Source organism: Brevibacterium sediminis (assembly GCF_024895295.1).
GTDB lineage: Bacteria > Actinomycetota > Actinomycetes > Actinomycetales > Brevibacteriaceae > Brevibacterium > Brevibacterium sediminis.
On record NZ_JAHQRN010000008.1, the window covers coordinates 1 to 115,343 of the forward strand.

The following is a 115,343-nucleotide window of genomic DNA, read 5'->3' on the forward strand; positions in this document are numbered from 1 at the left end:
GAAGGACTGACATCCCATACTCCTCGCAGTACCGGCCAGGGATCGATCCTTCATATCGCAATCGGCCCCTGGCCACCCCTCCTTCCTCTCCTCACCACCGGAGAACGTGCCAGGCACTGTTCGGGGGATGAGAAGATTGGTGCATGAGTTCAGACGATCCGACGACGTTTCGACACAGTCCCCCGGGGTCTGCGCCACAACCTCGGCAACCGGCCCCCACCTCGACGGACACCACGTCTGGAGACTACGGTTCGGCCGATCCCAGCGGTCAGCTGCTGCTGAGGATCAGCGAGGGTGACGCGGCGGCGTTCGAGGAACTCTTCACGAACCAGTCCAGGATCCTCATGGCCGTGATCGTCCGGATCGTCAAGAGCCAGTCACTGGCCGAGGAGGTCCTGCAGGAATGCTTCACCGAGGTGTGGACGCGGTGCTCGGGCTTCAATCCCGCGAAGGGAACGGGCCGGGCATGGTTGATCACCCTGTGTCGCAGACGGGCCATCGACTGCGTGCGCAGCGTCCAGTCCCAGCAGGACCGGGACCTCGCCGATGGGCTGCGGTCCACTGCCGAGGCGGGTGATGAGGTGGCGCAGACCGTGATCGACCGGGCGGAATCGGACCGGACAGTCTCGGCGCTGAGGGGACTGCCGGAGGATCAGAGCAGACCGATCGTCATGGCGTTCTATCAGGGTCTGACCCACGCTCAGATCTCGGAGAGCCTCAAGGTGCCGCTGGGCACCATCAAGTCACGGATCAGAGACGGAATGAAGAAGCTGCGAAAGGAATTGGAGGCGAGTCGATGAGCACCGATCGTGACTATCTGGCCGCCGGCCTGGCGCTCGGCGGACTCAGCGACTCCGAGTTCGCCGAGGCTCAGACGCTGGCCGACTCCGATGCCGACTTCCGTTCCGAGGTCGCCGCTTATGCCGACATCATGGCCGAAGCAGCCGAGTCCGACGAGCCGGTCGAGGTCAGCTCGGCGACTCGAGAGGCGATTCTCGCCATCCCCCAAACGCATGCGCAGCAGAGGTCGACGAACGAGCCGCTGAGCCCGGCGACTCAAACGCAGGCGAACTCGACCGCAGCGCACCCGGTCTCCCTCGCGTCTCCGACTTCGCTGGCCGACCACCGCGAGTCACGTCGTCGCTCATGGCTGCCTTATGCGGCCGCCGCGGCCGCGCTCATCGTCGCGGCTGGATCCGGGGTGACCGTCTGGCAGCAGACGCAGCGTCAGAACCAGCTCGAGGACGATCTCACCGCCGCACAGCAGCAGCTCGACGATTCCACACGGCTGATGCAAGCCGACGATCTGCGCACGAGCACGGACGAGCTTCCCGAGGGAGGAACGGTCACCGTGTCATCCTCGGAGTCAGAACAGCTCATCCGGATCAGCCCCGACGGTGTCGGCCGGGTTCCAGAGGGGAAAGCACTGCAGATGTGGGTGATCGGCGACGAGGGGCCCGAGAGCGCCGGACTGATGACCGGAGAATCGACGACGATCGCCGGCCACGCTTTCACCGACGCCAGCGTCTTCGGCATCACCATCGAGCCGGAGGGCGGATCCGATCAACCCACTACGGACCCGGTCGTGGCGATCGACCTGTAAGACCCGGCTCAGGGACGGCGCGTTGCAGACGGGTCGCCACCAGTCTTGTCGCGCTGCTTCCCGAGCACATCAGCCTCTTGAAGTGGATGAGGCCACCGAAGCTGCGATATGCGCCGTCGGGTGGATAGTTAGCTGGACTGTTCGCTTGACGCGTACTGGCACTTTACTTCACTAGGTGAAATACTATCCGAGTGAATGAAAACAACGCCTGTCCACGCGCCAGTCGCCGCGTCATCCGCACCCTCGTTCCCGCCCTCCTCATCCTCGGCTGGTTCGCGGTGTTCGGCTTCGGGGGAATGAGTTTCGGATCGATCGACGACGTCGCCACGGATGAACGATCCTCGTTTTTGCCTGCGAGCGCCGAGTCCACGCAGGTCCAGAACGAGATCGCGAAGTTCACCGGCTCGGATGCGATCCCCGCGATCGTGGTCGCCGAACGCAGCGAGGGGCTCAGCGATGCAGATCAGCAGGATCTCGAAACCTTCGCCGAGGCGGCCGCCGAAGTCACCCCCGGCGCAGAGACCTCCCCTGTCATCCCGTCCGAGGACGGCAAGGCTGCCGAACTCATCGTGTCGATCCCCTCCGACGTTGAGATCGCAGACGTGGTCGAAAAGCTCCAGAGGAACGCCGATCGCACACTTCCGGGAATGGAGGTGTGGGTGAGCGGCCCTGCCGGCTTCACGGCTGACCTGCAGGCGGCCTTCGGCGGCATCGACGGCATCCTTCTCGTCGTGGCGCTGGCAGTCGTCTTCGTCATTCTCGTCGTCGTCTACCGATCCCTTCTGCTGCCCATCCTCGTCCTCCTCAGCTCCATGACGGCTCTGTGCGCAGCCGTGCTCATCAACGTCGCCCTCGCTCGCGAAGGCATCGTGACGCTCAACGGCCAGGTGCAGGGAATCCTCTTCATCCTCGTCATCGGCGCTGCCACGGACTACTCGCTGCTCTTCATCGCTCGCTGCCGGGAGTCGCTGCGAGACAGCACCTCCGCCTCGACTGCGGCGTGGACGGCGGTACGCGGAGTCTTCGAACCGATCCTCGCTTCGGGCGGGACCGTCATCGCCGGGCTTCTGTGCCTGCTCCTGTCCGACCTCGGCTCGAACTCCGCGCTCGGTCCCGTCGCCGCCGTCGGCATCGCATGCGCGATGCTCACCACGCTCACCTTCCTGCCGGCCATGCTCGCCGTCGTCGGCCGCGCCGCATTCTGGCCGCGGAGTCCGAAGTTCGCCAGCTCTCACCCCGACCTGACCGGGCCGAACGCCAGGGGGCTGTGGCCGCAGGTGGGGCGGTTCGTCTCCGCGGCCCCACGCCGGGTCGTCACCGGGGTCGCCGTCGTCCTCCTCGCCGGCTGTGCGGGGTTGGCGTTCCTCGACGCCGACGGTGTGCCGCAGAGCGAATTCGTCCTCGGAGACAGTCAGGCTCGAGACGGGCAGCAGGTCATCGACAGGCATTTCACCGCCGGGTCAGGCAACCCCGCCTACGTGCTCGCACCCAGCGATGAACGGCAGCAGGTCGCCGAGGCGATCGCATCGACACCGGGCGTTGACAGTCTCAGCCTCGTCGCACAGGATGCCCCGTCGGGGTCCACCGCGATTGACGACCAAGGTGCTGTCGTCGCGGACGGGCGCTCTGGTCAACCACCGGCAGAGCCGACGGAGATCGACGGGAAGATCATGTTCTCACTGACCCTCTCCGCACCCGCTGACTCGCTGGAGGCCGAGGGCACCATCGAGGATCTTCGTGGGAATCTCTCATCGACCCAGGCGCTGGTCGGCGGAAGCACGGCTGTCGATCTCGATACGAACAACACCTCGTCGCGGGATCGGGCAGTGATCATTCCCATCGTGCTCGTTGTCATCACCGTCATGCTCGCTCTGCTTTTGAGGTCGCTGCTGGCGCCGCTTCTGCTGCTGGCGACCACCGTGTTGAGCTTCGGCACGGCCCTGGGTGTCGGTGCGCTCATCTTCCGCCTCATCGGCCAACCCAGATCCGACCCGTCGGTGCCGCTGTACGCGTTCGTCTTCCTAGTCGCTCTGGGAATCGACTACAACATCTTCCTGATGACCCGAGTGCGCGAAGAGGCGCTCACCCATGGGACCAGGGAAGGCACGCTGCGGGGACTGTCGGTCACCGGCGGTGTGATCACGAGCGCCGGAATCGTTCTGGCGGCCACGTTCGCCGCTCTCCTCGTCATCCCGATCCAGTTCCTGCTCCAGCTTGCGATCATCGTCGCGCTCGGCGTGCTGCTCGACGCTCTGATCGTGAGGACTCTGCTCGTCCCTGCCCTCAACATCTGGATCGGCGACAGGATCTGGTGGCCGTCACAGCTGGCCGCGCCGGCCAAGCACTGAGGCTTCTGACCGCGGGCTCTGCGGCGTGGGGCCGTCGCGCATGACGGTCACGTTCACGTTGCGGAATCGAGGCTTAGGCGCCGGTGTCCTCCTGCCGGGGAGGGCGGTCCCGTCCAGAATCGGCATCGGGATCCGTGAGGTCGCGTTTCGTGTCTCGGAGGAAGCGGATGACGACCTGCCGTTCGGCCGAGCTGAGCCGGGCCGCAGCGTGGAAGCGCCTGGACTGCGCCCGCCCGACGGTGTCGACTGCCGCCGTGTAGGTGGCCGGAGTGATGCTGATCGCCTGAGCCCGACGATCGCTGGGGTGCGGCTCGCGCACGATATGGTCGCTGCGCTCCAACCGGTCGAGCAGCTTCGTCGTCGCTGAAGCGGAGATATTCAGATGCTCGGCGATGCCTCCGGGAGTGCCCACTCGCTGCTGGTGCTGACAGATGATGAGGTAGTGGAGCGCGCGCATGTCGGTGGCGTTGAGCTTCATATAATCCTGCGACTCTTCTGACATCACTCGCTCGGCTTCACGCAGGTCAGCGAAGGCCGCCATCAGCTCCCCGATCTCAGCGATCTCCGCCGATGAGAAGCCCGATCGGTCAATGAGGGTCTGGTCTGGGTCGCTCGAGACGACGTCGTAGACCGCTGACTTCTCGAAATCTGCCACCCTGCGCTCCCACCTCTGCTGTCGCACTCGGCTCCGCTGCATTCGCTTACGAGGCGGAACAGCTTCCATTCTAGTCCTCGAGCACCGTCCAACAGCCGAGGTCGAATCGGCCTCTCCCTCCCGTCCGGACCATTCGACCCCAGCACTTGAGCCAGGTGGCTGCATCGATCAGCACGACGGCGGACTGAGCGCCTGCTCAGTTGTCGCAGTCGACGATCACGCGGCCCTTGCTGCCCCCGGAGAGCAGCGATGCGAAGGCCCCTGGGATCTGGTCGAATCCGGTGTGGAGTGTGTGCAGGCTCCGGACCTTCCCTGCACGCAGCCACCTGGAGACGGTGGCCTCGAAGTCGGGGCGCAGGTCTTCGTTCGCGGACACGTCGAAGCCGCGCATGGTCAACTGCCCGAAGCTCATGCGCTGGTAATTCGCTGGCCCCTGACGGTCGCTCCCTTTCCCGTACTGCGAAGCGGCCCCGCAGATCACGATGCGCCCGCCGTGGCGCAGAGTCTCCAGTGCGGCTTCCAACTATTGTCCGCCCACATTGTCATAGAACAGGTCGATTCCTTCCGAAGCTGCTTCACGAAGCAGATCCAGTGCCGAGCCGTCACGGTGGTTGAAAACCGCGTCGGCTCCCAACTCGCGCAGAAGTCCGACCTTTTCCCCCGTGCCCGCACTGCCGCACAACAGCCTGTCATGACTGCGTCGTGCTGTCCACACTCTCCATCATCCGGGCGTCTGGACCGATCGGCTCTCTCACACCGCTGTGGTCCCGCCGATGTTCCTTCTGTCAGAAGGGGGAGGTATCGCTCGCGATGTTTACGATGTAATCTTCTCGGCGAGTGTTGTTTATGGTCGGCAGGCTCGGTGGATGGGGCGGCACCTGGAATCGCATCCGCCGGCAGACCAAGAAAAAGACAACTCTCCAACGTCGGCTGAGCTCAGCCTCGGCGTTGATCAGATTCCTCACCGGCTTTCGATCCGATGGTGCCGCACTCACAGTGAAACCGATAAGGAAGATAAATTATGGCTATTGTCCTGTGGATCCTCGCCGCGCTGCTCGTCATCTCAGGCGTTTTCGCAATTCTGCGCAAACAGATTCTTTGGGGCGTCGTCCTCATCGTCGTCGGCTGCCTCGTCGGCCCAGGAGGGGTGAGCATCTTCGCCTGATCCTCTCCCGCCTTCACGTGAGGTGTCATTCCCAGTAGGGAGGCCTCGCGTGAAGCCGGGAACGACGGCGACACCTTTCAGTGCACTGCGGAGGAGGACAGCCTCCGACTCCGCTTCGGCAGGAAAGCACCGTCGCTTCACGTCAGTTGACGCAAGTAGCTGCTGAAGCCGCCGCGTACGCGACCGGACAGACGAGCAGACGTGAGCACTCTGCAGTCATCGGTTCTGCGAATGCGGCCGCCCTCGCGCAGCACCGCATCGACGATTGCTTCGTCCTCACCACATTTCAGCGGAGGCACGCCTCCCATGGCTTCGAGTGCGCTGACGCGCAGACCCATGTTCGCTCCGAATATGTACGGGTGGTTCTCGAGCAGTTCGTGGTTGGCATGCCAAGTTGCGATCAGTTCCGCTGTTGCTGTCTCAGGGCGTGGGGCCACAGTGCCCACCAGGCAGTCGACACCTGTCGCGGCGAGTTCAAGATGCGTGGTGATCCAATGTTCGGGCACTCTGCTGTCGGCGTCTGTGAATGCGATCCACGCCGAGCCGGAGTCTTGTTCTGTTATCAATTTCTCTGTTCGCATGAAGTGCCTCCATCCGAAGTCGCGGGCTCGACCGACGGACTGAAAAGAGGTCGCGAGGACGAAGACATCGAGATGGCGGGCGGCAAAGTCCTCGACGATGCCCTCCGTGGCATCGGTACAGGCATCTGCCACGACAAGAACTCGAAACCGACAGTCGATGCCTCTCTCGACAGCGTATGAGCGTGATCGCTGCACCGACTTGAGGCACCCGAGAATGTCGTCCTCCTCATTATGGGCCGGGATGATCACGCCCAAACGCGCGATCATGCGTGCCCCTCCGATGCGGCTGGGCGGAAGTCCTTGTCGACCGTGATGATGTCAAGACGGTAATCCCCTTCATACCGGTGTTCGACCCGATGATGAGGCCAGGCGCCCAAGCAGATGCGATGGACTTCATAAGCATCCAGCGGCCAATCGTCGATCTCGCCCCTCCAATGGCAGAGCACCAGGACGAAACGAACCGTTGTCGAGCCATCGATCTTCTCCAAGGTGTCGAGAAGCTGAGAACGACTGAGGTAGTAGCCGGTCTCCGACAGCACGACACAGTCGAAAGTGCCCTGAGGCCATTCGAAGGGGATGGTGGCGTGGACGAAGTGGATTTCCGCCAACGGGATCGCCCCTCGCCGTCTGGCGATTCGCAACGCCTCCTCACTGGCATCGACTGCCGTCACCTGTGCACCGATACCGGCGAGATCATGAGTCAAAGCGCCTACCGAGCAGCCGATCTCAAGGATATGAGCGTACGGAACCGCAGGCAGATGGGTGAGGAGATTCCTGCGTTTGGCGATCTCATATTCGGAACTCCACACCTGCCAGGGGTCGCACCGTTGGACGTGGACTTCGTCGAAGACCGCAGAAGCCGCACTGGCGTCGTGGAGCTTCGCTGAGCCGTCGCCACCGGGCACCGGAGCCGCACCGCCGCGGAAGTCCGAAAACGCGAAGGTGTCTCCCCCACGACGGAAGTGTTCGACATGAGCGGGGCTGAGGATTGCTTCGTCTCCGGGCTGATCGGATAGCGCTGACACTTGCGACGGATACCCGTCGAACACTGCCTGTCTGTCGAAGTTCGCTGGATCGGACAGAAACGACCAGCTGCGCCACGCCTCATCGGCAGGGACTGCCCAATGCCAGTACCAGATCGGGTACTCGAGCACCATCGTGCGATGCTCACGCCCCAACTGCAGGGCCGCTGCACCGATCGCCTCATGATCACCATGTCCGTCCCGACTGTAAGGTGAGACGAGCACGACGGGTCCCTGGTGCTGGTCCACTTCGACCGCGATCGCGTCGAGGATCCTCTGGCTGAATGTGCTCAGCTGCCCATCAGGCAACCCCACGAAGCGGCGAGACAGACAACCATGGTCGAACAGATCCATTGCCGCATTGAACTCGCGAAGACGAATCTCTCTGAGGTCCTCAGTCGAGTGGGTGGGAGAATCCGGATGGGATTGTTCCCCTGCGGTGAAGAGCAGAACGACGACTCGATGAGCGGACCGGCGCAGGCGGGCGAGGAGGCCAGCGGCTCCAAGGGCCTCATCGTCCGGATGTGCGGCAAGGATGATGAACGTGGCATCGGCTGGCATGGCCTCGACCAGGAGCGCGGGAAGATCCTGGACGCCGGCTTCCGTCCAGGAGGCTTCGGACGTACCGGGGTCACGATGGTCAAAAGCCATCGCGGTCGACCTTCGAGCGAAGTTCCGCGCCGAGAGCGGCTTCGTCGCGGGGACCGTGGTGCTGACTGATGTAGACGGTGAGGTCAGCGTCGGCTTTGGCGAAGCCGACATCACCTGTCAGCGCCGCCGGTCCCGCGATTTCGCGACTTAGGTGCTGGATCCGGCGGACTCCTGAGTAGACGATATTGCGCACTGTCAGGGCCAATGTCCAGGCACGTGCACGGGAATACTCGTCACTCCCGTCGGCTGCGGCCGTTGCCTGCGCGAGGGCGCTGCGAATCGAGAATATCTCAGCCTCGAGCTGACCGATCAGCATCTCACCGACTGAGGATGGGTTGGAGCGCTTGCCGTGACGTCGCACGGCGTTTCTGGCCAGTCCCACGGCTGCGCCGAACCAACATGCTGCCACTCGGATGCCTCCCCATGCGAACGCAGGTCGCTCCAGGTACCAGTTCGGCGGTCCGAGGACGGTGATGGGCGTTTTCGTGAATGCCACACTGCCGCTTGGGATCTCCTGCAGACCCACGCTCGGCCAGGCAGTCGGCTGGGCCTGCACTCCGGGATCCCTGAGATCAACGGCACAGGCGTGCGATCCCGCGTGGCTGTCGGCGATGACGATCGCGTGCGAGAGCTCGGCTGCCAAGGAACACCAGGCTTTTTCCCCATCGATCACGGGCTGTTCGGCATCTGTAGACACGGTGAGGACGTGGGCTGGAGCTTCGGCGGCGTAGACGCCCCAGGTCGAGCCATCAGGTGCGTCGTGTCCGGCTTCGGCAAGGATTCCCAGTGCATCCACATGGGGTTCGAGCATCCGAGCAACAGCGACGTCGATGGCCGCCACCTCGACCAGCGACTCCCACTGCAGCATGTGAGACGACGTCCCGGTCAGTCCGAGAAATCGACTCAAGGCGCGAACCCTGTCAGCAGTCTGCGCATTGCTAGTGACCAATTTTCTCAGATCATCCTGGCAGGCGGGTTCGTCGCGCCAGGAGCCCAGAGGCGCCGAAATCATCCCTGTGATCGGTATGCGGTGCTGTGTGTTCATGTCGTATCTTTCTGAAATCGCTGGGCAGGTCCTTATCAGCCATCAGGAGTTCTGGCTGACATCATCGGTGTACGGGTGGTTGTCGGTATAGACTCGTTGTCGCATGCGCTGTCCGTGAGTCAGTCGCTTAACATCTAGGTCAGAGTCGAAGCTTGCGCCGATACCGCCGGCGACGACGCCCATCGCTGCGCTGAGCCAGGCGATGTCGAGATAGTTGGCCAGCGTCGCTTTCTGCTGGATCTGGGACGTCATGAATTCGGGGTCGATGACGATGAGACCGCCCAGCAGAATGAGGCCGACCAGTCCCGCGTAGAGCGCGAGCACGGTGATCAGCAGGGTCAGGACGGTCGAGAGGTTGTAGTACATCACCACAGTTGCCAGGCTGTCTTTGCGCGGTTCGTCCCAGAGTTTGTGGTTGATGATCAGCCAGGTGACCATGACCAGGATGGCAGCCGCGCCGATCGAAAGCAGCCGCGCGGTGGACAGGTAGGTCGACATCTGCCAGATGGAACTGTAGAAGATGCCGAAAGCTCCTGTGGCCGATGCCGCGGCGAGGGCTCCAGAGAGCTTCGGGACCGTGCGCCACGGGTCGTTGGCCATCGTCATTCCCATCACCAGCCGTGGGCCTCCGGTGATTGTGTGGGCATGCAGCGACTGGTGCTGTGCGTCTTCGTTGTCTGACCAGTCAGACCAGCGGAGCAGAAACCGACGGGTCGTATCTTCGGGATCCCACGGCACCAGTTTGTTGATCGAGCTCATCAGCGCCTTGATGATGCGTCGTTTGGTTGACCATGCACCCAGAGTGGGACAGGACACGATTGCCAGATTGCTGTCGGAGTGCACCTCGGCGATCAGCGGATCGCCCTGAGTGTGACGCGGGATCTCGGTGAGGATCAGGACGATGTTGACGTCCGGGTAGTCGGCGCGAAGGTCTTCGACAGCGCTGAGGTCGAGTTCGCTTTCCGGTGTCAATCGGATGGTGTCAGTGAGCGTATGCAAGGTCGTCGTGACCCCATACGCGTCTTGCAGAAACGTTTCGAGGCGTTGATGGATCGCGGCCGCTCGGCGGCTGGGCAGGCCCGGGTCGGCCACGAGAAGGACCTGAAGGGCCTCTGAAGAGGTGTCGAGCATATTGATCCTTCTCAGCTCGGTGAGCTGTTCTGGGGTGTGGCTAATTGGTCGGTGAGAGGCGGATGCGTTCGATGAGCTCGTCGAGGGCATCGTCGAACTGGCGTTGGCGATGATCTTCGCTGAGCAGGTCACTCAGCGCGTTCACGGTGGGGTACTCCGTCAAGTCGGAGTCGTCATCGGTCCTCCCGTGCTCGTCTTCGTCGATGATGGCGAAACTCGTGGAATGGACTTGCAGGAGCAGATCCCCGATGAGGAAGCTGGTGAACGATTTGTACGCGCCGACAGCCCCCGCATCGGAGAATCCGAATCGCTGCAGGTTGGAGAGGAACTCCTCGACCCAGCGCAGGCTGCGCAATGGAGGGCGCAGCCACGGGGCTTGGGCTGGTTGAGTGGCGATCAGCGGAAAGATCCCGGGATGATCGTAGGCAAGATCTTTGGTCGTGTTGGCCACCCGTTGGAGATAGTCCTCCCACGACGACGGAGTCTGCTTCATCAGCTCATTTTCGAACAGGCTGTCGATGAGAGCTTCGACCATCGCTTCGAGAAGATCTTCGCGTCCCGAGACATGCCGATACAACGCCATGGCTTCCACCCCGAGGTAGTGCCCGAGGCGTCGCATCGTCAGCGCATCGAGTCCGTGGGCGTCGACGAAGGTGATCGCCGCTCGCACGATGTCGTTTCTGGTCAGGCGGTTCTGGGCCATGGGATCCTCCCTGCCCGGGTTGACGAAGGTTGAACCTGCTCACTCATCTTGCGTGTCACACAGGCGAACACATCCTTTCAATTCCCCGTCGTGATTAGCGTGTAAACACTTTTACGTGGCGCCTTCTAGGCTACATCGACCCCGCGACAACGAGAACCCCCTCGAGAATTCGGTTCCGCCCCCTCGCTCAAGCGCGTGGCATCTGTTAGCGTGATTACGTCGTAAACATGAAAGGAGTCGACATGAAACCCGCAGTCAAAGAATTCCAGGACGATACCGAGCTGATGGATGAAGTGAAACGCCAGGCGGGAGCGGGCATCGCCAAGGATGACCTCTTCGTCATCTCACATGACGATGACCGCACCGACCGCGTCGCAGGCAGTGTCAACGCCAACGAACCCGACGATCTCAGCAATCTCGTAGGCACGCGGTATGACAAGAAGGGCGACGAGCTGCGCGCGATCTTCGAAGATTTCGGCTTCACGTCGGACGAGTCCGACGGACTCGAAGAGAAGCTCGATCACGGCAAGATCCTGCTGCTGATCAACAGCTGACGCACAGGCAGCCGAACACTTCTCACACAGGATCTCTTATCGCACCGGGTCCCGCTGGTCGCGCGAGACCTGTCATGCACATGAAAGGAAGAAACATGAACGACACTTCCCCCGAAACCGACAAGCTCAAGGGCTCCGCGAAATCTGCCGCAGGCAAAGCCAGCGGCGATAAGGGCCTTGAGGCCGAAGGCAAGACCGACAAGATCCAGGCCGAGGGCAGACAAGCTGCAGAAGAGATCAAGGACACGGCTCACGGAGCCGCCGAATCTCTGAGAAACGGCCCGAAGCACTGACGCTGCCCGGCGGAAGGGCAAGGACCAGGTTCTCGCCCTTCCGCTGCCCCGGAAGGAGCAGAACTCACCGAGTCTCAGCGGCAGACGAGTCAGAAGAGCGAGAAGAACATGGCAGAGACCAACCCTGAACATTCGTTCATCGTCGTGGCGAACCGCTTACCCGTCGACCGGTGCGAAGACACCTGGCAGACCGCACCCGGAGGCCTCGTCTCCGCACTGGCACCAATAGTCAAAGCCGAACGCGGGGCCTGGATCGGGTGGGCTGGAGCCTTTGTCGAAGCGGTCGCGCCATTCGAATTCGACCAGATGTCACTCGTTCCTGTCCCTTTGAGTCACGCAGAACACCGGGACTACTACGAGGGGTTCTCCAATGGCGTGCTGTGGCCGCTCTACCACGACCTCATCGTCACTCCTCAGTACCATCGCACTTGGTGGCGCGCATACCGAGCGATCAATTTCCGGTTCGCTCAGGCGGTCGTCCGAACAGCCGCCTTCGGAGCCACCATCTGGGTCCACGACTATCATCTGCAACTGGTTCCGCACATGATCAGGCTGCTCCGCCCCGACGTGCGGATCGGCTTCTTCAACCACATTCCCTTCCCCCCGTCGAGCTGTTCGGACAGCTGCCCTGGCGCAGAGAAGTCGTCGAAGGTCTGCTCGGAGCCGACGTCATCGGCTTCCAGCGCAGCTCGGACGCGGAGAACTTCAGGGCGGCGGTGCGGAAATTTGCCGCTGATTCCGATGCCCCGTCTCCCCTGATCGAGGCTTTTCCCATCTCGGTCGATACCGAGGCGATCCGTCAGGCCGCGAACTCGGAGTCGGTCGCTCGAACGGCGACCCAGATTCGCCGTGATCTCGGCGATCCGGACATCCTGATGCTGGGCATCGATCGTCTCGACTACACCAAAGGCATCCCCCACCGCCTCCGGGCGTTCGATGAACTCCTCGCCGACGACCTGCTCTCACCGAAGACCACGAACTTCCTGCAGGTGGCCGTGCCCTCTCGCGAAGGCATCGCAGCCTATCAGGACCTCCGCGACGAGGTGGAGCGACTGGTGGGACGGATCAACGGTCGTTTCGCGACGCTGGGTCGAGGCATCGTCCAATACTCACACCATTCATATTCGTTCGAGGACACTGTGGCCCTGTACCTCGCCGCCGATGTCCTCGTGGTGTCGTCCCTCCGCGATGGGATGAATCTCGTTGCCAAGGAATTCGTCACCGCCCGCAGAAATAGGGCCGGAGCGCTCGTGCTCTCAGAGTTCGCCGGCGCAGTCGACGAACTCGAGCAAGCCATCGTCGTCAACCCGCACGATATATCAGAGCTGAAGAACGGAATGCACCAGGCTGCGTGCCTCGATGACACCCAGGCGCGGGAGCGAATCGCAGCGATGACGGCAACGGTCGAAGACCACGATGTGCACCGTTGGGCACACAGATTCCTCGCAACTCTGCGAGCAGCTTCGCCGCTTGGTCTCGCGATGGGAAAGACTGCGACTGACCATCACGACCGGACTCCACAGAAAATGACGTCATGTGAGTGACGAATCGGCTCGCCCGTCAGCCTCCTCTAACTGATCACCTCAGACATCACAAAGACCGTCACCGAACTCCCGGCCAGGTCGATCCGCAGCTTCCCGTCGTCGCCCATGCCGCCGGCGTCAGCCGACACCCCGGACCCATCCAGCGAACTCGACGCCGACGCAGACGCACTGGAAGAAGGCCCAGAAGCACTCTCACCACTGAACGGCACATCAGCCGGCAGCGGATTCGCCGGCACAACCTGAGTCGCACTCTTCACACCGTTCGACGCCCCATACACCTGAGAAGCCGACGTCACACTGAACCCCGACGGCATCGCCAGCGTCACCGGATTCCCACCCACCGAAGCCGCGTCGTTCGCGTTGATCACAGTCGTGACCAAGTTGCGCCCGTCGTTCTTCACCACCGTGTAGGCGCTCATATTCCCACCGCCGGAAACTGAAGTCCGCGTGAAATGACCACCAACACTCGGCACCAACAACCGCAGCCCCAACATGTTCGGCCTCGCCTGAAACTCCTTCGACCGGTCCCCGTGATCGGCCGGATCGCAGATGAGCGACATCGGCGCTCCCCCATTGCACGCCCCGAGCATCGAATGCATGGCCATCCGCTCGACACCGAGCGTGGCCGCATACATCGTGTAATCGGCCGCCCACAGCGCCGACGCGTTCGTCAGTGACGTGTCGTTCGTGCCCGGGCAACTCGTTGGCCCCGTCTCTTCGAGCCACAGCGGCAAATCCGCAGCGTCAGCCTTCGATTTCCCGATGCCGAGGTTCTTCTTCGCCGCCTTCTTCGCCAAGGGATCGATAAGGTTCGCCGCCTGCGGCCCCCGCCCTGGAACCTGAGACGAATCGCATTCGTAGAGCTGATACCAGTGCTGCGAAATCGCCTTCTTATGCTTGACCCCGGCGCCGGCGAAAGCGTCCATCCACGCCCCGTCGTAGACATCGGGACCGATGATCGGCGCATCCGGCCGTTTCGCATGGATCGCCTTGGCATACGCCTCAAGCTGCTCCACGTATTTATCCTTGTTCCATCCCTTGCCTCGCACGGCACCGCTGGGCACATCCTTGACGGTGTACCCGTTCGGTTCGTTGCCGATCGCCAGACCGACAAGAGAATCGCCGAGGATGTCGACCGCATGCGCGGCCATGTCCGCTCCGCGTTTCGGATCGTAGGTCCCCAGAGGAATGCCGATGGTGACCGACGAACCGGTGACGTCGACGAGCTTCTTCAGCCGCTTGAGGTCATCAGGGGTGACGGTCACCTTCTCACCATGCTTCGGCTTCTCACCCTGGGACGTCCAGAACGTCCTCCGGTCGAGAGCATTGCCGCCGAACCGCAGCGCCGGCGATCCGAGGGACTTCAGCTGCTCGTCGAGGTTGGACTGCGCCGGATCGAGTCGAGGATCGGCAAGGTCGGTGGCTTCGAACGAGATTCCGACATTGTCTGCTGTGAGGCCCGGACCCGTTTTGTCGGTGGACGCAGTCACCACCGCATCGTCTCCGGAGACCGCGCCGGCAAACGACTGTTCGAATTCGGTCGGAGTAGGACTCGGCTCCGGGGACTGGCTCGAGGACGATGAATCGTCCGAATCGAACCACGAACACCCCGACAGAACGAGGGCGAGCGCCACCACGCCGCCCTGGATACTCCTTCTGAGGTTCACTCCAACAACTCTGCCCTGTCCCCGCGGAATCAACAACTTCCACAGTCATGGCATCGTAGAGGTGGAGACCACGCCACCTGCAGAGAGGAACCACTGTGCCCGCCAACACCGGCAGTTCCTCTCTCACCCCCATCCGCGGAGCCCTCGGTCTCTCGGTGGCGATGGGCATGGGCCGGTTCTTCTACACCCCGGCCCTGCCGCTCATGGTCGCGGCCCTGCATTGGGGTTCCGCTCCCGGCGCGTGGATCGCGACGCTCAACTACGTCGGCTACTTCATCGGCACCCTCGTCATCGCCCAAGGCCGGGTCGAACCCAACCGCTTCGTCTACCGCCTCAGCCTCATCGTCTCCACACTCGGCCTCGCCGCGGTCGCCCTGACCCCGAACCTTTTCTGGCAGGGCGGCATCCGCACGATCGCCGGCATCGCCTCGGGGCTGATCTTCGTGTGCGTGACCCAGCGGATTCCCGCGAACTCCCGCAAACCGCGCGACGGCGGCATCTCCTACGGCGGAGTCGGCTTCGGCATCCTCGTCTCCGGAGCCATCGTGCTCGCCGCCGGTAGCTTAGCCGACTGGCGCCAGCTGTGGCTCATCTGCGCGGCCGTGTCCGCGATCTTCTCCATCATCGCCTGGACCTGGCCGATCCCCGCCCGGATCCCACAGAACACCACCCCCACCGAGGCTGCTGACCCGACCGAATCATCCGATCCGACCGCGACTGACACCGTCCACTCCCCCGCCGACACCAGCCCCGACGCCGTCACCCCTTTCGAGGCCAACCGCCGCCGAGCCATGGCCATCCTCTCCACCGGCTACTTCTTCCAAGGCGGCGGCTACATCATCATCGGCACCTACCTCGTCGTGCTCGCCGGTCCCGTTTTCGGCGCAACCGCTGCCGCCTCGACGTGGCTCATCGCCGGGATCGCGACGGCGGCATCTCCCCTGACGTGGTCAGTTGTCGCGGCCCGCATCGGCACCGTCAAGGCGCTGACGATCTGCTACTGCCTCCAGGTCTTCGGCGCTCTGCTCGCGGTCTTCGGTTCCTCCCCGATCGTTCTGATCATCGCCGCTGCTCTCTTCGGCTTCACGTTCGTCGGAGTGGTCATGATGACGATCGGGATCGGCACACAGATGGGAGTCGCGAACGCCTCGGCGAAGCTGACGTCCTGGTACAGCATCGGTCAGATCGTCGGACCGGCCATCGTCGCAGCAGCCATGAGCGAGCACATCGCCGCAGCGTTCATCGCCTCGGCGATCGCTCTAGCCATCGCCATGGCGCTGACCTTGGTCGGCGTCCTCACCGGCAACGTCGACCGCTGACCGTCTGACTCGCCGCGCCGCCTGCGGCCCGAAGAATCTTTCACGATCGCTCTTGCCAAAACGGTCGCTCAATAATAATATTTCGGTAATATTAATCCTGCTCAATGACGAGGAGTCTGACACGTGTCATCGCTGTTCCCGAAACTCTTCAGCCCCATCGATCTGGGCCCGCTTCGTCTGCGCAATCGGATCGTCTCCTCCGGCCACGACACGATGCTCGCCGACGACGGCACGATCGGCGCCGATCTCATCGCTTACCACGAACGCAGGGCCGCCGGCGGCGCCGGGCTGATCGTCCTGCAGGTCTCGGGAGTCCACCCGACCGCCCGTTACACCAGCCACGTCCTCATGGCGACGGACCCCGATGCCGCCGACGGGTACAGCGCCATTGCCGATGCCGTTCACAAGCACAGCTGCGGAATCGTCGCCCAACTGTTCCACCCCGGCCGCGAAGTCATGGACGGAGAGCAGGGCATGGCGCCGCAAGCGGTCGCACCCAGCGATCGCCCGCAGGAACGCTTCCACGTGGTCCCCCAGGAGTTGTCCACGGACGTCATCGACGAGATCGTCGAAGGCTACGGTCAATCGGCCGAACTCATCTGCCAAGCCGGGGTCGACGGGGTCGAGGTCGTCGCCAGCCACGGCTATCTGCCGATCCAGTTCATCAATCCCGCCGTCAACAGCCGAACCGATAAATACGGCGGATCCCCGGAGAACCGACTGCGATTCCTCCTCGACGCCATCGCCAGCGCACGACGCGGCGCCGGCGAGAACAAGGTGGTCGGCCTCCGCATCTCCGGGGACGAGCTCACCAGCAACGGGCTCGTCGATTCCGAAATTCTCGAAGTCATCAAAGCCACCGAAAACCAGGGCATGGTCGACTACATCTCTGTCACAGGTGGAGATTCCTCCACTCTGCAGGGAGCCCAGCACATCGTTCCGTCCATGCAGTACGAGCCGGCCTACCTCGGCCAATTATCGGAGCAGATCAAGAAGTTCACCGACCGCCCTGTCATGGTGGCCGGTCGAATCAATCAGCCCCACGAAGCCGAGAAGGCCATCGTCGACGGTCAGACGGACCTGTGCATCATGACGCGGGCGATGATCTGTGACCCGGAGATCGCCGGCAAAGCCGAACGGGACGCCGTTGAGGAGATCCGGGCCTGCATCGGCTGCAATCAGGCCTGCATCGGACATTTCCAACAGGGAGTCGGCATCAGCTGCATCCAATACCCCGAATCTGGCAGAGAGCTGACCTTCCTCCCCCGGCCGAAGGTCCGAGAAGCCTCACGACTCCTGGTCGTCGGCGGCGGACCGGCCGGCATGAAAGCCGCGGCAGTCGCTGCCGAGGCCGGTGCGCAGGTCACACTGCTGGAGCGCGAGAAGGCGCTCGGCGGGCAGGTTCTGCTCGCCGAGAAGCTTCCGCACCGGTCCGAATTCGGAGGTGCGGCGACCAACCTGACTGCGGAAGCGCAACGGGCCGGAGTCGACATCCGCACCGGCACGGAATTCTCGGCGAGCCACCTCGGCGAGCTTCGCCCCGATCACGTGATCTTCGCGACCGGATCGACGGACCGTGATCCGGACTTCGAGATCGTCGACTCTCCTCTGGTGCTCACGTCTCGGCAGTTCCTGACCGATGCACCCGAGCTCCCACCGGGAGGCGTCCTCATCGCTGATTGGAAGGGTGACTGGGCGGGGATGGGCCTGGCCATCATGCTGGCGCGCAAGCGGCAGGTCACGCTGGCCACGGCAGCCAACTTCGCCGGTGCCGGGATTCAGCAGTACACCAGGACGGCACTCATGCCCGAGCTCATCCGTGCGAAGGTCGATTTCGTCAACGATGCCCGCTTGGCGGGAGTCGACGAAGACACCGTCTACCTGCAGTCGACCCTGTGCGATGAGGTCATCGAGGTCGAGGGCATTGCCACGACCATCGTCAACCATGCCCCTCATGCGGTGGTGCCCGACATCGATCTGAACGGGATTCCCTCCGTTCGGATCGGCGATTGCAAGGCCCCGCGCACGGTCGAAGAGGCCGTCTACGAGGGGCTCACGGCCGCGAACGAGTTCATCCTCACAACCGGTCACCGAATCCCGGTTGGCGCCTGATGAGCACCAAGCCAGGTCGCCCGTCCCTGTCCCGCGACGAAATCGAGGATCGCAAGGGCGCTGTCATCACCGCCACCCTCAACCTGATCAGCGAACGCGGCACCAGCGGAATCCGCCTCAAAGACGTCGCGCGGGAAGCGGGAATCTCCGTTGGGACGATTCAGCACTATTTCGATTCCCGCGAAGATCTCATCATCAGTGCCTACCAGCAGCATTCGAAGAACGTCATCGCCCTGATCGAAGGGTCATTCAACGACGCAGCGGACCCGTGGACCAGCCTCGCGCAAACGATCCATGACTTCCTTCATCTCGCGGACTTCTCCACGCGAACTCGGCTGTGGATCGAGTTCGTGGCCGCGGCGACGAGAAATGTTGAGCTTCGCTTCCTGCTCGACGAAGTGTTTCTCGCGTGGAAGCAAGTCATTCGGCGCATCGTCGAAGCAGGAACTGCCGACGGAAGCTTCAGCCCACAGGTGGACGCGGAAATCGCAGTCGACGCCCTCCTGGCCCAGCTCGACGGCTTTGAGATCGCGCACGCAACAGGTGCCGCCGGCACAAATGTCGAACGCATCGAAGCAGTGCTCAACCAAACAGCCCAGGTGCTCCTGGGCGCCCCGAGTTCTCCAACGTCGGAAACCGCGGACACCTCGTCCGCATCTGTGGCCCCCGTCGCCTCAACATTCGACTGATTGCTCCAAGAAAGGAACCTCTCATGTGGGGATCTATAGCAGTCTCGATCGTGTACTCCGTCGTACCGATCTGCTGTGTACTCATCGGTTTCGGTCTCATTCGCAGAGACTACGGAACCCCAGAATCCACCGACACGACCAGCCCGCAGTCTCGCTCGAACGAAGAAGGGGGCCTCTGACATGTTCGCTGTCGCCATCTTCGGAAGTTTTCTTCTCTACCTCGTCATCGGCGCGGCCGTCGGCCGCAAAGTGAAAGACAAGTCCGACTATTATGTCGCCGGTCGCGCGGCTCCCACGTTCCTGGTCGCAGGAACTCTGGTCGCGTCGTTCCTGTCCACTGTGTCGTTCATGGGAGAGCTCGGGTTCTCCTACGACGGATATCCCGTCGTCATGCTGCTGCTGACGGCGTTCAATATCTCCGGCTACGTCCTCGGTGTCATGCTCTTCGGCCGGTACCTGCGGCGTTCCTCGGCGCTGACGGTGCCTGAGTACTTCGGTAAGAGATTCAACTCCCCCGGCCTCCAGGCGTTGGCCGGAGTGATGGTCGTCGTCGGCATCGGGCTCTACCTCGTCGCCGTGACTCAGGGTCTGGTTCTGGTAGTCGGCCAGCTGGTCGACCTTCCAAGCTGGGTCATTCTCGTCATCGTGTGGGCCTCGTACACGATCTTCACCTTCCTGTCGGGATCCCAGGGCGTGCTGGTCAACGACACCATCATGTTCGTCGTCTTCACAGTGGCAGCGATTCTGGGCATGGGCTGGATCATCGGCGCCTCCGGAGGCCCCGTCACCGCCATGCAGAAGATGGCCGAGTTGACCAGCAAACCGGACGGCATCGCCTGGCACGGGCTGACGGGACCGGACAACTACATCGGCACCCCGGCACAGGCGGTCATCTACGCGGTGACGTTCGGCATCGTCTGGTGCACCGTCGTCGCGGTGAGCCCGTGGCAGTCGAGCCGTTTCCTCATGGCCAAGAACGAACACGTCGCCATTCGCTCGGCGCTGTTCGCGACCGCGGCACTGGCTGTCACGTATCTCTTCCTGACCTTCGGTGGCTTCTCCATCAATCTGTTCAACGACGGAATCGACCCGAGCGAGATCGCATTCATCTGGGCCGGACAGAATGTCCTGCCGTCCCTGCTGGGTGTCATCGCCGTGACGGGAATTGTGGCCGCCGGGCTCTCGTCCGCGGCGTCGTTCCTGTCACTCATCGGGTTCTCGGCGGCCAACGACGTCATGCCCTACCTCACCGGCCGACGGGTGCGCACACCTGAATTCGCAACAGCGACTGTAAGCTCACGGCCGTCCGCCGGCTCACCGGCTTCATCCGGGACGAACACGGGGGTCGCGACTGCCGCCGGCGGGCCGGCCGATGACACGGGCGATTCGGCAGACGACGACAAACGAGGACTGCAGATTGCCCGCTGGACGATGGTCGTGGCCGGGCTGGTCGTTCTCGCCATCACTTGGGTAGCTCCTCCGGCAGTATTGACGATCGGCTACTTCGCGGCGACTCTGTTCGCTGCGTCGTGGGGACCCATCGCCTTCTGGAGTGTGCGGTCGACGAAGCTGTCTGCTCGCGCAGCTGCCGTGGGTATGATCGCGGGCTTTGTCGTGGTCGCCTTCTTCGAGTCGCTGTCCGAGTTCGCCGGCTTAGAGCTACCCGACCTGCTCAACCCTACAATCCTGGGATTTGTAGCATCGATCGGCGGCACCTTGTTGGGAAACATCGGCACGCAGCCGTCGAAGCTGGGCAATCAGTTCAGAGAGAAACTGATGGAAGTACCGCTCGAGGACCGAGATCCGCAGAAATATCGGCGAACTCGCGTGTGGGTGATCGGAACAGTCGTCGTCCTGTTCTTGTGCGGTGCCGCGATGCTGCTGCTCTACGCGATCCCCTACGCATCCACTCTCAGCTGATCAGAGGGCGAATCCGCTGCTGAGCACGGAGAACTTCGACGCGGCCGCCAGTGCTCAAACCAGCACTGGCGGCCGTACGATCTCCTCAACAGCTCCACTCAGGCCCGCAATCGCCACACCCCCGAGGTGGCATATAAGCAGCCATGCATGTCAGACTACGTAGGCGATTGCCCATTCAATGATCGCTTGATCAGCGAATTGGCACACCGACTACGACAGCCTCCCCAGAGGAGCGCGGAGGAACCGAAGGAGCTATCCCCCATGACAGAGACTCCTGGGATCACAGGTCATTGGGACATCGATCCCTCACATTCTCGACTGGGATTCTCCACACGCCACGCCATGGTGTCGCGTGTGCGCGGAGCGTTCAATGATGTCTCCGGCTTCGCCGACATCGCCGAGGATCTCGCCGACTCGAAGGCCGAGGTCATCATCCAGACCGCGAGCGTCGACACCCGCAGCGAGGGCCGCGATGAGCACCTGCGCTCGGCGGACTTCTTCGACGTGGAGACCTACCCGGAGATCCGCTTCGTCTCCTCCGCTATCGATGAGGTCGACGAAGGCTCCTACATCGTCACCGGTGAGCTGACGATACGTGACATGACGAAGACTGTGTCCGTTCCGCTCGAGCTCATCGGCGTGGACACCGACCCGTTCGGCAACCTGCGCGCAGGCCTCGAGGGCTCGCGTCGCATCGACCGCAGGGACTGGGGCGTGACCTGGAATACGAAGCTCGATTCCGGTGGCGTGCTCGTCAGCGACAAGATCACGCTCGAGTTCGAGCTGTCCCTTATCAAGAACCTCTACGAGGCGGCCCCCGCCGATTCGTCCGAGACCATCGATGCGGACGCGACCCCCACCAAGACACCGGAACCTACCGCCGAGGCGTCCTCCGCCCCCGAGGCTCCTGAATCGGTGACCCCGACCCCGGCAGCCGACGAGACTGCCCCACCCGCGCCGAAGGCCCCGGAGAGCGCAGCATCGGTGGCCCCGAATGCGGAACCGGCCGGTACGGAGTTCCCTCCCCCGCCACCGGTCAAGCCAGCCGAAACTCACGCTGACAAGCCGACAGAAAAGGCACCTGAGACCAAGTAGTCGGGTGATCAGACGTCCGGAAGCACGTTCGGAAAGCTCTTCGGCCTCCGCTGAGAACCAACCGACTGGGATACCGTCAGAACGAAGACCACACCACTCGCTGTAACCGCGTCGGAAGAGGCACTCAACGCGTTGCCGAAGGCCACGATTACCCGAGTGCACAGTCCTGAAGCAGACTCTCTTGGGCTCCCTATGTCGGACTGTGGCCAACCCGGCGAGCGCTTCACTTCGTGGATAGAGTCTCCTCATGACATCCCGCAGAAACCCTTCGGCTATCGATGCCCTCGCCGATGCCTACTTCGAAGAGCTGACCGTCCTCTCCCCGTCGATCTCGCTGTTCCTCGGAACCGAGAACCCTCACGGCTTCGACGACTACTCCCCCGAGGGACTGAAAGCCGCCAACGACTTACGCTCTCGCACCCTGGCCAAGGTCGATGCTGCGGAGGCCGACGGACTTTCGACGAACAGCCTGGATGTCACCGACCTTGTCACCATCGATGCGATGCGCGAACGTCTGGGCACCGCCACGGACCTCTTCGACGCCGGCCTGCAGCACACTGTCCTCAACGTCATCGAATCGCCCGTGCAGCAGATGCGGGACATCTTCGACCTGCTGCCCACCGACTCCGCGGCAGGATGGGAAACGATCTCAAAGACCATGGCCGCGCTGCCGCGCTCGATCGACGGCTACCGGGAATCACTTCGATATGCACGGGACCAGCTCGACCGGGTGCCCGCACGCCTCCAGATTGAGCGAGTTGCCGACCAGGCAGATGCGCTCGGTCAGGCAGACAGCCGCTTCACCACGATTGCCAACGAGGCCAGCAGCTCCACCGGCGAGACCCTCGCCCGCGAACTGACCTCTCACGCCCAATCCGCCAGAGCGGCCTTCAGCAGCCTCGCCCATTTCCTCCGCACCGAACTGGCCGGCTCCGCTCCGGAGAACGAAGCCTGCGGCCGCGACGACTATGCCCTGTTCTCACGTGAGTTCCTCGGCGCCGAGGTCGATCTGGAAGAGACGTACGATTGGGCCCTCGAAGAACTGGCCGCCATCGATGCCGAACAGAAGCAGACCGCGGCCCGCATCGACCCGAACGTCGAACTCTTCGAGCTCATGGCCCGACTCGACAGCGATCCGCAGCGCGCTCTCCACGGCACGCAGGCTCTTCAGGAGTGGATGCAGACGGTCGCCGACGAAGCGATCACAGAACTCGGCAAGACCCACTTCGACATTCCGGAACCGCTGCGGACAATCGAGTGCATGATTGCTCCCTCGGCCACCGGAGCGGTCTACTATTCTCAGCCCAGCGAGGACTTCACCCGTCCGGGCCGGATGTGGTGGTCGGTGCCCGACGGCGTCACCGAATTTGCCACGTGGCAGGAGAAGACCACGGTTTACCACGAAGGCGTTCCGGGCCATCATCTGCAGATGGGGCAGGCGTCCTATCTCGCCGATTCGCTGAACAAGTGGCGGCGGCACGTCTGCTGGGTCTCCGGCCACGGTGAGGGCTGGGCCCTCTACGCCGAACGGCTCATGGCCGAACTCGGATTCCTCGACGAACCCGGCGACTATCTGGGCATGCTCGACTCCCAGCGGCTGCGCACCTCACGGGTGGTCGTCGACATCGGCTTCCACCTCGGCCTCAAAGCCCCGGCCCACCTCGGTGGTGGTGTCTGGGACTGCGCAAAGGCGTGGGAATTCCTCACACAGAACGTTGCCATGGACCGGACCTTCCTTGCCTTCGAGCTCGACCGATACCTCGGTTGGCCCGGGCAGGCTCCGAGTTACAAGATCGGTCAGCGATTGTGGGAGGACATCAGAGACGAATCCCGCGCTGCTGCGGGCACGGGGTTCGACCTCAGAGATTTCCACAGTCGCGCACTGAACCTCGGGTCGATCGGACTCGATCCGCTGCGCAGGGCGCTGCTGCGCTGAGTCCGGTCCACTTCCGGGAGGGGGTGTGTCTCACCAGCGCCCCCTCCCGGCAGGCCTTGCGACCTTATTTGGTCTCCCACTCCCAGAAGTTCCAGAACATCGACGGGTCAAGCGTCGTCGTCGATACATTCGAGACTTTGTCCCCATGGATCGTCAGAGACGGGTGCTGGAAGAGCGGCAGCCCGAAGGCATCATCGACGAGCTGCTGCTCGACGTCCCCGGCCAAAGAAGCCTGCTTATCCGGGTCGATGGTCACCAGCATCTCATCGAGCGTCTTCGTCAGATCCTTGTTGTCGTACCCGCTGTAGTTGTTCAGCGCGCCCTTGCGGTAGTACGAGTCCGACTCCGTCACCGCCGTCGTGGAAAGTGCCCACCCGAACAGCGAGGCATCGTAGGTTCCATCGCCGAGGCGGGTCCCCCAGTTGACGTCACCGGCGTCTTCGACCTTGAAACCGGCCTTCTCTGCTGATTCCTTGATCAGCGCGAACAGTTGGGAACGTCTGGCATTCGTGTTGTCGTAGAGGAAGCGCACGCTCGGCCCCTGGGCACCGGCTTCGTCCAGCAGCTTCTTCGCTCCATCGATGTCGACCTCGTCGTAGTCCGAGATTCCGGACTCGGCGACGATGTCGTCGTACAGCGGCGAGTCAGGAGCCTGGTTGAACGAATCCCGTACCTCGGCCTCTTCGTTGAGAGGCTTGATGAGGCGGTCGATGATCTCCTGGCGTGGAAGTGTTTTGAGGAATGCCTGACGAACCTTGAGCGCAGCGTCTTCGTCCCCACCGTAGCTGGCCGGGTCGAAGGGGCCATTGTTGTCGAATGTGAGGTCGACATGTTCGAATGTGGCGTCCTCGCCGGGCAGGATCGACACCTCGTCGAGCTTCTCTGCAGCTGAGAGGACATCGGCCGTCGACTGCGGCTGGGTCAGGTCGACCTCGCCGTTCTCGATCGCTTGAACCATGGCCATCGGGTCGCCGTTGTAGCGGATTGTCACAGTGTCGATCTTGGGTTCGACCGGTCCGGTGTAGTCCTCGTCGCGAGACAGTGTGAGGTACTGCCCCTCTTCGAAGTCGGTGATCTCATAGGGCCCGTTGTGGACGAGAAGGTCTTTGTTCTCCGGCATCGAGGTGAAATCGAAACCGGTGTTCCAGAAGTTCGAGATCTTCGACAGGGCAGTCTTGTCGCCGGTTTCGATCGCCTCGAGGATCGCGTCCTTGCCCTCCTGCGGGTCTGTGGTGCCCAGAGCATTCTTGGCCACGATGTGTGCAGGCACTCCCGAACCGTAGGCTCCGAGACCGAATTCGGTCTCCCAGTCGGCGAAAGGCTCCGAGTACGTGAACGTCACTGTTTTGCCGTCCTCGCTGATCTCGGGGAAGTCCTCGATCAGTGGAGCGCCCACCGCCGAGGAGTCGAAGAAGACCGTGCCGTCGGGATTGTCCTGCAGGGTGCCGTCATCGTCTCGGTTGTCATCGATGGTGTTGAAGTGCTGTGACCGTGCTGCCCAGGTCAGAGCGAGGTCTGCGGCGTCGACCGGAGTTCCGTCTGACCAGTTCGCCTCCTCGCCGAATGTGTACTTGACCTTCAGCGGATCGTCGGAGACCTTCTCCACTTCGCCGAGCGCACCATCGTGGAGTTCGAGGTCATCGTCGTAGTACTTGAAATTGTCATTGCTCATATAGGCGACGATGGTGTTGGCCACAGCGTTGCCGTCCATCGTCATGTCATTCATCGACCGGAACGCTTCGTTCCATCCGATGTTGAGCACCGACCCCTTGCCGCCAGATGAGTCGCCGCCGCCAGGCGGCGTACATCCGGTCATGACGATCGCCGTAGCAGCGGCGAGACTTCCAGCAATGAAATGCTTCTTCACATTGTCCTCTGTTTCCTAGTGATCTTCTGTGGGTGGAGCAGATCTGCTGTGCCGCAGTCTTCGCGGCTGTCCTCACACGGCGTTCGCGCTCTGGAGCTGTCTCACCCCGGCCGGAGCGCTGACGCGCAGAAGGAGCGCGAATGCCTGGTCGACGAGGATGGCGAGTACTGCGACCCAGATGGCACCGGCGACGACTCCTTCCATCCCGTAGGCGACCTGATTGAGGATGACATCGCCCAGACCACCGCTGCCGGCGATCGTAGCGATGGTCGCCGAGCTCACCGTCAACACTGCGGATGTACGGATGCCCGCGATGATCATCGGCAGCCCCAAGGGTAGTTCGACCTTGAGGAGCACCTGTCCGGGTGACATGCCCATGCCGCGAGCGGCGCGAGTGAGGTCGCGGTCGATCGAGTCGACGGCCTGGAAGGCGTAGCTGAGGATCGGCGGAAAGGCGAGCAAGAATAGAGCGATCATCGCGTTGAGCATGCCGATGCCCACGAACCCGATGAGGATCGCGATGAGCGCGAGGCTGGGCAGCGCACGACCGATGTTTGTCACACTCACAGCGAGGAACTCGCCGCGGTGGGCATGGCCGAGCCAGACGCCGATGGGCACGCCGAGGACGATGGCCGCAAGCAGCGGGATGAGACTGATGACCAGATGATCACCGGTCTTGGCCAGCAGCAACCCTACGTTGTCGATCATGAAGGGGAATGCCCCGAAGACGACGTCCATCAGCTCCTCGCTTTCGTCCATGGGGTGAGCCCTCTGCCCAGCAGCACGAGCAGACCATCGAGCGCGAATGCCAGCAGCACGGCAAGGGCTCCGGCTCCGACGAACTGCGTATTGAATGGTGACGACACTGCTTTGATGATCGGAGATCCCAGACCGTCATCGACGACGAAGGCAGCGATCGTGGCGATGCTCACCGTGAGTACGGTGGCGATGCGCACCCCGGAGATGATCGACGGCAGTGCCAGGGGCAACTCGACCTTGAACAGCACTTGGTTGCGGTTAAGCCCCATGCCGGTCGCGGCCCTGCGCACGTCATCGGGGACTCCGGAGAGTCCGACGAGGACTGCCTGGAAAATGATGACGAGGGTGAAGCACACGAGCGCGATCTCGACTGTCAGCAGGCTCAGCCCCGTGAAGGGCACGAGCAGCTGGAACAGGGCCAGCGGCGGCAGGGTGTAAAGGAAGGTCGCGGCCATGCCGATGGGTCCCGCCAGCCACTTCTTCCGGTAGGCCAACAGCCCGGCGAAGAAGGCGATGACGAATCCGATCAATACGGCGATGGCAACCATGACGATATGGCTGAGCAGCGGGGGCCAGAAGACCGTCGACCATTGGCTGATGAACCAGTCGGTGCAGAATGCTCCGTTGTTGATCACACAATCAGAGGCCTGACCGTAGTCGGGGATGGCGGGATCGCCGGCGGGGGCGAAATCGCTCATGTTCTCACGCCTTTCCGATCCTCTCTGGCAGCGGGCGGTGCAATGAGATCGTGCAGGCTCACCTCGCCGAGGCGGTTGCCGCCTTTGTGGATGATGGCCCCCTCCGCCCGAGCAGCGGAGACTACAGACAGTGCTTCGCGCAGAGTCATTGTGGCCTCAACGTCGGGCCACTGCGCCGTCTCAGCACTCGCTCGGTCGCTGCGGTCGGGAACGATCTCGCCGACCGTCGTCAGCGCCAGACGTTTGAGTCCGCGCTCGGATCCGAGGAACTCGGCGACGAAGTCATCGGCCGGGTTCGACAGCACCTCGGACGGCGTGCCGAACTGAGCGAGTTTGCCGCCGGGCTTGAGGATGGCGATCCGGTCCGCCATCTTGATCGCCTCATCGATGTCATGGGTGACGAACAGCGTCGTCTTGCCCACCGCACGGTGAATAGCGAGGAATTCGTCCTGCACTGCGACCCTCGTGATCGGGTCGAGGGCACCGAAAGGTTCGTCCATGAGCATGACCGGCGGGTCGGCGGCGAGCGCCCGGGCTATGCCCACGCGTTGCTGCTGGCCACCGGAGAGTTGAGCCGGGTAGCGCGACAGCCAGGTCTCGACTGGGCTGAGCCCGACCAGTTCGAGCAGCTCGGCCGTGCGCGTACGGATACGCTCTTTGTCCCAGCCGAGGATGGTAGGGACTGTGGCGATATTGTGGGCAACCGTGTAATGGGGGAAGAGGCCGGACTGTTGGATCGCGTAGCCGATGGTCCGCCGCAGTTCGATGGCTGACTGGTCGCTGATCGAGCGGTCGCCGATGCGGATGTCGCCGCTGGTGAGATCGACGAGTCGGTTGACCAGCTGTAGGGCTGTGGTCTTTCCCCCGCCGGAGGGTCCGACGAGGCAAACGAGTTCTCCAGCCTCGACCTCAAGATCGAGAGCGTCGAGAGCGGGCGCGGGCGCGCCTGGGTAGGTCTTCGTAGCTCGGTCAAAGGTGATCGAGGTTCCTGTGGAGTGCTGGGTCATTTCACATCATTCCGTTCTCGTCGAGGAACTCCTTCGCCACCTGTGCCGGATCGAGCCGGTTGATGGCGGAGGCCTCGTTCATCGCCTGGATCGCTTCCAGGGTGAGCAGTGACTGCAGTTCGTCGAGGAACTCAGAAGCATCGTCATCGAGCTCGGCGAAGGTGTCGTCACGGATGAGGGGGACGACGTTCTGGAATCCGAAGAGCTTCGCGTCATCTTCGAGGACGACCAGATCGCTGCGCAGCAGCTGCGGGTCGGTCGTGAAGACGTCTGCTGCGTCGATCTCTCCTCGCTCGATAGCCTGGTAATTGAGCCCGATGCTCAGCGTTTTGAGTTTCATGTTCTCCAGCCCGTAGGTCTCCACGATGCCTTCGTAGCCCTGGCCTCCAGTGACATTGTCGGGGTAGGTCGAGTAGGTGAAGTCGCCGATCCCTTTGAGGTCGGACACGGTCGTCAGATCGTGCTGATCGGCGAAGTCTCGCCGCACAGCGATCGCGTTCTTATTCTCGAACGGTGTCGCCTCGAGCATCGTCACTTGGTTGTCTTCAGCCCACGTCTGTGCGAGATCGTACGTCTGCTCAGCGGAGTCCATGAGTTTCTCTTCCCCCATGAAGCTGACGACCATGACTCCGGTGTACTCGGGGTAGAGGTCGATCTGCCCCGAGAGCAGAGCCGTGCTGATGATGTCGCTGGAGCCGACGTTCGTCTTGAGATCGACGGTGTAGCCGAGGTTCCTCAACCCCTGAGCGTAGAGCTCGCCCATGATCCAACTCTCAGCGAATCCCTTCGACCCGACGGTGATCGGCCTTGTGCTCTTCTTCGCCCCCGACTGGTCACTGAGCTGACTGCCGGTGCATCCGCTCAGTGACGCGGCGGTCACTCCGAGCGCCCCGAGACCCAGCAGACCTCTGCCGAGCCCGATCAGCGTCTGCCGTCTGTCGACATGTCGAATTTGTTCGAATGCGACCATTCCGCCTCAGTTCAGATGGCGAGGGATGCTCGCCGAGGTGGTTCGAGTGTGGAATGGCTCCCCATCGAGGTAGGCGACGAGTTCGTTGGTGACGACGAAGTTCTTCGCGTCACCGCGCATCGTCGATCGAGTGCGCAGTTCGACGTCCCACCCCGAATCGACTGCTGCGTTGTCTGCAGCCTGCGCGTGGTTCGCCCCGATCTCCAGTGCCGGGCGCCGGTAGATGATCGTTCTTTCACACGTCGCCACAGGAGACTGCGGGTCGTTCTCACTGCGTGAGTAGGAGTCTCGTTCGTTGGTGTAGTAGAAGAGGCCGTCGCTGAGGTCGGTCTGCCAATCCTCGGTCACCGTGGTCACGGTGGCGTTGCGACCGACGAGGTCCCAACTCAGCTCACGGGTCATCGGCGCACCGCCTGCGTCGATGACGGACACCGGTGGGGTCGGCGGGGTGCCCAACTGTGCGGTCACCTCGGCGGTGGTACGGGCGTCGTCGTCGACGTAGGCCACAGTGCGGATGGGCAGTGTCAGCTCGGGAGCTGAGTCGACGGTGATGAGTGTGGTTTCCGGCGAGGGCCAGAGGTTGGGCCAGAAACTCGCGGAGATGCTCAAGCGAAGCCGATGCCCCGGAGCGAACCGGTGCGCTGTGGCCAGCAGCGGGAAATCGACGGTGAGAGGAGTTCCCGGCGTGAGCGGTTCGGGGGTCTCGTGGCTCGAATGATGGGCGAGGTTGAACAGTCCTAGCGTGACCAGGCGTGAGCTGCCGTCGGGAGCGACATCGCACAGACGAGCCGCGATGACTCCTCGATCATGATCGGAGGTGAGCGTCGCTCGCATGGTCGGTGTGCCGACGATCTCCAGACCGTTCTCGACCTCCCAGTCGCAGGTGTAGGACCGAGCATCGTCCGCGGCCTGGTCTCCTGCCATCCCGGCGGGTTCGCCGAACTGCAGCCAGCTTCCTCCCTGGAAGCCCAGCAGCGAGGTGGAATCGAGCGGGGTGTGGTCGGAGATCGTCGCTTCGGAGGCGGGCATCACTGTGTCCGCGATCTGCGGGCTCGGCCAGGTCGCCTCGGCGATCCATCGTCCCGGACGGTGCTCACGGTCGGAGTGGATCGGGGTGCTGTCGGGAACATAGGCGCGCAGCTGCGGTTGTTCGTCAATGCCGTTGTCAATCCCGCTCATCCACTTGTCCCACCACCGGACCGCTTCGGAGATGAAGTCGATGCCGGGGCCAGGAGCGGCCTGGTGGGGATAGTTGTGGGCCCAGGGTCCCAGCAGGGCGTGGACCGGTGGCGCGGCGGAGTCTGCCTCACGCCGACGATTGGCGTTGTCCATGAGGCGGAACAGTGTTGTCCGGTATTCGTCGAGCAGTCCGCCGACGGCCAATATGGGAACCTCGATGGCGTCAGGTGTCTCGCAGACGGATGCGTGCTTCCAGTAGTCGTCACGTCGTTGGTTTCCGAGCCAGTCCTCAATGTTGACGGGAGCTTCGTCAATGCGTCGCTTCCAGTCATCTTTCCAACCGTCGACCATCACCGCGGGGTCTTGGGGGCGGGCGTTGTACGCCCACATCGTCGAGGCCCAGGAGAGCATCTGGTCACCGACGATGGCTCCGCCGTTGTAGTGAACGTCGTCGGCATAACGGTCATCGGTGGAGCAGATGGTGATGACGGCGGCGAGTTCCGGCGGTTGCAGTGCGGCAAGCTGCAGGCCGTTGAATCCGCCCCACGACTTGCCGATGACGCCGACTTTGCCGTTGCACCAGTCCTGTGCGGCGATCCATTTGAGTACTTGCAATCCGTCGTCGAGTTCCGTCGCCGAGTACTCATCGGTCATGACACCGGTCGAGTCGCCGCAGCCGCGAAGATCGACACGGACACTGGCGTAGCCGGCGCGGGCGAACTCAGGATGGATCGTGTCATCGCGACCAGCGGTCATGTCGTTCTTGCGGTAGGGAATGTACTCGAGAACAGCGGGAACAGCATCATCACCGAGATCATCGGGCAACCAGACTCGAGCAGCGAGTTCAACCCCATCACTCAAAGTGATGCGTGTGTGTTTGATGATTCGAACCGGTCGAGGATCGTCGCGGTAACGATCGGCCGGGGCGAGCGATTCGGTGTGGGTGTCGTCGGGGAGTGCAGAGTTCTCAGTATTCGATGACATGGCATGGCAGTCTACGGACACTCCTGCACAGCCGTTCAGTTCGCTCAAAGGCTGAGATATGGCTGACAATATTTTCCCTGGCCAGCACCCTGAGGCGACACCTTCTTCGAACTGGCCCACAGCTCCTGGTGGGCGACGTCATTTTGCCCGCCGTCCGTAAGCACGGCGGCCGAGCGCTGAGCGGGAGTCCCTGCTCAGCGCCCAGCCCCTGTTGTGCCTGGAATCTTGCCGCCGCTGCGACACCCGTCCTCCGTGAACCGAGGGTGCTGCTCTGATCAGATTCGGGCCCGATCGGCGATTGCTCCATCGACGAACGCCGTATATTCCAATGGTTTGTCGATGAGGTGACCGTCGGCGATGCCCTGCTGCCAGCGCGCATAGGATTCGGCGTTGATCCGAGCCGTCTCCCACATCCCCCAGCCGCGCAGCTCATCGACGTGGGCAACAAGATCGGCCGGATTCGCCTTCGGGAACGTTCTTTCGAGGAATCCGGAGAGCTCGGAGGCCTCGTGCGCCTTCAACCATTGGGTGGCCCGGTCGAGTGCACGAACGAAACCCACCTTGGCGTCGGTTGAGGGTCCGTTCGTCGGGTCGCTGTAGTACACGCTCCACGGCACCGGACCACCGGACTCCGCGAGACAGGTGACGATATGGGCGACGCCCTGTCGCTTCAGTCGAGTCGCCGTGACCGGATCAATGAGAAGATAGTCTCCCATTCCTCCGCTGAACAGCTCTGCAAGCATCGCGCCCGAAAGGTCCTGGACGAAATTCACCGCATCGACATCGACGCCGGCCTCAGTCATGACGAATTTGAGGAAGATCCCCGGGCTGGAACCGTTGCTGCCGGGCATGAGGACCGTCGTCCCTTCAGTCTTCATGTAGTCGAATTCTTGGTCTGGCGCATGAGCCATGAGCACGAGCGGGCACCGGGCGGACACCTGTGCGAAGGGTTCGTAGACGTGCCCGCGGTCGCGGTACATCGAGGGCACCCAGATACCGCCTAAAGCCGCCTGCGAATCACCGTTGTTGATCTCATCGAGGACGAGTGTCCAGGGATCAGGGACGATCGCATCGACGCTCAGCCCCTCCTCCTCGAAATATCCGAATTCGACCCCGAGGTACTCGGGCAGGTAGTTGACGCTATGACCGGTGGCTGCGATGCGGAATTTCTCCATGGGTGTTTCTCCTTATCGATCTTCTGTGGTGTGGTTGCTGAGTTTGTCCGCGAGGGACTCGTCAGCGGTATGTTCCCCGACGGTGGGCCCGTCGGGGGCGAGATCACTGTTGGTCTTCGGTACGGGGTTCACCGGCCGGGTTGTCAGCCTCCTCATTGAGTTCTTCGAGACTCAGTCCTGCTGTCTCCGGGCCGAACCGGGAGGCCAGCAGGGCGAGGAGATAGAGCGCGCCGACGGTGGCGAAGATAGCCGAGAGTCCCCAGGCGTCGAAGATGAACCCGGCGACGGGTGTCATGATCACGGCTCCGAGCCCGCCGATGGATTTGACGACACCGGTGCCGAAGCCTCGGATACGGGTGGGGAACAATTCGGGAAGCCACGCCCAGACGGTGGTGTTGAGCATGAGGATGAAGAACTGGAACAGCGCTCCCAGCCCCAGCACCGTAGGGGTCGTCGTCGCAAAGATGCCGAAGGCGATTGCTGAACAGGCGGCACCGATTGTGCTCAACGCGATCACAGACCTGCGTTTGAACCTCGAACCGATGACTGCGGCAGTGAGCGCGCCGAGGAGGCTGCCCGCCTGCATCACCGCCGTGTAACCGACGCCGGCGACGATGCTGAAGCCTTGGGACACGAGGATCGTGGGCATGAGGGTGAGGATCGAGATCTGCCCGGCCGTGAGCATGAAATAGGTGGTGGAAACCGCGATCGAACGACGGCGCAGTCGGGCAGAGAAGATCTCGGAGATACGCACTTTCTCCGGGCTCAGCCCGATGGCCCCAGGCTTCTCGATGAAGCGCGTCACCGGGATTGACCTGCCTCGTGGAACGAGTCGTCCGTTTTTGAGAATGGTCAGGGTCCGGTTGCATTCGTCGATGCGGCCCTTCGCCAGAAGATAGCGCGGGGTTTCGGGCAGGTAGCGCCGGAAGACGACGATGAGCACGACGGGCAGAACGAGGAACCCGAACAGCCATCTCCAGGTGTTCTCCGAGGAACCGAGCAGAGGGGCGAGGCTTCCGAAGATGAGCATCCCGTAGAGCGGGGCGAGGAAGTTGCCGATACCACCTCCAGCCACGTTGAGAGTGGAGACCGCGGCGGCGCGGAAACGAGTCGGACTGAACTCGGCGAGCATCGTGATCGCCGTGGACAGTTCCCCGCCGAGCCCGAGGCCGACGATTGTGCGGAAAACGAGCAGGAGACCGAAATTCGGTGCCAATGCGCAGAGCAGTGCTCCGCAGGCGTAGACGACGAGGTTGACGGCGAGGACGTTTCTGCGCCCGAAGCGGTCGGCCAGCGCCCCTGAGACGATTCCGCCGACTGTCATCGCGAAGAACGTCGCCGAGTTGAGGAGGCCGATCTGTCCGGCTCCGATGCCCCAGCTCTCCTGTAGTGCCGGGCCGACGAGTCCGACCGCGTTCTGTTCGATGACGTCGAAGAAGACGCCGAACACGACGAGGAGGAGGATGAGTTTATGGGAGCGCGTGAATCCCATGGTGTCGATGGTGTCCGCGAGTGTGCGGCTGGCGCGAAGCCCTTCGGCCTCGCTTCGCTCGGGTTGTGAGGAGGTGAACGTCATTGTTGCTCTCCGATCTACAGAGGGTGAAGAAGGCGGCAGTGCCGCACTCGGGAGGGCTGGGGCGCACAACCGCTGGTCGTGCGCCCCAGCCGGCGGGGCTCGGCGGGCGAGCCTCAGCCGGTGATGCGGAAGGTTTCAAGCGGGGTGTGGCAGCTGAGGTTCTCGAATCCGTCCTCGGTGACGAGGTAGCAGTCGCCGATGTTCGCACCCGACTTGAGCGGATCGAGCCATTGGGCGTGGAGGACCATGACCATGCCCGGTTCGAGGACATCGGTGTTGTGTGAGGTGACTTTGAACTTGAAGGCGGCGATTCCGTCTTTCCCGATCGAATGTCCGAGGTTCGGGTTGTGCGGACCTGCGACCGGCGGGTAGACGTGCAGGAGGCGGCGACCCTGCTGCTCGTAGTCGACGTCGGCAACGTATTCGTCAGGGATCCGGCGAGCCGAACCATCGTCCATCGGTGCCCAGTTGTACGGCATCGTCGCCGTTTCGGTGCTCTGCAAGTAACCATGCTCGAGGTAAGTGCCGAAGGCGGCTTCGTGAAGTTCGCTCACCTGTACTCCCGGGGCGATGAGTGCGGACGCACGTTCGACCGCCTCGGTGCACATGGCCAGAGTCTCCTCCTGCACGGAGGTCACCTCCCCCACCGCCATCATGCGCGCCGTCTGTGCGGTATACCCGTGATACGGGATGGCGGAGAAGTAGAAATTCACGAGGTCGCCGTCTCTCAGGTGGTGTCCGTAGGGCTTGCCGCAGTGTGTGCCCCACTGGTTGACCCCGATCTGATACCCGTCGCCGGATTCCCCGCCCCGAGCCAATTGGGCGAAGGTCACGGCGGCGTAGAGCTCGAAGTCGCTGACACCACGCGCGGCGACGTGGCAGGCGGCCTGGTAGCCGATGTCGATTAACTGCGCGGAGGTGCGAATCTGGGCCTGCTCCGCCTCGGTCCTCACCCGCTGCATGCGCAGAATGACATCGGTGCGGTCACGGAAGCCCGCCCCTGGCAGGCCTACACTCAAGCTCGCCCAGAGTCCACCGGAAGAGGCATCGCCGATCGTTCCGCATTGCGCGCGTTCGAAGCCGAGGTCCTTGAGCAGACCGACGGTGTCTGCGACGAGTTGCGCACTCGAACGCCCGGGACGTCCGGCGTATTCGCGGCCGAAGGCGCCGACCTGCCAGATCGCTTCGACACCGATCGGCTCTCCCGGGGGTGGGAGCAGAACGGATTCCGTGAAGAATGAGAGCAGATGGATGCCCTGCGCAGGATCGGTGGGGATGACGAGGACACCCTCACGCGGCCAGTCGCAGGCGTAGCGGAGGAAGCCGTTGGTGGTCGTGTATCGCCCGGCTCCGCCGGCGTGGATGAGCACGAGATCGTCACCGGCGACCATTGCCTCACGACGAATGCGACGCAAACGGTCGGCGAATTCCTCTTCGGCGATCGGTGGAGCCGGTTCGAAGTCGAAGTCGGGTTCGAATCCAGTCAAGAGATTTTCGTAACGTGCTGAGTTCACCAGCGGGTCCTTCCTAGTCGGGGAATGTCATATCGTCAATGTTGTTTGTTGCCACGGTTGTTCGTCGTCACTGTCGCTTTTCTCCCTCGCCTGCCGACGAGGAGCGGAGCGTTGAGAATTGTCAGCTCATGGCTTCTCCTTTCAGTTCGTTGACCTCCTCGAGGGACCGGCCTCGGGTCTCCGGCATCGTGCGGGAAGCGATGAAGGCGATCGCAAGGAATACGGAGATCATCACGAAGATCGGGACGAGTCCTGCCGCGTCGAAGATCGCACCGGCCACGGGCGGCATGATCACTGCCCCGAGCGTGCCCACCGATTTCGCCGCACCGACGCCGAAGGCGCGGATCCGGGTGGGGAACACCTCGGGGTACCAGGCGTAGAGGGTGGTGCTGAGCAGGATCATGAAGAACTGCAGGACACTGCCGAAGATGAGGACCAGGGTGAGCGTTCCGAAGAGTGTGCCGAAGGCGATTGCGGAGAGCGCCGCTCCGAGAAGGGCGATGCCGATGACCGTCCGTCGATTAACATATCGGCCGAGCACGGTCGCGGCCACGGCGCCCAGGACACTGCCGGACTGCATGACCGCCGTGTAGCCGATGCTTCCGATGACGGTGTAGCCCTGGTGGACGAGGATGGTTGGCATGAGGACGAGGATCGAGGTCTGGCCGCCGATCTGCGCGAAGGTCATGATCGTCAGGGCAATTGCACGGGAGCGCCAGGGGCGGGCGAGGAGCTCCGAGAGTCGGATTCGTTCGCGGCGAAGGCTCATGCGCGCATCCGTGTCGAAGAACTGTTCGGACTCGATCACCTTGGTGCGGGGAACGAGCCTGCCTTGCTTGAGCAGGGTGAGCGATCGGTTGCATTCGTCGATGCGCCCTCGAGAGAGGAGGAAGCGCGGCGTTTCGGGCATATAGCGACGGAACACCGCGACGAGGAGGACTGGGAGAACGAGGAAGGCGAACACCCAGCGCCAACTGTCGGTGCCGGCTGCGATGAGCATCGCCCAGGGTCCGAGCACGAGCATCCCGTAGAGCGGGGCGAGGAGATTGCCCAGTCCCCCTCCCGCGATGTTCATCCCAGCGACCGCGCTGCCTCGGTGCTTCGTCGGACTGTATTCCGACATGATCGTGATCGCGGAACTCAGCTCCCCGCCGAGGCCGAATCCGACGAGGGCGCGTGCCGCCAGCAAGAGGCCGTAGTTCGGTGCGAGTGCGCAGAGAAGTGCGCCCGCGCCGTAGATGAAGAAGTTGATCGTCAGCATCGTCTTACGCCCATAGCGGTCAGCAAGAACTCCCGAGAGGAGCCCGCCGATCATCATCGTGAAGAACGTCGTCGAAGTGAGTAGGGCGATCTGGCTGGTACTGATTCCCCAGTCCTCTTGGAGGACCGGGCCGATGATCCCGATCGTGTCCTGTTCGAGGATGTCGAAGAAAACCCCGGAGGTGGTGAGCAGGAAGAGGATCTTGTGGGCCTTGGTGAACTTCATGCTGTCCATCACGGAGGCGAGCTTCGCCTCCATGGCCTTCATGACACCGAAATCTTCCGTGCGTGCGTTGTCTACTGGTGGCATTGTCGAATGAGCTTTCGTGAGGTGGGTGTGCGTTCCTGTGATCGGTCATGCAGAGGCGGTATCGCGCGGGATGCGCAACGGCCAGCTAATCGATCTCTGTGGGCATGCTGTTGCCCGCGGGATCTGGTAATTCGACGCGCGAGAGGGTGTATCTCGTTATCGATATTCGTGCAGTGTCCGAACCGGCTATTGGGGCGCAGGAGCGCGGAGTGCACGTTTACGGCTGTCGAGTAACTTGCCCGCTGCGGCACTGCAGCAGAATCGCAGCCGAGTCGTTTCAATCTCGGACCTTCTGAATGTTTGCGCGACCGTCCTCGGATTCCTCCCCGTGGGGACGGGCAAGGGGCTTCGTGCCGGTGAATCGGGCAGGGCGCTCGGTAGAGCTCCCGTTTTCATCCATCGCAACGGTGCGACGGATCTTCTAAGCGCGATCAGGCTGAAGCAACTCACGGGGAGGGCTCTGTCTACGTGGCCCTGCACGCAAGGCATCTATCTGTTTGTCTCCCGCCACCGGACCGCCCGATGGGCCCGAGCTTTTGGACCGCTAAGAAGTCTGAGGGTCGGACGTGACTTGCGAAAGCTCCGGTTCGAGAGCCGGCATTCGCCGAAGTCCTGGAGTTCCGAGCTAGGGCGACGAAGAATCAATTAGAGTTCGCCCGACCTTTATCAGGCGCCCTAGTCCGGTTTGGGCGAAGCCCTAGAGATGCGCGCCGTCCAGATGCTCGAGGCCGATGGCGCATAAACATACGGCGGGTCTCTACTCTTGCAAATCAGACTACAGACAAGCATCTTCGGTCATCCTCCATTGGTGATCCAGCACTCTCAGATTACCAATTATTATTGGTCTTGCCAAGTTTTATTGGCTCCAGAATGGAGAAATGACCGACAAGCCCGCGAGCAGCCCAGAATGGGCGGAGTTCGCGCGTCAGCTCGGTATCAATCTGCGCAGGGCAAGGGCCGCGATAGATCTCACCCAGGAAGAGACCGCTGCGATAGCTGGCATCTCGCTCTACGCGTATCAGCAGTATGAACGAGGCCGCACGATGAGCGGCCAAGGATCCGCAACCAATCCTCGGCTCGCGACGATTCTGGCCATTAGCCAGTCACTCAGGACGAACCTTCAGGACCTCCTCCCAGAGTCTCCCGATCTCACCGTTCGCTAAATCCTTAACCAACGGCCGCGAGCTATTTTGCCCCTCGACATAACTCGACTCGATTGAGGGTTAAAATTGTGGTCGCACCGCTCGGACAACTCGAGCATCGTGATGAACTTGCGCCTACAGGACTGCCTGTCGAGGGCGGACCGCAGTAGTTGGAAACTTCGCGCTCGGTGAGAACTTGGCAGACATGCCTTGAAAAGGGAACACCAAAGCTGTCTCTTCACGTGGATGCGGTACACGAGCCGATCTCACCCGCGGTTACTATTGGGACCATTACCGTGTGACCTGACAGAGGAAGTGGGACTGCCATGGCCAAGCTGACGAAGATGGTCTCTGCCATCGGTTCTCTCAAGGACCTCAACGCCGCCCGTGCCGAGTTCGATGACGCGTCGAAGACCATTCCCGCCGAGTCGGCTTTTCCACCCGAAGATATCCGCCCAGCGGCGGACGATTCCCGCACTCTGATGCTTCGGGTGACGAATCCCGGAAACCTCGCCGAGGCGGCCCCGCAGTCATCGAGCCAAGGTGACATCTTCGCGGTCATCCATGTTCCCGCCGCCGGCGAGTTCGCCGCAGCCCTCGTTCTCAACCCCGCCACTCAGATTGAGGCCGGTCAGACCTTCGCGACCATTGCCGACGAGGGCGGGTGGCCCGTTGTCGTCGCCATGGTTGAGGAGTTCCTCGGCATCCGCATCGATCACATCGCACAGTTGGAGTCGGACGCTCTCGGGCGGGTCATTGACGAGCTCGATGGCCTGCAGGTCTACAGCCGCGCTGCGTTCAGTGCTGGCGGTACCGACTTCGTTGAGGGGACGAACAGCCTCGACGGAGCGACATCATCGATCTTCACCGCGACTGACCCGGTCGATGATGCCGGCCAGACGCGAACCCGTAACCAGCGTGCGGTCGTGCGCGCGCTCGTTCAGCGACTCAAGTCAGGCGGGTTGGTCAAGGACCCGAACAAGGGCGCGGCCGTGCTCGGACATTTCGCGTCGGGCATTCAACACAACGCGGAGCTCACGACGGGTGAACTCGTCAAGATCACCAACCGCCTCCGCACTCTGCAGACGGACGACATCGCAGTGGTCACCGTGCCCACGAAGTCGCGTCGCGAGGAAGATGGCACAGTCATCATCGATTTCGACCCCGAGGCGGTGCCGGCGCTCAAGAACGCTTTGGCCAGCAATGACCTCGCAGACTTCTTCCGGTACCTCGTCTCGTTGGGATATTAAGAGAGTACGTCGATCTATCCGCGCAGAGACTCCCCTGGCAGCGCCGCCGCACTGGTCGTCGCATAACCAAGGTCCAGGGGTCCTCGTCGCTCCCAATATTCAGTTGCAGATTCCAAGAGAGTGATGAAGCAGCGAGATGCTCTGGACCATGACTCTGTAGTCACCGTGCGCAGAGACCGGACGCCCAGACTGACTCGGTCGCCTGGCCGAAGCCCGTACACGACCCAGTAGCTGGTGTCCGAGTCGAATCCGATCTTGTGAGCGGCAAGAGTCTGACCATTCACCTCGATCTCAAAGCGCATATAGTCAGTGCCTCTTGAGTTGACGTAGTTGCTTCGTAGGCTGAAGGTGAGGACGCTGGAGTCCTCGTCCGACCATGTCATTTCTCGTCTGGCGAATGCTCCGACTCCGAGCTCTTCGGCTGGAATCTTGATTTCGCCCCGCGGACAATCGACCGTGTGATTGTTGGATTCCATCGACAGTGGCCCGGCCGACAGCGGATGGTTCTGGTTGTCACCGGCTCGTCCAATCCAGGGTGGAGTCGCGGCTGCTTGCGACTTGGCATCGGTGAGTGACTTCCGGAGAACAGTGTTCTGCCTGTACAGATTGTTCCTATTGTTGATTCCAGGAAAATTCAGCTCGGGCCAGTTGCGGTCGATGAGCTCGGTGAACATGATCCCGGACCGTCGTTCGTCTTCAGATCCGGCGAGCCCGAGTTCGACGATGGCCCGCATGTTCATCGGCGAGATCGAGTCAAATGCCGGGTCGGTCTCGTTGTAGATCTCGGCCAGCCACCGCCCCATCCGGATCTCCCAATAGAACATGTCTGAGGCCACGAAGTCGTGCAGCGCGTTCGGGTAGCCGAACTGTTTCAGTGTGCTGTCGAGCTTCGCTTCGTAGTCCTTGATGTCTGAGTCGTCGAGGTTGACGCTCTTCAGTCGTGAGGACATGAGGCCTTTGACCAGGTCCATCGGGTCCCTCTGCTTGGTGGAGCCATAGTAGGACCGGATCGTCTCTTGAGTGTTTCCTCTGAAATGCAGCCCGGTGCTATTTCCGAAATTCTCGACATAGCGAGCGACCAGCCAACGCCCGTGTTCGACAAGAGAGTTCTTGTCCGCAATGGCCTTGTCTTCTTCGGTGAATTTCGTACCCTGTCCATGCACGATCGGTACGTGATTGACCTGCGCAAGAGCGAGTACCTCGCGGGAGAGGTCTCGGTCCAACTGCATGGCCTGTGCCCAGTTGCCGGTTCCGTTGTTCGTGAAGTAGGTGAATGCATCGACTTTGTCCTTGTAATCACGCAGTGCGGCTAGGACGACCCTGGAGTCGAGTCCTCCAGACAGCGAGACGAAGAAGCGGTCGGTGGCTTGAGCGAATGCACTCATCTGTCCCAGCCAAAGTCGATTGATCTCCGAGGCGCGTTCCTCAAAGCTCAACCCGGTGAAACGATTGCGTTCCCGTGGGAAGTATCGATATGTGCGTCTCGACTCGAGCTCGAGCATATGGTTCGGCAGGAGTGCCCGAATCTCTGCATAGGGCGTTTCGTCCCAGGCGAACGATAGAGGCAGTACAGCCCACGACCGCTGCGCCTTCAACTCGTCAGAGTCGCGAGCCTCGGTTCCGATAAGCGAGGCGAGCATGTGTGCGTGTGTAGAAAACGCTTGGCGGTTCGTATCGTAGTAGAGAGTCCGAGTTCCGTGTGCATCGTGAAAGACGCGGTACAAACCGTCGACTTCGACGACAATTGCGTAGCGCCCGCCCAGATAGTCCAACGCATCGAGGAAATGCTCTTGGCTTGAAGTTAGCTCAGCGTGCAAGATGTTGGCTATTACCTGCGCATCAGAAGTTGCCTCGGCGCGATCAGACTCTTGAGGGACGATCGCTGCCGCACCGACAACTAGCACCGCTGCCGATTCCGACCTAGCAATGGCCGGCATGCGCTCACCGTCGAACCACATGGACAGTTCACCAAAGCTCAGGTGCTGAAATCGCTCCGGAGGACCTTCCCAACCAGAAATCTCCAACGACCGACGGTAAGCGATAAACCCTCGCGGGTAAACGGAAGAGAGTGAAGTCATAAACAGATTCTAATTGCGACTACAACTAGCTAATAAAACACCAGCAGAACATACAATTACTTCACGAAGCATTCACGTACATTTCACGACACGCTTGCTTAGCATTGCATCGGCCTCAAACACAGACAGTTCACCACTCACTGCCAAGCACACCTCCGAATCGAACGAACCACCAAAGCAAAACCCGAAACTTCCACACTCGACTGACAGACGAAAACTACTAAATCCACGGAGATATCCCACAAGAGCGAACATCACCAGAATAAAACGAACATGAAATGGAACAGCACAAGGAGGCTCTCGCTCTATATGAAGAACAGACAACCGAATACGACCAAACATCAAAACTCGAATTTCAATCATTAGAAAACTGAATACCAACTTCAACCAAACGGGCTCATCACCGCTATGCCGAACACCAGAAGCGCTCCCATCACGACACAAAAAACGAATGGCGACGTTTGCCTAGTCGTTTAAAGTACACCAACGCAAAGCACCAAAAAATAAATTTGGACAACGACTTACGACGGGACACCGACGCATCCGGTTCTAAGGTAGGCTGTTCATACAATGAAGCGGACTGCTTGCCAGCCTCACCCTAACTCCGTCACAGAACTCAATACCAAGGAGTGCTAATGAAACTGCTCATGCGCGCCGCAAAGCATCCGCTAGTGCCCGCCGGGCCCGCGGAGACACTTCGCAATGACACCATAGGCCACAACAGCGGCAACCTACTGTTCGCGGCCGCTACTCATGCGCTCCTAGGCACCAACTCCGTGCAAACTGATACACGAGCAAGCTTCAAGGGCAAGGATCTGGCAGCAAAGGTTAACGAAGAATACGACGGGGTCGTCATACCGTTAGCGAATTGCTTCAGACCCGCTTTCAAAAACGAACTAGACAATCTTACCCACTTTATCGGAAACTTGAAAATACCCTTTGCGATGCTGAGCGGAGGGGCACAGGTCGAACACGGCGACAGCAACTTTTCATCCCTCGCCTCAATCTCCGGTTCAGTAAAAGCATTCTGCAGGGCCGTCTTGGAACATTCAACATACATCACCGTGCGAGGCGAAGCCACCAAAAGATATTTGAACAGCTTGGGATTCGATCAGGTCAAAGTAATCGGGTGCCCCTCACTCACAAGAATGGGACCAGACTTCAAGATTGACACGGCCCCAAACAACTTCGGAAAAAATATCGCTTACAATGTAGAAACTTCAAAAGAAATTATGGGAGAACTCCTTACCAGGTTATCCCAATCGAATTCAACCCTCACCTATTTCCCCCAGGACATTAAGACCCTAGAGGCAATGTTCTGGTCCCGCGACACATACCCGGAATCCCGGGAAAGTCTTCAACCGATACTTCTGAAGCATCCACACTTCGTAAACAAGCAAGTCGAGTTCTATCTTGACGCCGCACCTTGGATCTCACGAATGCGGAGTTTCGACATGGCCATCGGCCCAAGGATACACGGCGCAGTCTCAGCGATATCTTCAGGCACACCCGCGCTACTAATCGCACACGACCTAAGGACCGAAGAACTCGCGGAGTATCACAGAATCCCATTCGTAACTCCAGCGGGACTCGAAAAGATCAAAAATCCAGAAGACATCTGGGACCACTTAGACTATGCAGACTTCAATACACATCGGCGAGAACAGGTTGCGGAGGTAGTACGACATCTGGAAGATAATGGGTTCACCACGACGTTGTCCGAAGGTAAGGCCACTGAGCGTGCGGCGTATTTCGAGTCTGTGTCCAGTGTCAACTACCACCCTCCGGTAAAAGCTCCCGAGATGGACCAGAACGACGCCCGGTTCGCAGAGTTAAGACGCAAGGCTATTTCCCTTACAGCTCAAGTGCAAGATCTCGATAGACGAATCAAGTCTCTTTCCAAATAGTCTATCGCCAAATAGAGGGACCCCGATAAGTGAACGACTCAGTCGAAGAACACAAACCGGAACAGTACGCCACAACTTCAGACTTATTGGAGGTTCTAAAACAGCAGACGGAAGTCCTCAAGATTCAAGAGCGCCTACTTCGACGACACGAGCGAAGTCAGAAAGAACTCTTAGAGAGAGTCGCGCAGCTCCAACAGGACCTGCGCAAAGTGTCCGAGTTGCCGGACAGTCGCGCTGACATCCTAGACTACTTCGCAAGTGCAGCGCTCGCACCAACTCTCGATTCAGTGTGGAACTTCCTAAGCGATTCCCAACTGAGCCTAAAATCGACGCTAGAAAGACTTGCCGACAGCAACGATTCATTCTCTAGGCTAGGCGATGGGGAGTTCAAATTGATGCTGAGTCCATGGCGCAATCTGGCCTTTCAAACTAATAGCTTCGAGCTCATTGATGCACTTGAATGCACAGCAGCAACCCGCGAGCCTAACTTACTAATAGGCCTGCCTCAATTCATGAGGAACACCAACTATTTGAAGCTTTGGCCTAAAATCTGGGGCCGGCTCCAAACGCTAGTTCACCCTGACCAAACCTATGGCAACAGCCATGTGTCCCGCCCTCTGGCATTCCAATTCTTAGGGGAGTCTGCTGTTCAACTATGGAGAGAGGTTTGGCGCAACAAATCTGTAAGCGTTATAACAGGCAAAGGATCCAGATTCGACATTGTGCCGGCCCTATTCGACTCCGCTTCTAAGATTGAACGGATAGACTCAACGCCTACAGACGCCTTCTCCGATATCGAAAGAATTATCAAGATCGCGAAAACAAGAGACTCCGATATATTTTTGATATCACTCGGTCCCGCTGGAACGGTGCTTTCCCGACTACTCGCAGAGAACGGACGCAGGGCACTGGACATAGGGCACCTCAGCGGAGCGTATCTCAACATCTTCGAAGGGTTCACCGTCCCAGAGAAGACGCCGCTCAGTCGTCAATGACGCAAGGGGGTGAACCACCACGTCATTAAGCACGCTGTGTAGGTTGTCCACTCATGCGTAAGCCATTTCCGCGCAAATCGGCGACTACTACAAGTAGAAGCAACTAGACACTAGCCCATAGCCTTCCTTACCAGGCGTTTTTACCACCTGCAACGCTCTCCAATATGTATCGCGTCACCAATGCGTAATCGGTGGATCGGAATCGTCGCGCCGATGCTACCATGGCAGGACCCACAGTCCACAGGTACTAGTACTGGAGCCAGCACGCCAATGACCGCCAAGTCCAATGTAGCTAAAGTTTTGCGGAGGCTTGGCCTCGATACTGTTGTGGATTCTAAACGCTTCCGTAAAGCCGTCGGTGCACCGATTTACAAACGGCACGAGACTACTGACACGTCTAACGCCGTGAACTACACTTTGGCGGGACCACAGGTGACAGTTGTTGTTCCAGCTTATAATGTTGAGAATTACCTATCGGAGTGCCTGGAATCTATACTTGGGCAATCTTACTCCAATCTTGATGTGCTCGTGGTTGACGACGGCTCGACCGATGGAACGGCTTCGGTTGCGGACGACTATGCTCGCAGGCACAAACGCGTCCGTGTTATACACAAGCAAAACGCGGGATTAGGCGCTGCGCGCAATACTGGTCTCGAAAACTCAACAAACGAATTTATTACCTTTGTGGATTCAGACGATACTATCCCACCAGGTACCTATGAACGCGCGATGAGTTCGTTGAACGAAACGGGTTCAGACGTGTGCATAAGTTCTGTTGCCAGATTCGACAGCAAGAACAGGTGGCTACCATTTTGGGTTCATCTAGCGCACGAGGAAGAACGTCTCGGAGTATCGGGTAAGGATTTTCCGCCTATCATGTGGGACGTTTTCGCTTGGAATAAAGTATACCGGAGAGATACTTGGGATCGCCTCGTTGGTTCTTTCCCTGAAGGAACACTATACGAAGACCAGGAATGTACCGCCAAACTTTATATCGGCGGAGCGAAGCTCGATATTCTAAAAGAGGTCGGCTATAACTGGCGGCTGCGTGAAGATAGTTCATCGATTACTCAACAGAAGACCAGTATTTCTGACCTAAATCAGCGCCTGAATGTAGCGTTCGAAGTCAGGCGTATTGTTGGAGACTCCGACCCGGAGTACTTGCGCTACTGGTATGCAAAGACTCTCGGCGAAGATCTGTACTACTACATACGAGAAGTGCCCCGTGCTGATCCTGAATTTTTCGATGTGCTTTCAGAAGGTGCACTGACGCTCTGGAATGAAGCGCCAGCATCTGCTTTTGAATCTATTGATCCAGTTAGAAGGCTGCTTACATATTACGTTGCTCACCAAAGTCGTACTGACCTCCACCAACTTCTAGTCAGACTTGAACAAACGAAGAACTCGTATCGTGGTGTGCTCGAAGGCGGACGTCTGAAGTTTTCTGTCGAACGCGCTGATGGACATCCGTTCGAGATACCTGCCGACTTGCAAACGGTGGCCCCAGATAGTGTCAAACCTCAGGTAGAACTTACTTCTTTTAACACTGACGCGAATGGCAACGCTGTCTTTACTGGTTTTGGATATCTGCCCAACTTTGATTTAGATTACGGCTATTCTGCCGATCTGTTCAATTCGGAATCTCAATCGGTTTCTTCGACATTGGAAGTAAATCGTCTGATGGGCCCTGTACCCGCTCGCTTCTCAACTGATTACAACAACTATCAAGATCGCCGTTTTGAATTAAAGATTCCCAAGTACGTAATCGATGAGCTTGCGGATCAAACTGAATCGTCGCAAAGCACGGAGTTACAGCTGAGAATTCACCTCCATCTCTCTGAATTCACTTGGACGGCATCTACGGTTCGACGCGATCTGCTTTCGTCAGCGGGGTATCCTCTCGCGTCGAATATGACAGACCGTGGCGCCCGGGTTGCGGTGCAGGGCGATCCCCGCGAAAACACCAGTATTGTTGTCTTGAAGCCAAAGATCGTTGCAAGTCAGGTCCAGATCTCCCACGGCTCGCTGCACGTTCGCCTTCGCCCCGAATGTGCCAGTGACCTATTAGCTAACGAAGCAACAAGCGTCGATGGCACTGGGCTTGCAATAGTCTTGTCCGCGGGCTCGAAAGAGGTCATTCGAAGTTCAGGCCATCTCGTAGAAAACTACCTTGAATTCGAACTCGCGCTTCCCCGCTTGCCACTATCAAGGTCAAAGATTGTCGACCAATTCCAGGTACACATCGTGTCAGCCTCCGGAATGAGGTGGGCTCTAGCGATTGATCGTTGTCAGGCCACACGAAGGCGAGATGGAGGCTTCTCTATCGGCTTGACCGGGTTTGGTTACGCGGAGGTCAATAGAGCACAACAAGCCGCTACTGCGGATCAGGTTGATGTCGCTACAGACGGCACCTCAGTCCGAGTAACCGGTACATTCACCATCGATCCAAATCTTGCAAGGTCTATAACTCCAACGTTTGCCCTCGTTGGAGCCAGAAACGTTATCCATCCTTCTACAATTACTGCAGACCACTCGACTGGGACTTTCGATGTACAGTTCTCTCTGACTGATTCAAGTACAGAGACTTCGCTAGTTGGAGATCGCTACGTACTTCAATTGTTACTGGCGACTGGCAAGGCGCACCCGCCCTCGGCCTGGATAAGTGCTTCTTACGGTCTTGAGGATTCGACACCCTACCAAACGTTGACTCCAACGGGCCTACTTACTGTCAATACCATCGGCACCAGCAGGTCTGTGCGAATTGACGTCGACCCACCCTTAGATCCAGGCTCTGAAATTGGCTCATGGAATCAGGCTCAGAATTCGCAGGTATTTGTTGCCCCGAGTCGTCAACTTAATCCATCTTCTGTTTTATTTGAGAGTTTTTCAGGAAATTCGATTGCTGACTCCCCACTAGCTCTCGATAGGGAAATAGGCAATAGATTCCCTGAAGTCAGGCGACTGTGGACTGTAAGAAATCGGCGAACCGTAGTACCTGATGGTGCGGTCCCTGTTATCTTCGGAAGTCGGGAATGGTTTGAAGCTGCAAGTTCAGCTAGCGTCCTAATCAATAATAATAATTTTCCCTATTTCTTCAACAAACTTCCTGAACAGTTTTACATTCAAACTTGGCATGGCACGCCACTCAAGAAGATCGGAAGACACGTGCCTGCAAAGAGTCTGTCCCTCAGTTATCGACAACTGATGGCACGGGAGGCTGATTCCTACTGGGATTTGTTGCTTGCACAGTCTGCGTGGGCTGGAGAAACGCTCAAAGACGCATTCGAATACGACGGGTCTGTTCTGGCCGCAGGTTATCCTCGAAATGACATCTTGGCGCAGAGAGATGAACTTGAGACCTTAAGAGACGAGACAAGAAGGCATCTAGGAATCAATCCAGGCCAACGGGCGGTCCTGTACGCACCGACGTGGCGCGATAACCTCAAGGAGCCGTCGGGTCACTACAGCTCTGTCGACTTCCTGGATGTAAGTTCCGCCGCAAAGAAGCTTGGACGGTCTTCTTCAATCCTTTACCGTGGGCACTCAAACGCCCTGAATGCTGCACCGAAAAAGTATGCCGACGCTATCCTTGATGTGAGTCGGCATCCGAATATCAATGCGCTTATCGCTGCTTCCGATGTCCTCATTACCGACTACTCGTCAATTATGTTCGACTATGTCGTTACCGGGAAGCCTATAATTTTCCTGTGCCCCGATTTGTCTACCTATCGTGATTCTGTGCGGGGTTTCTACTTCGACTTTAGCTCAGTAGCACCAGGACCTATGGTCCATACAGGGGCGGACGTAATCGATATCCTCAAGTCAGATCAAATATTTTCGGTGGAATCTACGGAACGCTATAGCAATTTTGTGAAGAAGTTCGCTGGCTTAGATGATGGGCACGCTGCACAGAGAGTCATTGACGAGGTCAGTGCTCTTTTCAGCTAATGTGATTTTGTTCGCTAACCTTTACAAGAACATGCAGCTGCATTGGCTTCTTCGCCTGAATCCGTCACTTTGGGTTTCAGGACCCCGTGTGTTTTGATTCACGTCGAGATGGCATGAGTCATAATGAGGCTGATCAAATCATTTAGCTCCTTTTCGAAATTGTCGGCGGTCGGCACATCCGAATTTTTCGTCTTAAGTTGAGCCACTAAGAGCCTCACTAAGCCTGAGTAATCTTCCGCTAATCTTGCGTTTGTCGACCACCCCTCATAGAGTCCCCGCTCGCGAACATACGAATCGTGGTCAGGGATAAAATGCACTACAGGTTTGCCAGTAAGAGCAAAGTCGTATGCGATTGACGAATAGTCAGTAACGAGCACATCAGAAATCGCAATTAGTACTTCAACATGTGGCTCACGGGACACGTCCAATACGCTCGGAGAAATGGACAGCGGTTTCGCAGTACTCACATGATGTGACTTCACGAGAACTTTCGCATCAACTAGTTTCGCCAACGCGTTGGGATCAAAATATTCATCCCACTTCAATGCCTCGCCGGATCGGTGTCGATCTCTCCAAGTAGGCGCGTAAAGCACAACTTTCTCTTCTGGCTCAATTCCTAACCGGTCACGAGCTTTTGCAGAACATCCTGAAAGCTCGTGTATACGCTTGTTTCGCGGAGCTTCTACAACACATATGTCGCCTGTGTAGCCGAGTCCTGACCGTAATTTCTCAACAGCGAACTCGAATTGGACGAGGAGTAGATCCCACTGCCGAACTTGTTGCTTCATAAGACGTCGGTAAGTCAGAGGAGTTTGACGCCGAGGTATATCCCAAAGCAATTTCTTTATTGGCGTTCCGTGCCACGTCTGGAGGTAGAACTGTCCATACGATTTCTGAACATAGTATGGAAAATTATTATTGTTTATCCACACTCGACTGGTAGCGAGCGCACGGTGCCATTGCGCCGTACCTTCGACAACTGGAACTCCTCCAGCTGGCACGTCGACCCTTCGGTCCCGCACCGACCAATAGAGTGGGATATCGGTTCGTATTTGTCTGATGGCGTCGAAGATCGCCCTTGGGTTGTCGTTGGCGCTCTTTCCGTTATACGACTCGAATACTATCCCGTGCGTCAGCGGGCCCCAGTCTTTATCGCGCAGCTGGAAGCGACCGTACTTGGACCGCTCACTAGACGCCCATGGCGGGGATGCCATTACGGAAACAGCGCCAGAGCTTTTTCCTTCGACCCGGAGTGTGTTCCACTCGGTAAAGCAATCCACCGGTCGGATGGCCAATTTGCCAGCAGCCCTGGCCCAACTGTCGGCTTGCTTCGTAGTTTCTCCGTACTTCAGGTGGTAGCCGCCTGCCAACGCCGCAACTTTGCCTCCCTCTGCCCCTGTCGTCGTCAGGTCATACACTGCGGTAAAGCTGCCGTCGGCGTGAAATGCAGACTCTGCAGGCTCAATCGTCTGCTCGGAGGATTTGAGCACGACCTTTAGTCTTTCCGGAGGGTCGATCCGACCAATGATCAGCAGTCTGTCCCGGTCGTTTGTCGCACCCGTTACAGTCACTCGCCGGAATCGCTGCGCCAACCTCACCTTGCCGGCGGAATTCGCCGCAAGACGCACGGAGGAGGTGCCAGGCAGAAGATAGTCGACGGATGCGTGATACACATCAACGCTATTTCCTTCGGAGGTCTTGGCGAATAGCCTCCACTGTCGTTCCCCATGGGTTTGGAATCGCTCGGGAAGTTCAGGCAGTGCGGTCGAAAAGATTGAGGGGCCGTTTGCTTCCAGCTCGACCTTGTTTCCGGCAGAGTGCATCGACAAACCACGTACATTCGCAGAGCGGTCGAGAGTCACCGTCAAGTCCCGCCCGCGGAATTCGACATTCTTCACGACGACTGGATCACTGGGCATGTCTACGGGACGAATCGACAATTCGCTTCGCTCGTCAGTGACAACTGTCAGGCGTCCTGAATCCCGAATCGGGCTAGGAGCAATCATTCCCACTACCGCTGTCGACACAGCCGGGGCTTGGAGATGCATCCCGTGCATTTCAAAGGAGCCGATCAGGTCGATACCTCGTGGCGATATGTCACCCAGACCGGAAACATCAACGCGAACCGTGAATCCCCCGGCTTCATAAGTCCGCCAAGGATCACCGACGTCCAAGTCCACTCGATTGTCGTTACGAGTCTCTACAGCACAGTCCAAAACAGTCGCCCCATCCATGATGCCCTGCATACGGAATGTGGTCCGTCCCGGATCGACCCCGGGAATGTAGGCGCACCCCTGGAGCTCGATCTGCTGTTCACCGATCCAACGCGCATTTCGCACGATGACGACGGGTTTGAAGTCGACAGGCTGCGCTTTAAGCAACCGCTGCGGAACATCGGTCTTCAGCCGAGACAGATACGTCGGCGCGACCACCCACGTACCGTCGACCAGTTCGAGCGGCACGGCTCGAGTCTCTTCCATCCTGGTTCCGAGGACTTCTTCGATATCGTCCAAGTCTCCGGACGCCACAACCCACATGTAGAGACGTTCCTGCGCCGGCATGAGCTTCCAAGCGCCTTTCGGCATCGTCTTTCGAAGAGTCTTGGCCGCTTCACAGAGGGTCTTGCGGAACCGTTTGTTTGCCGTGTCGAGGTACTCGGCGTGCATAGCAAGGTCTGTGCCCATCCAGATCGCATATGCTTGCTCGATAACGTGACCGGATGAATGGTGAAGGGTCGCTCTGAGCGCCTCAATGACTTCGAGCTTCGACTGCAGGTCACTCAGCTCGGCCTTGCGTTTGGAACGAGTGTCTCGACCATCGGCCAATCGCCACGCATACACGTCGTTCGTGAGCACGTCGATCGCCGCAGCACCGACCAGTGCTCTATAGACGGGTTCTTGGTCTTCGTAGTTGGAGAACCCCCACATCTCGCCTACATGACGGTTCCAGAAATCGTGCCGATACACCTTGTTCCACAGGACAGGTTCCTCCAGCAGCTCCGGCATATCGTCCAACCGCACTGCCAACCGCTGGCGAGCATGTACTCGCGCGGTCAGCTTCGGCCTGGACCGGCCGGCTGAGCCTATACGAACATACGCCCCAGTGGCAATGTCAGAACCGGTTCGTTCAAGCGAGTCAACGAGCGTCGCATACGCGCACGGCAGCACCTCGTCGTCTGCGTCAGCAAAGGTGATGTACTTCCCACGAGCAGCGTCGATTCCGCGATTGCGTGCACGCGCCGGCCCCTCGTTAGTTCCGGTGAGGACCGTTACCGGCTGAGCACTGTGAGAATGCTTTTCCGCCTTTTCAACGGTGTCATCGGCCGAACCGTCGTCGACGACAATGACTTCCAATGACACACCGATCTGGTTGAGGATGCTCTTCAAACAACGGTCAATGAAGTCACCCGCGTTGAATGCAGGAACGATCACACTCAACGTCGGAGTGTCCGTGCCATCCTGATCGGGGGATCCAACGGTCGATGATCTGGTCGAAGCGAGCTCCGACTCCCGCTTTCGCCGGAAATCCCTGAACCCCTCGACACCGCCATGCCGCAGATGCCACAGTGCTTTACGCCACTGCTGTCCGCTCACATGGCCTCACCACCGTTCCTCTTCATCTGCTGACGGATGCTTTCGACGATCGACTCATAGTCAGCATGTCGGAAGTGGAAAGGCTGCGGGCCCCACTTGTGATCCCGGTCGATCCGAAGCTCACGACTCTCTCTCACCACTGACGACGCTGTCAGCGATCGCGCCTCTCTACGATACCGGATGTAGTCTGCATTGGCCGACAGCGCCCGATCTGCATACTCTTCTGCTTCGGTCGGTTTGATATTTCGCAGGCTCTGCAATGCCTCGCCCAATCCACGACCTCGTGACAGTTCCCTGCCCGCCTCGCGAGATCCTCGCTGAAGCCGACGCCATTGCCGCCCTGCTTTCGCGAATCCGTCGTTTTGTGGATGCTGTGCGCCGTCGAGAGCGCCCGCCCATTCGATGTCGAGGAGGACAGTCCTTTCCCACAGTTCGGCATCCTTGAGACCTTCAATGAGGGTGATGAAGCCTGACTTCCACTGGTCGAAGTGTTCGTCAGCGCCGAACTCGACGAGCCGTGCACCGCTGCGGCGCGCTGCGCGAGCAGCGCCACAGGATTCGATTTCAAGTGAGTTCGTCATGGTCGTACCATCGGGAAAACGCCAGAATCCCCGTCGTTCATCGACCAAGTCGAGAAGAACAACGTCGAGGTCCTCAGCGTTCTTGGCGATCCGCTCGAGGCCGCTCCCGTTGAGGTCGCTGGTGACCATGCGCGTCTGGAAGGCGGAGGTCAGATCGCTGAGATCGATTCCAGCTGTCCCATGCGGAGACTCCAAGCTCGTCACCGAGTGTCTGGCCACATAGGCTACGACCTCAGCCTCAGGCATGAACTCCGCCGTATCACGGCTCACGCAGGAACCGAAGATTGCGATCTTCATCGGCGCGAATCCTGGTGAACGACCGGGGTCTCGTCTTCCTGCCGCAAACGCTGCCTCTCCTCATACCGTGCATCGGCGATCTTTCGCGCGCGAGAAGCGAGCCTCCGGCCGGTGAAGTCATCCGCAGCTGCAACCGACGAAGCACGGTCATTCGGGTTCGCTGCTCTCAGAACGACGCGTTTCTTACTGGGATTGAGCCGCAGAGGCGGGGCATCAGTGATTCGCGGTGAACTCACTGCCTGAGAGGCCGGTTTGGGCAGAGCCGGGAACTTGGCCTTCGGCATTTCGGCGTCGAAGGACTTTGGCCAGACCTGCTCCTCGGCAGCTGCCAACATCGGAGTCGGCGTCTCTTCGACTTCGTCGACCGTGTCCTGTCGCTTCACATGACGTGCCGGAGCGGCCTTCGTCTTGGACGGGCGCGCTGCGTGCCGCGGGATGGGATTCTTGATGAGTTCGGGCTCGAGGATGTTGATCTCCTCTTTGACCGCGTTGCTCACAACATCGGCCAGGAGCTTGTCCGCGATGTCTTCCTTGCCCTTCGCAACATTCCACGCCCACCAGCGGTATTTCTCTGCGACAGCCTCGGCAGGGCCGTTCATGAGGATCTCGCCTCGGTGCATCCAGACTGCGCGGGTACACAGCTCCTGAATCACTTTTGCGGCATGGTTGACGAGGAGAACCGTTCCTGCTTCGGCAAGGAGCTCGTCCATTGCACGTTCGCTGCGTTCGGCGAACGTCGCGTCGCCGGTCGACAGGGCCTCGTCGATGAGCAGAATCTTCGGGCGCGCCGCCAGGGCGATGGCGAATCGGAGTCTGGCGCCCATGCCCGAGGAATAGGTTCCCATCGGACGGTGAATCGCCGACCCCAATGCCGAAAGCTCAACGACATAGTCGAAGGCTTCGGCCGCCTCTTCGGGAGACAACCCCATCGCCAGACATCCGAGGCGCACGTTCTCGCTTCCCGACAGCGCGGGTTGCAAGGCAGCGCTGACACCGAGCAGAAGCGGCTGGTAACGGACGAGAATGCGGCCACGGTCCGGTTGCTCGACCCCGGCGACGTTGCGCAGGAAGGTGGACTTTCCGGAACCGTTGGCCCCGACGATTCCCACCATCTCTCCTTCGCGGGCAACGAAGTTGACCCCACGCAGCGCTCGCACAGTCGTCTGACCTTGCCGTCCGACGATCTTGTTCGTCAGGCGTCGGACACCAGTTGCCCTGCTGCCGGGATCGTTGGTGTTGACGGTGTACCGGACCTGGACGTTCTCCGCGATGATATTGGGTTCCTGGACCTCAGAGTCGGCCATAATTCTCCTCCCCTCTCCAGAAGAACAGGAATCCGACGATGAGAAGGCCGAACGCCCAGACCGTGCCGACGATCCACATCTTCGGATCTGTATCCACTCCGTAGAGCAGTGAGTTGCGCACCAGCGTCAGGTAGGCATGCATCGGGTTGTACTGCATAGCTGCCAAGAGTGCCGGGTGATTGTCCAGTCGGTCTTCGATGGAGAAGAACACTCCCGATCCGTAGAGCCAGAAACGGCTGACAATCGACATGAAGTTCGTGAGGTCCGGGATCTTGTGACCGAGGCGCGCAAGGAAGCAGGCGAGTCCGACGTTGAAGATCGTCTGCAGGATCACCACAGGGATCACCAGAACGATTCTCCACGTGATCTCTTCCAGCGGTGGGGCGATTGCGAGGACGATCACCATGACCAGCAGGGTCGGCATGAAGTCAAGGAAATTGCGGACCACGGTGGAGATCGGGAGCGCTGCGCGTGGGAATTGGAAGCCCTTGATCATGGACGCACCGGAACGGATCGCTCCGGTTCCGCCAGTCATGCACTTACCTGTGTAACCGAAGAAGAATACGCCGACGACGAGGAACCCGAGGAAGTTGTGAATACCTCGCGAGGTCCCCAGGATGTAACCGAAGATGAACCAGAACGCGAGCACCGAAAGCAGTGGATTGAGGAACAGCCACCCGTAGCCGAGTATGTTCTTCCTCGTCGAGCTCGACATCTTGGCTCGGGACTCGGCGATGATGAAGTGGCGGCGGTTCCACAGCGCGGCCAGGTAGCTGCTCAGGCTCGTCCGTCGACCGACGGGCACGAGACCTTCGCTCGACACGGACGGGATCGAACTCAGCCCGAGGGGGTTCTTCGTCTCACTCATCGCACATCACTCCCCACGAGTTGAGAATAGACCTGCCCATATCGCCGTCCGATTTCCTTCCACCTGCGAGTTGCAAGTACGTGTGCTCGTCCATTGTCTCCGAATCTTGCCCGCGCAGTGTCATCGGCGGCGAGTTCGGACAGCAGTTCCGCGAGCTTCTGCGGGTTCTCCGGCGGTGTCGCCAAGCCTGCGCTGTCCGGAACAAGTTCACGCAGTGCCGGCAGGTCGGAGATGACGATGGGCCTTGCAAGACCCATCGCTTCGATCGGTTTGATCGGAGTGACCAGACGACAGACTGGTTCATCTTTGCGCGGCACGACGATCGCGTCGAGCGCGAGTTGGTATTCAATTGCCTGGGCTTGGGAGACTCGTCCGGTGAAGACTGCGTTCTCCCCCAGAACCTCGGCGCGTTCCCGCAGTACCGGCAGGGCGACACCATCGCCGGCGATCAGCAGCCGCAGGTCCGTGCCCTGGCTCCGGGCGAGGATGACGGCATCGACGAGGTCGTCGAGGCCCTCGTATCCAACGATCGACGCTGCTGTGCCGACCCAGATTCCGTCTTCGGGCAAACTGAGGCTTTTTCTCACCTCGGCCGGAGTGCGGGTGACATCGGTGTCGACAACTGCTTCGGAGACCGAATTCGGAATGAGAGTGATGGTTTCTGCCGGCACTCCCCCGGCGATCAGGTGCTCACGCATCGTCTCGCCCAGAGTGATGACTGCGTCGGCTGCCGACGCCACTTCAATTTCCTTGGCCCGCATGAGCGCGAAGCGTTGACTGTCCCGTCGCGCAGAACGCTCTTCCGGGCTGCTTCCTGCTGCCGTCCACGTCTCTTCCAAGACTCCGCGGACTTCGTAGACCCATGGCAGGCCCACTGCTTTCGCGGCCGCACCAGTGGCCAAGCCGTTGACGTAGTGCGTTGTCGTGTGGAGGATCTCAGCACCACGTTCGCGGGCTTCAGCAGCGATGTGATTCGCCTGCTCGCTCAGCCGCTCGGATGGCGTGGGTCGTGGCCTCAGAGGCACGTCACGGATGTATTCGACTCCGTCGACGACTTCGACCGGTGCTTGGCTCAGTCGTCCGATGGTCACGGGATACGACGGGCGTGTGATCGCGGCCGTTTGATGGCCAGCGTCCCGCAGAGTGGTGAGGATGGCATGTGACCGGTACGCATATCCGGAGCGGGTATGCGGCAAGGAGTTCGTCAGCACATGCAGCGCCGTCGGATGCTGAGTTCGGTCAAGGTCGGCATTGCCGCGTACACGACGAGCCGTGACATGGCTCGACACCTCCGGCCACCATTGAGGCTGCAGAGACTGTCGCTCATCGAGCAGTCGTGTCCGGCGTGCGCCGTCTGGCAGGACTGCGATGGCTTCGTCGATGTGTCCCTTGGTCCACTCGATACGTGAGCTCAGTGCTTGGGCACCGGGAACGGCAGCCGCGATCGATTCGGCTTCGTCAAGGAGTCCCAAATTGAGAGCGATCTCGCCGAGCAGTCGGGAAGGCGAGGGGGATCCGGCGACCAATGACTTCGCTGTCGTCTCTTCTCCGAGCAGCCACGCGGATGCCGCCCGAGTGGCGTCCCCTGGCAGACGTCCGAGTGCTTGTCCGACGAAGCGCGAGGCAGGGCCCGGCAGTCGACGTGCCAACTGCATACCGAAGAACACCCGGTCGTCGTTGATATGACCAGCCGTGGTCAGAACAGCGTTCGTCAGCTGTCGTGCGAGGAAGCGCAGGTTCACGAAACCACCCGCTCAAGGAGCCGTTCGTATGTGCGGCCCATTGCGGCCGCCGAAGCATTCCGAACCACCCAGTCGCGTGGGTTCAGACCTGAGGGCGGATTCGATCCGAATTCCTCACCGGATTCGACTCGTTCTCGCATCCTCTTCATTGCCGCGGCTACGGAAGCGACCTCACCGGGAACCGCAACTTCTCCTGCCGCGGTATGGGTGATGATGTCCGCGGCCTCACCGGCCACGACTCCGAGGACAGGAATTCGACGGGCCATCAGCGAATAGAGCTTCGACGGCACAGTGCACGCATAGGAGTCGAGCGAGCTGAGGCTGACGAGCCCGGCATCTGCCCACTCCCAATGGGCCGCGAGTTCGGCACCTGCGATCTGTGGATGGAATTCCACCGGCACACCGTACGCGGAAGCGACGGTCTTGAGTTCGACAGCATCGACGCCATCGCCCACGATTCGCAGTCGCACGCCCTCGGTGCGAGCCAACGCACGAATCGAGGTGCTGAGATCCTGAGATCGCCCGACCGTGCCCACGTACAGCAAGTTGAGTCCACGGCGATCGCCTTCAGCCCTGCCGATGACTTCGCCGCCGGCAGTGCCCGTCTCGTCTGCCGTAGGGACGAGGGGAATCGCTCCCGTTGCAGTCAGCCCGGACGCACCTTCCAACTCCGCCGGCGAGACTCCGCTGCGGACGACCTCGGCGGTCACCCCACGCTGTTCCAAACGACGTTTGAAACCCTCCGTGGTGACGACGACGACCGCTGCACGCCGTTGAGCACGAGTGAGCAGGTCCGGCAGCAGTCGATGTTCGAGACGCTGCGTCAGCGACCCGGGAAGAAACTTCCCAACAGCACCCGTCACCAGGTTCATCTCCGAAATGAGGTCGGGCCAGGCATCGCGGACTTCAGCGATGTGCGGAACCCGCAGCAGACGCGACAGAGTGTCGCCGGCCAGCAGAAACGGCAGTGCCGGAGTCGTGGAGACGATGACATCGGGGCGCATTCTGCCTCGCAGCCGATCGATGACCGCCGACATCGCGCCTGTCGCCGACACTGTCTGGTCGAGCAGCTGACGAGCCATCGACGAGCCGCTGTGCAGGTACGGCACGCGGAGGATCCGCTCACCGTCGATTCCGGTGTCCCAGGTACCGCCGAGGCGCACGTCGACTCGACGGCGACCTCGCCCGACATTGGAGCCGAAGAATCCGTTCCGGTCGGAATACGGGTAGTGCGGGTGTGGTGCCACCGTGATGACGTCGTGTCCGATTGCACGCAGGTGGTCGACGAGGATGCGCCACCGTCGCTGCGGTGCGCCGACCTCGGGGTAGTAGTAATGACTGAGCAGAACGATTCTCATGCAGTGACAGCCTCCGTACGGGCTCGACGGTTCAACCACATGGGCAGAAGCGCGTAGAGGGCGAGCAATCCGACCCAGAACACATGGGCCGGGTACGTCGTCGCCGTATTTCCGCTGATGAGGGTCGGAACGGCCATAATGCAGGCAAGGATGCTCAGCGCGGCGTGGAACAGAGAAACGGAGCTGTGCGGCCACCCTGCCTGCTGAATCCGCTGGTAGATGTGTTCACGGTGAGGCAAGAGAATGTTCTCTCCTCGGAAAAGTCGCATGACCAGAGTGAGTCCGACGTCGAAGAAGACTAAGATCATCGGGGCGATGATGACGACGATCGGTACTCCCTGAACGAACAGCCATACCGCAAGAGCGAAGACGGCCGCCCCGATTCCGTAGCTGCCCGTGTCGCCGAGGAACGCCTTGGCACGACCGAGGTTGAACGGGAGGAATCCCACAGCAGCACCGGCCAGCGCCAGAGCCAGCAGAGCGATATCGTTCTCGCCCACCCAGGAGCCGACGAAGGCGAACCATCCGGACGTGACGATGGTCCATTCGGTGACATAGCCATTGAGTCCGTCGACGAAGTTCACGGCGTTGACCGTGGTCACTCCGATGACAGCGAAGGCGATCACGTGGGCGATTCCCTGAGTGGAGAACATCGCGATGATCGCGCTGAACAGCAGAGCCAGGATGACCTGTCCGATCAGTCGCCCAGCAGGACGCAGGGAGTCGAGGTCGTCGCTCATCCCGATGGCCGAATAGCACCAGGTCAGCACCAGGAAACCGATCGGCAGGAGGACGCCGCCGAGGCCGAAGACCCCGTCTTCGCTGACGCTCCAGACCATGGCGAGAATCGTTGCCACGGTGATGCCGCAGCCGATGGCGATTCCCCCGCCGCGGACAGTCGACAGTGTATGTGAAGAGCGATAAGAGGGGACATCGACAACCCCCGCTCGACGCAGCAAGGGGAAGGCGATGAGGGCGCTGAGAGCCGTGACCACCGCGGCCACAACCAGGATCACCAGCGACTGCAGAGCCATCAGAGGCCGACTCCGGTGTCATGAGGATCTGCGCCTGGCTCAGAGGCTCTTGATGATGTCGCTGCCGGTTCGATGGCCGCCGCTGCGTCATCGGTGACCGGGACTGACTCAGAGTCGAGGAGGCTCGTCAAACGCTCCTCGAGGACCGCCCGGTGAGTGAAGACCTGCGGGTCACGAGATTCGGCGACCAGGGCACCGAGCTTCTCCAGATCGATCGGAGCGATCGGCACCTGAGTGATCAGCGGATGATTGGGTCGGCTGTCGACCTCACCCGGCGACAACAGCGCTTCAGTGAGCTTCTCCCCCGGGCGGAGACCTGTGTAGACGATCTGCGTATCACTGCGACCCGACAATGCGATCACCCGCTTGGCGAGATCAGCGATGCGGATCGGTTCACCCATGTCGAGGACCAAGGTCTCTCCGGGGCCGCCGATCGCCGCCGCCTGCAGAACGAGCTCACACGCCTCATCGGCAGTCATGAAGTACCGAGTGACCTCGGGGTCGGTGACAGTGACGGGATCGCCGGCCGCCACCTGAGCCACAAAGGTTTCGAGCACGGACCCTCGGGAACCGAGCACATTGCCGAATCGCACAGACATATAACGCCGCCCGGTTGCTCCAGCCACAGAGGCGATCGCCCGCTCGATGGAGAACTTCGTCCGCCCCAGCACCGAGGTCGCCCCGGCGGCCTTGTCTGTGGAGATGTGGACGAAGGAATCGACGTCGTGAGCCACCGCCGCGTTGAGCAGGTCGAGGCTGGCACCGACGTTCGTGCGCACTGCCTGCTCAGGGAAGCGCTCGAGAAAAGTCAGGTGTTTGAGAGCCGCGGCGTGGAAGATGATGTCCGGCTTCGCCTCGGCGACGAGGGCATCGATGAATGCTGGATCTCGCAGGTCCCCGAGGACGAGGTCGTCACTGGTCAGAAGGGCTGAACCCTCAAGACCGAGCTCGGTGGCGTGCAGGCCGGATTCGTCGCGGTCGGTCATGATGAGTCGGGCCGGGTCGAACCGGGCGACCTGGCGGCACAGCTGTGAGCCGATTGAGCCGCCCGCCCCGGTGACGAGGACGACCTTGCCGGTGATCGCCGAGGCGATGTCGTCGATATTCGTCGAGATCGGTTTGCGTCCGATGAGGTCTTCGAGGCTGACATCGCGGAAGCTTCGGTGACGCAGGTCGGCGACGTCACGGGCGTCCGGTTCGGGGCGGGCCAGCGCGGAGTCCGAGAGCTTCGGCATGATCTTGATCTCGACCGGCCGGGATTCGAGATTCGAAGCGATGCGGGAGAGCTCTTCTGGAGGCAGGTCGGAGATCGCAATGATCACAGCCCCGGCACCGGTGCGATCGACATGATCGGCGATGTCGGCGATCGGTCCGAGCACGCGAATTCCGTTGTAGCGCAGATGCCGTTTGGCGGGGTCGTCGTCGAGGATGCCGACGGCGACGAATTCGTTGTGCGAGTCCTGAGCGATCATATCGAGGGCGAGCATGCCCTGGTCCCCTGCGCCGACAACGATCGTGGGGCGAGAGGCGCCGGACGTGGTGAGGCTGCGTTGCCTCATGTTGCGACGAATCCAGTTCTCGAGGCTCTTGACCACCACCATGAGCGCTCCCGCCGTGATGGGGACGCTGGTCGGGATGAGCAGTTGGCTGGCGAGCGCGAATTCCGCAACCCACATGATGCCGACGCCCAATGCAGCCGTTCCCACGATGGCGGCGAACTGATCGGTTGAGCCGCGTCTGTAGCGTCCGCGATAGATCGCCAACGGCCCGCCGATGAGGAAGACGATCAGGCCGATCGCCGAACAGACGAACATGCCCAATGCATTGACGAGCTCAGTGTGGAAGTCGTATCGCACCAGCGTCATCGCTACGACGAGGAACGCGAAGACGAGACCGTCGATGAGTGACAGCGCCATGGCTCTGCCGAGCCGCCTCATAGGGGTCCGTGAGGGGATGGGGTCAGACTTGCTTCCCACGGTCCTCTTTTCATTCTGGTTTCCCCGTCCGACTTCGCGAAGCCGCTTGCAACTTTCCGATTGTACTATTGGCGTTAACAGGTTTCACACATAAATGACGCTGTGAACTTTGAGCGTCGACAGCCGTCGCCTGACTTCGATTCACTTCCCCGTCACGCACCCTGGCTACCGCCGAGAGGACTCGACCCCGTGCCGCAAACACCACTTCGCACATTGAGGACCGCTGTGTGGCATCTGCGCAACGGCGGAATCAGCCAAGTCGCGAAGTGGCGGCGTCGCCGTTCGTTGGTCCAAGGAGCCGCAGAAGCCTCCGCCGAGGTCGCTACAGGCAGTCTGTCCGCGGAGGTCCTCGGGGAGCTGTTTCCTCCCCTGCCGGTGCAGCATCGCCTTCCGGTCTTCGAACGGTTGTCGGTTGGGGCCGTCCTCGACGAGTTCTCGGCCGAGAGCCTCGGCTTTGAGTGGTCGCTCCGCCCGCTGTCGCCGACACAGTGGTCAACCGAGCTCGACGGTCTCGACTTCGTCTTCGTCGAGTCCGCCTGGAGTGGCAATGACGGTCAGTGGAAGTTCAAGCTCACGAGCCCGTCGGGTCCGAGTGCAGAGATCTCCGATCTGCTCGGCGAGTGCCGTCGCCGAGGCATTCCGACCGTCTTCTGGAACAAAGAGGATCCCCCGCACTTCGAGGATTTCCTGCCCCTGGCACAGATGTTCGACGTCGTCTTCACCAGCGATGTCAGACTGATCCCCGAGTATCGCTCCAGACTCGGTCACGACAGGGTCGCCGCCTTGCCCTTCGCCGCACAGCCGGCGATCCACAATCCCTCACGTCCTGCGCGGAATGCCGCTGCCAGGGACATTGCCTTTGCGGGCATGTACTTCGCCCACAAGTATCCGGAGCGCAGGGAGCAGATGGACCTGCTGCTCGGTGCCGCTGACGCCGTATCGCCGAGGATGCAGTATGGGCTGGAGATCTTCTCCCGTTTCCTCGGCAACGATGAGCGGTATCAGTTCCCAGGCAACCTGGCCGGGCGTGTGGTCGGGTCGCTTCCGTACCGCAATCTGCTCACGGCATATAAGCATTTCAAGGTCTTCCTCAACGTCAACTCCGTCACCGACTCTCCGAGCATGTGCGCGCGCAGGATCTTCGAGATCAGTGCCGCCGGCACCCCGGTCGTCACCACCCCGAGTGCGGCGACTCGAGAGTTCTTCCCCACCACCGAGGTCCCTCAACCTGAGACTCCGGAGGAAGCAGAGTGGACTCTGCGTGCCTATGTGCGCAGTCCTGAGTTGAGAGACCGCACCGTCCATCTTGCCCAACGACGCATCTGGGCGGAGCACACCTACACTCACCGAGCGATGACGGTGATGGATTCGCTCGGCCTGGACTATGCGCAGCCATTCCCCACGTCCGTCTCGGCTGTGGTGTCGACGAATCGGCCGGACCACCTCGGCGAGGTTCTGCGGACCCATGCCGCGCAGCTGCACACGGATAAGGAGCTCGTGCTGGTGGCCCACGGCTTCGCGGCACCTGCCGATCTGCGTGCCCGCGCCGCACAAGCAGGGGTTGAGCATCTGCAGATCGTCGAGGTCGACTCTGCGCTGCCGTTGGGCGTCTGCCTCAATCGCGGAGTTCAGGCTGCCTCCGGCGACGTCATCGCGAAGATGGACGACGACGATGTCTACGGAGCGCACTACCTGGGCGATCAGCTCGCGGCACTGCGCTATTCGAATGCCGATCTCGTCGGCAAGCAGGCACACTATCTGCATATCCGGGGCCGTGACATCGTCATCTGCCGTTTCCCCGAACGCGAGCACCGGTTCACCGACCTCGTCATGGGCCCGACCCTGATGACGCATCGGTCGACGCTTTTGGACAACCCGTTCGCCGAACGCACCCTTGGTGAGGACACTGAGCTCCAGCAGAGACTCGTCGGCTCCGGAGCCCGGATCTACTCGGCAGACAGGTTCAACTTCGTCCAGGTCCGTGGCGACCATGCCCACACGTGGAGCGTCGACGACAGTCACCTGTTGGCCAACGGGAATATCCACGCCTTCGGCTACGCTCCGGGCCACTACTGTTTCTGAGGTTCCGGTCGTCGGCTCTCGCCCGAACACTCGCTCGGCAGTATTGAGCGGCCCGCGGAATTCTTCGTATGCCCCAGGTGAACTGTTGGTGAAATGGGCGGTTTCGGTCTGCTCCGGTCAGTAGCGTGGCGGTCATGCTGTGAAGATTTCGCAGTGGGACGCCACCGCTTCCGGTGGCCAGAAGTTCCATTGCGGACGCTGGACAACTGGAGCCCATTTGAAGACCACCACGACCGGAACCGAGGACCTCGGATCCGTCCGCGAGAACGTCTCTCGTGTCATTGATGAGACTTCGTCCCTCAATGCCGAACTCGCCAAGGAACTCATCAGCGCCTACGACCGTGAGTCGAAGCTGCTGGGAGGCATCAACAAGCGCGAGAAGGAGATCGAGCGGCTGAAGAACGAAGTCGCGAAACGGGATGCGAAACTCGCCTCGGTCAATGAACGCCTCGAACGACTGTTGGGCTCCAAAGCCATGCAGGTTCAGCGCGCCTACTGGCGCCTGCGCCGTCCGCAGCGCGGCACCTCCCAGCAGAGGGGTGGTCAGCGATGAAGGACGCCGATATCAAGAAGCGGCAGGCCGCTCTCGACACCCGCATCAAGGAATTGAAGGCAACTCGCGCGCGCCAGAAGTCGCTCGGCGTGCACACGCAGTCGGACTACTTCATCGACGGTCTGCTCGGACGGCACCCCTACATCGACCTGGCTGAATCTCGTGACGAGTACATTGAGCGCCACCGGTCCTTCGCAGCCCCGGTCGAAAGCAAGATCTCAGCCCTCATCGACAAGGCTCAGCAGCTGCCGAGGACTTCAGGCCAGCATTGGGATACTCGCCGGAAGCTGCGCATCGGGATCATCGCCGACCGGTTCCTCTTCGACTCGCTCAAGGACGCGGCTCATGTGGTGCCGATCAATCCTGAGACCTACGAGCAGGACATGGCGGATATCGACCTGCTGCTCATCACCTCGGCCTGGCGCGGGCTTGCTGACGAATGGTTCAACGTCGCCCTGTCCGGTTCCCCGGCACGCCAGATCCTCGAGTCGAAGATCGTTCCCTTCGCCCGCGCGAACGAGATCCCGATCGCCTTCTATTCGAAAGAGGATCCGCCGAACTACGAACAGTTCGCACCCCTGGCGAAATTCGCCGACCACGTGTTCACCAGCGCCGTCGAATGCGTGCCTCGCTACCGTGAGTACCTCCACCACGAAGTGCCCGTGACTGTCCTGCCCTTCGCGGTGAACTTCGTCCATCATCATCCGCTCGGCAGCATGCGTCATTCCGGTCGCGAGTTCGTCTTCGCCGGTTCTTGGTTCGAGCACAAATATCCGGAGCGGAAGTCATCCGCCCAGCGGATCTTCGACGGTCTGCTGTCGGCCGGAGCGGATCTCACGATCGTCGACCGCAACCTCGAACTCGACACCGAGAAGTTCGCGAAGGCCGAACGCTATCTCTTCCCTGAACGGTACCTGCCGCATCTGCACCGGCCCATCGATCACGAGACCTTGCTCGATCTGCAGCGGCTTCTGCCCGTGGGCATCAATCTCAACTCCGTTGTGAACTCCCAGTCGATGTACGCCAACAGGATCATCGAGCTGCAGGCCATGGGAACGTTCATCGTCTCGAACTACAACGCGGGCGTGAACTCCCTCTATCCGCAGGTGTGCATGCCTGACTCCGCTCTCGACATGGAGCAGACGTACCGGGCACTGACACAGCGCAGCATCCGGGAAGCACAGATGGCGGGAATCCGTGCCGCGTTCACTGCCAACACTGCGTTCGACCGTATCGACACGATCGCCGAGGAGATGGGACTGGACTCCGGTTCTCCCGATCACACGGTCTACGTCACCGGACTGACGGAATCGGACTTCGACGCCTTCCGCCTGGCCCAGTCGTATGCGGGTCCGGTGGAGGTTCTTCCACACGACTCCGACCGGGTCGCCGGCGCTGACGGCGACGTCGTCATCGACCTGACCGGGCATTCCGATTTCGGTCCTCACCTCGTGCAGGACGCGGTGAATGCATTCCGCTTCACCGACGTCGACGAGGTCCGGATTCTGCCGATCGATACGACCGAGCCTCTCTACGAATTCGTCGATCCGGTCGACTCCGACCAGCACATCACCGCCACGTGGTGCCCGGCCGGAAGCCGCCTCGGTGACGGTGTCGGACCTGAGCGCAGGACGCTGGCGATCGCCTCGGATCTCGCTGTCGAGCGGGTCGAGACGATCGAGGTCACGGCAGAACCCGAAATCAGCGTGATCGTTCCCGTCTACAACAACGGTCCGCATCTGAAGTTCAAGTGCTTCGAATCCCTGCGCCGGTCATCGATCTTCGACCGCTGCGAGGTCCTCCTCGTCGACGACGGTTCCACCGACATCGAAACGCCGGCGGTCCTCGACGAACTCGACCGCGCCTATCCCAATGTTCGAGTCCACCGCTTCCCGGCCGGCGGGTCGGGAAGCGCTTCGCGTCCACGCAACAAGGGGCTCGAACTCACCCGCACTCCGTACGTGACGTATCTCGATCCGGACAATGAGCAGACGAACGACGGTTTTGCGCTGCTGCTCGAGATGGTCGAAGAGCACGGATACGACTTCGCCATCGGCAATATGATGCGGTTCAAGCACAACCGGATCATGGTCAAGAATGCGGGCATTCTGCGTCCGGTCGTCGGCGAGGAGGGTGTCCTCGAGGACGATGCGCTCTCTAGAGTGAAGTTCCAGCCGATGAGCATCCAGGCGCTCGTGGCCGACACGCAGTGGCTGAAGAGCCTCGGCATCTATCAGCCGATCGGCGCCGTGGGACAGGACTCCTACTTCTTCCAGCAGATGCTCTTCCACGCCCGCCGGATCGGGCTGACGTCGACACCGATCCACACCTACTATGCGGCGGTGACGAACTCGACGGTCAATGCCATCGGCCCGCGCTTCTACGAGAAGTACCTGCCCCTGGAGGAGGACAGGTCTGCGTGGCTGCGCGAGGTCGGTCTGCTCGAGGACTACAACGCCAAACGGCTCGAACCTTTCGTCAAAGGATGGTTCGTCCAGAAGCTCGCGTTCGCCGCCGAAGAGGATATCGATGAGTGCAAGAGCCTCATCCGTCAACTCACGCGGTTCTACGGCAAGACGTCGTGGAAGGACGCCGAGCTCGCCGAGCTCCATGCCGTCACTCATGTCTGAGGCCACACTCAGCGAAGAGCCCCCATTCGAGCGACTGGGCACATTGCTGCCCGGAGACCGCATCGAGCGACGCCCCGGTCTCTTCCAACGCTTCGATTTCCACGCCGGAACGGTGACGGTTCCCGCGCTCCTGTGGTCTAGGGTCGAGCCGACCGGCCGTCTCGTCATCGCCTTCAACGGAGCAGTCCGGAGGACACCGGGGAAGGATCCGCAGGAGATCTTCCAACGGCGAACCTGGGTCGACGACTTCGACGCCGATGTCCTCTTCATCTCCGATCCGACGCTGCGCACGGACAATCAGATCAGCATCGGATGGGGGCAAGGAGCTCCCGGCCGCTTTGCGCTGCCCGCAATGGCCCAGACGGCCCGTTTCGTCGCAGAGTGTCTCGAGGTTCCGTCGGCTGCTCGCCTGTATTTCGGGACCAGCGCGGGAGGCTTCCAGGCTCTCCAAGCAGCCGCCCGCGACGAAGGCAGCCGTGCCCTGGTGAACAACCCGCAGATCGACTGGACGAAGTACATCCCGGTCTACGTCACCACGATCGCCCGCCAGTCCTATGAGGGTGCGACTCCGGAGGACACTTCGGAGAACTTCCCGGACAGAACATCGACCGCTCACGCCTTCGCCGAGTTCGGGCATATCCCCCGAACTCGCTGCCTGCTCAATGCCGCCAGCGAGAACGATGCCCTCGCGCAGCTGCCCGCGCTTGTCGACGCTCTGCCCGCTCAGTCCGGTGAACGATCCTGTTTTGATGTATCGCTGTATTCCGACGTCCGCGGCGGTCACAATCCACTGTCCAAAGCCGCCACCGCCGCGGCCGTCAACGCTATCGTCAGCGAGGCCGCAGATGAGTGAACGGATCGAAGTCGACACCCGTGAAACAGCACCTGAACCTGTGTTGGAGTCCGTTCCTGCTATCGAATCCTCGAGTGAGAGCAGCCGAACCGACCGCGTTCCCGCTGAGAATCCGATTGTCGACGGCATCGCAGCTGCCGCTCGACTGCTGTCCGAGCATTCCGATGACCTGGAGACGGCCGCGCGGAAGATCAGCTCAGTACTCAACGGTCTGACGTCTTCGGCAACGGTCTGCCGGATTCTCTTCCACACTGCGGTGGCCGAAGGTTCATCTCTGCGATCGCGGTTCGTGGCTGACCTCCTGGCCAGCAACGGCCGTGCCCAGCTGGCACGTCTGCTGGCCGATCAAGCGGTCGCGACAGGGGCGAAGCCCTGGCAGAGGAGACGGCTGGAGTCCCTCATGCAGGATTCTCCGAACAGCGACTTCGGTGAGGGCGCCCGCCGATCATTCGACCTGACCATCTCCGCTGACGGCACGACCACGCTCGAGTCAACAGGGTCGGATGTGCAGCAAGCAGCTCAGCACGAGCTGCGTGCCGTCACCCGCTCAATCGGTGCGGATACAGACTGGCTCGCCGAACTTGTCTGCAACCTCGATGACACCCCTGTCGGCATTCAGCACGACGTCGTCTGTATCCACATTGCGCCGACTGAGCTCGCATGCCAAGCGCTGACACCGGTACTGGAGACCCTCGCGATCCTGCCCGTCGTACCGATCCTCGTCGCCGAGTCTGTCGCGGCAGCACTGTCGACCTCTGACTCGGTGGGTCGGCCCCTCCTCGATCGGGCTCGCGTCATTCTGCTCACACCGAACCGATCAGGACAGCAGACGATCATCTCGATCCGCGGCTCCGAACTGCTCGACGCCGGACCGAGTTCGGACCTCGTCCTGCCGACGGATATCGATATCCAAGCGCTGGGAGCCGCCCTCGGGCTGACGACCATCGTCGAGTCACCTGTGCTGGCCAAACACGTTCGCACGGTCGTCGACTCTCTTCGGATCGAATCATCCCGACTGCTGCCCCTGTCCTCGGCGACCAGAGCGTTCGCCCGGCTGCTGCGGTTCCGGGGAACGCGACGGCAGACCGCTCCGGTTCGCAATACTCTGACCGGGCACCTCCTGGCCGCCGGTTTCTTTGCCGAGGCCATGGCTCTCGTCGGTACCGTGCCGGCCTCCGACCGCGGAAAGGTCTACCGCGCACGACGCATCCGCGCTCTCTTCGGAACCGGACGCTTCGACGAGGTCGCCGACACTGCCGAGTCCGCGACCGCATCCGCCGCGGACCGGCCTCTCATCAGCGAGTCCGCAGCCGCCTCGGCGATGCTGCGCGAGCTAGAATCCGTGTCCGAGAACACCTCGGTGCCGTTCGAGCCCGTGCCCGGGAGGATCCTCACCAACCTCCACGCGAGCGCACCGGACCAAAGCGGCGGCTACGCGGTTCGCGCACACAGCGTCCTCAAGACCATCGCCGCCAACGACTTCGAGGTCATCGCTCTCACCCGTCCGGGCTTTCCCGAGGCAGCGAACTCGTTGGAACCGGGGGCCACCGCCGAGGTGGTTCACGACGGGATCCGCTACCTGCGCCTGGGCAGCGATTCCGCCCGCGCCGACGGTGAGTTCGCGTATATGCGCGAGGCCATCGACCATTTCGCCGAGGTGATCCGCAGGGAACGACCGTCGGCCGTCCATCTGCGTTCGACCTATGTTTCGGCTCTACCGGGACTCATCGCGGCCAAACGCTTCGGCCTGCCCGTCGTCTACGAGGTCTCGGGCATGTGGGAACTCGTCTACGAGGCCGCGAACACCGCCCGGATGGAGGGCCGTCGTGCACGCACCGTGGTGCTGGAGAACGCAGTGTTGGAGCATTGCGACGAAGTCCTCACCATCACCGAGGCGATGCGCGACATCATCAGCGACAGAGTGTCCACGCGACGCCCGATCGGCATCATGCCCAATGCCGTCTATACAGCTGAGTTCGCGTCTGCAGAGAAGAACCCGCAGGTGCTCTCGCGATTCGGCTGGGGCACTCACGACCCGATCATCGGATACATCGGCACGTTCGTCGGCTACGAAGGTCTCGACATCCTCGTTCGCGCCATCGCTCTCGTCCGCAGCCGCGGAGTCCCGGTGCGCGCACTGCTCGTCGGAGACGGCGCAGAGTCGTCCCGGATCCGGTCGCTGGCAGCCGATCTCGGTCTCGACGAATCGACTGTCGTCTTCACCGGGCGTGTCCCTCATGACGAGGTCGCCGAGCTCTATTCGGTCATCGATGTCTGCGCCTATCCGCGCCTGCTCACCCCGGCGACCCGCGCGGTCTCACCGCTCAAACCTTTCGAGGCGATGGCGGCGAAGAAGTCCGTCATCGTCTCCGACGTCCCGGCTCTTGCGGAGATCGCCGGATACGGCGAGCGCGGTCTCGTTGTGCCCAGCGGTGACGTCGAGGCTCTCGCCGAGGCGATCAGCGCAGTCATCGAGGATCCTTCCGCGACGCTGTCACGGGTGGAGGCCGCGGCCGCATGGACGGAATCGGAGCGCAGCTGGTCGGCGGTCGGTGCGGTCATGAGATCGGCGCTCGCTAGGCTGACGTCATGACACGGACGATGCTGTTCTACGGGCATGTCGCCTCGAACTGGGGCGACCTAGCCATCAATGCCGGTGCCCTCGAACTGATGCGCCGGGCCGAGGTCGACATCGAAGGCTCGACGGCTGTTCTCCTCGCTCCTTCGGACCAGTTCCGCAGGCAGGCGGGCTTCACCCTCAAGGGCATGAAGCAGCTGATCGTTCCCTCTGACGGCCGTGCACGCGGTGGCCGTGACGAGGTCGAGCTGCTCATCGACTATGTCGCTCATCCGCACCGGTTCGCCGAAGATGTCGGTATGGCCGATGTCGACCTCGTCGTCCTCAACGCCGGCGAGCATCTCTTCGAGTCGGCGACCGGGGAGAACCTCATCGACCTCGTGTGGAGGATCCTCCCCGCACTGGCCGCGCAGTCGCTGAAGAAACCAGTCGTCCTGCTGCCGTCGACCGTCGGCCCGTTCCGCACATCGTTCGGGACCGCGCTCGAGGAGTTCCTCCACCAGGGCGTCGACGCCGCAGCTTACCGTGATCTCGAGTCCCGGAGACTCGAGTCGCCCGATCTCGGTCAGGAGCTTCCGGTTCTCCTGGATCCCGGCTTCTTCGTGCCGGGACTTCGGGCTCAAGAGGAAGAGAACCGCGACGAGGATGCCCTCGGCATCGTCTTGCGGCCCGAGGACATGGGGATCCGACCAGGGTCACGCCGTTCGGCTTTCGTGCAGAACAAACTCCGAGAGTCGCATTTCCGCAGCTCTCAGGCGTTCCAACTCTTCACCTCGGTGGCCGAAGCCCATCTGGCCGATGGAGGAAAGCTGAAGGTCATCGTCCAGACCCGAGCCGACCGGGAGATCTCCACGGCCGTCGCCGATCATCTCACCGAGGTCGCCGGTTCGGACAGGGTCGAACTCATCGATCCGACTGGGTTCCGGTCGTTCGTCGACGAGCTCGGCCGCCTTGGTGCTTTGGTGACGTCACGCTTCCATTCGGTCATCCTCGCCTCGTCTCAGGCGGTGCCGACCGTGGGCGTGTATTCGGAGACGCACGGACACAAGATGCCGGGGCTGTTCGAGCTGCTCAAATTTCCCGACTGCGCCGTGCGTCTGGATGACCGCAGCATTTCGGCAGTGCGCGACGAAGTCGACGCGGCGCTGTCCACGGTCCGCGGCTCCATCGACGAGATTCACAATCGGATCCGGGCGAACAGAACCCTGGTCCGTCGCTGGTTCGCCGAGGCGATCGCCTCGCAGGAGACGACGACGTTCGACACGTCTGCACTGAGGATCGAGGCGTTGGCGCTGCTCTATCAGGCAGGGCTCGAACGCGCGCAGAAGGAATCACTGTCCCAAGTGCTGCAGGCAGTGCACGATTTGCGTGACGCCAACAGCCGCTCAGATGACAATGCACCCGGCGCAGAGCTGCGCTGAGACCGACCCGAGGAGCTGAAGAGATGATCGAGCGCACCATCCCCGAGGAGGGGCATCACCACGTCGAATCGGTGGCGGCGTTCACCGGGCCCCAGCCGGGCGCCTCGACGACGTACACAATCATGCTCGATGACGTCCCCATCGATCTGCGTTATGACGATCGCGGGTTCGACACCACCGTCGTCTTCTTCCATGCCGCGATCACGAAAGCTGTGCGTCGGTACCCGGTGTTCTCCGGGGCCACGTTCTCCGAAGATGTCGCTGCGAATCGTTTGTTCATCAGCGACCCGTCGCTCTACGTCGACTCCCGGATCAAGCTCGGCTGGTACGCCGGCAGCAGTCGGCAGCCTAAGCTGCAGGAGGCATTGACTGAGATCATCTCCAGATTCGACGGTCCGGAGCGTCGGCTCGTCTTCTTCGGCGCATCCGGAGGCGGCTTCGCCTCCCTCTACTACTCCACGCACTTTTCCGGTTCGATCGCTGTTCCGGTCAACCCGCAGACGACGATCCGCAAATACGTTCCGGTCATCGTCAACCGGTACCTCAACTATGCGTGGGACGGACTGCCCGTCGACGAGCTGCCGGTGTGCACCGATGTCATCGAGCTCTACCGTCGTCCCGTGTCCAATTCGGTGCTCTATGTGCAGAACTCCGGCGACAGCGATCATATGGAGCACCACTATGCGCCGTTCTTCGATGCGCTGCCGGACGGTCACCAGGTGGAGTCCCACCTCGTCGACGCCGGTGAAGGCCACGTTCCACCGAAGCGTGCCCTGTTGGGCAAGATCCTCAAGGACGTCGTCGGCAGCTGAGAACCCTCAGGTGATGGTGAGGCGGAACGGGAGCGTATTGGCTGCGGTGTCTCCGGAGAACTGACGCAATTCGACCGACCATTTCGATGCTCGGAAGTTCTGGCGAATCGACCAGCTGCCGTCTTCGGCACATTCTGCCGATCCCATGTGCTTGAAGTCGTTTTTGCCCTTCAACCAGAGTTCGATGCGGCTTCCGGGTGTGCCGACTCCGATGAAGTCGGTGGCGCCGGCTTTCCGGGCTTTGCCGGGCAGGGGCGAACGCAGGTAGAAGAACGGTTCGCTCTGTCCGAAGATGTCGGAGTTGATGCGGATGCACTTCTGCTTGAGCTTGCGCGTCCGACGGTGCAGATCGAGCAGAGCGTACTGCTGCGGCTGGGTGCGACGCCACGTCAGCCCCATCGTCTCCGGGATTGCTTCGTGTTCGACGACGCTGGCTCGGAACGCTTCGAGGTCGATGCCGAACGGGTCGAGATCCGCTTGGGTGAGCGGGCGCATGGAGTCGCCGAATTGGGCGATCCGCGAGTCGTAGTCCCCGTCGCCCTGCCGATGGTAGAGGTAGAGCCAGTCATCGGTGTCGGTCTCAACTCGGTGGGCCAGTCCCCCGCGCTGAACCGCGGTGGTCAGCCATTTCCGGTGGGAGGAGAGCATGAGGTCGCCGACGTCGGCCGCTGAACCGAAGAAGGTCGAGTTCGGGACGTGGCTGGGGTAGATCAGCTCGCCCCGATTGCCGCGCGGTGCGTCGATGCCGACGCCTTTCGCCGTCGTGGCTACCTGCGCCCCGGCAACATCCGCTTCGAAGGCCTCGAGATGGGCATCGTGCAATCGGGCCGAGAGCGCATCGTCGTCATCGAGCAGCTGGGCGTGAAGGGGACGCTTCGGGTGCGTCTCCGCCTTGAGCGCCGCGCGCACGGTGTCGCCGAGGCGGGAGTGATCCGGGACGAAGTGGAAGCGAACCGTGTCGATGAGTCCGTGATCATCGATGACGTCGTGGACATCGCCGAGGATGTCCGGCTGCAGGTCCGAGTCGAGCAGGATGGCCCACACCAGGTCTCGTTCGCCCATCGCGGCCACGCTGGCGGCGGTGATGGTACTGAAGAGTCCGAGGCGGGTTCGCCACCAGACGGGGTCGAAGATGCCCACACCCATGCGGGTCACCAGCACGGTGTGCGTTTGAACTGCCACGATCGTCGCCGTCAGTCGGCGAAGGCGACGTCTGGGGCGAATTCCGCGATGCGGTCGCCGACGCCGAGCAGCGATTCGATGGCTGCGACCGACCGGGCGGCGGCTCGTCCGTCACCGTAGGGGTTGACGGCCTTGGCCATGGCTTCGTAGGCGAGCGAGTCATCGAAGAGTCGGGAGACTTCGGTGACGATCACGGTGGTGTCGGTGCCGACGAGTTTGACCGAACCGGCGGTGACCGCCTCGGGGCGTTCGGTGTTCTCGCGCATGACGAGGACGGGTTTGCCGAGGCTGGGGGCTTCTTCCTGGATGCCGCCGGAGTCGGTGAGGACGACGTCCGAGGCGGCCATGACCGTGGTGAATTCGCCGTAGGACAGCGGTTCGGTGACCAGCACGTTGTCGAACTTCTCGACTCGGGGCAGAACGGCTTCGCGCACGAGCGGGTTGCGGTGGGCCGGGAGCAGGATGAGCAGTTCGGGTCGGGCAGCGGCGAGCTGGGCCAGCGCGTCTCCGATGTTCTCCATGGACGAGCCGAGGTTCTCCCGGCGATGAGTCGTCACGAGCAGTTTCGGGCGGTCGGAGGCGACATAGTCGGCGACGACCGGGTCGGCCGGGGCCACGTTCATGTCGACGGCGAGGTGGAGGGCGTCGATGACGGTGTTCCCGGTGACGACGACGTCGGCCGGATTGATGCTCTCGGCTAGCAGGTTGTCACGTGACCGTGCGGTCGGGGCCAGGTGGAGTGCGGAGATCTGGCTGGTCAGCTTCCGGTTGGCTTCCTCGGGGAAGGGGCTGAGCAGGTTCCCCGAGCGCAGTCCGGCCTCGAGGTGGATGACCGGGATGCCGCGGTTGAAGGCGGCGATGGAGGCGCCCATGACTGTGGTCGTGTCGCCTTGGACGAGCACTGCGTCGGGTGCCTCGTCTTCCAGCACGGCGTCGAGTTCGCCGATGACACGGGAGGCGATCCCGTTGAGTGTCTGCCCCTGGGACATGATGTTGAGGTCCACGTCCGGGACGATTCCGAACAGATCGTTGACCTGGTCGAGCATCTCACGATGCTGGGCGGTGACGACGGTGCGGGAGTGCAGGGTCGCGCTCGATTCGATCGCCCGGATGAGAGGGGCCACCTTGATGGCTTCCGGCCTGGTGCCGAAAACGGTGAGGACAGTGGGGGTCACGCACGAACTCCTGGTCGGGAGAACCACGGGGGCCGCCTCGGCGAGGCAGGGTTCTCGCTTCAATGCCGATGTGGGTAATGGTATGCAGTTCTGCAGAACTTGGACATACCGACTCCATTCATCTCATCATGACGAACCCACCTTCGCTGACCGAATCAGAAGACCTTCACAGCGCATTCACTCAAAGTTGATGATGAAGTCACGTCAGCGGTCATTTCATGAGTCATTGTGGTCAGGTTGCCTCGAGAAGCTCTCAGGTAACATCAGTAGTCGTTCATCTCGAGTTTGGAGCATCGCACACATGCCGCCCACCGCCACCTCTCAACGCCCCTCCGTCGCCGTCATCGGCCTCGGTTATATCGGTCTTCCGACCGCAGCTGTTCTGGCCAGTTCGGGCGCAGAGGTCGTCGGTGTCGACATCAACGCCGATGCTGTAGCCACGATCAACGCCGGCAAAGTTCCCTTTGTGGAGCCGGACATGGCGACAACGGTGGCCGGTGTCGTCTCTCAGGGTTACCTGCGAGCCACGACCGAGACTCCGCACGCGGACAATTACATCGTCGCCGTGCCGACGCCGTTCAAGGACGGGCACGAACCGGACCTGTCTTACATCGAGACTGCGGGTAAGCAGATTGCACCCCTGCTCGAGGGCAATGAGCTCATCATCCTCGAATCGACTTCGCCTCCCGGAGCAACGGAGTTCCTGGCCGAGACGATCATCAAGGAACGCCCGGATCTCACGCTCAAACCCGGCAGTGCACAGACTGTCTATTTCGCGCACTGCCCTGAGCGGGTGCTGCCCGGCCGGATCATGATCGAGCTGCGGACGAATGATCGCATCGTCGGCACCCTCAACGGCAATGCCGGCGAACGTGCCCGCGATCTCTATGAGCTGTTCTGTGAGGGCGAGTTCCTCATGACCGACGCTCGCACCGCGGAGATGGCGAAGCTGACCGAGAACGCATACCGCGACGTGAACATCGCCTTCGCCAACGAGCTGTCAGTGATCTCCGACGGACTCGACATCAACGTTTGGGAGCTCATCAAGCTCGCGAACCACCACCCCCGAGTCAACATCCTGCAGCCCGGCCCCGGTGTCGGCGGCCACTGCATCGCTGTCGACCCGTGGTTCATCGTCTCCACTGCACCCGAGCAGTCATCACTGATCCGCACCGCGCGTGAGGTCAACGATTCGAAGCCCGGTTATGTGCTCGACAAGCTCCTCCCCCAGGCTCGTCGCATCCAGGATGTGCAGATCGCGGCGCTTGGTCTGGCGTTCAAGCCGAACATCGACGACCTGCGCGAGAGCCCGGCCCGGCAGATCGTCGGTCGGCTTGCCGACGAACTCCCCGACGCGAACATCATGGCGGTCGAGCCGAACATCGACAGCCTGCCTTCGGAACTCGAGGAGCGCGACAACGTCACTCTCACTGAAGTGAACGAAGCCATTCGCGCTGCCGATATCGTGCTGCTGCTCGTCGACCACAATGAGTTCACCCGCATCGACCGGACGCTGCTCACGCAGAAGATCGTCCACGATACGCGTGGAGTGTGGGGCTAAAGACAACTTTTTGACACTTTCTTATTCGGCCCGCCTCGGAGTCCTCTCCGGGAGCGGGCCGAATCCGCTCCTTTTCCCTTCACATCGGATGAAACACGGAAAAGACAATGGGCTGGTGCGGGCACGCCGGCAGAATCTCGTTGTGATCAACACCTTGACGGACAAAACATAGGATGTCTACACTGCAAATGAGGAATTCAGGTGAGGTTTAATCGAGAAGATCGCCATTTCTCGATCAACACATCCGATCTATAGTTTTTGCTGCGCCCGAGAAAGGGAATCATGTCTCAGATATCCGAGGTCGAGGTCATCGACCTGCGCTTCCCCACTTCGCTGAGCCTCGACGGCTCCGACGCAATGAATCCCGACCCTGATTATTCAGCGGCCTACCTCATCGTGAAGACGGACGCAGCGCCGGCGGATTCCGGGCACGGGTTCGTCTTCACCATCGGTCGCGGCAACGATATCCAGACCGAAGCCATCCGGGTCATCGCCGAAACCCTCATCGGACGTGATGTCGAAGCGATCATCGACGACATGGGCGGCTTCTGGAAGGAACTCGTCCATGACTCACAGATGCGTTGGCTCGGCCCGGAGAAGGGCGTCAGTCACATGGCGATCGGCGCCGTCGTCAACGCCATGTGGGATCTCAAGGCCAAGCGCGCCGGCATGCCGCTGTGGGAGCTGCTGGGCTCGATGAACCCGCAGGAACTCCTCAACCTCGTCGATCTGCGTTACCTCAGCGATTTCATGACCGCCGACGATGCCCTGGCGATCCTGCAGAAGGCCGAATCCGGCAAGGCTACACGCATACAGGAGCTGCGCGACCGGGGCTATATGGCCTACACCACCTCTCCCGGCTGGCTCGGCTACTCCGACGAGAAACTCGCTAGGCTCTGCCGCGAGGCCCTCGACGAAGGCTTCGAACAGATCAAGCTCAAGGTCGGGGCCGATCGCAACGATGACATCCGACGACTGCGCATCGCCCGGGACATCTGCGGTGAGGGTTTCCTAATCGCCATCGACGCGAACCAGCACTGGGATTCCGCCGAGGCCGTCGACTGGATCGGTGATCTGGCCGAGTTCGATCTGCGCTGGGTCGAGGAACCGACCTCGCCCGATGATGTCCTCGCTCACTCCTACATCCAGAAGCACATCTCGCCGACCCCGGTGGCCACCGGTGAGCACTGCCAGAACCGCATCCTGTTCAAGCAGTTCCTCCAGGCCGACGCCCTGCGCGTGATGCAGATCGACGCAACCCGCGTTGCCGGAGTCAACGAAAACATCGCCAATCTTCTCCTCGCCGCCCATGCTGGAGTCCCCGTCTGCCCGCACGCCGGCGGAGTCGGCCTCTGCGAACTCGTCCAGCACATGTCGATGTTCGACTTCGTCGCCGTCTCGGGTTCGATGGACGATCGCTGCATCGAGTTCGTCGACCACCTGCACGAACACTTCGTCACACCGGTCGATGTCCGCTCCGGACGCTACTGGGCCCCCTCGGCACCAGGCACCGGAGCCGAGATCAAACCCGAGACGCTCCACGCCTTCGCCTTCCCGGAAGGACCGAAATGGACGGAGCTGACCGATACCGCAGGTGCGACGTCACTCGACGCGGCGTCCGCCTGAGCACGCGCTCGGACCTTCAGGTATCCACTACACAACCCAAACTCTCCGCATGACAGGAACGACGACGTGACTGAATCATCTGACACCGCTGTTGACATGGCTCGCGACCATTCGAAGGAACCGATTCCCGGCAAGGTCATCCTCATCGCAGTCCTCGCCGGGTTCTCCGGACTGCTCTACGGCTATGACTCGGGAGCGATCTCCGGGGCTCTGCCTCTCCTCATCGATCAGATGGGACTCAACGTCGGAGAACAAGGGCTCATCACCTCGTTGCTCCTGTGGGGCGCCTTGCCATCGATCATCGGTGCCACACTCGCCGCCAGGCGCTTCGATCGTCGTCACCTCCTCATCGTGGCAGCCGTCATCTTCCTCATCGGCTCGATCGCCTGTGCCATTGCCCCCAACCCGGTGGTTCTCGGCGCAGCTCGATTCTTCCTCGGACTGGGCGTAGGCATCGCGAACATGTTCGGGCTGATCTATCTCTCCGAGCTCTCCCCCACCCGAATCCGCGGTCTGCTCACCGGTCTCTACCAGTTGGCAGTGAACTTCGGAATCCTCGCCGCCTACATCGTCGGCGATGCCTTCCAGACCTCGGGACGGTGGGAATGGATCCTCGGCATCGGAGCCCTGCCCGCCGTCATCTTTCTCATCGGCATGGCACTCGCCCCAGCCAGCCCTCGCTGGCTGATCACCCGCGGCCGTGACGACGATGCGAGAAAGGTGTTGAGCTCCCTGCGAGGCACCGAAGAGATCGCCCGCTTGGAATTCGACGACATCAAGGCCAGTCTCGCCCAGCAGGAAGGCGGTATCGGCATGGTCATGCGCTCAGCGCGCCGCCCGATGATCGTCCTCCTCATCCTCACGTTCTTCCAGGTCTTCACCGGAATCAACGCTGTCGTCTACTACGCGCCGATTATCTTCGCGGAATCCGGCATGGGCGCCAACGCGGGAGCTTATGCGAACTATGGCGTCGGCATCGCCCTCGTCGTCTCCACCGCCATCGCCCTGCCCATCATCGACAAGCTCGGACGAGTCAAGCTGCTCGCGATCTCGATGATCGGTCAGGCCATCGCAATGATCGCGCTCTGGCTGCTGCCCGATGCCGGATGGATCAGCATCTTCGCGGTCTTCGTCTACACTTTTGCCTTCGGCATCGGTATGGGACCGGTCTTCTGGCTCCTCGTCCCCGAGGTTCTTCCCCTGTCGATCCGAGCCATCGGCACCGGAATCATCACCTTCGCCCAGTACCTGTTCAATGCGATCTTCTCCTGGGCCTTCCCCGTCGCCCTCGACGCCATAGGATCGATCGTGTTCTTCATCTTCGCGCTGCTGTCGGCGGCCGCTCTCTGGTTCGTCCTCGCGCGAGTGCCCGAAACATCGAACAAATCTCTCGAAGAGATCGAGGCCTACTGGCGGACCGAACGAGCCGCCAAGCACTCCCAGTCCTCGACTCAGAACTGAGCGGAGGGTCCATGCTCACCACACCGATCACTCACCCGGAGCTGCTGGCGGCACTCGCGCGGTGCGGCCACGGATCGAAGATCCTGCTTGCCGACTGCAACTATCCGCACGTCACCGGAGCGCCCGCCACCGCCGAACGCATCGCACTGAACGTCACACCCGGACTGCTCACGGTCGACCAGATCCTGGCCCCGCTGAGCCGGACGCTGACGGTCGAATCCTGCGAGTACATGCTCAACGCGGACTCCGCGAAGGCCCCCGCCGTCACCGGCTACGAAGAGATTCTGCCCAGTGTCTCCTTCACCGGTCACGAGCGCTTCGCTTTCTACGACGCCGCACGCGAACCCGATGTCGCCGTCGTCATCGCCACCGGTGATCAACGCCAGTACGCCAACCTCCTGCTCACCGTCGGGGTCGTCACCGCATGAGCACGCCAGCACCGCCAGTCGTCGACGCGCATCTGCACCTGTGGGACAGGAGCAGACTCGACTACCCGTGGATGGCAGAGATTCCTCAGCTGCCGCAGACAAGTCTGCCCGAGGAGATTCCGTCGTCGACGACCGGAGCCGTCGTCATCGAGGCCGGTGCACGTACGGACCAAACCACCGCCGAGGTGGAATGGCTGACCGAACTGTCTCACCGATTCCCAGCCATCTCGGGACTCGTAGCGGCCGTCGACCTCACCGACCCCCACCTCGGCGAGGGGCTTGCGAAACTGGGCGAGAATCCACTCGTCGTGGGCGTACGGGACAATCTCGAGGGCCGTCCCCTCGGTGATCTCGAGCTCCAATCGTCACCGGCGGCCCCAGTGCTGAGGGACGGAATCATCACTGTCCTCGAGGCGGGGCTGACATTCGACATCTGCGTCCGCAGCGCCCAGCTGCCGGAACTCTCCCGGTTCCTGGTCTCGATTGTTGAGGCCCGCGGTTCAGCCGCCGGCCTCGTCATCGACCACCTCGGCAAACCCCTGCCCGACGGTCGGATCTCCGGTCGCGAGGGCTGGGCCCAGTCGATGCGAAAACTTGCCAGCCTGCCCGGACTACACGTGAAATTCTCTGGACTGCCAGGGCAGATCACCGGCCCTGTCGATGTCGCCCGCGCACATGAACTCGTCCGCGACTTTCTCGAGATGATCGAGGTGTTCGGGGCACAGAGCACGATGCTCGGCACCGACCATCCTGTCTCCACCCTGGCCCACGATCTCACGGCCTCCGAGTGGATGGACGCAGCCAACTCAGAGTTCCGCAAGCGACTCACCGCCGCAGAGGCGACCGCGGTCTCCGGCGGAACCGCCACCGACTTCTATGGATTGAGGAATCGATCATGACCATCAAGAACCCTGTCGTCCGCCGACTGCACGACCAGCGCAACCTCGGCTTCGGCGGAGCGCCGATCGGGAACCTCTACCGGAGCATCGACGACGAAACAGCCATCGGGGCCGTCACGGAAGCTTGGGACCAGGGCATCCGCTACTTCGACACCGCTCCCCACTACGGTCTCGGGCTCAGTGAGCGCCGCCTCGGCGAGGTTCTGTCCGATCGCCCGCGAGACGAGTTCCTGCTTTCAACGAAAGTCGGACGTCTGATCCGTCCGGCTGACCAGCCGCGCGAACTCGATGACGAGGGCTTCGCGGTGCCCGGGGACCGGGTGCGCGTGCGCGACTACTCCCGTGACGGCATACGACGCTCCATCGAGGACTCCCTCGAGCGGCTGGGCCTGGAGAAGATTGACATCGTCTTTATCCATGACCCCGATGACTTTTGGACCGAAACGATCGACGGGGCAGTACCCATGCTCAATCAGCTCCGCGACGAAGGCGTCATCGGAGCCTGGGGCGCGGGGATGAACCAGGCCGAGATGCTCACCCGCTTCGTCCGCGAGACCGATATCGACCTCGTCATGCAGGCCGGCCGCTACACGCTGCTCGAGCAGGGTGGACGCGAAGAACTCATCCCCGGCTGCGAGCGCCGCGGCGTGGGGGTCGTCAACGTCGGCGTCTTCAACTCGGGCATCCTCGCCAACGAGGATCCGCTTGCGCAGGCGAAGTACAACTACGAGGATGCCCCGGCCCCGATCATAGAGAGGGCACAGAAATTCGCTGAACTCGCGGCCGCGCACGACACGACTCTTCCAGCAGCAGCGCTGGCATTCAGCTACCGGGACCCGGCCGTCACGAACGTGACCGTGGGCATGCGCACCGCCGAACAGGTCCGACGGAACGCGGAACTCTTCCGCCAGCCGGTACCCGATGCCTTCTGGACCGACGCCGTCGCGGCCGGACTGCTCGCAGTCGACCCGAAGTCATTCGGCGAATGAGTGCGTAGGTCTGTCCCGGACAGGCTTGGCGCTTGCCCGCTCACCCCCACAGCAAGAGACCGAGTCTTCGGTCCCGTCAAAACACCCGCAGAAGGAGATACCCTATGGAGTTCATGAGAATCGGCGCGCGCGATCAGGAGACGCCTGTTGTCCGCGTCGGCGACGACCACTTCGACATCAGCAGCGTTGTCAGTGATATCGACCCGGCGTTCTGGGCCGACGGTCCTGCACACGTGGCACAGGCCCTCGAAGCGGGAAGCCTGCCAAAAGTTGATGTCGAGGGCCAGCGCATCGGCGCCCCGATCACCCGCCCGTCCGCGGTGATCTGCATCGGACAGAACTATGTCGAGCATGCGGCCGAGTCCGGTGACCCGGCCCCCGAACAGCCCATCATCTTCTTCAAAACACCGAACACGATCACCGGTCCGTACGACGCGATCGGCATCCCGCCGCGGGCACAGAAGTTCGACTGGGAGGTCGAGCTGGGCATCGTCATCGGCAAGCAGGCCGCTTACCTCGAAAGCCGAGAGGAAGCACTGGACGTAATCGGCGGATACCTCGCCGCGAACGACCTGTCTGAGCGCGACTACCAGTCGGTCCACTCAGGCGGACAGTGGTCGAAGGGCAAGTGCGTGAAGGACTCCATGCCACTGGGACCGGTCCTCGTGACCGCGGACGCCATCGATGCCCACGATCTTTCGCTCTCCAGCTGGGTCAACGGCGAACCGCGCCAGGGTTCGTCGACCTCGGACATGATCTTCCCCGTCGAGGACATCGTCTTCCGCCTCTCCCAGTACATGCAGCTCGAACCCGGCGACATCATCTCCACGGGAACTCCGAAGGGTGTGGCACTGTCCGGCAAATTCCCCTACCTGGTTCCCGGCGATGTGTCCGAAGTCGAGATTGAAGGACTCGGCCGGCAGCGCCAGGAATTCTTCCAAGTCGAGGTTCCGGCCGGAGTCGGTGCCGACCTGCTGTTGGGCTGAACAGACGGTGTCGGCCAGCTCGGCCGGAGTTCCTCGACGTACACGGATCACAACTATTGAGAAAGCCGAAATGAAATGAGCACATCAGAAGAATTCTCCGGACTGACCGCGATCGTCACGGGAGGGGCCTCAGGCATCGGCAAATCCGTCACCGAGCTGCTGCTGGAGTCCGGTGCGAACGTCGCCGTCCTCGACCTCAATCCCGACGGCGCACCGACTGGCGCTCTGGGCCTGCAGTGCGACGTCTCCGACCGAGGCTCGGTTCAGGCTGCTGTCGAGGCTGCTGCCACCGAATACGGCGGAATCGATATCGTCATCAACAACGCGGGTATCGGTGCTCAGGGCCAGGTCGATGCGAACGACGATGCCGAGTGGAACAAGGTCCTCAACGTCAACGTCGTGTCCGTCGCCCGCGTCACCGCCGCGGCCTTGCCGTACCTGCGCAAGTCGGAGCACGCCGCCGTCGTCAACACCTCATCGATCGCCGCCACTGCCGGACTGCCCCAGCGAGTCCTCTACTCCGCGACCAAGGGGGCCATCTACTCGATGACCCTGGCTATGGCGGCCGACCACGTCCGCGAAAGCATCCGTGTCAACGCTGTGTGCCCGGGTACCGCGAACACCCCGTGGGTGATGGGCGGCCTGATGTCGAAGGCGGAGAACCCCGAGGAGGAGCTGCGTCAGCTCAATGCCCGGCAACCGCACGGTCGACTTGTCGAGCCGGTGGAAGTGGCTCGTTCCATTGCATTCTTGGCCAGCCCGCTGCAGGGCTCGACGACTGGCTCCACGCTGGCCGTCGATGGAGGTATGCAGGGGCTGCGACTGCGCTCCGAATAAGTCGATTAACACGCCGAGGCGGCTGTGCGCGGGAACAACGGATCTCCGCGCACAGCCGCCTCGGCGTTGCGCTTCGTCAAGTATCAGAGCAGCCGATTCATGTGATCAGTCGCCTGAAGGCTGTAGATCTTGGGCGATGTCGGCTTCGGCACCGATGGCATCCTCGTCGTCGACATCGACATGGTCGACCCAACGCTGCACTCCGGTGACGTGCAGAACCATGATCGATTGAGCCAGACGCGCGTCACCGGCGGCGAGCGCATCGATGATCGCGCGATGCTCGCTCAGCGTCTTCTCCACGGCTCCGTCTTCGCTCATCCCGCGCCACGTCCTAGCTCGCGTGGTCTTCACCGAGACGGCTTCGAGCATTGCTGCCAGGTAGTCATTGCCTGCATAGCGGGCGATTGTGGAATGGAACTCGAAGTCCTGTGCAACCAACGACTCGATCGAAGTCGGGTCAGTGTCAGCGATCGTGGCCCGAAGCTCATCGAGGCCAGTCTCGTCGATGAGTGAGGCAGCACGATAGGCGGTTTCAGCTTCGAAGATGCGCCGGACCTCAAGAATCTCACGCAAAGACCCTGACGCGTGGACGTCAACAAGAAACGACACTGCCTCGACCATGTCCTCGGCGGCGAGGGAAGTGACATACGTGCCGGACCCGCGCCTGACATCGAGGACGTTGATGAAATCGAGAGCCTTCACCGCCTCTCGCAGTGAATTGCGTGAGAGACCGAGCCGTTCGGAGAGTTCGGCCTCGGGTGGGAGGCGGTCCCCTGGCCCGAGCTCACCGCTGACGATGAGTTCTTTGATCTTCTCGAGTGCGTCGTCCGTCAGTGCCATGGACCCAACCTATTACACCTTCCGTCCGTTCTCGCTGTCGTCGCATTCAGAGAACTCAGCCAGCCGCATACCAAACATCGGCGACACATGGGATGTATCTGGCGAGCTTACACAATCAAACCTGCGCCCGGGCGCGGAGAAAGTAATGAAAACGGCGCATATCCGCGCAGACGCAGATTCATTGACCATGAGCATGAACGTGTTATAGATTACAAACATCGGATCACTTGGTGTTGTTCAAGGGTGCAGCTGCCTGATCCGCCCCTACCCCTAACGCGCAAGGCGTTCGTGAAATCCAGCGCATCTGTGCCAGAAAAGAAGAGGAGCCCAATGTCCCGGGAGACCGACAGCGGATTCGGCAACCAGATTTCAAAGAGCTGGGAAGAGCTAGATGCCCGAGAACTGCCTGACTGGTACGGAAAGGCGAAATTCGGCATCTTCGTCCATTGGGGCGTCTTCTCGGTACCAGCCTGGCGGACTCTCAACGATGAACAGTTCGGTTCTTACGCTGAGTGGTATTACGCAAGCGTCTACGGGCCCTACCGCAATGCTGATCCCTCGTTCCATCAGGCAATGTATCCGGGAAAAAGCTACCGTGACTTTGCCGCCGACTTCGGCGCGGAGCTCTTCGACCCGCAGGCCTGGGCACAACTGTTTGCTCGCGCCGGCGCAAGGTACGTCGTCCTGACCTCCAAGCACCACGACGGATACTGCCTGTGGCCGACCGCAAACAGGAACAAGCGAAACTGGAATTCCGCTGATGTCGGACCACGACGTGACCTGGTCGGTGACCTCACCACGGCGGTTCGCGAAGCAGGTCTGAAGATGGGACTCTACTATTCGATCCCCGAGTGGGAAACCCATCGGTCGCACCGGGTAGACGACGGTTACTTCATCCCTCAGGAAGACGCCGAGAAACACGGCATAGATCCGGAGGAATATCCGCGCGAGATCTTGCATCAACAATGGGTTGAACTCAACGAAGACTACGCCCCGTCGGTCATCTACACCGATGGCGGCGAGTGGGACTTTGACGAGGACTACACAGATACCCGCAAGATGCTCTCGTGGCTTTACGAGAAAGCACCGAACGGCAGCGAAGTGGTTGTCAACGACCGCCTCCACCGAGGAATGCCGGGCGTCCATGGAGACATCTACAGCACGGAATACCAAGACATCGAAGGCTTCGGCACGGACCACCCGTGGGAGGAAAGCCGCGGAATCGGCGGGTCCTACGGATTCAATCGCGCAGAGTCTGCCGAGGACTATTCGAGTGCCGCGGAGCTGATCGCGATGCTCGTACGCACTGTAGCCGGCGGAGGTAATTTCTTGCTCAACGTCGGTCCGACCGCGGATGGGCGCATCGCCGCAATCCAGCAGGAGCGGCTACTCCAAATCGGAAGATGGATGGAGACGAACGGCGAGTCCATCTACGAATCTTCACCGTCCACGGATCTCATCCCGTCCGATGATGGTGTCTTCGTCACCAAGCGTCCTGGCGCACGATACGTGACGATAATTGGGCGGCCAGAGGGCGTGAGACTGAGGCTTAAGGGATCGTTGACAGTGCTCGGGTGGGAGTTGCTCGGCGATCCCGAAGGAGTCGCCAGCCATTTGCTCGACGTCAACGGCGGGGACTCAAAACAAGGGTCGAGCGAGCACGTCTCAATCCGACTCAGCGAGGCAATCAGTACGCCGACGCCGCTGACGACGGATCTGCCCATTGTTATCAAGTTGCAGATAGACGGTGAGTGATCCTATGCGCAAGCAGATCAATTCCTCTGGTGACGCAGGCCCTGTTGGCGAGACAAAGGCGAGGATTCCAAATCTCGCGTTAGCGATGTCGCCGATCGTAGTCATGCTTGTGGTCATCATCGGCGGTGTGACCGTACTCGACATCAGAGTCGAAATCCTGCTGATGATCGCAGCCGCGTACGCCGCACTTCTCTCCATTTGGCTCGGTCATAGTTGGAAGGAAATAGAAGACGCGCTAGTCACGCAATTCTCCAAGGCGTTCCCGGCTATCCTCATTGTCCTCTGCGTCGGCGTAGTGATCGGGTCTTGGGTGGCCAGCGGGACAATTCCGCTGCTCGTGTATTTCGGAGTCGAAGCGATCAGCCCGAAATTCATTATTGTCACCGCCTTCCTGGTCACGCTTATCTTGTCCGTAGCGACTGGTACCTCTTGGGGCTCAGTTGGCACCGTTGGGGCGGCCTTCATCGGTGTGGCCACCGCAATGGGGGCTCCATTGCCTGCAGTCGCCGGAGCCCTGGTCTCCGGCGCATACTTCGGTGACAAGATATCCCCTCTGTCCGACAGCACGAACTTGTCTGCCGTTGCGGCTGGAGTCAATTTGTACAAACATATCCAGCACTTGCTGTGGACCACGGGCCCCGGCGCAATCGTCTGCGTCATCGTTTACACGATCGCGGGTTTCTGGTATTCGGACAGCGCGCCTGCCGAAGTCCACACAATGGATAAGTTCCTTCACCAATTGCAGGAGCTCTTCCACATGGCCATGCCATTCGGTTTGTTGTTGCTGATCCCGGTGGTCATCATCGTCGTAGGGTCATTGATGCGGATGCCGACGGTGCCTGTGATGCTGACCTCTGCCGCATCGGCATCGTTGCTGGCAGTCTTCGGTCAAGGCTTCTCTCTCAAAGACACTGCGCTCTCGATGATGTCGGGATTCACGATGGACATGTTCTCCACCAGTCAGAACTCCAACCTCGATGTGAGTTCACTTTCTGAAGCTATCCCCACGCTGCTCGAAAGAGGCGGAATGGAGTCGATGACGACGATCTTCCTTGTTGTCGTATGTGCTTTCGCGTTCGTCGCCGCATTGACTGTGTCCGGTTCGCTCGACGTTGTCATGAGCGCGTTAATGAAGGTAGTCCATTCGAACGGCCAGCTCATCGCAGTCACCGTCGTGGGCGGAGTTCTGCTCATCGCCGCCACCGGCACATCGACGGTCTCGTTCCTAATTCTCGGTGGAATGCTCCGCCATGAATACATTCGGCGCGGTCTCGAAGCTCGGAATCTTGGCCGCACGATGGAGGATGCCGTCACCGTGGTAGAACCGATCCTCCCCTGGACCTTGGCAGGTGTATTCATGGCTTCCGCATTGGGAGTTCCAACACTCGAATATGCACCGTGGGCAGTCCTCTGTTACTCCGGTGTGTTCTTTGCGTTGTTATGGGGATTCACCGGGTTCGCAGTCTCGAAGATCACCAAGAAGAGCGATGACTACGAAGAGTACCAAGAGGTCAAGAAGTGCATATCCAAGTAGGACGTAGCTGGCAATCTTCGAATCGTCGCGGTCAACAACGTTTCATACGCACTACGAGCTATCAAAAACGCAACCGCCTTCGGAGGGGCTGGAACGTCGTAATATGCCGGCCACTCCGGGAGCTTCTCCCCGTCGCTTACTCTGTTTTGGAAGCGAACGTCCTTGCACCTTCCCGTTGAACTTGAGAGGACAAGCAGCCGAAGTTATTTAGTCAAAGTTGCCAACTTTAGTGTCGACAACCGTCTTCCACACCGGCATCCGATTCCACCGTCGACGTGTTCTCAAGTCCACGTTTCCTCATCGTCGTTGAAGTCCGACGTAAGGTGGACACAATGTCTCCATTGCAGAGAGAGTAAGTTCACCTAGTTTCGGCTGGTGGAGACCACGCTTGTCGCCCACTGCTGTGCTGAGGAGAAGAATTGACTGCTGAACCGATCTGGCTTCCCGACCCTGATCAGACCCCGCGTCCGCAGATTGCCGACTTCATCGACTTTGCCAACCAGCGCACCGGCCAGACGATGGCCGACTATGACGATCTGTGGAAATGGTCGGTGAGCGACCTCGACGGGTTCTGGGGCGCGGTCTGGGACTTCTTCGGCGTCATCGCCGATGACCCCTACACCGAGGTCCTCGCTGATCGGTCCATGCCCGGCGCCACCTGGTTCCCCGGTACCCGACTCAACTACGCCGAACACGCCCTGCGAGCCGGCCTGGACGACAAACTCGCCGACGAACCAGCCATCATCACCATCAGAGAATCCAGCGAGCGCCACGAGACCACCTGGCGAGAACTGCGTCGCCAAGTCGGATCCGTCGCCGCCTGGCTGCGCGACCAAGGAGTCGGAGAAGGCGACCGTGTCGTCGGCTACCTCCCGAACACCCACCACACCCTCATCGCTTTCCTCGCGTCTGCCTCGGTGGGCGCCATCTGGTCTGCCTGCGCTCAGGACTACGCCGCCGAAGGTGCCGCGACTAAACTCGGCCAGCTCGAACCGAAGGTGCTCTTCGCCGCCGACGGCTACCTGTGGAACGGTCAAGCTTTTGACCGCCGCGACCAGGTCGCGGATTTGGCCAACCGGATGCCGAGCCTGCGGGCCGTGGTCGGGGTGGGCAACCTCGGCGAGGATTTCATCGATGAACACGGTCAGATCACGAACCTCACCGCCTGGGACGATATCGCCTCCGAGGATGTTGAGCCCGAGTTCGCGCGCGTTGATTTCGATACCCCGCTGTGGGTGCTGTACTCCTCGGGCACGACGGGGATTCCCAAGGGGATCGTGCACAGCCACGGCGGGGTCGTCATCGATCACCTGCGGCTGCTGGGTCTCCACCTCGACATCCGGCCGGGTGACCGGTTCTTCTGGTACACGAATACGAACTGGATGATGTGGAACCTCGTCGCCTCGGCGCTGGTGGGCGGTGCGACCACGGTGTGCTTCGACGGCAGTCCCCTCTATCCGGGGCCCAGTCGACTGTGGGAGATCGCCGCGGACACGAAGGCCAATGTGCTCGGGGTCAGTCCCGGGATCTTCCTGGCCGGGATGAAGGCCGGGATCGAACCCGGCAAGGAATTCGATCTTTCTGCACTGCGGACGATCGGTGCCACGGGTGCCCCGGTGCCCGCCCACTGCTTCCCGTGGGTGCGCGATGCCGTCGGTGAGCGCGTGCAGCTGGCCTCGACGAGCGGCGGAACGGACGTCGTCAGCGGGTTCGCCGGGTCCGCTCCGAACTGTCCGACCTGGGCCGGGGAGCTCTCGCGGCCCATCCTCGGCGTGGCGTTGGAGTCCTGGGACGACTCCGGCCAGCCTTTGATTGGCGAGGTCAGCGAGATGGTCATCACCGCCCCGATGCCGTCGATGCCGGTGAAGTTCTGGAACGACCCCGACGGTGAGCGCTACCGCGACACGTACTTCTCGATGTTCCCCGGAGTCTGGCGCCACGGCGACTGGATCACCATCACCGACCACGGCAGCGTCATCATCTCCGGCCGCTCGGACGCCACCCTCAACCGGCAGGGGGTGCGCCTGGGCAGCGCCGACATCTACGACGTCGTCGACGGCATCCCCGAGGTGGCCGAATCCCTGGTCATCGGTGCCGAACAGCCCGACGGCGGGTACTGGATGCCGTTGTTCGTTGTGCTGGCGTCGGGGGTTTCTCTTGATTCTGCTTTGCGGGAGCGGATTGCTGGGGAGCTGCGGTCGAAGGCGTCGCCGCGGCATGTGCCCGATGACATCATTGCGGTCCCGGCTATTCCGCACACTCGCACGGGGAAGAAACTCGAGGTTCCGGTGAAGCGGCTCATCCAGGGGCATGATCTGGAACGTGTGGCGAATCCGGATGCTGTGGATTCGTTCGAGGCGCTGGAGTATTTTGTGCGGTTTGCTCCGGACGGCGGCGCCGGTGACTGAGCGCCATATGTCGAGTACTGCGGGCGACGTATGAACGGGAGGCGGTTTCGCAGTGGCTCGGAGTAACTGACCGTTTTTCGGCTCCGACACGTCCAGGTTCTATCGTTTGACGGGTGTCTCCTGCAGAGTCGTCTGCATCGTGCTTCCGCCTTCCCACGAGTTCGCGCCTGGTGCCACCACCGGCATCGGAATGTCCTCGCGGCGCTCGCGGTTGCGCTGCGTCGAGACGCCGACTTCGCGGTCTCGCTCCCGAACCACCTCTTCGCGAACTTGCCCATCCTCGGTGAAGCCCATCATCAACTGCGGGGCACCATAGGGGAAGTCGTGGAGGTCGTACTGCCAGGTATGGAAGGTCTTGCCGTAGGTCTTCACCAAGTCCTCGAAGTAGGCGTGTTCGGCGATCTCCGGAACGCCGGGGGCGGTGAGGATACCGGACTTGATCTCATAATGGTGGCTGTGCCAAAGTTGCTTCTCCTCTTCGGGCAGGGATCGGAACCGGTCTTCGCTGATGATGTATTCGATGCCGATCAGACGGGCGTCATGGGCGTTGCGGTCAAAGATGACGCACTGGTGCAGGTCGTGTTCTAAGTGGATGCAGAAGTGAGCGGCATGGACTTGGCGTCCGGTCTCGTCCGCATACATGTGCAGGCCGTCGAGATATGTGCTCATCGCCTCCAGCGGATACTTTCGCTGGAGGAACGCGGAGCCCAGGTCCAACACCCGGTGTTTCCAAGGGTGGCCCTTGCTGGTCTTGAGATTGCTCATGGCCCTGCGCCCGGCAAGAGCCGCTGCGACGCCGCCGATGCCGAGAGTCAGTCCGGTGGTGAAGCTCTTCATGTGTGTCAGTTCCATGATTCATCGTATGGCGGATGGTGACACGATTGAACCCCCTGCAGAAGACCTGCGGGCTATTGCGTGAGCCAATCCTTCAAACGACCCCGTCTTGGAACACTCTTCGAACTACTCGTCCTCCGTCGGGTCAGTGTCAGCTTCCCCGGCTTCCGTCTTTTCCTCGTCTTCCCGCGTGTTCCGATCGTCAGGATGCTCCACGGTGTCCGGAACTGCTTCTTTTTCTTTCCCACTATCGACCTCCTCGAATCATGCCCCGAAGTAAAACCCCTCCGGTCTCAACTGGCACAAGCCATCGAGCGGCGAATTGATTTCATCTTGGGCTCCCGGCCGAGCACCGTCAATAACCTCTCAAGACTCAGACAAACTTCGCGTCACCACACGTTTTACTTCTCTTGGCATCAAGGAGATAACCACCAATGATCCCCTGTCCGAGAACTCTGTATCGGCCCGGTTCGCAGGCACGGAACGTGTCGGGGCCATGACGGGGCGAGCATAGGACATGGGCCGCAGCGACAGTGAGATCCGACGCTGCGGCCCGTCTGGATCGGACGACGATCACTCCCCGTCGATGTGTTCGGCTGCGGTCTCCTTGGTGTTCTCGACGTTGGCGACGACCTCCGCCGACTTCAGGCGGGTCTTGATGCCGACGTAGAAGACGTTGGCGGTGAAGATGGTGCAGACCAACTCGCCCCAGCCGAACGTGAGCACGCCCATGGCGCCTTCACCGTAGTTGCTCAGCAGGCTGAGCACGGCCAGTCCGCCGAGCCACAGGATCATCCACCAACCGGATTTGAACTGCAGCGGCGGGATCTTGCTGCGGTCGCTGAACGCATAGTGCAGGCCGAGGACCACGTAACCGAGCGCCATGGCCAGGAACAGCTTCCAATTCGTGTCCCACCCTGTCCAGAACACGATGAGGTTCGCAGCGAGGAATCCGAGGAACGGGAGCGCGTCTCCGCCGGGCAGGCGGAACGGACGCTCCTGGTCGGGCAGCTGACGGCGCAGGGCCGCGACCGTGATGGGGCCGGAGCCGAAAGAGATGACGGTGCCGGAGGTGATGAACCCGACCATCTTCGCCCACGACGGGAACGGGAAGAACAGGAAGCAGGCGACGATGAACGTGATGAGCAGACCGAACCACGGGATGCCCTTCTTGTTCAGCTTCGTCATGGCACTCGGCGCATTGCCCACGCGCGCCTGCGAATACGACAGCCGCGGGGTGAGCGCGGTGAAGATCAGACCGGTGTCCGCCGGTGAGACGACGGCGTCGATGTAGAGGATGATCGCCAGCCACATCGCGCCGAGCATGATCGCGATCTCTGCCCACGGTCCCGCCGAGTTCGAGAACGACAGTCCGCCCCAACCGTCCTTGAGCAGATCGGTGGGGATGGCGCCGATGAACGCGACCTGCAGGAGGATGTAGATGATGCCGGTGAGCACGATCGAACCGATGACGGCGAAGGGCACGTTCCTCTGCGGGTTCTTCGTCTCACCGGCGAACTCCACTCCCTGGCGGAATCCGAGGTAGGAGAACACGATGCCCGCCGCTGGCAGGGCCGCGAAGATCGGGGCGATGCCGTTGGGGGCGAATCCGCCGAACTCGGGCATGTGGAAGTGACCGGGGTCGAACGCCAGCAGCGCCAGCCCGACGAACACAAGGACGATGACGAGCAGCTTCCACCACACGAGCACGTTGTTGAACTGGGCGAAGAACTTCACGCCGAACATGTTGATGACGCAGAAGACCGCGACCATCGCGATGCTCACGAAGATGCCCGGCACCGTGAGGACGAGCACCCCCTCCTTCGACTCCATCAGCCACGGCATATAGCTCGAGGCGTACTGAACGGCCGCGAGCACCTCGATGCCGACGGTTCCCGCCGCCGACAGCCACGTGATCCACCCGCTGGTGTAGCTGGCGAACGAACCGAAGGCGTAGTGCGGGTAGCGCACGACACCGCCGGCAACGGGGAACATGACACCCAGCTCGGAATAGTTCAGGGCCACGAAGATGATGAGGACCGCGCCCAGGGCCCACGACAGGATCGCGGCCGGACCAGCCATGCTCGCGGCATCGAAGGCACCGAAGAGCCAACCGGAGCCGATGATCGACCCGACTCCGGTGAAGAGCAGCCCGGTCTTGCCGATATCGCGTTTGAGCCCTTTGTCATGGACGACGGTCACGCTCGTGGGCGAGCCCGATGACAGGGAATTGGGTGAGGGCATCATTGCCTCCGAGGGTAGACGGCAGTTTATCCGCCGCTAGTTTTCTCCGATCGGTGTGTGATGTCAATTACATAGCCGTGTTATACGGCAAGGTCACAGACTCAAACGACCCCGAACACGTCTTTTCGGTGTTCGGGGTCGAATGGTGGAACGTTGAGGGTCACTATGTGAGGAATTGGGCCCAGGTGGATAGGCTGCCCGAACCGGCAGGGTCGGTCCCCGGCGACGGTCTAAGCGGCAGCCTCGCTGCCCACTCCTTTCCACTCGAAGTTTCAACTGTGGCCGGCCGTCGCTTCCGCCAGACGCTGGAGGTCAAGCACGCTCGGACGGCTCTCGTCGTCCCTTCGCACCACCTGCACCTCACTAAACGCCTCGGAGTCGCGCAGACGAAGGAAATGGACTCCGTCCCCCCGCAAACGTCGAGCCGACTGCGGAACGAATGCAACACCGAGATCAGCCTTGACCAATGCGAGCAGCGTCGTGAACTGTCGCGCCTCCTGCACAACTCTGCATGACTGGCCCGTTCTCAGTTCCATGGCGTCAAGGAGCTTCCATGTCCGTGGAGCACTGGTGCGCGGAAGTGAGACGAAGTCTCCGCCGGAGAATTCGTCGATTCCGACGATCCGGCGGTGACGAAGCATGTGCTGATCGGAGACAACCGCAAGCAGCGGTTCGCGAAACAACGGCGCCAGGGTCAGTCCAGTCACCGGCGCCAGGTCTCGAGTGATCCCGAGGTCGATCACCCCGCTGAGCAGCCCGTCGACCTGCTGAACCGAGTTGAGTTCACGTAGATCCAGCTCGACCCCTGTGCGCTGGGCACGCTGCTCAGCGATGAACGGGGGAAGCAGCTCCTCAGCAGCTGATGTGACAAATGCCAGGCTGACACGCCCGATCCACCCCCTCGAAGCGGCAGCCGCTGTTTCGCGCGCCGCTTCCGCCATCCGAATGGTCCGCCTGGCAGCTTCGATGAAGAACTCCCCCGACGACGTCAGCTTCACGTTGCGGCTCGTGCGTTCGAAGAGCTCGACCCCGAGACTGCGTTCAAGGTCACGAATCTGCCGAGACAGCGACGGCTGTGCCACATGCAGTTGATCGGCCGCCCGTCCGAAATGCAACTCGTCGGCCACGGCCACAGCAAATCTCAGTTGTCGAAGCTCCATAGGCACCATCCTGCAACGATAATGTTTCCGAATCAATCGATCACATATGAGTCTTGGACTGAAATGATCGAGAGATCTACTGTGAGCTTGACCCCACATTCTCAGTTCTGTGGGAAAAACGGACGATGACGACCTTTCAGCAGATTGGAACCGCCTTGAGTACCACCGAAGCTACTCCCGACCACGGCAACACACCGAAAACCACCATCGATTGGCCCACCGCCGGCTGGAGCACTGGAATCCTCGCCGCTTTCGTCGTCGCCGCCCTCGTCTTCCCCTCCGCTATCAGCACGGGAGTGGGCAAGGGCTTCACCCTCGCGGCGTCGATGTTTGGTGCATACTGGCAGGTACTTCTGCTGCTCACCTTTTTTGTCGCCGTCGCACTCATCTTCACTCCGTGGTCACGGGCTCGCCTCGGTGGAATGAGGGCACCCGAGTACAGCCGCTTCAAGTGGGTCGCGATGATCATGACCACGCTGCTTGCCGGTGGAGGCGTGTTCTGGGCGGCGGCCGAACCGCTCTACCACTATTCTTCCGTCCCGCCGGCATTCGACGACGTCGAGCAGGGCACCATGCAGGGCGTGTTTGCAGCTCTTGCTGTGAGTTTTGTCGACTGGGGGTTCCTCGCGTGGGCGATCCTCGGATCGCTCGGAGCAATCGTCATGCTCATCGCCGCTGATAGAGGCTTACCCCTGCGTCCCCGCAGCCTGCTCTACCCGATCCTCGGCAAGAAAGCCGCGACGAGTCCCATCGGGTCAGTCGTCGACGTAGTCAGCATCATCTCTGTAGCCGCCGGCACAATCGGTCCGGTCGGATTCCTTGGTCTCCAGATCTCCTACGCCCTCCAGTCGCTCTTCGGCTTCCCCGATGTCTACTGGGTGCAGCTCGGCCTCATCGCAGTTCTCACTGCCGTCGCTGGTGTCAGCGTCTTCTCCGGAATCAACAAGGGCATCCAGCTCCTCAGCCGCATCAACGTATGGTTGGCCATCGGGCTCATGGCCCTAGTTCTCGTCTTCGGTTCGGCCTGGTACGTCCTCAAGGTTTTCGTCGGTGGATTCGGCCTGTACATCACTCACTTCATTCCTCTGTCCCTCTACCAGGGCGACCAGGAGTGGGTCGCCGGTTGGACGGTCTTCTTCTTCGGATGGTTCCTCGGCTACGCCCCGCTGATGGCGATCTTCGTCGCTCGCATCTCACAGGGGCGCACCGCCCGCGACCTGCTCATCGGGACCTCTGTCCTCCCGCCGCTGGCAACAACCGTGTGGTTCGCGGTCCTCGGCGGCACCGGAATCTCACTCGACCAGCAGAATCCCGGCGCGGTGACCGGTCCGCTGGCTGATGACGGACTTCCTGCCGCGATCATGGCCATCACCTCACAGCTGCCGCTGTCGACCCTGATCGCCATCGCCTTCCTGCTTCTGACAATGACCTTCGTCGCCACCACCACGGATTCGATGTCGTATGCCATCTCTCAGTCGTGTATGAGACAGGGCGAGCCCAGCCCGCGACTGCGCGTGACCTGGGCCGTGCTCATCGGCGCCGCAGCTGCCGTTCTCATCTCTATCGGCGACGGCGGCATCGACGCCCTCCAATCCGCGATCGTCATTGCGGCAGTACCCGTCGGCTTCGTCATGCTGCCTTCGCTCTTCGGCGCACCTGTCCTCCTCCGTCGCATTGCCATCGAACAAGGTGTGGTCACGTCGAAGACCACGCGGGTTGCGTCGCCGGCTCCCACTGATCAGCTCTGACCCAAACCAAGCAAGCCCGAGACCCGGGTGAACCTCCAGGAAAGGAATCTCTCATGTCCACCGAAACACTCCAGCTGCGGAATCTCATCAATGGGGATTGGACGCTCGGAGCCGGGCGCGAAGCGCACAGCATCGACCCGGCAGACCCATCGGGACCGGCAGTGGCAACGTATCCGACCGCGACTGCCGCGCAGATCGACGTTGCAACCAACGCGGCTGTGGCAGCCGGGCGCACTTGGGATAAGACAGGGATCCTGGCCCGCGGAGCAATACTGCGCCGTGCTGCAGAGATACTCGCCTCCCGCGCCGAAGAGATCGCTGTGCTGATGACACGCGAGCACGGCAAGACCCTCAAAGACTCGCGGATCGAGGTCGCCGGGACGGTCGAGACCCTTCATTACCATGCTGGAGCGGCCCGCCGGCCCAACGGCGCCACCTTCCCAGCCACGCATCCAGAGGAAGTCGTGCGCACGGTTCGCCGGCCGCTCGGTCCCGTCGCTGTCATCACTCCTTGGAACTTCCCTGTGATGATCCCTGCATGGAAGATCGCTCCGGCCCTGCTGTGGGGCAACACCGTCGTGTGGAAGGCCGCCAGCGATACTCCCGCCTGCGCCGTAGCCTTCGCGGAGATCCTCGTCGAAGCCGGAGTTCCGGCCGGTGTGCTCAACCTCGTCCTGGCTCCGGGACCTTTAGGCACCCACCTTGTGGAGAATCCCGCCATCGCAGCCGTGACGTTCACCGGTTCGGTTCCTGTCGGCGAGCACATCCGCGGCATCGTCACCGGGCGCGGTGCACGCCTGCAGATGGAGCTGGGCGGGCACAACCCCGCTCTCGTCTTCCCCGATGCGGACATCGAGAGCACTGCGGACCTCATCATCGCCGCATCGGCCAACAGCACGGGACAGAAGTGCACGGCGATTCGACGCATCATCGCCGTCGGCGACGCCTATGATGCGCTCCGGGAGGCCCTCATCCCACGCTTCGAGGCTCTTCGCGTCGGACCGGGACAAAGCGTCGAGTCGGATCTCGGACCAGTGGTCAATGCCCGCGCGGCCGACGAGATCAGTGCCGCTATCGATCGGGCCGTCGCCGAGGGGGCCGAGGTCATCGCGCAGGCGTCGGTCCCCGACTCCGAGGGATGCTGGGTTCCTCCGACGCTGCTCGAGGGCAATAGGAACCAAGCGATCTCTCGTGAAGAGGTCTTCGGTCCCGTACCGCTGCTTATGCGCGCAGGTGACCTCGACTCTGCCCTCGAGATCGCCAACGACACCGACTTCGGACTCACTGCCTCGGTCTTCACCGATGATGAACGGATCGTGCGCCGGTGTCTGGAAGATCTCACGGCCGGTCTCATCAAGGTCAATAGCCCCAACACCGGATCGGAGATCCACGCACCCTTCGGTGGACTCGCAGCATCGTCGTTCCCTGCGCCGCGCGAACAGGCCAGTGACTCAGCCGCGGAGTTCTTCAGCATCACGAAGGCCGCCTATCATCGCCTGTCACCTCAGGCCTGACACGCTCATCATGCTTCTGCGAAAGGGAGTAGACACTATGAATACCACCATGCGGCCCGCGTCGGTCGTATGCGATCCCGCCGACATGGGCGGAGCCCGTTCCACCCGTCACAGTTTCAGTCGTCAGCTCATCAGGGAACTCGGTTCAGGACGGTGGTCGTTCCACCGTGCGCTCTTCGACCTCGACGATCTCGGACGCGGCACCGCCGCCTACGAGATCCGAATCGACGGTAGCCAGGTCATGACCATGGTTCTGTTCTCTCAGATCATCGGTGAGGACGCTCGCACTGACCGAGTCATCGCCGAAGCGTGGGATGTCACCGGCGCTCTCCTCGAAGGGAGGCGAACCGGTGCCGACATCGAAGACCTGCGCTCTCAGGTCACCGTCCAAGAAGAGGGACGAGCAGTGCCCGGCACGATCATCTGGGGTCGCGCCAATCGCAGCGTGCGCTTCTTCGACCAGGTTGTTCGCGACCTGGCGAACGGCCAGCAACCTGACCCCAACGGTTTCGGGCTCTCTCCTTATCTTCTGCGGTCGACAGCGTTCTACAGCAACGGTAAATTCGGTATGCGCGACTTTGAGAGCTATCTGCCCGGGCACGTGTTCTCGACTCCCTACCGCGCCCATATGCTCGCCGCCTGGCTGTTCCGGGAATTCAGCTGTGAGCTCGCCGAGCACTGTGCAAAAGCCAGCAGCCCCGCCGCGGCAACACTCAGCGGCGAATGGTCACGATACTTCGGCCTGGGCAATGCGACAGGGCTCGGCCTCGTCCCCTACGCTGTGAATCATCCGGAGATTCTCAACGCATGGCTGTGGACGCGGGAGTACCCGCTGGCCTGTGCCCTCGAACGGGACGACGGACCGGACAGTGAGGCCGCGAGCCGAGTCCGCGACCTGCTCGAACGCTTCTCGATCTATCTGCACCAGCAGGGTGATGGCACGACGGAGCCGTTCACCTCGGGCAGCGCGCTTGCGACGGCCTTGGACCCCCTCCGCGTTCTCGCAGGCGAATACGTCAGCAACGGCACCATGCACGGCGTCCAGATCGATGCTCCATGGCGCACCCTTCACGCTGCAGCCGAAGAGATAGGACCAGAAGTCCGCGGTATAGTCGCGACTGTTCTCACCGAACTCACGTCTGATCTCGATGCCGAGGTCGAGTCCGGACTCGTCTGCGTCGAGGACCGCCATGTCGACCCGACGTGGACGATCAGCCGACTGCGCGAGAGGATCAACGACGACTACAGATGGATCGATTCGTTCGACTTCACCGACGAAAGCGAACTCGACCGCTTCTGGTTCACCTCCCAGACGAGTGAAGAGCCGCGTCGAGGCGACTCCGCGGTCGATCGCGGACTCGCCTTCCAGCACGGGGTCAACATCGCCGAGCAGGTGTGGCGGCTCCGTTCCGCCGTGGCTGAGCTTCCGGACGAAACGCTGGTGGCTGAATTCCTGCTCTCTGTACCAGAACACCGCGCAGCGGTCGCACGTGTGCAGAAGGTCGGCCCACTGCCATACGGAGAGGTCCACGCCAATCTGAGATCGGCGAGCTTCGTTCCCCTCAATCCGCAGCGGCTTCAACTGTCGGTCTATGGGATGGAGAACTTCAATCCGCAGTCCACCGATTGGCTGCGGGTGACGCTGTTCTCGGGAGCACCTCGCCTGTCCGAGATCAACTCTGGCGAATACACCGATAACTGGATGTTTCCCCTCCGACCGAAAAGCGAGATCACCGTATGAACATCAGCCCAACGCATGAGGACGCGATCGTCGTCGATGGCCTCCAGATCAACAACTGGTCTCGCGCAGTTCTCGAAGAACTCGTTGCCGGCGGGGTGAGCGCAGCCAACGCCACCATCACCGTATGGGAAGGGATCGAAGAGAGCCTCCGAGCTGTCGGCGAGTGGAACCAATTCGCCCGCAGGAACTCCGATCTCATGGTGCTGGCCGGGTCCAGTGACGAGATCCGCAAAGCGAAAGCCGCGGGGAAGATCGCGATTCTCCTCGGTGCCCAGAACACGAGTCTCTACGGCGACGACTATCGCCTCGTCGAGGTGTACGCACAGCTGGGGGTCAAGATCGTGCAGCTGACCTACAACAACCAGAACACTGTCGGCGGCTCCTGCTACGAGCCGCATGACAGCGGTCTGACCCGCTTCGGCACAAATATCATCACGGAGATGAACTCCTCCGGAGTCCTCGTCGATCTGTCTCACGTGGGCAACCGCACATCGATCGAGGCCGCCGAGGCGTCAGCTGTACCAGTGGCCGTCACCCACTCGAACCCGACGTGGTTCGTCGATAACCCCCGCAACAAACCCGATGAGGTCATCACCGCGGTGACCTCACGAGGAGGTGTCATCGGGTGCTGCCTCTATCCGAACGTCATCGGCGGCGCCGAGGCCACGTTGGAGGGGTTCTGCGAAATGGTGCGTCGATTGGCCGATCAGGTCGGACCCGACCGGGTCGGTCTCGGCAGCGACTGCACACGACATTGGGACGACAGCTTCGTGGAATGGCTGCGCAGCGGACGATGGCGGCCCCCGAGTACTCAGACTGCCACCTGGCCGACCTGGCCGCAGTGGTTCAACGGCCCTGAGGACTTCCCACGAATCACCGACGGACTCTTCGCGGTCGGATTCACCGAGACCGAAGTCCGCGGCATCCTCGGCGAGAACTGGCTGCGCGTCTTCGATGAAGTATTTCCCGGACAGGAGGGTGCATGAGCACGATGACCGAATCCACGATCAGGCTCAGCCTGCGGGAGCTTTTCGAAATGCCCTACCGGGCATTTCGTGTCGCCGGGGCCAGCCATGGGGAGGCACAGGACAGTGCCGAAGCCACGCAGTTCACCCAAGTCCACTATGGAACCGGACTGAAGTCATTGATCGACATCTGCCACGAGAAATGGACGAAGACGCCGACTGCGCTGACACGCGATCAACATCCTGAGCATCTGCGATTCGTCGTCACCTCAGAGTCCGCGCTGAAGACGCTGCATTTCGGGCCCGCCCTTGTCGACCTTGCCACAAGTTCCGATCAAACTGTCGTCGTCGACGTACGGCTGGCCGAGCTCAATGCCTGTATCGACAATCCGCTTCGGCTCGGTGCGCGGCGTGCCGACCGCACCCTGTTCGCTGCCCAACGACACGACAATGCACTGCGCATCCGCTGGGCCACGCCGACCGGCGATCTCGGCCGTGCAGAACTCGACATCGAGTCTGCCAAAGCCCGAGCCGACCTGACCGTGGACAACTGTCGCACTCACATCGGAAGTCGGCAGGAGTCCTTCCTGCCGTTCACCACTTCAGCAGTAATCACTTCCGCCGCCGACCTCGAGTCCCGACGAGCCGAGACCGCGCTGGCAGGCACCGAGGTCGACCGCGAACTGTGGGTAGAGATCAACCATCTGGCCCAGGGATTCAAACAAATCGACAACGAAGGCAAGAGATGACTGAAATTACCTACCGCAAACACTCCTCGGGACCGGTTCGCCCCTATTCCGCTTCGGCGACTGCCAATGAAATCGTCTGGGCCTGCGGGCAGATCCCGGCAGCCGCAGACGGAAGCATCCCATCAGACTTGGGCGACCAGGTACGTGCCGCATTCGCCAATCTCGAGGCCACCCTCACCGATGCAGGCTCCTCTCTGTCCCACATTGTGAAGATGACTGTCTTCCTCGCCGACCTCGATGAGTTCGACTCCTACAACGAGGCTTATCTCGACTGCTTCGGCACCAGGACGCTTCCTCCTCGGACCACAGTCGAGGTGAGCCGCTTCCGCGGTGACAAGCGAATCGAAATCGACGCCGTTGCCGTGGTCGCCGACGAGAGCGACGGCTGAGAACCCCGGCTGGGGGCGAATCCTGACCGAACTCGATCTCAGTCGAGGTCCCGATCAGCTGTGCTGGTCGGGACCTCACACATGACGACACCGAAATCTCGAGAGGAGCGCACATTCTGTGCGAAAAGGGCACCGGAGACGCTGGTGACCCGAACCATCACGCACCGACAGCGACTTGTCACCCCGTTGCACAGGGTGGAGATGTCACTGCCGGTGACGGGTGGCGCCCGAAGTGTAGGAGGTGCCGCGGCTGGTGTGGTGTGCCGTCGCCGCTGCGGGATTCCCTTGAGTCAATCATGTTTCGGCAGAAAGCTAACAATGTGGAAACTGACAAACTGATACTTGTAAACATGCAATTACAAGTATCAGTTTGAAAGTTTGGCCTCCACCGGGTCAGCTCCCGGCGTTCGCGTCCGCGGTCAGGTGGGCGCGCGCCTCGGCGAGCATGGCCTCACGGGTCGCGATCTTCACCCGCTCACGTCCCTCGGCCACACCAAGGGCCTTCTCGGCAGCCTCGAGCCGGTGATAGCCCTCCCAGTCCGTGAAGTCGACGCCCTTCGATTCGAGCAGCTCGACGATCGAGGACTCCTCCGGGTACAGGGGTTCGGTGAGCGCCCCGGCGGCCTGGTCGTCGAGGATGTGTCCGATCGTCTCGAGCGCATCGCCCTTCGTATGACCGATGAGCCCGACGGGTCCGCGCTTGATCCATCCGGTCGTGTACACGCCGGGGATGACGTCCGCCTCGGCAGCCTGGCCCTGATCATCGGCGTCGACGACGCGTCCTTCGTGATTCGTGATGACCTTCTTGGCCTCATCGAAGGGCAGCTGCGGCAGCTGCGTTCCCGCATAGCCGACAGCCCGGTACACGGCATCGATGTCCCAGTCGTGGAAGTCCCCGGTGCCGTTGACGCCACCGGTCCCGTCGAGTTCCTGACGTTCCGTGCGCAGACCGGTCACCCGATCCTCGCCGAGGATGGCCACCGGTGCGTGGAGGAAGTGCAGGTGCAGACGGCGCTTCGCCCCGGTCTCCTCCCGCATCGCAAAGTCCGTGAGCGTCTTCGTCACCTGCTTGACCTGGTTGCTCGACTCGATGGCCTCGAGCGACCCCTGATCGAACTCGTAGTCCTCCGCGTAGACGATGACGTCGACGTCTTCGACCTGACCGAGCTCACGCAGCTCGAGCGGAGTGAACTTCGCCTGCGCAGGGCCACGCCGTCCGAACACGTGGACATCGGTGACCTTCGAGGACTTCAGTCCTTCATACACATGGTCGGGGATCTCCGTCGTGTGCAGGTCATCGGCCTGCTTCGCGAGCACCCGAGCCACGTCGAGGGCGACATTTCCGTTGCCGAGCACAGCGACCTTCTCCGCATCCAGCGGCCACGTCTGGGCGACATCCGGGTGGGCGTCGTACCAGTTGACGAAGTCCGCGGCCCCATAGGAACCCGGCAGGTCGATGCCGGGCAGCGACAGCGGTGCGTCGACGAAGCAGCCAGTGGAGAAGATCACCGCATCGTAGCGGTCGGTGAGCTCGCCGAGGTTGATGTCGGCCCCGTATTCGACGTTGCCGAACAGGCGGATGTCACCACGGTCGAGGACCTTGATGAGCGCATTGATGATGCCCTTGATCCGCGGATGGTCGGGGGCGACACCGTAGCGGACGAGCCCGAAGGGAGAGGGCAGGCGTTCGAACAGGTCGATGCTCAGTTCCAGGTCATGTTCGGCCTTGGTCAGCAGGTCGGCGGCGTAGATGCCGGCGGGACCGGCACCGATGATGGCCACTCTGAAGGGAATTGCGGGCATGGTTTTCCTTGATCAGTCGGAGGTGAGCGAAGTGTCGCTCGTCGTCATTGAGAAGTCAGTCGCTGGGTGTTCAGTCGTCCGCATTCTGCGGCGGCAGAGCTGCGATGAAGGGATGGTCTTTGTCGACAACCCCGTGGGCGGCAGCTCCGCCCGGGGAGCCGATGTCGTCGAAGAATTCGACGTTCGCCTTGTAGTAGGCCTCCCACTCATCAGGCACATCGTCTTCGTAGAAAATCGCTTCGACGGGGCACACGGGTTCACACGCTCCGCAGTCGACGCATTCGTCGGGGTGGATGTAGAGGGAGCGAGTGCCTTCGTAGATGCAGTCGACCGGGCATTCCTCGATGCAGGCGCGGTCCTTCAGGTCCACGCACGGTTGGGCGATGATGTAGGTCATGGGTTCCTCACGAGTTCGGATGCCGATGCGGCAGGCTCGGTCGCCTGGGTGAACGCACCATCGGCGTAGGGGCTCAAGGTCACGACATCACCGGCGACGATCACGGCCGGTGACCGGACGCCTCGGCGAGCCGCGCGGAAGGCGATGTCGCCGAGGGTTCCGATGGTCACTCGTTGGTTCTCACCGAATCCGTCTTCGACGATCGCGACCGGGCAGTCGTCACCGCGCCCGGATCGGGCGAGCACCATCGCCGAATTGATGAGTGTGCCCACTCCCATGAGCACGACGACGGTGTGGTCGCGTCCCCCGCCGATCTCGCTGAGCTGGTCGTGACCGGTCACGACCGTGTACGAGGTGGCGACGCCTCGGTGGGTGAGCGGGATTCCAGCGACCGCGGGAACGGAGTTCGCGCTGGTCACCCCGGGAACGACGCGGACATCGACTCCGGCGGCCCGGCAGGCGATGACCTCCTCTCCCCCACGTCCGAGGACGAACGGGTCCCCGCCCTTGAGTCGGACGACCCGACGGCCGAGCTTCGCCTGTGTGATGAGGATGTCGTTGATCCCGCTCTGCGGCACCGGATGGTGCCCCGGCAGCTTGCCGACGTCGATGATCTCCGCGTCCAGGGGTGCACCGCGTTCGGTTTCGAGCTGATCGATGACCGATCGGGCGCCGAGGCGGTCGGCCACGATGACGTCGGCGCGTTCCAATGCGCGCAGACCGGTGACGGTGAGCAGTCCGAGATCGCCCGGTCCGGCACCGACGAGCAGCACCGTGCCCGGCTGCTGTGGGAGGAAGAGCGTCATGACTGGTCCTCGATGGATTCGGGGCTGGGGGCCGCCTCGGGGGTGTGGATTCCTGCGGCGAGGGTGTTGCCCGTCTGCGGGTCGATGACGACGAAGGCACCGGCCGTGCCGTGGTCGCGGAAGTCCGGGACCGGCAGTTCGGCGGACAGCTTCACCCGGGCCAGGCCGATGTCGTTGCCGGCGAGCACCTCGGCGGGTTCGGTTTCGGAGGTCTCGAGGTTGCGTTTGGCCTCGATAGTGACGATCCCCTTCACGGTCGTCGTCCCCGTCTTGATGAGTACCCGGTCCCCCGTACGCAGGCCCTCGGCCGTGAACGGGAACACCTCGGCGCGCAGTTCCCGGCGCGGGGTGGGCAGGGTGCCGGCCGCGGCGATGACGCTGCCACGGGCGGTATCGACGTCATCGGCCAGCCGCAGCGCCACCGACAGCGGCGCACTCGCGGTCTCAAGGGGACCGCTGGCGGTATCGATGCCGGTCACCGTCGTTTTCAGCCCGGCGGGGTGGATCTCGATCTCATCGCCGAGGCTGACCCGCCCGGCCGTGATCTGTCCGGCCACCGCCCGGTAGTCCCGGAATTCCTCGGGGTCGAGTCCCGGTGCCAGTCCCCCTTGCGGACGGAGCACTGTCTGCACGTCGAGGCGGAAGGCCTCGAGATCGGCGGTGTCTTCGTCCGTGCTCGGCAGGGTCTCGAGGAGTTCGAGCAGCGCCGGGCCGGAGTACCAGGGCGTGTTGTCCGAGGTGGTGGCGACATTGTCCCCGGCCAGGGCGGAGATCGGAATGAGGTGCGGGGTCTCGAGGCCGATCTCGTCGGCGAGCGTCTTGACGTCGTCCTCGACCGTCTCGATCGCCGCCTGGTCGTAGTCGATGAGGTCGATCTTGTTGACGGCGATGATGACGTGGCGGATGCCCAGTCGGGAGACGACGGTGAGGTGCCGGCGAGTCTGTTCGGTCGCGCCGGTGCGGGCGTCGATGAGGACGACGACGGCATCGGCGGTCGAGGCTCCCGTGACCATGTTCCTGGTGTACTGCACGTGTCCGGGGCAGTCGGCGAGGATGAACGAACGACGGTCGGTGGCGAAATACCGGTAGGCGACGTCGATGGTGATGCCCTGTTCGCGTTCGGCCCGCAGACCGTCGGTGAGCAGCGCGAAATCGAACTCACCTCCCAGGAATCCGCGTTCCCGGCTTGTGGCGGTCACGGCGGCGAGCTGGACGGCGAGGATCGCCTTCGCATCATGGAGAAGCCGGCCGACGAGCGTGGATTTGCCGTCGTCGACGGATCCGGCGGTGGCGAAGCGCAGCAGCGTCTTCGTCGTCGTGTCCAAGGTCGGCGTCGCCTCGGTGGTGGTTGTTTCGGTGGTGGTTGTGGTCGTCATCAGAAGTACCCGTCCTTCTTGCGGTCTTCCATCGCCGCGGCCGAGATCCGGTCGTCGGCGCGAGTGGCACCGCGCTCGGTCACAGTGGTGGCGGCCACCTCGGCGAGGATGGACTCGAGGTCATCGGCGCTCGATTCGACGGCTCCGGTGCAGCTCATATCCCCGACGGTGCGGTAGCGGACCTTCTTGGTCGTGACGGTCTCGCCGTCGCGCGGGGTGGAGAATTCGCCCGTGGCCCACCACATGCCGTCGCGCTGGAAGACTTCGCGATCGTGGGCGAAGTAGAGCTCGGGCAGTTCGATGCCTTCGCGGGCGATATAGCTCCACACGTCGAGTTCGGTGAAGTTCGAGATCGGGAACACGCGCACGTGTTCGCCGGGCAGGTGACGGCCGTTGAAGAGGTTCCACAGTTCGGGGCGCTGGCTGCTGGGGTTCCAGCCGCCGAATTCGTCGCGCAGGGACAGGATGCGTTCCTTGGCCCGGGCCTTGTCCTCGTCGCGGCGGGCACCGCCGAAGACGGCGTCGAACTTGCCGCCGGTGATGGCGTCGAGCAGCGGCTGGGTCTGCAGGGTGTTGCGGGTCCCGTCGGGGCGTTCGCGCAGGCGACCGTCGTCGATGTAGTCCTGGACCTTCGCGACCGTGAGGTCGAGGCCGTACTTCTCGGCCGTCTCGTCACGGAAGCGGATGATCTCGTCGAAGTTGTGTCCGGTGTCGACGTGGAGAAGTCCGAACGGAATCTTCGCCGGCCAAAACGCCTTCGCTGCGAGATGGAGGACCGTCACGGAGTCCTTGCCGCCGGAGAACAGCAGCACGGGACGTTCGAACTCGGCGGCGACCTCACGGATGATGTGGATCGCTTCGGATTCGAGGACGTCGAGAGTGGACAGGCTCGCACCCGGGTTGTGGGCGGGCACCGCCTCGGTGTTGGTGTGTGTGTCGTGGTTGAACTGGGTGTCGATGCTCATGTGTGGAGTCCGCATTCTGTCTTGGTCGATCCGGCCCAACGGCCGGCGCGGGGGTCTTCCCCTTCGGCGACGGGGCGAGTGCAGGGCTGGCAGCCGATCGACGGGTACCCCTGGTCAAGCAGCGGGTTGACCGGGACGTCGAAGGCGCGGGAGTAGTCGAGGAGGTCATCGAAGGACCACGCGGCCAGTGGGTTGACCTTGACGAGTCCGTTCTTCTCATCGAAGGTGATCAGCGGCGTATTCGTCCTGGTGGGAGCCTCGTCACGGCGGACTCCGGTGAACCAGAGTTCGTAGCCGTTGAGCGATTTCTTCAATGGTGCGACCTTGCGGCGGGCGCAGCACAGGCCCGGGTCGCGGGCGAAGAGGTCCTTGCCGAACTCGGCGTCCTGCTCTTCCACGGTCTGCTCCGGGAGGACGTCGACGATGTGGACATCGACACGGCGAGCCACCTCGTTGCGGGTGTCATAGGTCTCGGAGAAGTGATAGCCGGTGTCGAGGAAGAGGACGTCGACGCCGGGCTGGTACTGGGCGACGTAATGCGGCAGTGCCGCGTCGGCCATCGAGCAGGCCACGGCGCAGGCCGCCGTGTCGAAGTTCCGGGACACCCAGCGGATGACGTCGGCGGGGTTGGCCTCGGGAACACCGTTCTCCGGGTCACCGGCGAGTTCACGGGCACCCGCCTCGGCGAGGGCCTTGAGTTCCTCGATGGGGCGCGGTTCGGGGCGGGTCATACCAGTTCCTCCTCGTCAACACGGTGGGCCCATTCGGAGAAAGTCTCGGTTTCGCCTCGCCCGGCGAGAAAGCGACGGACGAGCTTCTCGACGTAGTCGCTGAGGTTCTCGGAAGTGACCTTGAGTCCGCGGACGGTGCGGCCGAGTCCGGCCTCGTCGCGGTCTTTCGAGGCCAGGCCCCCGCCGACGTGGACCTGGAATCCGGGGACCTGTTCGCCTTCGTCGGTGGTGACGATCTGGCCTTTGAGCCCGATGTCGGCGGTCTGGATGCGGGCGCAGGAGTTCGGGCAGCCGTTGAGGTGGAAGCTGATCGGGTGGGGCAGCTCCTCGATGTCGGCGAGGCGCTCTTCGAGCTTCGTGATGGTGTCGGCTGCGGTCTGCTTGGTCTCGACGATGGCGAGTTTGCAGTATTCGATGCCGGTGCACGCGATCGTCGAGCGGCGGAAGAGGTCCTTGCGGCTGGAGAGGCCCAGGGAGTCGAGCTCGGCGACGACGGCTTCGACGTCCTTCTCCTCGATGTCGAGCAGCAGGAACTTCTGGTGCGGGGTGGTACGCAGGCGCGTGGAGCCGTACTTGTCGGCGAGGTCGGCGACCTGGCCGAGCAGGGTGCCCGAGACGCGGCCGACGACGGGGCTGACCCCGATGTAGTAGCGGCCGTCGGTCTGCTTGTGTACGCCGACGTGGTCGCCGGCGGTGATCGGCTTGGCCGGTGCCGGACCGTCGGCGAGTTTGTATCCGAGGTATTCGGTCTCGAGGATCTCGCGGAACTTCTCCGGACCCCAATCGGCGAGCAGGAACTTCAGGCGGGCTTTGTTGCGGAGGCGGCGGAAGCCGTAGTCGCGGAAGATCGAGGTCACTCCCAGCCAGGTCTCGACGACCTGGTCGGGGGCGACCCAGGCGCCGAGGCGTTCGGCGAAGCGGGGGACGACGGACAGGGCGCCGCCGACCCACAGGTCGTAGCCGATGCCGTGTTCGGGGTGTTCGACGGCGACGAAGGAGCAGTCGTTGATCTCGTGGACGACGTCCTGGCTGGGGTGGCCGGTGATCGCGGTCTTGTATTTGCGGGGCAGGTTCGACAGGCTCTGGTCGCCGATGTAGCGGCGTGAGATCTCTTCGATCGCCGGTGTCGGGTCGATGAGCTCGTCGGCGGCGATGCCGGCGACGGGTGAGCCGAGGATGACGCGGGGGACGTCGCCGCAGGCTTCGGTGGTCTGCAGGCCGACGGCTTCGAGTCGGCGCCAGATCTCGGGGACGTTCTCGATCTCGATCCAGTGCAGCTGGATGTTCTGGCGGTCGGTGAGGTCGGCGCTGTCGCGGGCGAATTCGGTGGAGATGTCGGCGATCGTGCGCAGCTGCTCGGTGGTGAGCTTTCCGCCGTCGATGCGGACACGCAGCATGAAGTACTCGTCCTCGAGCTCATGCGGCTCGAGCTTCGCGGTGCGGCCGCCATCGATTCCGGGTTTGCGCTGCGTGTACAGGCCCCACCAGCGGAAGCGGCCGTGCAGGTCGTCGGAGTCGATCGACGAGAATCCACGTTTGGAGTAGATGGTCTCAATTCGGGCGCGAACGTTGAGGCCGTTGTCTTCGGCCTTGTCGATCTCGTTTTTGTTCAACGGTTCATGGCCGTCGATCTTCCACTGCCCATTGGACTTCTTCGGGCGGGCGGGCCGCTTTGCGGCCTGTTTACCTGCCGTTTCCTTGTTCTCTTCCACCTGAGTGGACATTGCTGTCTCCAAACGCTGAGGGGAACCAGTGATGAATCACGCTACATGAATGCCGAATTGCTCAACCAATTACCGAAGGGTTTGTGTCACGAAGTGACATATGGCGTCACGGCCTGCCGTGTATGCGGTCAGACGTTGAGCATCTGCGGGGTGAATTTGTGGGGTTGGGTGTGAGATTGGGTGTGAGGTTGGACGTAGGCAGGACAGCCGCCTTCAACATGGGCGCCACCGGGGCCGCTGTTGAGGCCGGCCGCGAAAATACCATCGCGAACTCGGCCGTGGATGCCCTCGCGGACTCGGTCGCGGACGATGTCAACGAGCTTCGGCGGAACGGCGGACGTGTTACCGCCTCCGGTGAGAAGCGGCGGAGCGAGGACGCCGGTCGAGTCAGTGCCGCCCTCAACGTGCTTGCGGGCGAGGTCGTCGAAGAAACCGGGGGCCAGCAGGTAGTTCGCCAGCACGGGTCGGGCACCGCGCCTGCGGCTCTGTCCGACGAGGTCTTTCAACGGCATTCCTCCGCCGGCGAGGAAGCCGATCTCGACGGGACGCTCGAGTTCTGCGGCCAGCAGCCTGCCCATCTCCCGGCAGGACTCGTTCGCACGCTCGTCGCTCGAACCGGCAGCGGCGAGGATGACGTCGTCGCCGCTCTTCAAGAGCGGGAGGCGGTCGGCGAGGATCTCTGCGAGCCTCGGATCGGGCCCGAGCGTGGAGGTTCGTCGAACGTCACGGCTCGATTCAGCGGCACGGTCGGCCGCCTCGGCGAGGTCGACATGGACGTGATACCCCGCCGAGAGCAGGAGCGGCACGAGGACGACCGGACGGTCGGCGGGCAGTCGGGCGACCACCTCGTCGACGTCGGGTTTTTGGACGTCCACATGGCCGAGCATGACCTCGTCGGCAATCCCGCGAATACGCAGGTCCGTGGCGATCTCTGTCGCGAGCACTTCGATGAGGACCTGCCCGGTCGGCGATGAGGTTCCGTGGGAGATCAGGCCCACCGACGGCAACCCTGTCATTGCGCCCGCTCCTCAGCGTTTCTCTGCGCGAGCCTCTGCACCCGTTCCCGCACCTGCCCCGGGGCCGTCGAGGTCACCGGGCAGGCTGATTGCTCAACGACTGAGCAACCAGGGCGAGCAGTGATCGTTTGGATTGAATGCATTCGCACAGCGTAACCCATCCGCCTCGGCGTCGCATACAGGCTGTTCATCAGCGAAATATCGACATTCGACGTCATCTTTCGACACACGGCGACCGAGTTCGTAGGATTGCGGCCGATTTTCCTTTCTGCTCAACAGTTTCGCTAGTGTGTGTTGTCAACGCGTCTTTGCGTTGCCGGCACCGTCCGCATCTTCGACGCCTCACCAATCTTCTGCGCCTCCACATCCTCCGCGTCATCCACGAAAGGCAAGCACATGCGTCAGCTCATCATCCTGGGAATAGTCGGGCTCATCGCGCAGCTCATCGATGGCTCCCTGGGCATGGCCTATGGGGTCACCTCAACCACGCTTCTGCTCGCGGCGGGTACGGCACCGGCGGCCGCCTCGGCGGCGGTGCACTTCTCTGAATTGGGGACGACGTTGGTGTCGGGGATCTCGCACCACAAGTTCGGCAATGTCGACTGGCGGACCGTCGCGATTCTGGCCGGCCCGGGGTTCGTCGGGGCGATCGCAGGGTCGACGTTCCTCGCCAGCCTGGACGGGGAAGCGGCGACCCCTTGGATCTCAGGGATCCTGCTGGCGCTCGGCATCTACGTCATCTGGCGTTTCCTGGCACTCGGCGGTGCGCGTCCGACGTTCAAGTCACGGCCGAGCGCGAAGATGCTCGTCCCCGTCGGGCTCATCGGCGGCACGCTCGACTCCATCGGCGGGGGCGGCTGGGGTCCAGTCGGAACGACGACGCTGCTGTCCTCGGGACGCTTGGAGCCGCGCAAGGTCGTCGGCTCGATCGACACCAGCGAGTTCATCGTCGCGGTCGGCGGTTCGCTCGGGTTCCTCATTGCGCTCGGATCGCAGGGCATCGAATGGCAGATCGTGGCGGCACTTCTCGTCGGCGGCGTCATCGCCGCACCCTTCGCCGCATGGCTGGTGAAGCTGCTGCCGGCCAAGGTGCTTGCGGTCGCCGCGGGCGGAATCATCGTTCTCACGAACGTCCGCACCATCCTGCTCGCCTTCGGCCTCGGTTCGTCGACTGTGTGGCTGACGCTCGCCGGCCTGGCGCTTGTGTGGTTCGCACTGCTGGCTCACGTCGTGCGCATCGAACGTGCGGCAGCGAAGGTGCGGAAAGCCGAGGAAGCTGGAGTCGAGGTGCCCGTCGGCGGGTGAGCCGCCTCGGCGAGGGCGTTCCTTCCCTCTTCCATACCGTCGTTTAAGGCCAAGCTCGCTTATCGCGAGGCACACGCACCCAAATGCGCGGGCCGGCTTGAACGAGGCGAGGAAACGCCGTCGAGCACACGATTCCTGCGGGTGAAGGCCGATGAGCCGGCGGGAACACGCGAACAGACCCGACTCCGCACAAGGGCGGGGTCGGGTCTGTTCGGGTCTGCGGTGCGGTCAGCGCTGGCTGTAGAGCTTCCGGGCCATGATCACGCCGATGAGGGACAGCAGCGACAGGCCCGCGTAGTAGAAGCCGGGCACGGTCAGCAGACCGGTCGCGCCGAGCAGCGCGGTGAGGATGAGCGGGGCGAAGCCGCCGAAGATCGCGACACCGAAGCTGTAGGCGATGGTCATGCCGGAGCTGCGCACCTTGACGGGGAACAGTTCGGACAGCAGCGCCGGCATCGGACCGAAGTAGAAGACCATGAACAGTCCGACGATCGCCTCGCACAGGGTGAGGACGCCGATCGAGGGGGTCGCGGTCAGGAGGATGAACATCGGCCAAGCGACGATGATGCCCACGATGGTCGTCGGGATCATCACGGTCGTCGGTCCCACCCGGTCGGCCAGGCGGCCGGCGAACGGGGCGCCGATGAGGGTGATGACACCGGCGACGACGGCGCCGGGGAATGACGCCCAGGCGTCGAGGCCGAGGTTGGTGACGGCGAACTGCGGCAGGAAGGTGATGAGGTAGACCGAGATCGTGGCCATCGCGATGATGAGGAACGCGGAGAACAGGCGACCGAAGTTCTCACTGAGGAGGACGCGCAGCGGGTTGTCGGTCTTCTCGGCGGCCTTGAACTCAGGGGTGTCATCCATCTTCGAGCGGATGTACCAGCCGACGGGTCCGATGAGCAGACCGAGGGCGAAGGCCACGCGCCAGCCCCAGGAGTGCAGGGCCTCTTCGCTCAGTGCCGAGCTGAGGATCCACGAGATTCCGGCGGCCAGGAACATCGAGATGCCCTGAGTCGCGGTCTGGAAGGAGGCGTAGTAGGCCTTACCGCGCTTGGCGTTCTCGGTGAGGAAGGCTGTGGCCGATCCGAATTCGCCGCCGGCGGAGATGCCCTGGATGATGCGGGCGATGATGAGGCCGATCGCGCCCCAGATGCCGATGGTCGCTTCGCCGGGCAGGATGACGATGATGAACACACCGAGGGTCATCAGACCGATCGTCAGCGACAAGGCCGATTTGCGGCCGTGTTTGTCCGAGTAGCGGCCGATGATGATCGCGCCGAGGGGACGGACGACGAAGGTGATGGCGAAGGTCGCCCAGGTCATCAGCTGCGCGGACAGGCCTTCGCCGGGGTAGAAGACCGCGGTGATCGAGGTGGCCATGAACCCGAACAGGATGATGTCATACCATTCGAGGGCGTTGCCCAGTCCGGCCGCGACTACGGCCTTGCGGGCCCGCGACTTGTCTTCGCGGGACTCGACGGGTGTCTCAGTCATCGTGTGCCTCTTCTTGTAGGTGCCCGGATGCCGTGGTTGGCGAAGCCGGTGGTGGATCGTGGAATTGCAGGATGCAGGCACCGTTGCTCGTCACCCGGGCGGATGTTGCTTATTCACAGACCCGGTCGGAGTCTCTGATCTGACAAGTATGCCCCCTGTTCTCGTCAGCGAGACGATTGTAGTCCCTTAGTATCCGGCCGCAAAGGCAGTCTCAGCAGGTGACGAGTCACGTCAGTGTCGTTGTCGACGCCTTTCACCACATCGCCGCGGCGATTTGGTGAGGGCCCCGCACAGCGCGGACAGTGGAGCTCAGGGTGTCGCTGGCTGCGGCGAAGTGAAAGAAACGGCCCCGTCCTCAGCAGAGAACGGGGCCGAGTTCGCAAGGGGCCGAAGGCCGGGCAGACTAGGGCTCAGGCCGGCTCTTCCTGATTCTTTTCCTTCGCCTTCTCGGCCTTGGTGAAGGCCTGGTACTTGCGAATGACCTCAAGCGCCGGTCCGTCGGCGAGCAGCTCGCCCTTCTCGATCCACAGTGCACGGTTGCACGTGTCCTTGATCGTGCGCATCGAGTGCGAGACGAGGAAGACGGTACCGGCGTTCTCACGGATGGCTCGGATACGACCCTCGGAACGGTCACGGAATTTCTTGTCACCGACGTTGAGCGCCTCGTCGACGATGAGGATCTCGTGCTGCACCGAGGTCGCGATCGCGAACTTCAGACGCTGGGACATACCCGAGGAGTACGTTCGCATCGGCAGGTCGATGAAGTCCTCAAGCCCGGTGAACTCGACGATGTCATCGAACTTTGCATCGATCTCGTCACGAGTGAGCCCCAGAGCCAGAGACCCGAGGACGATGTTGCGGGCGCCCGAGAGATCCGGAATCAGTGCGGCACCGACACCGAGGAGGTTCGGCCGAGACGTTGCATAGATCGCACCCTCGGAGGTCGGAGTCAGTCCGGTGATCGACCGCATGAGCGTGGACTTGCCCGAGCCGTTGCTGCCGATGATGCCGATCGATTCGTTCTTGTGGGCGACGAAGCTGATGCCTTTGAGTGCGTGGACCTCTCTCAGCTCCCGGCGCTTGGACATGACGTCCTTGCTGCCGAGCTTGAGCTTCTTGCCCGTAGCCAGAGTCTTGTACCGGACGTGGACGTTGTCGCAGACGACGACGGGAGGATTGTTTCGCGTCACTTCGGGCAGGCTGCCGGAGTCGAAGGCCTGCTCTTCGTTCGTCTCACTCATCACGACCGAACCTTTCCTCGGCCTGCCAGAAGAACACGAAGCCGATGATGAAGATGCCGAATGCCCAGATGGCCAGGTGCCAGAAGTAGTCGTAGGGAATGACACCGTCCTTCATGAGGATGCCGCGGGCGATCGCCAGGACGTTGTTCAGCGGCTGCCAATCAGCGAAGGGCTGCAGGGACGGGTTGATCTTGTCGACCATGACCTTGAGGTCGAAGAAGACGCCCGAGGTGTAGAAGATCATCCGGGAGATGAACGGAGTCACCTGGGAGAGGTCACGGAAGTGGACCGTTGCGCGGGCGAAGATGAAGGCCACACCCTGGTTGAAGATCCAGAACAGGAAGACCAAGGGGATGAAGAGGAACCAGTCCCAACCGGGTTTCGCGCCCCAGAGCATGACGAGAAGTGCCATGAAGATGAAGGTGGGAATGAAGTTGAGCAGGTTCTGGAACACCGTGGCGATCGGCAGCACGATGCGCGGGAACGGCAGCGATTGGACGAGAGAGGCGTTCGAGATGATCGATTTCGATCCGCCGTTCATCGAGGTGTTGAAGAACTCGAGCACGAAGACGCCGATGATGACGAAAGGGGCGAAATCGTCGGGCCGGGCGGTGGCGCCCCGCATGATGAACCCGAAGACTGTGCCGTAGATGAGTGCGGAGAACGCCGGACGCAGAAGCACCCAGAGCATGCCGAGGCGATTGCGTTCGTTCTCGGACTGCATCCGGTACTTCGCTAGCGTATACGTGAAGTCGCTTCGGTTGAGAAGCTGTTTGACGTACTGAGGTAGAGACGGCCGTCCACCGACTCTCTCGAGTCCGTGCTCGGCAGCAAGCCTGGCCATATCCATGAACAGAAAATTCTCTCGTCGGCGACTGGGGATAGAACAGAAAGAGTCTACGGGATGAGACTAGCGCAGACTCACAGTCGGCTGTGAGCCTTGAAGTCGAAGTCGGGGTCGGCGATCTGAGCTCTCGTCGGAATATTGTTACCGCCGAGTACCCGTCGGGCGGCCGCCTGCATCGGGGGCCAGTTGAACGTCTCGACGCCGACGAGCACCGACTCCGGGGCGGGTCCGTCGAAGTGGAAGACCTGGAACTTCGCTCCGCTGGGGTCGTGT

Annotated in this window: 87 protein-coding genes and 1 pseudogene (1 of these 88 running past the window's edge); 43 read left to right on the forward strand and 45 right to left on the reverse strand. The window is 61.6% G+C overall.

The annotated features are described in order from the left end of the window. The first annotated feature begins 143 nt into the window (after positions 1-143). The 3 genes from KTJ89_RS16310 to KTJ89_RS16320 all read left to right on the forward strand — a co-directional run bounded on the left by KTJ89_RS16310 (position 144) and on the right by KTJ89_RS16320 (position 3,951). Complete coding sequence (locus tag KTJ89_RS16310; RefSeq protein WP_259358486.1) at positions 144-800, forward strand: sigma-70 family RNA polymerase sigma factor; 657 nt, start codon at positions 144-146, stop codon at positions 798-800. Continuing rightward, a complete protein-coding gene (locus tag KTJ89_RS16315; protein WP_259358487.1) occupies positions 797-1,603 on the forward strand; it encodes an anti-sigma factor in 807 nt (268 codons plus the stop codon). The genes KTJ89_RS16310 and KTJ89_RS16315 overlap by 4 nt, the downstream gene beginning before the upstream one ends. Positions 1,604-1,794: 191 nt before the next feature. Continuing rightward, the gene (locus KTJ89_RS16320; RefSeq protein WP_259358488.1) at positions 1,795-3,951 is read left to right on the forward strand and encodes an MMPL family transporter; all 2,157 of its coding nucleotides are present in this window, start codon (positions 1,795-1,797) and stop codon (positions 3,949-3,951) included. Between the two features lie 73 nt (positions 3,952-4,024). Here KTJ89_RS16320 and KTJ89_RS16325 read toward each other — a convergent pair whose 3' ends face one another. After that, positions 4,025-4,606 carry a MarR family winged helix-turn-helix transcriptional regulator gene (locus tag KTJ89_RS16325; protein ID WP_259358489.1) on the reverse strand — a complete coding sequence of 194 codons (582 nt, stop codon included), beginning with the start codon at positions 4,604-4,606 and terminating at the stop codon, positions 4,025-4,027. Between the two features lie 196 nt (positions 4,607-4,802). Further along, positions 4,803-5,129, reverse strand: a complete 327-nt coding sequence (locus KTJ89_RS16330) for a zinc-binding dehydrogenase (RefSeq protein ID WP_259358490.1) — start codon at positions 5,127-5,129, stop codon at positions 4,803-4,805. A 498-nt stretch (positions 5,130-5,627) separates the two neighbouring features. On the opposite strand from KTJ89_RS16330, the gene KTJ89_RS16335 reads away from it, so the two are divergent. Further along, a complete protein-coding gene (locus KTJ89_RS16335) occupies positions 5,628-5,771 on the forward strand; it encodes a GPGG-motif small membrane protein (RefSeq protein ID WP_172172188.1) in 144 nt (47 codons plus the stop codon). Between the two features lie 137 nt (positions 5,772-5,908). Here the strand turns inward: KTJ89_RS16335 and KTJ89_RS16340 are convergent, their stop codons facing one another. From KTJ89_RS16340 to KTJ89_RS16360, 5 genes are all read right to left on the reverse strand, one after another. Further along, entirely contained in the window at positions 5,909-6,619 is a 711-nt protein-coding gene (locus tag KTJ89_RS16340) for a glycosyltransferase family 2 protein (RefSeq protein ID WP_259358491.1), read from the reverse strand. Continuing rightward, the gene (locus KTJ89_RS16345) at positions 6,616-8,025 is read right to left on the reverse strand and encodes a PIG-L family deacetylase (RefSeq protein WP_259358492.1); all 1,410 of its coding nucleotides are present in this window, start codon (positions 8,023-8,025) and stop codon (positions 6,616-6,618) included. The genes KTJ89_RS16340 and KTJ89_RS16345 overlap by 4 nt, the downstream gene beginning before the upstream one ends. Then, positions 8,015-8,932, reverse strand: coding sequence for an acyl-CoA dehydrogenase family protein (locus KTJ89_RS16350; protein WP_259358493.1), 918 nt, complete (start codon positions 8,930-8,932; stop codon positions 8,015-8,017). The genes KTJ89_RS16345 and KTJ89_RS16350 overlap by 11 nt, the downstream gene beginning before the upstream one ends. A gap of 180 nt (positions 8,933-9,112) precedes the next feature. Next, a complete protein-coding gene (locus KTJ89_RS16355; protein WP_259358494.1) occupies positions 9,113-10,201 on the reverse strand; it encodes a hypothetical protein in 1,089 nt (362 codons plus the stop codon). Between the two features lie 40 nt (positions 10,202-10,241). Continuing rightward, positions 10,242-10,904 (reverse strand): TetR/AcrR family transcriptional regulator, encoded by a 663-nt coding sequence (locus KTJ89_RS16360; protein ID WP_259358495.1) that lies wholly within the window; start codon positions 10,902-10,904, stop codon positions 10,242-10,244. 242 nt (positions 10,905-11,146) lie between these two features. Between KTJ89_RS16360 and KTJ89_RS16365 the strand changes: the two genes are divergently transcribed. The 3 genes and pseudogenes from KTJ89_RS16365 (at position 11,147) to KTJ89_RS16375 (ending at position 13,295) form a co-directional block, all read left to right on the forward strand. Further along, complete coding sequence (locus tag KTJ89_RS16365) at positions 11,147-11,458, forward strand: YflT domain-containing protein (RefSeq protein ID WP_172172200.1); 312 nt, start codon at positions 11,147-11,149, stop codon at positions 11,456-11,458. Between the two features lie 95 nt (positions 11,459-11,553). After that, positions 11,554-11,751: a CsbD family protein gene (locus tag KTJ89_RS16370; protein WP_259358496.1), complete on the forward strand. Its 198-nt coding sequence runs from the start codon at positions 11,554-11,556 to the stop codon at positions 11,749-11,751. A gap of 108 nt (positions 11,752-11,859) precedes the next feature. Continuing rightward, positions 11,860-13,295 (forward strand): annotated as a pseudogene (locus KTJ89_RS16375) (alpha,alpha-trehalose-phosphate synthase (UDP-forming)). Positions 13,296-13,321: 26 nt separating this feature from the next. On the opposite strand, the gene KTJ89_RS16380 reads toward KTJ89_RS16375, so the two are convergent. After that, complete coding sequence (locus tag KTJ89_RS16380; RefSeq protein ID WP_259358497.1) at positions 13,322-14,785, reverse strand: hypothetical protein; 1,464 nt, start codon at positions 14,783-14,785, stop codon at positions 13,322-13,324. Between the two features lie 272 nt (positions 14,786-15,057). Here KTJ89_RS16380 and KTJ89_RS16385 point away from each other — a divergent pair, with 272 nt between their 5' ends. From KTJ89_RS16385 to KTJ89_RS16410, 6 genes are all read left to right on the forward strand, one after another. After that, positions 15,058-16,281 (forward strand): YbfB/YjiJ family MFS transporter, encoded by a 1,224-nt coding sequence (locus tag KTJ89_RS16385; RefSeq protein ID WP_259358498.1) that lies wholly within the window; start codon positions 15,058-15,060, stop codon positions 16,279-16,281. Positions 16,282-16,404: 123 nt separating this feature from the next. Continuing rightward, positions 16,405-18,393, forward strand: coding sequence for an oxidoreductase (locus KTJ89_RS16390; protein WP_259358499.1), 1,989 nt, complete (start codon positions 16,405-16,407; stop codon positions 18,391-18,393). Further along, positions 18,393-19,082 (forward strand): TetR/AcrR family transcriptional regulator, encoded by a 690-nt coding sequence (locus KTJ89_RS16395; RefSeq protein WP_139906876.1) that lies wholly within the window; start codon positions 18,393-18,395, stop codon positions 19,080-19,082. Before KTJ89_RS16390 ends, KTJ89_RS16395 begins: the two co-directional genes overlap by 1 nt. Before the next feature lie 180 nt (positions 19,083-19,262). Further along, the gene (locus KTJ89_RS16400; RefSeq protein ID WP_139906875.1) at positions 19,263-21,002 is read left to right on the forward strand and encodes a sodium:solute symporter family protein; all 1,740 of its coding nucleotides are present in this window, start codon (positions 19,263-19,265) and stop codon (positions 21,000-21,002) included. Between the two features lie 261 nt (positions 21,003-21,263). Beyond that, a complete protein-coding gene (locus KTJ89_RS19270) occupies positions 21,264-22,097 on the forward strand; it encodes a YceI family protein (protein WP_310650305.1) in 834 nt (277 codons plus the stop codon). 247 nt (positions 22,098-22,344) lie between these two features. Continuing rightward, positions 22,345-24,033, forward strand: a complete 1,689-nt coding sequence (locus tag KTJ89_RS16410; protein WP_259358500.1) for a DUF885 domain-containing protein — start codon at positions 22,345-22,347, stop codon at positions 24,031-24,033. Between the two features lie 64 nt (positions 24,034-24,097). Here KTJ89_RS16410 and KTJ89_RS16415 read toward each other — a convergent pair whose 3' ends face one another. The 10 genes from KTJ89_RS16415 to KTJ89_RS16460 form a co-directional block, all read right to left on the reverse strand. After that, on the reverse strand, positions 24,098-25,900 hold the full coding sequence (locus KTJ89_RS16415; RefSeq protein WP_259358501.1) for an ABC transporter family substrate-binding protein: 1,803 nt from the start codon (positions 25,898-25,900) through the stop codon (positions 24,098-24,100). Positions 25,901-25,972: 72 nt separating this feature from the next. Then, complete coding sequence (locus tag KTJ89_RS16420; protein ID WP_259358502.1) at positions 25,973-26,659, reverse strand: ABC transporter permease; 687 nt, start codon at positions 26,657-26,659, stop codon at positions 25,973-25,975. After that, a complete protein-coding gene (locus KTJ89_RS16425) occupies positions 26,638-27,357 on the reverse strand; it encodes an ABC transporter permease (protein ID WP_139906871.1) in 720 nt (239 codons plus the stop codon). Before KTJ89_RS16425 ends, KTJ89_RS16420 begins: the two co-directional genes overlap by 22 nt. Then, positions 27,354-28,364, reverse strand: a complete 1,011-nt coding sequence (locus KTJ89_RS16430) for an ABC transporter ATP-binding protein (protein WP_259358503.1) — start codon at positions 28,362-28,364, stop codon at positions 27,354-27,356. The genes KTJ89_RS16425 and KTJ89_RS16430 overlap by 4 nt, the downstream gene beginning before the upstream one ends. A gap of 1 nt (position 28,365) precedes the next feature. Continuing rightward, positions 28,366-29,334 (reverse strand): ABC transporter substrate-binding protein, encoded by a 969-nt coding sequence (locus tag KTJ89_RS16435; protein WP_139906869.1) that lies wholly within the window; start codon positions 29,332-29,334, stop codon positions 28,366-28,368. Between the two features lie 6 nt (positions 29,335-29,340). Beyond that, on the reverse strand, positions 29,341-31,497 hold the full coding sequence (locus KTJ89_RS16440; protein ID WP_259358504.1) for a CocE/NonD family hydrolase: 2,157 nt from the start codon (positions 31,495-31,497) through the stop codon (positions 29,341-29,343). A gap of 275 nt (positions 31,498-31,772) precedes the next feature. Beyond that, entirely contained in the window at positions 31,773-32,672 is a 900-nt protein-coding gene (locus tag KTJ89_RS16445) for an ABC transporter substrate-binding protein (protein ID WP_259358505.1), read from the reverse strand. Positions 32,673-32,775: 103 nt separating this feature from the next. Then, entirely contained in the window at positions 32,776-34,164 is a 1,389-nt protein-coding gene (locus KTJ89_RS16450; protein WP_259358506.1) for an MFS transporter, read from the reverse strand. A 197-nt stretch (positions 34,165-34,361) separates the two neighbouring features. Further along, complete coding sequence (locus tag KTJ89_RS16455; RefSeq protein ID WP_259358507.1) at positions 34,362-35,735, reverse strand: M24 family metallopeptidase; 1,374 nt, start codon at positions 35,733-35,735, stop codon at positions 34,362-34,364. Positions 35,736-35,883: 148 nt separating this feature from the next. Beyond that, on the reverse strand, positions 35,884-37,332 hold the full coding sequence (locus tag KTJ89_RS16460; RefSeq protein WP_259358508.1) for an MFS transporter: 1,449 nt from the start codon (positions 37,330-37,332) through the stop codon (positions 35,884-35,886). Between the two features lie 878 nt (positions 37,333-38,210). On the opposite strand from KTJ89_RS16460, the gene KTJ89_RS16465 reads away from it, so the two are divergent. Together KTJ89_RS16465 and KTJ89_RS16470 are read left to right on the forward strand one after the other, a co-directional pair. Then, positions 38,211-38,495 carry a helix-turn-helix domain-containing protein gene (locus KTJ89_RS16465; RefSeq protein ID WP_172172233.1) on the forward strand — a complete coding sequence of 95 codons (285 nt, stop codon included), beginning with the start codon at positions 38,211-38,213 and terminating at the stop codon, positions 38,493-38,495. 305 nt (positions 38,496-38,800) lie between these two features. Further along, entirely contained in the window at positions 38,801-39,724 is a 924-nt protein-coding gene (locus KTJ89_RS16470; RefSeq protein WP_259358509.1) for an LCP family protein, read from the forward strand. A 14-nt stretch (positions 39,725-39,738) separates the two neighbouring features. On the opposite strand, the gene KTJ89_RS16475 is transcribed toward KTJ89_RS16470, so the two are convergent. After that, on the reverse strand, positions 39,739-41,802 hold the full coding sequence (locus tag KTJ89_RS16475; protein ID WP_259358510.1) for an asparagine synthetase B family protein: 2,064 nt from the start codon (positions 41,800-41,802) through the stop codon (positions 39,739-39,741). 635 nt (positions 41,803-42,437) lie between these two features. Here KTJ89_RS16475 and KTJ89_RS16480 point away from each other — a divergent pair. From KTJ89_RS16480 to KTJ89_RS16490, 3 genes are all read left to right on the forward strand, one after another. After that, complete coding sequence (locus tag KTJ89_RS16480; RefSeq protein WP_259358511.1) at positions 42,438-43,709, forward strand: polysaccharide pyruvyl transferase family protein; 1,272 nt, start codon at positions 42,438-42,440, stop codon at positions 43,707-43,709. Positions 43,710-43,738: 29 nt separating this feature from the next. Next, positions 43,739-44,704 carry a GT-D fold domain-containing glycosyltransferase gene (locus KTJ89_RS16485; RefSeq protein WP_259358512.1) on the forward strand — a complete coding sequence of 322 codons (966 nt, stop codon included), beginning with the start codon at positions 43,739-43,741 and terminating at the stop codon, positions 44,702-44,704. A gap of 270 nt (positions 44,705-44,974) precedes the next feature. Then, on the forward strand, positions 44,975-48,652 hold the full coding sequence (locus tag KTJ89_RS16490; protein WP_259358513.1) for a bifunctional glycosyltransferase/CDP-glycerol:glycerophosphate glycerophosphotransferase: 3,678 nt from the start codon (positions 44,975-44,977) through the stop codon (positions 48,650-48,652). A gap of 98 nt (positions 48,653-48,750) precedes the next feature. Here KTJ89_RS16490 and KTJ89_RS16495 read toward each other — a convergent pair whose 3' ends face one another. The 8 genes from KTJ89_RS16495 to KTJ89_RS16530 all read right to left on the reverse strand — a co-directional run bounded on the left by KTJ89_RS16495 (position 48,751) and on the right by KTJ89_RS16530 (position 61,405). Further along, positions 48,751-52,083: a bifunctional glycosyltransferase/CDP-glycerol:glycerophosphate glycerophosphotransferase gene (locus KTJ89_RS16495; RefSeq protein WP_259358584.1), complete on the reverse strand. Its 3,333-nt coding sequence runs from the start codon at positions 52,081-52,083 to the stop codon at positions 48,751-48,753. 158 nt (positions 52,084-52,241) lie between these two features. Beyond that, positions 52,242-53,123 carry a DUF6270 domain-containing protein gene (locus KTJ89_RS16500; RefSeq protein WP_259358514.1) on the reverse strand — a complete coding sequence of 294 codons (882 nt, stop codon included), beginning with the start codon at positions 53,121-53,123 and terminating at the stop codon, positions 52,242-52,244. Next, positions 53,120-54,427, reverse strand: coding sequence for an ABC transporter ATP-binding protein (locus KTJ89_RS16505; protein ID WP_259358515.1), 1,308 nt, complete (start codon positions 54,425-54,427; stop codon positions 53,120-53,122). Before KTJ89_RS16505 ends, KTJ89_RS16500 begins: the two co-directional genes overlap by 4 nt. Beyond that, a complete protein-coding gene (locus tag KTJ89_RS16510) occupies positions 54,414-55,295 on the reverse strand; it encodes an ABC transporter permease (RefSeq protein ID WP_062239295.1) in 882 nt (293 codons plus the stop codon). Before KTJ89_RS16510 ends, KTJ89_RS16505 begins: the two co-directional genes overlap by 14 nt. Then, a complete protein-coding gene (locus tag KTJ89_RS16515; RefSeq protein ID WP_259358516.1) occupies positions 55,292-57,037 on the reverse strand; it encodes a glycosyltransferase family 4 protein in 1,746 nt (581 codons plus the stop codon). The genes KTJ89_RS16510 and KTJ89_RS16515 overlap by 4 nt, the downstream gene beginning before the upstream one ends. Next, on the reverse strand, positions 57,034-58,395 hold the full coding sequence (locus KTJ89_RS16520; RefSeq protein WP_259358517.1) for a glycosyltransferase family 4 protein: 1,362 nt from the start codon (positions 58,393-58,395) through the stop codon (positions 57,034-57,036). Before KTJ89_RS16520 ends, KTJ89_RS16515 begins: the two co-directional genes overlap by 4 nt. Next, complete coding sequence (locus tag KTJ89_RS16525; RefSeq protein ID WP_259358518.1) at positions 58,392-59,429, reverse strand: MraY family glycosyltransferase; 1,038 nt, start codon at positions 59,427-59,429, stop codon at positions 58,392-58,394. The genes KTJ89_RS16520 and KTJ89_RS16525 overlap by 4 nt, the downstream gene beginning before the upstream one ends. Beyond that, positions 59,429-61,405: a nucleoside-diphosphate sugar epimerase/dehydratase gene (locus KTJ89_RS16530; protein ID WP_259358519.1), complete on the reverse strand. Its 1,977-nt coding sequence runs from the start codon at positions 61,403-61,405 to the stop codon at positions 59,429-59,431. The genes KTJ89_RS16525 and KTJ89_RS16530 overlap by 1 nt, the downstream gene beginning before the upstream one ends. 189 nt (positions 61,406-61,594) lie before the next feature. Here KTJ89_RS16530 and KTJ89_RS16535 point away from each other — a divergent pair, with 189 nt between their 5' ends. From KTJ89_RS16535 to KTJ89_RS16565, 7 genes are all read left to right on the forward strand, one after another. Beyond that, on the forward strand, positions 61,595-63,487 hold the full coding sequence (locus KTJ89_RS16535; RefSeq protein WP_259358520.1) for a glycosyltransferase family protein: 1,893 nt from the start codon (positions 61,595-61,597) through the stop codon (positions 63,485-63,487). Positions 63,488-63,704: 217 nt separating this feature from the next. Next, a complete protein-coding gene (locus KTJ89_RS16540; RefSeq protein ID WP_259358521.1) occupies positions 63,705-64,040 on the forward strand; it encodes a hypothetical protein in 336 nt (111 codons plus the stop codon). Further along, complete coding sequence (locus KTJ89_RS16545; RefSeq protein ID WP_259358522.1) at positions 64,037-66,670, forward strand: glycosyltransferase; 2,634 nt, start codon at positions 64,037-64,039, stop codon at positions 66,668-66,670. Before KTJ89_RS16540 ends, KTJ89_RS16545 begins: the two co-directional genes overlap by 4 nt. Then, on the forward strand, positions 66,663-67,523 hold the full coding sequence (locus tag KTJ89_RS16550) for a hypothetical protein (protein ID WP_259358523.1): 861 nt from the start codon (positions 66,663-66,665) through the stop codon (positions 67,521-67,523). Before KTJ89_RS16545 ends, KTJ89_RS16550 begins: the two co-directional genes overlap by 8 nt. Beyond that, positions 67,516-70,116: a glycosyltransferase gene (locus KTJ89_RS16555; RefSeq protein ID WP_259358524.1), complete on the forward strand. Its 2,601-nt coding sequence runs from the start codon at positions 67,516-67,518 to the stop codon at positions 70,114-70,116. The genes KTJ89_RS16550 and KTJ89_RS16555 overlap by 8 nt, the downstream gene beginning before the upstream one ends. Continuing rightward, complete coding sequence (locus KTJ89_RS16560) at positions 70,113-71,522, forward strand: polysaccharide pyruvyl transferase family protein (RefSeq protein ID WP_259358525.1); 1,410 nt, start codon at positions 70,113-70,115, stop codon at positions 71,520-71,522. Before KTJ89_RS16555 ends, KTJ89_RS16560 begins: the two co-directional genes overlap by 4 nt. A gap of 23 nt (positions 71,523-71,545) precedes the next feature. Further along, the gene (locus tag KTJ89_RS16565; RefSeq protein ID WP_259358526.1) at positions 71,546-72,334 is read left to right on the forward strand and encodes a hypothetical protein; all 789 of its coding nucleotides are present in this window, start codon (positions 71,546-71,548) and stop codon (positions 72,332-72,334) included. 6 nt (positions 72,335-72,340) lie between these two features. Here the strand turns inward: KTJ89_RS16565 and KTJ89_RS16570 are convergent, their stop codons facing one another. Together KTJ89_RS16570 and wecB are read right to left on the reverse strand one after the other, a co-directional pair. Then, positions 72,341-73,516, reverse strand: coding sequence for a glycosyltransferase (locus KTJ89_RS16570; protein ID WP_259358527.1), 1,176 nt, complete (start codon positions 73,514-73,516; stop codon positions 72,341-72,343). Between the two features lie 11 nt (positions 73,517-73,527). Continuing rightward, positions 73,528-74,691 carry a non-hydrolyzing UDP-N-acetylglucosamine 2-epimerase gene (gene wecB, locus KTJ89_RS16575; RefSeq protein ID WP_259358528.1) on the reverse strand — a complete coding sequence of 388 codons (1,164 nt, stop codon included), beginning with the start codon at positions 74,689-74,691 and terminating at the stop codon, positions 73,528-73,530. Between the two features lie 301 nt (positions 74,692-74,992). Here wecB and wecC point away from each other — a divergent pair, with 301 nt between their 5' ends. The 8 genes from wecC (at position 74,993) to KTJ89_RS16615 (ending at position 83,478) form a co-directional block, all read left to right on the forward strand. After that, positions 74,993-76,252 carry a UDP-N-acetyl-D-mannosamine dehydrogenase gene (wecC, locus tag KTJ89_RS16580; RefSeq protein ID WP_259358529.1) on the forward strand — a complete coding sequence of 420 codons (1,260 nt, stop codon included), beginning with the start codon at positions 74,993-74,995 and terminating at the stop codon, positions 76,250-76,252. A 282-nt stretch (positions 76,253-76,534) separates the two neighbouring features. Continuing rightward, positions 76,535-77,878: an enolase C-terminal domain-like protein gene (locus tag KTJ89_RS16585; protein WP_259358530.1), complete on the forward strand. Its 1,344-nt coding sequence runs from the start codon at positions 76,535-76,537 to the stop codon at positions 77,876-77,878. Between the two features lie 66 nt (positions 77,879-77,944). Then, positions 77,945-79,339 carry a sugar porter family MFS transporter gene (locus tag KTJ89_RS16590; protein WP_259358531.1) on the forward strand — a complete coding sequence of 465 codons (1,395 nt, stop codon included), beginning with the start codon at positions 77,945-77,947 and terminating at the stop codon, positions 79,337-79,339. A gap of 11 nt (positions 79,340-79,350) precedes the next feature. Continuing rightward, on the forward strand, positions 79,351-79,767 hold the full coding sequence (locus KTJ89_RS16595) for an RbsD/FucU family protein (protein WP_259358532.1): 417 nt from the start codon (positions 79,351-79,353) through the stop codon (positions 79,765-79,767). Beyond that, entirely contained in the window at positions 79,764-80,666 is a 903-nt protein-coding gene (locus tag KTJ89_RS16600; RefSeq protein ID WP_259358533.1) for an amidohydrolase family protein, read from the forward strand. Before KTJ89_RS16595 ends, KTJ89_RS16600 begins: the two co-directional genes overlap by 4 nt. Further along, a complete protein-coding gene (locus KTJ89_RS16605; protein WP_259358534.1) occupies positions 80,663-81,655 on the forward strand; it encodes an aldo/keto reductase in 993 nt (330 codons plus the stop codon). Before KTJ89_RS16600 ends, KTJ89_RS16605 begins: the two co-directional genes overlap by 4 nt. Before the next feature lie 104 nt (positions 81,656-81,759). Further along, positions 81,760-82,641 (forward strand): fumarylacetoacetate hydrolase family protein, encoded by an 882-nt coding sequence (locus KTJ89_RS16610; RefSeq protein WP_259358535.1) that lies wholly within the window; start codon positions 81,760-81,762, stop codon positions 82,639-82,641. 75 nt (positions 82,642-82,716) lie between these two features. Continuing rightward, positions 82,717-83,478, forward strand: a complete 762-nt coding sequence (locus KTJ89_RS16615; RefSeq protein ID WP_259358536.1) for an SDR family NAD(P)-dependent oxidoreductase — start codon at positions 82,717-82,719, stop codon at positions 83,476-83,478. A gap of 105 nt (positions 83,479-83,583) precedes the next feature. Here KTJ89_RS16615 and KTJ89_RS16620 read toward each other — a convergent pair whose 3' ends face one another. After that, positions 83,584-84,318 (reverse strand): FadR/GntR family transcriptional regulator, encoded by a 735-nt coding sequence (locus KTJ89_RS16620; RefSeq protein WP_259358537.1) that lies wholly within the window; start codon positions 84,316-84,318, stop codon positions 83,584-83,586. A gap of 330 nt (positions 84,319-84,648) precedes the next feature. Between KTJ89_RS16620 and KTJ89_RS16625 the strand changes: the two genes are divergently transcribed. From KTJ89_RS16625 to KTJ89_RS16635, 3 genes are all read left to right on the forward strand, one after another. Next, positions 84,649-86,073, forward strand: coding sequence for an alpha-L-fucosidase (locus KTJ89_RS16625; protein WP_259358538.1), 1,425 nt, complete (start codon positions 84,649-84,651; stop codon positions 86,071-86,073). A gap of 4 nt (positions 86,074-86,077) precedes the next feature. Continuing rightward, complete coding sequence (gene nhaC / locus KTJ89_RS16630) at positions 86,078-87,607, forward strand: Na+/H+ antiporter NhaC (RefSeq protein WP_259358539.1); 1,530 nt, start codon at positions 86,078-86,080, stop codon at positions 87,605-87,607. 419 nt (positions 87,608-88,026) lie between these two features. Continuing rightward, positions 88,027-90,015 (forward strand): acetoacetate--CoA ligase, encoded by a 1,989-nt coding sequence (locus KTJ89_RS16635; RefSeq protein ID WP_259358540.1) that lies wholly within the window; start codon positions 88,027-88,029, stop codon positions 90,013-90,015. A gap of 99 nt (positions 90,016-90,114) precedes the next feature. Here KTJ89_RS16635 and KTJ89_RS16640 read toward each other — a convergent pair whose 3' ends face one another. The 3 genes from KTJ89_RS16640 to KTJ89_RS16650 form a co-directional block, all read right to left on the reverse strand. Continuing rightward, positions 90,115-90,867 (reverse strand): OBAP family protein, encoded by a 753-nt coding sequence (locus KTJ89_RS16640; RefSeq protein ID WP_259358541.1) that lies wholly within the window; start codon positions 90,865-90,867, stop codon positions 90,115-90,117. Positions 90,868-91,422: 555 nt separating this feature from the next. Beyond that, on the reverse strand, positions 91,423-93,096 hold the full coding sequence (locus KTJ89_RS16645) for an APC family permease (RefSeq protein WP_259358542.1): 1,674 nt from the start codon (positions 93,094-93,096) through the stop codon (positions 91,423-91,425). A 269-nt stretch (positions 93,097-93,365) separates the two neighbouring features. Next, complete coding sequence (locus KTJ89_RS16650; protein WP_259358543.1) at positions 93,366-94,262, reverse strand: LysR family transcriptional regulator; 897 nt, start codon at positions 94,260-94,262, stop codon at positions 93,366-93,368. A 146-nt stretch (positions 94,263-94,408) separates the two neighbouring features. Here KTJ89_RS16650 and KTJ89_RS16655 point away from each other — a divergent pair, with 146 nt between their 5' ends. From KTJ89_RS16655 to KTJ89_RS16680, 6 genes are read left to right on the forward strand one after another with little or no spacing between them, the layout of a single operon-like run. Beyond that, positions 94,409-96,001 carry a BCCT family transporter gene (locus KTJ89_RS16655; RefSeq protein ID WP_259358544.1) on the forward strand — a complete coding sequence of 531 codons (1,593 nt, stop codon included), beginning with the start codon at positions 94,409-94,411 and terminating at the stop codon, positions 95,999-96,001. Between the two features lie 53 nt (positions 96,002-96,054). Further along, positions 96,055-97,515, forward strand: coding sequence for an aldehyde dehydrogenase family protein (locus tag KTJ89_RS16660; protein WP_259358545.1), 1,461 nt, complete (start codon positions 96,055-96,057; stop codon positions 97,513-97,515). 37 nt (positions 97,516-97,552) lie between these two features. Beyond that, positions 97,553-99,256, forward strand: coding sequence for a hypothetical protein (locus tag KTJ89_RS16665; protein ID WP_259358546.1), 1,704 nt, complete (start codon positions 97,553-97,555; stop codon positions 99,254-99,256). Beyond that, complete coding sequence (locus tag KTJ89_RS16670) at positions 99,253-100,242, forward strand: membrane dipeptidase (protein WP_259358547.1); 990 nt, start codon at positions 99,253-99,255, stop codon at positions 100,240-100,242. Before KTJ89_RS16665 ends, KTJ89_RS16670 begins: the two co-directional genes overlap by 4 nt. Continuing rightward, the gene (locus tag KTJ89_RS16675) at positions 100,239-100,970 is read left to right on the forward strand and encodes a hypothetical protein (RefSeq protein ID WP_259358548.1); all 732 of its coding nucleotides are present in this window, start codon (positions 100,239-100,241) and stop codon (positions 100,968-100,970) included. Before KTJ89_RS16670 ends, KTJ89_RS16675 begins: the two co-directional genes overlap by 4 nt. Next, complete coding sequence (locus KTJ89_RS16680; RefSeq protein WP_259358549.1) at positions 100,967-101,359, forward strand: RidA family protein; 393 nt, start codon at positions 100,967-100,969, stop codon at positions 101,357-101,359. The genes KTJ89_RS16675 and KTJ89_RS16680 overlap by 4 nt, the downstream gene beginning before the upstream one ends. 393 nt (positions 101,360-101,752) lie before the next feature. On the opposite strand, the gene KTJ89_RS16685 is transcribed toward KTJ89_RS16680, so the two are convergent. The 8 genes from KTJ89_RS16685 to KTJ89_RS16720 form a co-directional block, all read right to left on the reverse strand. Continuing rightward, complete coding sequence (locus tag KTJ89_RS16685; protein WP_259358550.1) at positions 101,753-103,162, reverse strand: FAD-dependent oxidoreductase; 1,410 nt, start codon at positions 103,160-103,162, stop codon at positions 101,753-101,755. Positions 103,163-103,232: 70 nt separating this feature from the next. Continuing rightward, positions 103,233-103,559 carry a ferredoxin gene (gene fdxA / locus KTJ89_RS16690; RefSeq protein ID WP_172172271.1) on the reverse strand — a complete coding sequence of 109 codons (327 nt, stop codon included), beginning with the start codon at positions 103,557-103,559 and terminating at the stop codon, positions 103,233-103,235. Then, the gene (cobA, locus tag KTJ89_RS16695) at positions 103,556-104,365 is read right to left on the reverse strand and encodes a uroporphyrinogen-III C-methyltransferase (protein ID WP_259358551.1); all 810 of its coding nucleotides are present in this window, start codon (positions 104,363-104,365) and stop codon (positions 103,556-103,558) included. Before cobA ends, fdxA begins: the two co-directional genes overlap by 4 nt. Next, the gene (locus KTJ89_RS16700; protein WP_259358552.1) at positions 104,362-105,741 is read right to left on the reverse strand and encodes a sulfate adenylyltransferase subunit 1; all 1,380 of its coding nucleotides are present in this window, start codon (positions 105,739-105,741) and stop codon (positions 104,362-104,364) included. The genes cobA and KTJ89_RS16700 overlap by 4 nt, the downstream gene beginning before the upstream one ends. After that, complete coding sequence (gene cysD / locus KTJ89_RS16705; RefSeq protein ID WP_259358553.1) at positions 105,741-106,706, reverse strand: sulfate adenylyltransferase subunit CysD; 966 nt, start codon at positions 106,704-106,706, stop codon at positions 105,741-105,743. Before cysD ends, KTJ89_RS16700 begins: the two co-directional genes overlap by 1 nt. Beyond that, positions 106,703-107,437, reverse strand: a complete 735-nt coding sequence (locus KTJ89_RS16710; RefSeq protein ID WP_259358554.1) for a phosphoadenylyl-sulfate reductase — start codon at positions 107,435-107,437, stop codon at positions 106,703-106,705. Before KTJ89_RS16710 ends, cysD begins: the two co-directional genes overlap by 4 nt. After that, a complete protein-coding gene (locus KTJ89_RS16715; RefSeq protein WP_259358555.1) occupies positions 107,434-109,161 on the reverse strand; it encodes a nitrite/sulfite reductase in 1,728 nt (575 codons plus the stop codon). Before KTJ89_RS16715 ends, KTJ89_RS16710 begins: the two co-directional genes overlap by 4 nt. Before the next feature lie 128 nt (positions 109,162-109,289). Further along, complete coding sequence (locus tag KTJ89_RS16720) at positions 109,290-110,177, reverse strand: sirohydrochlorin chelatase (RefSeq protein WP_259358556.1); 888 nt, start codon at positions 110,175-110,177, stop codon at positions 109,290-109,292. A 396-nt stretch (positions 110,178-110,573) separates the two neighbouring features. Here KTJ89_RS16720 and KTJ89_RS16725 point away from each other — a divergent pair, with 396 nt between their 5' ends. Next, on the forward strand, positions 110,574-111,482 hold the full coding sequence (locus tag KTJ89_RS16725) for a sulfite exporter TauE/SafE family protein (RefSeq protein ID WP_259358557.1): 909 nt from the start codon (positions 110,574-110,576) through the stop codon (positions 111,480-111,482). A 228-nt stretch (positions 111,483-111,710) separates the two neighbouring features. On the opposite strand, the gene KTJ89_RS16730 is transcribed toward KTJ89_RS16725, so the two are convergent. The 4 genes from KTJ89_RS16730 to KTJ89_RS16745 all read right to left on the reverse strand — a co-directional run. Further along, complete coding sequence (locus KTJ89_RS16730; protein WP_259358558.1) at positions 111,711-112,982, reverse strand: MFS transporter; 1,272 nt, start codon at positions 112,980-112,982, stop codon at positions 111,711-111,713. 410 nt (positions 112,983-113,392) lie between these two features. Continuing rightward, entirely contained in the window at positions 113,393-114,223 is an 831-nt protein-coding gene (locus KTJ89_RS16735) for an ABC transporter ATP-binding protein (RefSeq protein WP_259358559.1), read from the reverse strand. Next, the gene (locus KTJ89_RS16740) at positions 114,216-115,073 is read right to left on the reverse strand and encodes an ABC transporter permease (RefSeq protein ID WP_139469989.1); all 858 of its coding nucleotides are present in this window, start codon (positions 115,071-115,073) and stop codon (positions 114,216-114,218) included. The genes KTJ89_RS16735 and KTJ89_RS16740 overlap by 8 nt, the downstream gene beginning before the upstream one ends. A gap of 71 nt (positions 115,074-115,144) precedes the next feature. Beyond that, on the reverse strand, positions 115,145-115,343 hold the end of the coding sequence (locus KTJ89_RS16745; RefSeq protein ID WP_172172287.1) for an FAD-dependent oxidoreductase. The gene runs 1,115 nt beyond the window's last position; only the last 199 of its 1,314 coding nucleotides appear in the window; its start codon lies beyond the right edge, outside the window; it ends in the stop codon at positions 115,145-115,147.

Coding starts and splice junctions, on each gene's coding strand:
- KTJ89_RS16445 (WP_259358505.1), bottom strand. CDS start 32,672: ATGGAGAAATTCCGCATCGCAGCCACCGGTCATAGCGTCAACTACCTG.
- KTJ89_RS16665 (WP_259358546.1), top strand. CDS start 97,553: ATGAATACCACCATGCGGCCCGCGTCGGTCGTATGCGATCCCGCCGAC.
- KTJ89_RS16365 (WP_172172200.1), top strand. CDS start 11,147: ATGAAACCCGCAGTCAAAGAATTCCAGGACGATACCGAGCTGATGGAT.
- KTJ89_RS16460 (WP_259358508.1), bottom strand. CDS start 37,332: ATGCCACCAGTAGACAACGCACGCACGGAAGATTTCGGTGTCATGAAG.
- KTJ89_RS16345 (WP_259358492.1), bottom strand. CDS start 8,025: ATGGCTTTTGACCATCGTGACCCCGGTACGTCCGAAGCCTCCTGGACG.
- KTJ89_RS16395 (WP_139906876.1), top strand. CDS start 18,393: ATGAGCACCAAGCCAGGTCGCCCGTCCCTGTCCCGCGACGAAATCGAG.
- wecC (WP_259358529.1), top strand. CDS start 74,993: ATGCCGCCCACCGCCACCTCTCAACGCCCCTCCGTCGCCGTCATCGGC.
- nhaC (WP_259358539.1), top strand. CDS start 86,078: ATGCGCAAGCAGATCAATTCCTCTGGTGACGCAGGCCCTGTTGGCGAG.
- KTJ89_RS16595 (WP_259358532.1), top strand. CDS start 79,351: ATGCTCACCACACCGATCACTCACCCGGAGCTGCTGGCGGCACTCGCG.
- KTJ89_RS19270 (WP_310650305.1), top strand. CDS start 21,264: ATGACAGAGACTCCTGGGATCACAGGTCATTGGGACATCGATCCCTCA.
- KTJ89_RS16370 (WP_259358496.1), top strand. CDS start 11,554: ATGAACGACACTTCCCCCGAAACCGACAAGCTCAAGGGCTCCGCGAAA.
- cobA (WP_259358551.1), bottom strand. CDS start 104,365: ATGACGCTCTTCCTCCCACAGCAGCCGGGCACGGTGCTGCTCGTCGGT.
- KTJ89_RS16625 (WP_259358538.1), top strand. CDS start 84,649: ATGTCCCGGGAGACCGACAGCGGATTCGGCAACCAGATTTCAAAGAGC.
- KTJ89_RS16335 (WP_172172188.1), top strand. CDS start 5,628: ATGGCTATTGTCCTGTGGATCCTCGCCGCGCTGCTCGTCATCTCAGGC.
- KTJ89_RS16675 (WP_259358548.1), top strand. CDS start 100,239: ATGAGCACGATGACCGAATCCACGATCAGGCTCAGCCTGCGGGAGCTT.
- KTJ89_RS16555 (WP_259358524.1), top strand. CDS start 67,516: ATGAGTGAACGGATCGAAGTCGACACCCGTGAAACAGCACCTGAACCT.
- KTJ89_RS16450 (WP_259358506.1), bottom strand. CDS start 34,164: ATGGGATTCACGCGCTCCCATAAACTCATCCTCCTCCTCGTCGTGTTC.
- KTJ89_RS16505 (WP_259358515.1), bottom strand. CDS start 54,427: ATGGCCGACTCTGAGGTCCAGGAACCCAATATCATCGCGGAGAACGTC.
- KTJ89_RS16710 (WP_259358554.1), bottom strand. CDS start 107,437: ATGACCCGCCCCGAACCGCGCCCCATCGAGGAACTCAAGGCCCTCGCC.
- KTJ89_RS16440 (WP_259358504.1), bottom strand. CDS start 31,497: ATGTCATCGAATACTGAGAACTCTGCACTCCCCGACGACACCCACACC.
- KTJ89_RS16425 (WP_139906871.1), bottom strand. CDS start 27,357: ATGAGCGATTTCGCCCCCGCCGGCGATCCCGCCATCCCCGACTACGGT.
- KTJ89_RS16420 (WP_259358502.1), bottom strand. CDS start 26,659: ATGGACGAAAGCGAGGAGCTGATGGACGTCGTCTTCGGGGCATTCCCC.
- KTJ89_RS16735 (WP_259358559.1), bottom strand. CDS start 114,223: ATGAGTGAGACGAACGAAGAGCAGGCCTTCGACTCCGGCAGCCTGCCC.
- KTJ89_RS16560 (WP_259358525.1), top strand. CDS start 70,113: ATGACACGGACGATGCTGTTCTACGGGCATGTCGCCTCGAACTGGGGC.
- KTJ89_RS16400 (WP_139906875.1), top strand. CDS start 19,263: ATGTTCGCTGTCGCCATCTTCGGAAGTTTTCTTCTCTACCTCGTCATC.
- KTJ89_RS16360 (WP_259358495.1), bottom strand. CDS start 10,904: ATGGCCCAGAACCGCCTGACCAGAAACGACATCGTGCGAGCGGCGATC.
- KTJ89_RS16645 (WP_259358542.1), bottom strand. CDS start 93,096: ATGATGCCCTCACCCAATTCCCTGTCATCGGGCTCGCCCACGAGCGTG.
- KTJ89_RS16430 (WP_259358503.1), bottom strand. CDS start 28,364: ATGACCCAGCACTCCACAGGAACCTCGATCACCTTTGACCGAGCTACG.
- KTJ89_RS16550 (WP_259358523.1), top strand. CDS start 66,663: ATGTCTGAGGCCACACTCAGCGAAGAGCCCCCATTCGAGCGACTGGGC.
- KTJ89_RS16720 (WP_259358556.1), bottom strand. CDS start 110,177: ATGACAGGGTTGCCGTCGGTGGGCCTGATCTCCCACGGAACCTCATCG.
- KTJ89_RS16545 (WP_259358522.1), top strand. CDS start 64,037: ATGAAGGACGCCGATATCAAGAAGCGGCAGGCCGCTCTCGACACCCGC.
- KTJ89_RS16585 (WP_259358530.1), top strand. CDS start 76,535: ATGTCTCAGATATCCGAGGTCGAGGTCATCGACCTGCGCTTCCCCACT.
- KTJ89_RS16700 (WP_259358552.1), bottom strand. CDS start 105,741: ATGACGACCACAACCACCACCGAAACAACCACCACCGAGGCGACGCCG.
- KTJ89_RS16480 (WP_259358511.1), top strand. CDS start 42,438: ATGAAACTGCTCATGCGCGCCGCAAAGCATCCGCTAGTGCCCGCCGGG.
- KTJ89_RS16310 (WP_259358486.1), top strand. CDS start 144: ATGAGTTCAGACGATCCGACGACGTTTCGACACAGTCCCCCGGGGTCT.
- KTJ89_RS16670 (WP_259358547.1), top strand. CDS start 99,253: ATGAACATCAGCCCAACGCATGAGGACGCGATCGTCGTCGATGGCCTC.
- KTJ89_RS16410 (WP_259358500.1), top strand. CDS start 22,345: ATGACATCCCGCAGAAACCCTTCGGCTATCGATGCCCTCGCCGATGCC.
- fdxA (WP_172172271.1), bottom strand. CDS start 103,559: ATGACCTACATCATCGCCCAACCGTGCGTGGACCTGAAGGACCGCGCC.
- KTJ89_RS16660 (WP_259358545.1), top strand. CDS start 96,055: ATGTCCACCGAAACACTCCAGCTGCGGAATCTCATCAATGGGGATTGG.
- KTJ89_RS16565 (WP_259358526.1), top strand. CDS start 71,546: ATGATCGAGCGCACCATCCCCGAGGAGGGGCATCACCACGTCGAATCG.
- KTJ89_RS16650 (WP_259358543.1), bottom strand. CDS start 94,262: ATGGTGCCTATGGAGCTTCGACAACTGAGATTTGCTGTGGCCGTGGCC.
- KTJ89_RS16680 (WP_259358549.1), top strand. CDS start 100,967: ATGACTGAAATTACCTACCGCAAACACTCCTCGGGACCGGTTCGCCCC.
- KTJ89_RS16470 (WP_259358509.1), top strand. CDS start 38,801: ATGGCCAAGCTGACGAAGATGGTCTCTGCCATCGGTTCTCTCAAGGAC.
- cysD (WP_259358553.1), bottom strand. CDS start 106,706: ATGAGCATCGACACCCAGTTCAACCACGACACACACACCAACACCGAG.
- KTJ89_RS16435 (WP_139906869.1), bottom strand. CDS start 29,334: ATGGTCGCATTCGAACAAATTCGACATGTCGACAGACGGCAGACGCTG.
- KTJ89_RS16730 (WP_259358558.1), bottom strand. CDS start 112,982: ATGACTGAGACACCCGTCGAGTCCCGCGAAGACAAGTCGCGGGCCCGC.
- KTJ89_RS16500 (WP_259358514.1), bottom strand. CDS start 53,123: ATGAAGATCGCAATCTTCGGTTCCTGCGTGAGCCGTGATACGGCGGAG.
- KTJ89_RS16490 (WP_259358513.1), top strand. CDS start 44,975: ATGACCGCCAAGTCCAATGTAGCTAAAGTTTTGCGGAGGCTTGGCCTC.
- KTJ89_RS16525 (WP_259358518.1), bottom strand. CDS start 59,429: ATGGCTCTGCAGTCGCTGGTGATCCTGGTTGTGGCCGCGGTGGTCACG.
- KTJ89_RS16725 (WP_259358557.1), top strand. CDS start 110,574: ATGCGTCAGCTCATCATCCTGGGAATAGTCGGGCTCATCGCGCAGCTC.
- KTJ89_RS16640 (WP_259358541.1), bottom strand. CDS start 90,867: ATGGAACTGACACACATGAAGAGCTTCACCACCGGACTGACTCTCGGC.
- KTJ89_RS16475 (WP_259358510.1), bottom strand. CDS start 41,802: ATGACTTCACTCTCTTCCGTTTACCCGCGAGGGTTTATCGCTTACCGT.
- KTJ89_RS16740 (WP_139469989.1), bottom strand. CDS start 115,073: ATGGATATGGCCAGGCTTGCTGCCGAGCACGGACTCGAGAGAGTCGGT.
- KTJ89_RS16510 (WP_062239295.1), bottom strand. CDS start 55,295: ATGAGTGAGACGAAGAACCCCCTCGGGCTGAGTTCGATCCCGTCCGTG.
- KTJ89_RS16715 (WP_259358555.1), bottom strand. CDS start 109,161: ATGTCCACTCAGGTGGAAGAGAACAAGGAAACGGCAGGTAAACAGGCC.
- KTJ89_RS16620 (WP_259358537.1), bottom strand. CDS start 84,318: ATGGCACTGACGGACGACGCACTCGAGAAGATCAAAGAACTCATCGTC.
- KTJ89_RS16340 (WP_259358491.1), bottom strand. CDS start 6,619: ATGATCGCGCGTTTGGGCGTGATCATCCCGGCCCATAATGAGGAGGAC.
- KTJ89_RS16315 (WP_259358487.1), top strand. CDS start 797: ATGAGCACCGATCGTGACTATCTGGCCGCCGGCCTGGCGCTCGGCGGA.
- KTJ89_RS16600 (WP_259358533.1), top strand. CDS start 79,764: ATGAGCACGCCAGCACCGCCAGTCGTCGACGCGCATCTGCACCTGTGG.
- KTJ89_RS16605 (WP_259358534.1), top strand. CDS start 80,663: ATGACCATCAAGAACCCTGTCGTCCGCCGACTGCACGACCAGCGCAAC.
- KTJ89_RS16465 (WP_172172233.1), top strand. CDS start 38,211: ATGACCGACAAGCCCGCGAGCAGCCCAGAATGGGCGGAGTTCGCGCGT.
- KTJ89_RS16685 (WP_259358550.1), bottom strand. CDS start 103,162: ATGCCCGCAATTCCCTTCAGAGTGGCCATCATCGGTGCCGGTCCCGCC.
- KTJ89_RS16355 (WP_259358494.1), bottom strand. CDS start 10,201: ATGCTCGACACCTCTTCAGAGGCCCTTCAGGTCCTTCTCGTGGCCGAC.
- KTJ89_RS16520 (WP_259358517.1), bottom strand. CDS start 58,395: ATGAGAATCGTTCTGCTCAGTCATTACTACTACCCCGAGGTCGGCGCA.
- KTJ89_RS16610 (WP_259358535.1), top strand. CDS start 81,760: ATGGAGTTCATGAGAATCGGCGCGCGCGATCAGGAGACGCCTGTTGTC.
- KTJ89_RS16615 (WP_259358536.1), top strand. CDS start 82,717: ATGAGCACATCAGAAGAATTCTCCGGACTGACCGCGATCGTCACGGGA.